Source organism: Pectobacterium carotovorum (assembly GCF_033898505.1).
Lineage (GTDB): Bacteria > Pseudomonadota > Gammaproteobacteria > Enterobacterales > Enterobacteriaceae > Pectobacterium > Pectobacterium carotovorum_J.
The window spans coordinates 57,672-173,014 of sequence record NZ_JAXAFK010000003.1; the positions used below are offsets into that span (position 1 = coordinate 57,672).

General features: G+C 53.1%; 103 protein-coding genes (1 of these 103 only partly in view). 43 read left to right on the forward strand and 60 right to left on the reverse strand.

Going from position 1 to position 115,343, the window contains the following annotated elements; genetic code table 11:
* Window positions 1-84 precede the first annotated feature (84 nt).
* The gene (barA, locus tag R9X49_RS14890; RefSeq protein WP_319849144.1) at window positions 85-2,880 is read left to right on the forward strand and encodes a two-component sensor histidine kinase BarA; all 2,796 of its coding nucleotides are present in this window, start codon (window positions 85-87) and stop codon (window positions 2,878-2,880) included.
* 446 nt (window positions 2,881-3,326) lie between these two features.
* Here the strand turns inward: barA and R9X49_RS14895 are convergent, their stop codons facing one another.
* From R9X49_RS14895 to R9X49_RS14920, 6 genes are all read right to left on the reverse strand, one after another.
* Window positions 3,327-4,472, reverse strand: coding sequence for a glycerate kinase (locus R9X49_RS14895; RefSeq protein WP_319849145.1), 1,146 nt, complete (start codon window positions 4,470-4,472; stop codon window positions 3,327-3,329).
* A 302-nt stretch (window positions 4,473-4,774) separates the two neighbouring features.
* Complete coding sequence (garR, locus tag R9X49_RS14900) at window positions 4,775-5,689, reverse strand: 2-hydroxy-3-oxopropionate reductase (RefSeq protein WP_261581136.1); 915 nt, start codon at window positions 5,687-5,689, stop codon at window positions 4,775-4,777.
* Window positions 5,690-5,748: 59 nt separating this feature from the next.
* Window positions 5,749-6,519 (reverse strand): 2-dehydro-3-deoxyglucarate aldolase, encoded by a 771-nt coding sequence (gene garL / locus R9X49_RS14905; protein WP_039361268.1) that lies wholly within the window; start codon window positions 6,517-6,519, stop codon window positions 5,749-5,751.
* Window positions 6,520-6,588: 69 nt separating this feature from the next.
* Complete coding sequence (gene gudD / locus R9X49_RS14910) at window positions 6,589-7,929, reverse strand: glucarate dehydratase (protein ID WP_319849146.1); 1,341 nt, start codon at window positions 7,927-7,929, stop codon at window positions 6,589-6,591.
* 35 nt (window positions 7,930-7,964) lie between these two features.
* The gene (locus R9X49_RS14915) at window positions 7,965-9,302 is read right to left on the reverse strand and encodes an enolase C-terminal domain-like protein (RefSeq protein WP_319849147.1); all 1,338 of its coding nucleotides are present in this window, start codon (window positions 9,300-9,302) and stop codon (window positions 7,965-7,967) included.
* Between the two features lie 615 nt (window positions 9,303-9,917).
* Window positions 9,918-11,270: an MFS transporter gene (locus tag R9X49_RS14920; RefSeq protein ID WP_319849148.1), complete on the reverse strand. Its 1,353-nt coding sequence runs from the start codon at window positions 11,268-11,270 to the stop codon at window positions 9,918-9,920.
* A 743-nt stretch (window positions 11,271-12,013) separates the two neighbouring features.
* On the opposite strand from R9X49_RS14920, the gene garD reads away from it, so the two are divergent.
* The 4 genes from garD to R9X49_RS14940 all read left to right on the forward strand — a co-directional run bounded on the left by garD (window position 12,014) and on the right by R9X49_RS14940 (window position 16,920).
* A complete protein-coding gene (garD, locus tag R9X49_RS14925; protein WP_319849149.1) occupies window positions 12,014-13,588 on the forward strand; it encodes a galactarate dehydratase in 1,575 nt (524 codons plus the stop codon).
* A gap of 653 nt (window positions 13,589-14,241) precedes the next feature.
* Window positions 14,242-15,777, forward strand: coding sequence for a methyl-accepting chemotaxis protein (locus R9X49_RS14930; protein WP_319849150.1), 1,536 nt, complete (start codon window positions 14,242-14,244; stop codon window positions 15,775-15,777).
* 171 nt (window positions 15,778-15,948) lie between these two features.
* Window positions 15,949-16,359 carry a FlxA-like family protein gene (locus R9X49_RS14935; RefSeq protein WP_319849151.1) on the forward strand — a complete coding sequence of 137 codons (411 nt, stop codon included), beginning with the start codon at window positions 15,949-15,951 and terminating at the stop codon, window positions 16,357-16,359.
* Window positions 16,360-16,563: 204 nt separating this feature from the next.
* Window positions 16,564-16,920, forward strand: a complete 357-nt coding sequence (locus tag R9X49_RS14940) for a FlxA-like family protein (RefSeq protein WP_014916499.1) — start codon at window positions 16,564-16,566, stop codon at window positions 16,918-16,920.
* Window positions 16,921-17,012: 92 nt separating this feature from the next.
* Here R9X49_RS14940 and R9X49_RS14945 read toward each other — a convergent pair whose 3' ends face one another.
* The 5 genes from R9X49_RS14945 to R9X49_RS14965 all read right to left on the reverse strand — a co-directional run bounded on the left by R9X49_RS14945 (window position 17,013) and on the right by R9X49_RS14965 (window position 25,241).
* Complete coding sequence (locus R9X49_RS14945; RefSeq protein WP_319849152.1) at window positions 17,013-17,234, reverse strand: DUF3820 family protein; 222 nt, start codon at window positions 17,232-17,234, stop codon at window positions 17,013-17,015.
* A gap of 3 nt (window positions 17,235-17,237) precedes the next feature.
* On the reverse strand, window positions 17,238-19,292 hold the full coding sequence (ligA, locus tag R9X49_RS14950) for an NAD-dependent DNA ligase LigA (protein ID WP_319849153.1): 2,055 nt from the start codon (window positions 19,290-19,292) through the stop codon (window positions 17,238-17,240).
* A 135-nt stretch (window positions 19,293-19,427) separates the two neighbouring features.
* On the reverse strand, window positions 19,428-20,864 hold the full coding sequence (hldE, locus tag R9X49_RS14955) for a bifunctional D-glycero-beta-D-manno-heptose-7-phosphate kinase/D-glycero-beta-D-manno-heptose 1-phosphate adenylyltransferase HldE (RefSeq protein WP_319849154.1): 1,437 nt from the start codon (window positions 20,862-20,864) through the stop codon (window positions 19,428-19,430).
* A 131-nt stretch (window positions 20,865-20,995) separates the two neighbouring features.
* The gene (gene glnE, locus R9X49_RS14960; protein ID WP_319849155.1) at window positions 20,996-23,851 is read right to left on the reverse strand and encodes a bifunctional [glutamate--ammonia ligase]-adenylyl-L-tyrosine phosphorylase/[glutamate--ammonia-ligase] adenylyltransferase; all 2,856 of its coding nucleotides are present in this window, start codon (window positions 23,849-23,851) and stop codon (window positions 20,996-20,998) included.
* 52 nt (window positions 23,852-23,903) lie between these two features.
* Window positions 23,904-25,241, reverse strand: coding sequence for an inorganic triphosphatase (locus R9X49_RS14965; RefSeq protein WP_319849156.1), 1,338 nt, complete (start codon window positions 25,239-25,241; stop codon window positions 23,904-23,906).
* A 320-nt stretch (window positions 25,242-25,561) separates the two neighbouring features.
* Between R9X49_RS14965 and R9X49_RS14970 the strand changes: the two genes are divergently transcribed.
* The gene (locus R9X49_RS14970) at window positions 25,562-26,182 is read left to right on the forward strand and encodes a TIGR04211 family SH3 domain-containing protein (RefSeq protein WP_015841553.1); all 621 of its coding nucleotides are present in this window, start codon (window positions 25,562-25,564) and stop codon (window positions 26,180-26,182) included.
* A 108-nt stretch (window positions 26,183-26,290) separates the two neighbouring features.
* Window positions 26,291-27,535 (forward strand): multifunctional CCA addition/repair protein, encoded by a 1,245-nt coding sequence (locus tag R9X49_RS14975; protein WP_319849157.1) that lies wholly within the window; start codon window positions 26,291-26,293, stop codon window positions 27,533-27,535.
* Between the two features lie 63 nt (window positions 27,536-27,598).
* Here R9X49_RS14975 and bacA read toward each other — a convergent pair whose 3' ends face one another.
* Together bacA and folB are read right to left on the reverse strand one after the other, a co-directional pair.
* A complete protein-coding gene (bacA, locus tag R9X49_RS14980; RefSeq protein WP_319849158.1) occupies window positions 27,599-28,417 on the reverse strand; it encodes an undecaprenyl-diphosphate phosphatase in 819 nt (272 codons plus the stop codon).
* A 146-nt stretch (window positions 28,418-28,563) separates the two neighbouring features.
* The gene (gene folB / locus R9X49_RS14985) at window positions 28,564-28,917 is read right to left on the reverse strand and encodes a bifunctional dihydroneopterin aldolase/7,8-dihydroneopterin epimerase (RefSeq protein WP_319849546.1); all 354 of its coding nucleotides are present in this window, start codon (window positions 28,915-28,917) and stop codon (window positions 28,564-28,566) included.
* Window positions 28,918-29,045: 128 nt separating this feature from the next.
* Here folB and plsY point away from each other — a divergent pair, with 128 nt between their 5' ends.
* A complete protein-coding gene (plsY, locus tag R9X49_RS14990; protein ID WP_319849159.1) occupies window positions 29,046-29,681 on the forward strand; it encodes a glycerol-3-phosphate 1-O-acyltransferase PlsY in 636 nt (211 codons plus the stop codon).
* Between the two features lie 53 nt (window positions 29,682-29,734).
* On the opposite strand, the gene R9X49_RS14995 is transcribed toward plsY, so the two are convergent.
* Complete coding sequence (locus tag R9X49_RS14995) at window positions 29,735-31,321, reverse strand: methyl-accepting chemotaxis protein (RefSeq protein WP_319849160.1); 1,587 nt, start codon at window positions 31,319-31,321, stop codon at window positions 29,735-29,737.
* 248 nt (window positions 31,322-31,569) lie between these two features.
* Between R9X49_RS14995 and ppa the strand changes: the two genes are divergently transcribed.
* Window positions 31,570-32,100 (forward strand): inorganic diphosphatase, encoded by a 531-nt coding sequence (gene ppa, locus R9X49_RS15000; RefSeq protein ID WP_110162483.1) that lies wholly within the window; start codon window positions 31,570-31,572, stop codon window positions 32,098-32,100.
* Between the two features lie 112 nt (window positions 32,101-32,212).
* Here the strand turns inward: ppa and R9X49_RS15005 are convergent, their stop codons facing one another.
* The 3 genes from R9X49_RS15005 to tamA are packed head-to-tail and all read right to left on the reverse strand — an operon-like array spanning window position 32,213 to window position 38,324.
* Window positions 32,213-32,572: a gamma-glutamylcyclotransferase gene (locus tag R9X49_RS15005; RefSeq protein ID WP_110162482.1), complete on the reverse strand. Its 360-nt coding sequence runs from the start codon at window positions 32,570-32,572 to the stop codon at window positions 32,213-32,215.
* 2 nt (window positions 32,573-32,574) lie between these two features.
* A complete protein-coding gene (tamB, locus tag R9X49_RS15010) occupies window positions 32,575-36,612 on the reverse strand; it encodes an autotransporter assembly complex protein TamB (RefSeq protein ID WP_319849161.1) in 4,038 nt (1,345 codons plus the stop codon).
* On the reverse strand, window positions 36,609-38,324 hold the full coding sequence (gene tamA, locus R9X49_RS15015; RefSeq protein WP_319849162.1) for an autotransporter assembly complex protein TamA: 1,716 nt from the start codon (window positions 38,322-38,324) through the stop codon (window positions 36,609-36,611). The genes tamB and tamA overlap by 4 nt, the downstream gene beginning before the upstream one ends.
* Before the next feature lie 509 nt (window positions 38,325-38,833).
* On the opposite strand from tamA, the gene msrA reads away from it, so the two are divergent.
* Window positions 38,834-39,472, forward strand: a complete 639-nt coding sequence (gene msrA, locus R9X49_RS15020) for a peptide-methionine (S)-S-oxide reductase MsrA (RefSeq protein ID WP_319849548.1) — start codon at window positions 38,834-38,836, stop codon at window positions 39,470-39,472.
* A gap of 150 nt (window positions 39,473-39,622) precedes the next feature.
* A complete protein-coding gene (locus R9X49_RS15025) occupies window positions 39,623-40,948 on the forward strand; it encodes a hemolysin family protein (protein WP_319849550.1) in 1,326 nt (441 codons plus the stop codon).
* Between the two features lie 76 nt (window positions 40,949-41,024).
* Here R9X49_RS15025 and R9X49_RS15030 read toward each other — a convergent pair whose 3' ends face one another.
* On the reverse strand, window positions 41,025-41,231 hold the full coding sequence (locus R9X49_RS15030; protein ID WP_005974755.1) for a DUF1107 domain-containing protein: 207 nt from the start codon (window positions 41,229-41,231) through the stop codon (window positions 41,025-41,027).
* A 349-nt stretch (window positions 41,232-41,580) separates the two neighbouring features.
* Here R9X49_RS15030 and R9X49_RS15035 point away from each other — a divergent pair, with 349 nt between their 5' ends.
* Window positions 41,581-42,159 carry a YtfJ family protein gene (locus tag R9X49_RS15035; RefSeq protein ID WP_319849163.1) on the forward strand — a complete coding sequence of 193 codons (579 nt, stop codon included), beginning with the start codon at window positions 41,581-41,583 and terminating at the stop codon, window positions 42,157-42,159.
* Between the two features lie 56 nt (window positions 42,160-42,215).
* Here R9X49_RS15035 and cysQ read toward each other — a convergent pair whose 3' ends face one another.
* Window positions 42,216-42,956, reverse strand: a complete 741-nt coding sequence (gene cysQ / locus R9X49_RS15040) for a 3'(2'),5'-bisphosphate nucleotidase CysQ (protein WP_319849164.1) — start codon at window positions 42,954-42,956, stop codon at window positions 42,216-42,218.
* Between the two features lie 204 nt (window positions 42,957-43,160).
* On the opposite strand from cysQ, the gene R9X49_RS15045 reads away from it, so the two are divergent.
* Window positions 43,161-45,113 (forward strand): bifunctional 2',3'-cyclic-nucleotide 2'-phosphodiesterase/3'-nucleotidase, encoded by a 1,953-nt coding sequence (locus tag R9X49_RS15045; protein WP_319849165.1) that lies wholly within the window; start codon window positions 43,161-43,163, stop codon window positions 45,111-45,113.
* A gap of 58 nt (window positions 45,114-45,171) precedes the next feature.
* On the opposite strand, the gene R9X49_RS15050 is transcribed toward R9X49_RS15045, so the two are convergent.
* Window positions 45,172-45,555, reverse strand: a complete 384-nt coding sequence (locus R9X49_RS15050) for a helix-turn-helix domain-containing protein (RefSeq protein WP_319849166.1) — start codon at window positions 45,553-45,555, stop codon at window positions 45,172-45,174.
* A 213-nt stretch (window positions 45,556-45,768) separates the two neighbouring features.
* On the opposite strand from R9X49_RS15050, the gene R9X49_RS15055 reads away from it, so the two are divergent.
* Window positions 45,769-46,323, forward strand: a complete 555-nt coding sequence (locus R9X49_RS15055) for a flavodoxin family protein (RefSeq protein WP_319849167.1) — start codon at window positions 45,769-45,771, stop codon at window positions 46,321-46,323.
* A 72-nt stretch (window positions 46,324-46,395) separates the two neighbouring features.
* Here R9X49_RS15055 and R9X49_RS15060 read toward each other — a convergent pair whose 3' ends face one another.
* Complete coding sequence (locus R9X49_RS15060) at window positions 46,396-46,818, reverse strand: DUF2502 domain-containing protein (protein ID WP_319849168.1); 423 nt, start codon at window positions 46,816-46,818, stop codon at window positions 46,396-46,398.
* A 299-nt stretch (window positions 46,819-47,117) separates the two neighbouring features.
* On the opposite strand from R9X49_RS15060, the gene ipdC reads away from it, so the two are divergent.
* Both ipdC and ytfE read left to right on the forward strand, forming a co-directional pair.
* Complete coding sequence (gene ipdC / locus R9X49_RS15065) at window positions 47,118-48,785, forward strand: indolepyruvate decarboxylase (protein ID WP_319849169.1); 1,668 nt, start codon at window positions 47,118-47,120, stop codon at window positions 48,783-48,785.
* A gap of 102 nt (window positions 48,786-48,887) precedes the next feature.
* Complete coding sequence (gene ytfE / locus R9X49_RS15070; protein ID WP_319849170.1) at window positions 48,888-49,553, forward strand: iron-sulfur cluster repair protein YtfE; 666 nt, start codon at window positions 48,888-48,890, stop codon at window positions 49,551-49,553.
* 89 nt (window positions 49,554-49,642) lie between these two features.
* On the opposite strand, the gene fklB is transcribed toward ytfE, so the two are convergent.
* Window positions 49,643-50,263, reverse strand: a complete 621-nt coding sequence (fklB, locus tag R9X49_RS15075) for an FKBP-type peptidyl-prolyl cis-trans isomerase (RefSeq protein WP_010279036.1) — start codon at window positions 50,261-50,263, stop codon at window positions 49,643-49,645.
* Between the two features lie 372 nt (window positions 50,264-50,635).
* Between fklB and R9X49_RS15080 the strand changes: the two genes are divergently transcribed.
* Window positions 50,636-51,352, forward strand: coding sequence for a LysM-like peptidoglycan-binding domain-containing protein (locus R9X49_RS15080; RefSeq protein ID WP_319849171.1), 717 nt, complete (start codon window positions 50,636-50,638; stop codon window positions 51,350-51,352).
* On the opposite strand, the gene R9X49_RS15085 is transcribed toward R9X49_RS15080, so the two are convergent.
* The 6 genes from R9X49_RS15085 to yjfP all read right to left on the reverse strand — a co-directional run bounded on the left by R9X49_RS15085 (window position 51,349) and on the right by yjfP (window position 54,219).
* Window positions 51,349-51,711 carry a DUF488 domain-containing protein gene (locus R9X49_RS15085; RefSeq protein ID WP_319849172.1) on the reverse strand — a complete coding sequence of 121 codons (363 nt, stop codon included), beginning with the start codon at window positions 51,709-51,711 and terminating at the stop codon, window positions 51,349-51,351. The genes R9X49_RS15080 and R9X49_RS15085 overlap by 4 nt on opposite strands.
* A gap of 129 nt (window positions 51,712-51,840) precedes the next feature.
* Complete coding sequence (rplI, locus tag R9X49_RS15090; RefSeq protein WP_010279043.1) at window positions 51,841-52,293, reverse strand: 50S ribosomal protein L9; 453 nt, start codon at window positions 52,291-52,293, stop codon at window positions 51,841-51,843.
* A gap of 41 nt (window positions 52,294-52,334) precedes the next feature.
* On the reverse strand, window positions 52,335-52,562 hold the full coding sequence (gene rpsR, locus R9X49_RS15095; RefSeq protein WP_005974788.1) for a 30S ribosomal protein S18: 228 nt from the start codon (window positions 52,560-52,562) through the stop codon (window positions 52,335-52,337).
* Window positions 52,563-52,566: 4 nt separating this feature from the next.
* Window positions 52,567-52,887 carry a primosomal replication protein N gene (gene priB / locus R9X49_RS15100; protein WP_015841576.1) on the reverse strand — a complete coding sequence of 107 codons (321 nt, stop codon included), beginning with the start codon at window positions 52,885-52,887 and terminating at the stop codon, window positions 52,567-52,569.
* Window positions 52,888-52,892: 5 nt separating this feature from the next.
* Window positions 52,893-53,285: a 30S ribosomal protein S6 gene (rpsF, locus tag R9X49_RS15105; RefSeq protein WP_005974793.1), complete on the reverse strand. Its 393-nt coding sequence runs from the start codon at window positions 53,283-53,285 to the stop codon at window positions 52,893-52,895.
* 163 nt (window positions 53,286-53,448) lie between these two features.
* On the reverse strand, window positions 53,449-54,219 hold the full coding sequence (yjfP, locus tag R9X49_RS15110) for an esterase (RefSeq protein WP_319849173.1): 771 nt from the start codon (window positions 54,217-54,219) through the stop codon (window positions 53,449-53,451).
* A gap of 294 nt (window positions 54,220-54,513) precedes the next feature.
* On the opposite strand from yjfP, the gene R9X49_RS15115 reads away from it, so the two are divergent.
* The 4 genes from R9X49_RS15115 to bsmA all read left to right on the forward strand — a co-directional run bounded on the left by R9X49_RS15115 (window position 54,514) and on the right by bsmA (window position 58,983).
* Window positions 54,514-56,454 (forward strand): methyl-accepting chemotaxis protein, encoded by a 1,941-nt coding sequence (locus R9X49_RS15115; protein WP_319849174.1) that lies wholly within the window; start codon window positions 54,514-54,516, stop codon window positions 56,452-56,454.
* A 361-nt stretch (window positions 56,455-56,815) separates the two neighbouring features.
* Complete coding sequence (locus R9X49_RS15120; protein WP_319849175.1) at window positions 56,816-57,937, forward strand: RNA ligase RtcB family protein; 1,122 nt, start codon at window positions 56,816-56,818, stop codon at window positions 57,935-57,937.
* A complete protein-coding gene (prfH, locus tag R9X49_RS15125; protein ID WP_319849176.1) occupies window positions 57,934-58,557 on the forward strand; it encodes a peptide chain release factor H in 624 nt (207 codons plus the stop codon). Before R9X49_RS15120 ends, prfH begins: the two co-directional genes overlap by 4 nt.
* A gap of 117 nt (window positions 58,558-58,674) precedes the next feature.
* Window positions 58,675-58,983: a biofilm peroxide resistance protein BsmA gene (gene bsmA / locus R9X49_RS15130; protein ID WP_319849177.1), complete on the forward strand. Its 309-nt coding sequence runs from the start codon at window positions 58,675-58,677 to the stop codon at window positions 58,981-58,983.
* A gap of 103 nt (window positions 58,984-59,086) precedes the next feature.
* Here the strand turns inward: bsmA and R9X49_RS15135 are convergent, their stop codons facing one another.
* A complete protein-coding gene (locus R9X49_RS15135; RefSeq protein ID WP_319849178.1) occupies window positions 59,087-59,485 on the reverse strand; it encodes a DUF350 domain-containing protein in 399 nt (132 codons plus the stop codon).
* A 494-nt stretch (window positions 59,486-59,979) separates the two neighbouring features.
* Here R9X49_RS15135 and R9X49_RS15140 point away from each other — a divergent pair, with 494 nt between their 5' ends.
* Window positions 59,980-61,515: a methyl-accepting chemotaxis protein gene (locus tag R9X49_RS15140; protein ID WP_319849179.1), complete on the forward strand. Its 1,536-nt coding sequence runs from the start codon at window positions 59,980-59,982 to the stop codon at window positions 61,513-61,515.
* A gap of 77 nt (window positions 61,516-61,592) precedes the next feature.
* On the opposite strand, the gene rlmB is transcribed toward R9X49_RS15140, so the two are convergent.
* From rlmB to nsrR, 3 genes are all read right to left on the reverse strand, one after another.
* On the reverse strand, window positions 61,593-62,324 hold the full coding sequence (gene rlmB, locus R9X49_RS15145) for a 23S rRNA (guanosine(2251)-2'-O)-methyltransferase RlmB (RefSeq protein ID WP_015841585.1): 732 nt from the start codon (window positions 62,322-62,324) through the stop codon (window positions 61,593-61,595).
* 103 nt (window positions 62,325-62,427) lie between these two features.
* Window positions 62,428-64,884 (reverse strand): ribonuclease R, encoded by a 2,457-nt coding sequence (gene rnr / locus R9X49_RS15150; protein ID WP_319849180.1) that lies wholly within the window; start codon window positions 64,882-64,884, stop codon window positions 62,428-62,430.
* A 41-nt stretch (window positions 64,885-64,925) separates the two neighbouring features.
* Window positions 64,926-65,351 (reverse strand): nitric oxide-sensing transcriptional repressor NsrR, encoded by a 426-nt coding sequence (nsrR, locus tag R9X49_RS15155; RefSeq protein WP_319849181.1) that lies wholly within the window; start codon window positions 65,349-65,351, stop codon window positions 64,926-64,928.
* A gap of 310 nt (window positions 65,352-65,661) precedes the next feature.
* Between nsrR and R9X49_RS15160 the strand changes: the two genes are divergently transcribed.
* Both R9X49_RS15160 and R9X49_RS15165 read left to right on the forward strand, forming a co-directional pair.
* A complete protein-coding gene (locus tag R9X49_RS15160; RefSeq protein ID WP_319849182.1) occupies window positions 65,662-67,233 on the forward strand; it encodes a methyl-accepting chemotaxis protein in 1,572 nt (523 codons plus the stop codon).
* Between the two features lie 526 nt (window positions 67,234-67,759).
* Window positions 67,760-69,622 (forward strand): diguanylate cyclase, encoded by a 1,863-nt coding sequence (locus R9X49_RS15165; RefSeq protein WP_319849183.1) that lies wholly within the window; start codon window positions 67,760-67,762, stop codon window positions 69,620-69,622.
* Here R9X49_RS15165 and R9X49_RS15170 read toward each other — a convergent pair.
* Window positions 69,591-70,607 (reverse strand): type IV pilus twitching motility protein PilT, encoded by a 1,017-nt coding sequence (locus R9X49_RS15170; RefSeq protein WP_319849185.1) that lies wholly within the window; start codon window positions 70,605-70,607, stop codon window positions 69,591-69,593. The two genes, R9X49_RS15165 and R9X49_RS15170, sit on opposite strands and share 32 nt — an antisense overlap.
* 20 nt (window positions 70,608-70,627) lie before the next feature.
* Between R9X49_RS15170 and R9X49_RS15175 the strand changes: the two genes are divergently transcribed.
* The 7 genes from R9X49_RS15175 (at window position 70,628) to R9X49_RS15205 (ending at window position 75,906) form a co-directional block, all read left to right on the forward strand.
* Complete coding sequence (locus R9X49_RS15175; RefSeq protein ID WP_319849186.1) at window positions 70,628-71,341, forward strand: YggS family pyridoxal phosphate-dependent enzyme; 714 nt, start codon at window positions 70,628-70,630, stop codon at window positions 71,339-71,341.
* A 90-nt stretch (window positions 71,342-71,431) separates the two neighbouring features.
* Window positions 71,432-72,253 carry a pyrroline-5-carboxylate reductase gene (gene proC, locus R9X49_RS15180; protein WP_319849187.1) on the forward strand — a complete coding sequence of 274 codons (822 nt, stop codon included), beginning with the start codon at window positions 71,432-71,434 and terminating at the stop codon, window positions 72,251-72,253.
* A gap of 48 nt (window positions 72,254-72,301) precedes the next feature.
* Complete coding sequence (locus R9X49_RS15185; RefSeq protein ID WP_010279107.1) at window positions 72,302-72,856, forward strand: YggT family protein; 555 nt, start codon at window positions 72,302-72,304, stop codon at window positions 72,854-72,856.
* Window positions 72,853-73,143 carry a DUF167 family protein YggU gene (gene yggU / locus R9X49_RS15190; RefSeq protein WP_319849188.1) on the forward strand — a complete coding sequence of 97 codons (291 nt, stop codon included), beginning with the start codon at window positions 72,853-72,855 and terminating at the stop codon, window positions 73,141-73,143. Before R9X49_RS15185 ends, yggU begins: the two co-directional genes overlap by 4 nt.
* A 31-nt stretch (window positions 73,144-73,174) precedes the next feature.
* Complete coding sequence (locus R9X49_RS15195; protein WP_319849189.1) at window positions 73,175-73,768, forward strand: XTP/dITP diphosphatase; 594 nt, start codon at window positions 73,175-73,177, stop codon at window positions 73,766-73,768.
* The gene (hemW, locus tag R9X49_RS15200; RefSeq protein WP_319849190.1) at window positions 73,761-74,903 is read left to right on the forward strand and encodes a radical SAM family heme chaperone HemW; all 1,143 of its coding nucleotides are present in this window, start codon (window positions 73,761-73,763) and stop codon (window positions 74,901-74,903) included. Before R9X49_RS15195 ends, hemW begins: the two co-directional genes overlap by 8 nt.
* A 430-nt stretch (window positions 74,904-75,333) precedes the next feature.
* On the forward strand, window positions 75,334-75,906 hold the full coding sequence (locus tag R9X49_RS15205; RefSeq protein ID WP_319849191.1) for a sce7726 family protein: 573 nt from the start codon (window positions 75,334-75,336) through the stop codon (window positions 75,904-75,906).
* On the opposite strand, the gene R9X49_RS15210 is transcribed toward R9X49_RS15205, so the two are convergent.
* Window positions 75,896-76,963, reverse strand: a complete 1,068-nt coding sequence (locus tag R9X49_RS15210; protein WP_319849192.1) for a beta family protein — start codon at window positions 76,961-76,963, stop codon at window positions 75,896-75,898. The genes R9X49_RS15205 and R9X49_RS15210 overlap by 11 nt on opposite strands.
* 541 nt (window positions 76,964-77,504) lie before the next feature.
* Here R9X49_RS15210 and R9X49_RS15215 point away from each other — a divergent pair.
* Complete coding sequence (locus tag R9X49_RS15215) at window positions 77,505-77,633, forward strand: entericidin A/B family lipoprotein (RefSeq protein ID WP_225088216.1); 129 nt, start codon at window positions 77,505-77,507, stop codon at window positions 77,631-77,633.
* A 210-nt stretch (window positions 77,634-77,843) separates the two neighbouring features.
* Complete coding sequence (locus R9X49_RS15220; RefSeq protein WP_319849193.1) at window positions 77,844-78,017, forward strand: hypothetical protein; 174 nt, start codon at window positions 77,844-77,846, stop codon at window positions 78,015-78,017.
* A gap of 73 nt (window positions 78,018-78,090) precedes the next feature.
* Here R9X49_RS15220 and R9X49_RS15225 read toward each other — a convergent pair whose 3' ends face one another.
* Genes R9X49_RS15225 through aas form a run of 3 tightly spaced genes read right to left on the reverse strand, consistent with a single transcriptional unit; the run spans window position 78,091 to window position 82,004 of the window.
* Window positions 78,091-78,546, reverse strand: coding sequence for a GNAT family N-acetyltransferase (locus R9X49_RS15225; protein WP_319849194.1), 456 nt, complete (start codon window positions 78,544-78,546; stop codon window positions 78,091-78,093).
* Between the two features lie 60 nt (window positions 78,547-78,606).
* Window positions 78,607-79,836, reverse strand: a complete 1,230-nt coding sequence (gene lplT / locus R9X49_RS15230) for a lysophospholipid transporter LplT (RefSeq protein WP_319849195.1) — start codon at window positions 79,834-79,836, stop codon at window positions 78,607-78,609.
* Window positions 79,833-82,004: a bifunctional acyl-ACP--phospholipid O-acyltransferase/long-chain-fatty-acid--ACP ligase gene (aas, locus tag R9X49_RS15235; RefSeq protein WP_319849196.1), complete on the reverse strand. Its 2,172-nt coding sequence runs from the start codon at window positions 82,002-82,004 to the stop codon at window positions 79,833-79,835. Before aas ends, lplT begins: the two co-directional genes overlap by 4 nt.
* A 633-nt stretch (window positions 82,005-82,637) precedes the next feature.
* Between aas and R9X49_RS15240 the strand changes: the two genes are divergently transcribed.
* Window positions 82,638-84,293: a methyl-accepting chemotaxis protein gene (locus tag R9X49_RS15240; protein ID WP_319849197.1), complete on the forward strand. Its 1,656-nt coding sequence runs from the start codon at window positions 82,638-82,640 to the stop codon at window positions 84,291-84,293.
* Between the two features lie 367 nt (window positions 84,294-84,660).
* Here R9X49_RS15240 and R9X49_RS15245 read toward each other — a convergent pair whose 3' ends face one another.
* The 5 genes from R9X49_RS15245 to R9X49_RS15265 form a co-directional block, all read right to left on the reverse strand.
* Entirely contained in the window at window positions 84,661-85,128 is a 468-nt protein-coding gene (locus tag R9X49_RS15245) for a GNAT family N-acetyltransferase (RefSeq protein WP_319849198.1), read from the reverse strand.
* Window positions 85,129-85,130: 2 nt separating this feature from the next.
* Window positions 85,131-85,898, reverse strand: coding sequence for an FCD domain-containing protein (locus R9X49_RS15250; RefSeq protein ID WP_319849199.1), 768 nt, complete (start codon window positions 85,896-85,898; stop codon window positions 85,131-85,133).
* A gap of 94 nt (window positions 85,899-85,992) precedes the next feature.
* Window positions 85,993-86,310, reverse strand: a complete 318-nt coding sequence (locus tag R9X49_RS15255) for a PTS sugar transporter subunit IIB (protein ID WP_319849200.1) — start codon at window positions 86,308-86,310, stop codon at window positions 85,993-85,995.
* Between the two features lie 29 nt (window positions 86,311-86,339).
* Entirely contained in the window at window positions 86,340-87,776 is a 1,437-nt protein-coding gene (locus R9X49_RS15260) for a glycoside hydrolase family 1 protein (RefSeq protein ID WP_319849201.1), read from the reverse strand.
* A gap of 24 nt (window positions 87,777-87,800) precedes the next feature.
* Window positions 87,801-89,138 (reverse strand): PTS sugar transporter subunit IIC, encoded by a 1,338-nt coding sequence (locus R9X49_RS15265; protein WP_319849202.1) that lies wholly within the window; start codon window positions 89,136-89,138, stop codon window positions 87,801-87,803.
* 254 nt (window positions 89,139-89,392) lie between these two features.
* On the opposite strand from R9X49_RS15265, the gene R9X49_RS15270 reads away from it, so the two are divergent.
* The gene (locus R9X49_RS15270; RefSeq protein ID WP_319849203.1) at window positions 89,393-89,737 is read left to right on the forward strand and encodes a PTS lactose/cellobiose transporter subunit IIA; all 345 of its coding nucleotides are present in this window, start codon (window positions 89,393-89,395) and stop codon (window positions 89,735-89,737) included.
* A 122-nt stretch (window positions 89,738-89,859) separates the two neighbouring features.
* On the forward strand, window positions 89,860-90,882 hold the full coding sequence (locus R9X49_RS15275; RefSeq protein WP_319849204.1) for a LacI family DNA-binding transcriptional regulator: 1,023 nt from the start codon (window positions 89,860-89,862) through the stop codon (window positions 90,880-90,882).
* A 91-nt stretch (window positions 90,883-90,973) separates the two neighbouring features.
* Here the strand turns inward: R9X49_RS15275 and R9X49_RS15280 are convergent, their stop codons facing one another.
* From R9X49_RS15280 to R9X49_RS15340, 13 genes are all read right to left on the reverse strand, one after another.
* Complete coding sequence (locus R9X49_RS15280) at window positions 90,974-92,149, reverse strand: MFS transporter (RefSeq protein ID WP_271876091.1); 1,176 nt, start codon at window positions 92,147-92,149, stop codon at window positions 90,974-90,976.
* Between the two features lie 24 nt (window positions 92,150-92,173).
* Entirely contained in the window at window positions 92,174-92,779 is a 606-nt protein-coding gene (locus tag R9X49_RS15285; RefSeq protein WP_319849205.1) for an NUDIX domain-containing protein, read from the reverse strand.
* On the reverse strand, window positions 92,776-93,681 hold the full coding sequence (locus tag R9X49_RS15290; protein ID WP_319849206.1) for a substrate-binding domain-containing protein: 906 nt from the start codon (window positions 93,679-93,681) through the stop codon (window positions 92,776-92,778). Before R9X49_RS15290 ends, R9X49_RS15285 begins: the two co-directional genes overlap by 4 nt.
* A 15-nt stretch (window positions 93,682-93,696) precedes the next feature.
* Window positions 93,697-94,362 (reverse strand): HAD family phosphatase, encoded by a 666-nt coding sequence (locus R9X49_RS15295; RefSeq protein WP_319849207.1) that lies wholly within the window; start codon window positions 94,360-94,362, stop codon window positions 93,697-93,699.
* A 28-nt stretch (window positions 94,363-94,390) separates the two neighbouring features.
* The gene (gene mtnP / locus R9X49_RS15300; RefSeq protein WP_319849208.1) at window positions 94,391-95,296 is read right to left on the reverse strand and encodes an S-methyl-5'-thioadenosine phosphorylase; all 906 of its coding nucleotides are present in this window, start codon (window positions 95,294-95,296) and stop codon (window positions 94,391-94,393) included.
* Window positions 95,289-96,422: a fatty acid desaturase gene (locus R9X49_RS15305; RefSeq protein WP_319849209.1), complete on the reverse strand. Its 1,134-nt coding sequence runs from the start codon at window positions 96,420-96,422 to the stop codon at window positions 95,289-95,291. The genes mtnP and R9X49_RS15305 overlap by 8 nt, the downstream gene beginning before the upstream one ends.
* Window positions 96,423-96,450: 28 nt before the next feature.
* The gene (locus tag R9X49_RS15310) at window positions 96,451-97,104 is read right to left on the reverse strand and encodes an HAD family hydrolase (protein WP_319849210.1); all 654 of its coding nucleotides are present in this window, start codon (window positions 97,102-97,104) and stop codon (window positions 96,451-96,453) included.
* Between the two features lie 11 nt (window positions 97,105-97,115).
* Window positions 97,116-98,456, reverse strand: coding sequence for an NAD(P)/FAD-dependent oxidoreductase (locus R9X49_RS15315; protein ID WP_319849211.1), 1,341 nt, complete (start codon window positions 98,454-98,456; stop codon window positions 97,116-97,118).
* The gene (locus tag R9X49_RS15320; RefSeq protein ID WP_319849212.1) at window positions 98,453-100,399 is read right to left on the reverse strand and encodes a DegT/DnrJ/EryC1/StrS family aminotransferase; all 1,947 of its coding nucleotides are present in this window, start codon (window positions 100,397-100,399) and stop codon (window positions 98,453-98,455) included. The genes R9X49_RS15315 and R9X49_RS15320 overlap by 4 nt, the downstream gene beginning before the upstream one ends.
* 10 nt (window positions 100,400-100,409) lie before the next feature.
* On the reverse strand, window positions 100,410-101,534 hold the full coding sequence (locus R9X49_RS15325) for a DegT/DnrJ/EryC1/StrS family aminotransferase (RefSeq protein ID WP_319849213.1): 1,125 nt from the start codon (window positions 101,532-101,534) through the stop codon (window positions 100,410-100,412).
* 28 nt (window positions 101,535-101,562) lie between these two features.
* A complete protein-coding gene (locus R9X49_RS15330) occupies window positions 101,563-102,555 on the reverse strand; it encodes a Gfo/Idh/MocA family oxidoreductase (protein ID WP_319849214.1) in 993 nt (330 codons plus the stop codon).
* Window positions 102,552-103,112, reverse strand: a complete 561-nt coding sequence (locus tag R9X49_RS15335) for an NUDIX hydrolase (protein WP_319849215.1) — start codon at window positions 103,110-103,112, stop codon at window positions 102,552-102,554. Before R9X49_RS15335 ends, R9X49_RS15330 begins: the two co-directional genes overlap by 4 nt.
* 484 nt (window positions 103,113-103,596) lie before the next feature.
* Window positions 103,597-104,190, reverse strand: coding sequence for a helix-turn-helix domain-containing protein (locus R9X49_RS15340; RefSeq protein WP_319849216.1), 594 nt, complete (start codon window positions 104,188-104,190; stop codon window positions 103,597-103,599).
* A 124-nt stretch (window positions 104,191-104,314) separates the two neighbouring features.
* On the opposite strand from R9X49_RS15340, the gene R9X49_RS15345 reads away from it, so the two are divergent.
* Window positions 104,315-105,232: a DMT family transporter gene (locus R9X49_RS15345; protein WP_319849217.1), complete on the forward strand. Its 918-nt coding sequence runs from the start codon at window positions 104,315-104,317 to the stop codon at window positions 105,230-105,232.
* Here the strand turns inward: R9X49_RS15345 and lysA are convergent.
* Window positions 105,229-106,491 (reverse strand): diaminopimelate decarboxylase, encoded by a 1,263-nt coding sequence (gene lysA / locus R9X49_RS15350; RefSeq protein WP_319849218.1) that lies wholly within the window; start codon window positions 106,489-106,491, stop codon window positions 105,229-105,231. The genes R9X49_RS15345 and lysA overlap by 4 nt on opposite strands.
* 150 nt (window positions 106,492-106,641) lie before the next feature.
* Here lysA and R9X49_RS15355 point away from each other — a divergent pair, with 150 nt between their 5' ends.
* The gene (locus R9X49_RS15355) at window positions 106,642-107,565 is read left to right on the forward strand and encodes a LysR family transcriptional regulator (protein ID WP_319849219.1); all 924 of its coding nucleotides are present in this window, start codon (window positions 106,642-106,644) and stop codon (window positions 107,563-107,565) included.
* 25 nt (window positions 107,566-107,590) lie between these two features.
* Here the strand turns inward: R9X49_RS15355 and R9X49_RS15360 are convergent, their stop codons facing one another.
* The gene (locus R9X49_RS15360; RefSeq protein ID WP_319849220.1) at window positions 107,591-108,511 is read right to left on the reverse strand and encodes a LysR family transcriptional regulator; all 921 of its coding nucleotides are present in this window, start codon (window positions 108,509-108,511) and stop codon (window positions 107,591-107,593) included.
* 107 nt (window positions 108,512-108,618) lie between these two features.
* Here R9X49_RS15360 and R9X49_RS15365 point away from each other — a divergent pair, with 107 nt between their 5' ends.
* The 5 genes from R9X49_RS15365 (at window position 108,619) to R9X49_RS15385 (ending at window position 111,858) form a co-directional block, all read left to right on the forward strand.
* On the forward strand, window positions 108,619-109,500 hold the full coding sequence (locus R9X49_RS15365; RefSeq protein WP_319849221.1) for an MBL fold metallo-hydrolase: 882 nt from the start codon (window positions 108,619-108,621) through the stop codon (window positions 109,498-109,500).
* The gene (locus R9X49_RS15370; protein ID WP_319849222.1) at window positions 109,488-110,144 is read left to right on the forward strand and encodes a DsbA family protein; all 657 of its coding nucleotides are present in this window, start codon (window positions 109,488-109,490) and stop codon (window positions 110,142-110,144) included. The genes R9X49_RS15365 and R9X49_RS15370 overlap by 13 nt, the downstream gene beginning before the upstream one ends.
* A gap of 161 nt (window positions 110,145-110,305) precedes the next feature.
* Window positions 110,306-110,869 (forward strand): SMI1/KNR4 family protein, encoded by a 564-nt coding sequence (locus R9X49_RS15375; protein WP_319849223.1) that lies wholly within the window; start codon window positions 110,306-110,308, stop codon window positions 110,867-110,869.
* A 35-nt stretch (window positions 110,870-110,904) separates the two neighbouring features.
* Window positions 110,905-111,198 (forward strand): hypothetical protein, encoded by a 294-nt coding sequence (locus R9X49_RS15380; RefSeq protein WP_010279195.1) that lies wholly within the window; start codon window positions 110,905-110,907, stop codon window positions 111,196-111,198.
* Between the two features lie 420 nt (window positions 111,199-111,618).
* Complete coding sequence (locus R9X49_RS15385) at window positions 111,619-111,858, forward strand: DinI-like family protein (protein WP_319849224.1); 240 nt, start codon at window positions 111,619-111,621, stop codon at window positions 111,856-111,858.
* Between the two features lie 41 nt (window positions 111,859-111,899).
* Here the strand turns inward: R9X49_RS15385 and R9X49_RS15390 are convergent, their stop codons facing one another.
* The 3 genes from R9X49_RS15390 to R9X49_RS15400 form a co-directional block, all read right to left on the reverse strand.
* Window positions 111,900-112,388: a hypothetical protein gene (locus R9X49_RS15390; protein WP_319849225.1), complete on the reverse strand. Its 489-nt coding sequence runs from the start codon at window positions 112,386-112,388 to the stop codon at window positions 111,900-111,902.
* A gap of 92 nt (window positions 112,389-112,480) precedes the next feature.
* On the reverse strand, window positions 112,481-114,451 hold the full coding sequence (locus tag R9X49_RS15395) for an Ig-like domain-containing protein (RefSeq protein ID WP_319849226.1): 1,971 nt from the start codon (window positions 114,449-114,451) through the stop codon (window positions 112,481-112,483).
* Between the two features lie 63 nt (window positions 114,452-114,514).
* Window positions 114,515-115,343, reverse strand: the 3' portion of a protein-coding gene (locus tag R9X49_RS15400) for a hypothetical protein (RefSeq protein ID WP_319849227.1). The gene runs 557 nt beyond the window's last position; 829 of the gene's 1,386 nt are visible here — the last part of the coding sequence; its start codon lies beyond the right edge, outside the window; it ends in the stop codon at window positions 114,515-114,517.

Genomic DNA, 115,343 nt, shown 5'->3' on the forward strand with positions numbered 1-115,343 from the left:
AGTTGAACGGCAGTGGCAGTACCCGGTAACTAAATTAAATAATAGGGTGCCTAGCATCCGCTAATTCTCCCACATTGGAACCCCATGACCAAATACAGTCTTCGTGCACGGATGTTGATACTGATTTTGGCACCGACGCTGATGATCGGGCTGCTGCTCAGTTCGTTCTTCGTCATTCATCGTTACAATCAGTTGCAGTCGCAGTTGGCCGATTCGGGCACCAGCATCATTGAACCGCTGGCAACCATCAGCGCTTACGCGATTACCCATCGTCAGATGGACACAATTCCCGCGTTAATCAATACGCTTCACCGTCGGCACTCCGCGATTATTCGTACCATTAGCGTGTTCGATGCGCGCAATCAGCTTCTGGCTACCACCAACGTACGCAACAACGTGGCATTACAGCCGATCAGCAGCGACGCGCCTTCCTACAACAAATTGCACTTGCACCACACGAATGACGCGCTGATTCTGCACATGCCGATCGTCAATGACAGTGAATTTATGCCGGTCGGCACGGCGCCCGTGTTGCCCGGTACCGCCACACCTCTCGGCTATCTGGTGATCGAACTGGACACCAGCGCTATTCGGCTTCAGCAGTATCAGGAAATCTTCATCGCCGCGCTCTTGCTGTTGTTATCTTTGGGTGCCGCCGTTCTCTTTGCCTATCGTCTGATGCGGGATGTCACCACCCCGATTCGTAATATGGTTGAGACCGTCGATCGCATCCGCCGCGGGCAGTTGGATAGCCGGGTAGAAGGGTACATGCTGGGCGAGTTGGACATGCTGAAAAACGGCATTAACTCAATGGCCATGTCGCTGACCGCCTACCACGAGGAAATGCAGCAAAATATCGATCAGGCGACCTACGATCTGCGAGAAACGCTGGAGCAGATGGAGATCCAGAACGTCGAACTGGATCTGGCCAAAAAGCGGGCTCAGGAAGCGGCGCGCATCAAATCGGAGTTTCTGGCCAATATGTCACACGAACTGAGAACGCCGCTGAATGGCGTGATCGGCTTCACTCGCCAGACGTTGAAGACCCCGCTGAACACCACACAGACTGACTATCTGCTTACCATCGAACGTTCCGCCAATAACCTGCTGAATATCATTAACGATGTGCTGGATTTCTCGAAGCTGGAGGCCGGTAAGCTGGTGCTGGAGGATATTCCGTTCTCGCTGCACAACACGTTGGACGATGTCGTGATGCTGCTGGCGCACACGGCACATGAAAAAGGATTAGAGCTGACGCTCAGCATTCAGAATGACGTACCCGAACAGTTTGTCGGCGATCCGCTGCGAATACAGCAAATCATCACCAACCTGCTGGGCAACGCGATTAAATTTACCGAGCAGGGCAACATTGATATTCGGGTAGAGAAGCGTCGTCAGGAACACCATCAGGTCCAGCTAGAGGTGCAAATACGCGATACCGGCATCGGTATTGCCGAATTGCAGCAATCGCAGCTGTTCCAGGCGTTCCGCCAGGCTGACACCAGTATTTCACGCCGTCATGGCGGCACGGGACTCGGGCTGGTCATCACCCAACGTCTGGTCAAAGAGATGGGCGGCGATATCAGTTTCCAGAGCCAGCTCAACAAGGGCTCGACCTTCTGGTTCCACATCACGCTGCCGCTCAACCCGCACGCCATACCGACAGAACCGGCTTATACGATGCTGCAAGGCAAACATCTGGCCTACGTCGAGTATCATCCCATCGCCGCGCAGGCCACGCTGGATATCCTGAACCAGACGCCGCTCATCGTGAGCTACAGCCCAACGTTTGAGCAACTGCCGGAAGGGGAATTCGATATCCTGCTGCTCGGCATTCCCGTGCAATATCGCAACACACTGCTCGACTACACGCCCAGACTGCGTGATATCTGCCGCCGGGCACCCTGTGTGATTCTGGCGCTGCCCAGCCTGGCGCAAATGGATGCCGAACAGCTGAAAACCTTCGGTGTACATGCATGCCTGAGCAAACCGCTCGCAGCATCGCGCCTGCTGCCGCTGTTACAGGACAGCACGCTGTTCCAGCTCTCTTTCCTGCCGGACGACACGGCATCTCACCCGAGTGCCACACGCCATCCGGCCCGTCTGCCGCTAAGCGTGATGGCGGTGGATGACAACCCGGCGAATCTGAAACTGATCGGCACGCTGCTGGAAGAGCAGGTCGAGACGATTATTCTGTGTGAAAGTGGGCAGGATGCGATTGCACAGGCGAAATTGCATCAGTTCGACATTATCCTCATGGACATTCAGATGCCAGGTATGGACGGCATTTGCGCCAGCGAACTGATCCGCCAGATCCCCCACCATGCCACCACGCCCATCATCGCGGTGACGGCGCAGACCATGACGGGTGAACGTGAGCATCTGCTGCGTTCAGGCATGGATGACTATCTGGCTAAACCGATAGATGAACAGATGCTGAAAAGCGTGCTGACGCGTCATGCGCGGAAGGATCCGCTAAAGCGCGATCGCGGTGATATGACGAGTTTATTAAGCGAGCACGATGATAGCCAACTGTCTCTCGACTGGGCGCTGGCGCAGCAACAGGCGGCCAACAAGCCGGAGTTAGCGCGTGACCTGCTGCAAATGCTGTTGGATTTCTTACCGGAGGTTCAGCAGAAGATAGAAAACGTGCTGAAGGGCCAGACGGATGACAACATTATCGAACTGGTGCATAAACTGCACGGCAGTTGCAGCTACAGCGGCGTGCCGCGTCTGAAACGCATCTGCCGCTATCTGGAGCAGCAGTTGCGTAAAGGCGTTCATGCCAGCGACTTGGAACCCGAATGGCTGGAGCTACTGGACGAAATCGACAACGTCAACAAAGCCGCCCAGCCGCATATCAACCCTATGCATTCGTAATCAATATCTATACATATTATGCGTCTATAGAGATAGTTTCGTGCGCTTACAATATGGCTATTCCATGCTTCTCCGCAGCACGCGCCCGACACGGGACGGCTCAAACGCCGCTCGCCCCGTGACCCCAGGCTTTTTGGCGGAAATTATGCCGCTAACGCGGGGCCTTCGTCGGTATCTGGCTTTACGGACCGCTTGCGACACGTTCCCTACGTGGCGCAAGCTTTCGCCGCGTCCTGCGGCTCATCCTAAGCCAGCTACCTCCTCAGCATAATTTTTTACGCCAGATAACGGCAAAACCCACAATGTCGCTGCATTCGTATAAGAAACAGCAGCCTGACAGAGGGAGAACCTAACGCTGAGTGTTTAAGGGACGAGCGCACGAAACCGTCTCTCAGTCTGCATAGAAATGTGTATAAATACCAAACACCATCCCATCACGATGACGATTAACGCGATATCGACTGCGCCAGCCGGATTGTAGCAGCGATATTACGTGCCGCCATTCGCACATTCTCTGCCGCATTATCCAGCGCTTCTTCTAGTGAGCAGATGTTGTAAAGCACGCTAAATACCGCATCCAGGCCATGTTCATGTACCACGCCGACATCTGCCGTCAGGCTGCCTGCAATACCAATTACCGGTTTATTATACTGTTTGGCGACCCGCGCCACGCCAATCGGCACTTTACCGTGGATCGTCTGACTGTCGATGCGACCTTCCCCGGTAATCACCAGCGTGGCATCTCGTACCAGTTCATCCAGCCCCAGCGCTTCCGTGACAATCTCAATACCCTGACGCAGTTCAGCACCGCAAAAAGCCTGTAGCGCCGCCCCCATGCCGCCCGCTGCACCCGCACCGGGGACGTGTTCCACATCCATATCCAGATCGTGGCGAATCACCGCTGCATAATGCTTCAGCGCATTATCCAGCTGTTCAATCATCTCCGGCGTCGCGCCTTTCTGAGGGCCAAAAATCGCCGATGCGCCCTGTTTCCCCGTCAGAGGGTTGGTCACATCGCAGGCCACTTCAAAACGACAGCCTTTAATACGTTCATCCAGCTCGCTGATATCAATGCGAGCGAGTTTATCGAGCTCGCCACCGCCAAAACCGATCTGCTCGCCCTGCTTATCCAACAGCTTCGCGCCCAGCGCCTGCACCATACCCGATCCGCCGTCATTGGTTGCGCTCCCGCCAATCCCGATGATGCAGTGTCGGATACCGTGATCTAACGCGCAGCGAATCAGTTCGCCCGTGCCATAGCTGGTTGTCTTTAACGGATTACGCTGCTGCGAAGGCACCCGTTCCAGACCGCTTGCCGCCGCCATCTCAATAAAAGCCGTTTTTTCATCGCCAGACAGGCCAAAGAACGCGTCGATGCTGTCGCCTAACGGTCCTGTGACCTTAACATTCACAATCTTGCCATCGGTCGCAGCGACCATCGCTTCAACTGTGCCTTCCCCACCATCTGCAACAGGTAATTTGACATAGCAGGCATCGGGAAATATTTCACGAAATCCCTTTTCAATCTGCGTAGCAACATCTTGTGCAGACAGGCTTTCTTTATAAGAATCCGGTGCGATCACTATTTTCATAAACGATCCGATTTCATCAACGTTCCGATTGCATCAATAATCCGCGCGCTCATGAAACGGCGCTTATACTCGTCATACTTCAAGTTGCATGTGCGTTGGCCGCGTTCACTCACCCGAATCACTTACCTGTGTAAGCTCATCGGGATTCCTTCTCTTGCCGCCTTCCTGAAACTCGAATTATTTAGGGTATATACCTGCCAACGTTCAGGGCAGAAGATCCTGAAACCCAGGAGGTAGATCAGAGTGATTATCTGCCAGTCGGCTGGCATCCTGTGCCAGCCTCGTGACTATCGCTTCACGGCTTATCGCGTAACTTCAACTTTGGCCAGCTTCTCGTAGTAACACGCCAGCGCACTGTGGTCAGCCGATCCCAGATCGTCCGCTTTCAGCGCCTGCATCATTTCCATCACCGCCGCCGTTAACGGCAACTGGGCACCAACGCCGTGTGAAGTATCCAGCGCATTCGCCAAATCTTTGATATGCAGATCGATGCGGAAACCCGGCTTAAAGTTACGATCCATCACCATCGGCGCTTTCGCATCCAGCACGGTGCTGCCCGCCAACCCGCCACGGATTGCCTGATAAACCAGATCTGGGTTAACCCCAGCTTTCGTTGCCAGCACCAGCGCTTCAGACATGGCGGCAATGTTCAGCGCCACAATCACCTGGTTCGCCAGTTTGGTCACGTTGCCCGCGCCGATATCACCGGTATGTACAACGGAACCCGCCATGGATTTCAGAACCTCAAAGCAGCGGTCAAATTGCGCTTTATCGCCGCCCACCATCACGGACAGCGTGCCGTCGATCGCTTTAGGCTCACCGCCGCTGACGGGCGCATCCAGCATGGCGATCTCTTTCGCCGCCAGCGCGGTAGCAATTTCACGGCTAGCCAGCGGCGCGATTGAACTCATATCCACCACAATGCTTCCGGCACGCGCGCCGTCGATGACGCCGTTTTCACCCAGCACCACCTCTTTAACGTGCGGAGAGTTAGGCAGCATGGTGATGATAACGTCGCACTGCTCCGCAACTTGTTTCGGCGTACCCGCCGCCGTAGCGCCTGCCGCAACGACTTCCGCGACCGCGTCCAGATTTCTGTCCATCACGACTAATGAGTAACCTGCTTTCAGCAGATTTTTACTCATCGGTTTTCCCATGATGCCCAGTCCAATAAAACCAATTTTCATCGCCCTAACCTCATTGTCTGATGTAGATATCACTTCAATTCACGATGAACCCGCCTCATGGCGGATCCGATTCGCACGGAATGACTGAATTACTTCTTGTACTTGTCACTTAGCGCCTGTGTTGCGCTGCGGAACACGCCCAGATCGCTACCGACCGCGACAAAACTTGCGCCCCATTCCAGATAGCGGCGTGCATCGGCTTCAACCGGTGCCAGAATGCCGCAGGGTTTGTTATGCGCGGCCGCACGATCGAAGATATGGCGGATCGCTTTCTGCACGTCAGGATGGTTAGGCTGACCGAGATAGCCCAGCGCCGCAGACAGGTCGCTCGGGCCGACAAACACGCCGTCTACGCCGTCTACCGCGATAATCGCATCCAGATTGTCGAGGCCGTCCTGACTTTCGATTTGCACCACAACGGTAATGCTGTCGTTAATCTTGGCGAAATAGTCCGGCTCGGTGCCGTAGCAGTTGCTACGGTGCGCCACGGAAACGCCGCGGATACCCGCAGGCGGATAACGCGTTGACGCAACCGCACGCGCAGCTTCTTCCGCCGTTTCCACGAAGGGAATCAGGAAGTTATTGAATCCAATATCCAACAGCCGCTTGATGATAATTGGCTCATTGCACGGCGGACGAACGACAGGCGCGCTGTGGCTGCCTTTCAGCGCCATCAACTGAGGAATAAACGTCACGATATCGTTAGGCGCATGTTCGCCATCCAGCACCAGCCAGTCGAATCCCGCCAGTCCCAGCACTTCAGTGGAAATCGGGTTGCCCAACGCACACCAGCAGCCAATCAACGTTTTGCCCTGCTGCAAATCTTGGCGAAAACGGTTAGGTAACAGCGGAGTCTTCATTTTTTATCCTCGGTCATTCCAGCGCCGCTTACCTGAAACGGCGCGCTCAAAAAACGGAAAATCAGAACGTTAGCGAACCAGACACGGACGTTTATTATCAAACGTCCACTCAGGAATAAGGTACTGCATTCCCATGGCGTCGTTACGTGCGCCTAATCCCATGTTTTTATACAGTTCGTGTGCTTTCATCACCTGATCCATATCCAGTTCGATGCCCAGACCCGGTTTCTTCGGCACTTCCACCATACCGCCAACAATCTGCAACGGTTCTTTCGTCAGGCGCTGATTGCCTTCCTGCCAGATCCAGTGCGTATCAATCGCCGTAATCTTGCCCGGTGCCGCTGCCGCGACCTGGGTAAACATGGCCAGTGAAATATCAAAGTGGTTATTGGAGTGAGAACCCCAGGTTAAGCCCCATTCGTGGCACATCTGCGCCACACGTACGGAACCTTGCATCGTCCAGAAGTGCGGATCGGCCAGCGGGATATCGACCGATTGCAGCGAAATGGTGTGGCCCATTTGTCGCCAGTCGGTGGCAATCATGTTGGTTGCCGTCGGCAGCCCCGTCGCACGACGGAACTCCGCCATCACTTCACGGCCGGAGAAACCTTGTTCCGCACCGCATGGATCTTCCGCATACGCCAGCACGCCGCGCAGCTGTTTGCCCAGACCGATGGCTTCATCCAGCGACCAGGCACCGTTTGGATCCAGCGTGATACGCGCCTGCGGGAAGCGCTTCGCCAGCGCGGTAACCGCTTCGGCTTCTTCGCTGCCGGCCAGTACGCCGCCCTTCAGTTTAAAATCATTGAAACCGTATTTTTCATACGCCGCCTCAGCCAGACGCACGATGGTTTCTGGCGTCAGCGCCTCTTCGTGACGCAGGCGATACCAGTCGCATTTCTCGTTAGCCTGACTCTGGTAAGGCAAGTCGGTTTTATTGCGATCGCCGATGTAGAACAGATAACCCAGCATCTCGACGGCATCACGCTGTTGGCCGTCGCCCAGCAGTGAGGCCACGCTGACATTAAGGAACTGCCCCAGCAGATCAAGCATCGCGGCTTCTATCCCCGTGACGACATGGATAGTGGTGCGCAGATCGAACGTCTGCAAGCCGCGACCGGAGGAATCACGGTCGGCGAACTGTTCACGCACCGCCGTCATCACGTTTTTGTACTCACCCAGCGTTTTGCCCACCACCAGCGCGGCTGCGTCTTCCAGCGTCTGACGGATTTTCTCACCGCCGGGAATTTCACCGACACCGGTATTCCCAGCGTTATCTTTCAGAATCACAATGTTGCGAGTGAAATAAGGTGCATGTGCACCGCTCAGGTTGAGCAGCATACTGTCGTGACCTGCAACCGGAATAACCTGCATGTGGGTAATAACCGGCGTTGAATTTTGCAATGTCATTTTCTTATCCTTTCTCTCTCATTTTTTATGTAGGGTTAGCGGCCAAAAACCGGGCGTTTGCGGTCAAACTTCCAACCAGGAATCAGGTACTGCATGGCGACGGCATCATTACGTGCCCCGCTCGGTAATTTTTTGTACAGTTCGTGGGCTTTCATCACCTGTGCCATATCCAGCTCAATCCCCAAGCCCGGGCGATCCGGCACCTTAATTTTGCCGTTGACGATTTGCAGCGGCTCTTTGGTCAGGTGCTGCCCTTCCTGCCAGATCCAGTGCGTATCAATCGCCGTCGGGTTACCCGGTGCCGCCGCGCCCACGTGCGTGAACATCGCCAGCGAAATATCAAAGTGATTATTGGAATGGCAACCCCATGTCAGGCCCCACTCATCACACAGTTGGGCGACGCGCACTGCACCGTGCATCGTCCAGAAATGCGGATCGGCCAGTGGAATATCGACTGCCTGCAACATCACGGCATGGTTCATTTCACGCCAGTTGGTAGCAATCATATTGGTCGCGACCGGCAGCCCGGTGGCGCGACGGAATTCCGCCATCACTTCACGACCAGAAAAACCTTGTTCGGCACCGCACGGATCTTCCGCATAGGTCAGAATGCCTTTCATGTCTTTGCATAAACCAATCGCTTCATCCAGCAGCCAGGCTCCGTTTGGATCGACGGTAATGCGGGCATCCGGGAAACGTTTCTTCAGCGCCTTCACGGCATCGATTTCCTGCTCACCGGGCAACACGCCGCCTTTGAGCTTGAAATCTTTAAATCCATAGCGGTCAGTGGTGGCTTCAGCCAAACGCACAATCGCCTCACTGTCCATCGCCTGCTGGTGACGCAGGTGATACCACTCGTGCTTACCTTTTTCACCGCATAAGTAAGGCAGGTCCGTCTTTGTGCGGTCACCGATATAGAACAGGTAACCGAGCACGGTGACTTCATCACGCTGCTTCCCTGGCCCCAGCAGCTCGGCAACGGGGACACCCATAAATTGCCCCAGCAGATCGAGCAGCGCAGCTTCGAGCGCCGCGACCGCATTCACGCGCAGTTCAAACGTCCAGGCGCCTTTGCCGAAGGAATCAAAATCAGAAGATTGGTTGCCGACATGAATGTCATGAACCAGACGGTTCATGCGGGCGATTTGTTCGCCTTTCACGCGAGGAATGGCCTCAACCAGCGTGTTGTAAATAACTTCACCGCCGGGGGCTTCGCCGACACCGGTATGCCCGGCGCTGTCGGTTAAAATGACGAGGTTACGCGTAAAGTAAGCACCATGTGCGCCGCCGATGTTCAGCAACATGCTGTCATAGCCCGCGACGGGGATGACTTTCATGTCGGTAATTACAGGGGTCGCTGAAAAGTTTGTCATTACAGGCTCCCGTCACGAATGGCGCGCACAGGGTTTACGCTTAGGTTTCCGATGTTTGCCAAAACGCAGGAGCACGTTGAGGATGAGGAAAATAATTCAGTCATACAGAAATAAAAAACAGATGGTGCACCAGTAGATGATTTCATGTTGTTTTCCTACTTTATTAGCGCGACCTTGTTTTTACTCTGATTTGAAATGGTAATGCTTGTAGGGTTATCAGAATAAAAACAGGTTATAACTGTCCCGATACCGAAATAAACCAGTCAGGAAGGCAATGTTATAATCCGCACCGCCTTACCAACCTCAGGAAAAAGTATAAGTTTTCTTATTTCACAACTCATTGGGCAATAGCACAGCATTCCCTGTCGAAATGCAGATTAAATATGTCATTATCACAGGCCAATGGGAGGTGTTTCACGAAAACCGGGGAAAGCGAATTTCCGCCTTATAAACCCCGAAATACGTCCCCTTGGCGCTCGATGTCGAAGAGATAAAACCCAGCTTTCCATGAGGTAAATAAACGGCAAGCCTAATAACGAAACGCTGCGCCATCAGTACGATGCCGCAGCGTTTGTGTCATTGCCTATATGCAAATTAATACGGTAACGAATGGCCTTACTTCTTAACGAATGGCTTCAATTCGATACGTTTAATATCCTGTACGATAAACAGGTAGCTGACGATGGCAACCAGCGCATGAATCCCGACATACACAAGACCGCCATTGAAAGAGCCGGTCATGCCGATGATGTAGCCAATCGCAATTGGCGTCACGATACCAGACGCGTTACCGAACATGTTGAACAGCCCGCCACTTAATCCACTGATTTCTTTCGGTGCGGTATCAGCCATAACCGCCCAGCCCAGCGCGCCAATGCCTTTGCCGAAGAAGGCCGCAGACATCACCGCAATAACGACCCATTCGGTTTCTACATAGTTACAAATCACCATCGACATGGAGAGCAACATACCGAGGACGATAGGCGTTTTACGAGCAAAAGTCAGGGAGTTGGTCCGGCGCATCAGGTAATCGGAAATGATGCCACCCAGAACGCCGCCAACAAAACCACAGATAGCAGGAACCGAGGCGACAAATCCCGCTTTAAGGATCGACATACCGCGAGCCTGAACCAGATAGAGCGGGAACCAGGTGATGAAGAAGTAGGTCAGTGCGTTAATACAGTATTGACCGATGTAAACGCCAAGCATCATACGGGACTGCATTAATTGCTTGATCTGATGCCATTTTTCACCCTTCTCGGTCGCTTTCTTCGACCCCTTGGCATCCATGTTAATCAGTGCGCCACCGGCCTCGATGTAATCCAATTCAGCCTGATTCACACCAGGATGATCTTTCGGATCATGGATCACTTTCAGCCAGACAAAGCTGAGGATGATACCCAATCCCCCCATGAACCAGAACACATGCGCCCAACCCACCGCATGTACCAACCAGCCCATGATAGGAGCGAAGATCACGGTCGCAAAGTACTGTGCCGAGTTAAATATCGCCACCGCCGTTCCACGTTCTTGTGCGGGGAACCAGGCAGCGACAATGCGGCTATTTCCCGGGAAGGAAGGCGATTCACACAAACCGACCATAAAGCGCAAAAGGAACAGAGAAATGACGATGCCAGCACCGCTGAAGATATCGACAAAGCCTTGTAATAAGGTAAAAACCGACCAGGTGAAGATACTGTAGAAGTAAACTTTCTTTGAGCCGAAGCGATCGAGCAGCCAGCCTCCGGGGATTTGCCCAATCACATACGCCCAGGAGAACGCTGAAAAGATATAACCCATCCCTACCGCATCCAACCCAATCTCTTTGGACATAGCAGAGCCAGCGATGGACAATGTGGCACGGTCGCCATAGTTAAATGACGTGACGATAAACAACATCACGACAATCCAGTAGCGGGCGTTTGTTCTCTTTTGTATCGCGCCAGCTGCTGAGCTTACTGTATTCATGATGAACTCCTGCTTCAATCGCGGTTCGCTCATTCATTCCGAATAACAGATAACGTGTAGGGTTATCAGAATGAAGATCAGTGGATATCCCCGTCATACTTCAAGTTACATGTGTGTTGGCTGCGTTACTCGGTCCACTTACGTGGACCTCGCCCCGCTGGGGCCGCTGCAAGCAGCGTTCAAATCTGCCTCTGGCAGATTTGTCAGTCACCCGATGAACTTACCTAAGTAAGTTCATCGGGATTCCTTCTCTTGCCGCCTACCTGAAACTCGAATTATTTAGGGTATAGTTAAATTCCCATTTTTATTTTTCTTGCGAATAGCCAGGCTATATAGCTTCAGAGTAATTAGCTGACATCTTCAACTCGCCGGATCATTATAATTTTTACCTACTGCCCGCTCACTAGATAAAAGCACAACATTAAAAATGTCCTTTTGAATATGTTGGTGCACTTGCCCTATATAGTGCGAGGTGTTTCACGAAAAATGCCGCTATTCTCTTTTTACATTCGTACACATTATTTTCATTTCCCCCTTAAAAAACGCACGCAGGAAGAATGTGATCAAACTCACCAAAAACTGGGGCTTCGCCTGATAAATCATAAACAAAAAGACCGGGCTTAGGTCAATTGCATAATGTACGAGAAGAGAACCTCACGTATACTCGTTAGCGAGCAATGAAGTAATAGCGTGGTAATCGTTACCACGGCGTTTCTGATAAACCAATAATAAAGGCTTGCATCATGTCAGATAAATCAGAAAGTAATGCTGCACAAGAGCAGCCACTTTATATTAAGGTCCACGATTCTGATAATGTTGCCATTGTTGTTAATAATAATGGCTTACGTGCCGGAACCCGTTTTAATGATAATCTGGAATTAATTGAGCATGTTCCGCAGGGCCACAAAGTTGCCCTTGTTGATATCGCCAAATCAGGCGCAATTATCCGCTATGGTGAAATTATCGGGTATGCGCTACGCGATATTCCTAAAGGAAGCTGGATTGATGAATCCCTCGTCGAGTTGCCTCAGGCTCCCGCGCTAGAAACCCTGCCGCTGGCGACTAAAGTCCCGCCCTCCCTGCCTTCACTGGAAGGCTACACTTTTGAAGGTTACCGCAATGCCGATGGCAGCGTAGGCACGAAAAATCTGTTGGGCATTAGTACCAGCGTGCACTGCGTCGCGGGCGTGGTGGACTACGTCGTTAAAATTATCGAGCGGGATTTATTACCGAAATATCCCAATGTGGATGGCGTGGTCGCACTTAACCATCTCTACGGCTGCGGCGTGGCAATCAATGCACCTGCTGCGGTCGTTCCTATCCGCACCATTCACAACCTGGCGCTGAACCCGAATTTTGGCGGCGAGATACTGGTGGTGGGCCTGGGCTGTGAAAAATTACAGCCGGAACGCCTGCTGGAAGGGACGCCAGACGTACAGGCCATCTCCCTTGATGACAGTAGTATTGTCCGCTTGCAGGATGAACACCACGTTGGTTTCCGCTCGATGGTGGATGACATTCTGACAATGGCAGACAGGCACCTGCAACGACTGAACAAACGCCAGCGTGAAACCTGTCCGGCCTCAGAATTGGTTGTCGGCATGCAGTGCGGCGGCAGCGATGCTTTCTCTGGCGTCACCGCTAACCCAGCCGTCGGTTTTGCATCCGACCTGCTGGTACGCTGCGGCGCAACCGTCATGTTCTCCGAAGTAACTGAAGTGCGCGACGCCATTCATCTGTTAACGCCGCGCGCCATCAATGAAGAAGTCGGTAAACGTCTGCTGGAAGAAATGGCCTGGTACGACAATTACCTCGACAGCGGCCAGACCGATCGTAGCGCCAACCCCTCACCAGGCAACAAAAAGGGAGGTCTGGCGAATGTGGTGGAAAAAGCGCTCGGCTCCATTGCCAAATCCGGCACCAGCGCCATTGTCGAAGTCTTGTCCCCCGGTCAGCGCCCAACCAAGCGTGGGCTAATTTACGCCGCAACGCCAGCCAGTGACTTCGTGTGTGGCACCCAGCAGCTTGCTTCCGGTATTACCGTGCAGGTCTTCACCACGGGGCGCGGCACGCCCTATGGCCTGCTCGCGGTACCCGTCATCAAAATGGCAACCCGTACTGCATTGGCAAACCGCTGGCACGATCTGATGGATATTGATGCCGGTACGATTGCTACCGGAGAAGCCACGATCGAAGACGTGGGCTGGCAGCTTTTCCACTTCATTTTGGATATCGCCAGCGGCAAGAAAAAAACTTGGTCCGATCAATGGGGGCTTCATAACGCCTTGGCCGTCTTCAATCCGGCACCGGTAACCTGATTATCGTTCTCCGCAGGCCAGAGCCATTATCCGGCCTGCGGATCGCGTTATTTGATCTACAATAAATTCAGCGCTAATAAAAATGCTAATTAAAAGAACAAACAGCAGGCAAGCAACATTTACTTTCATTCACGCAAAGAAAAAATAAAAAAAACTTAACAAATAATTCGTCTTAGCTTCAATTTCATTGATTCAAAAATACCCTTTAAGAATAATCCCTATTTACTCCCCACCTATTCTTAATCATTTTTTTACCAATTATTTATTGCCAATAAAATGAATCAATTGACAGGTAATCGTCCCCATCATAAATTTACGCGTGCTGAAAAAGCGTGCTAACACTGATGAAATATTTGTTACAAAAATACAGTCACAAAAACTCCATCACGCACAATATAGGGTCAATAGCCCGCTCATAAATAATGCCTGGCATTATTTTATATAAATGAGTGAGCGCCCAAAAAATTTCAGTATACCCATTTGAATAACTTGAATATTTACACAGCAATATGCCTGACAGATTTCACGGGATGTACCACGCGGCAGCGACACAGCGTTTTAGCTTCTGTAATAATCAGAACGACTGAAACGAGGAAAGCGGCCAGTATGGCTGAACCTGGGAACTGAGCGGGATACGTACGCCGGGGTTTCTAATGAGAGTGAATACACCTGTTACACAGCAGGAGTATCTGTTAGACATGGACACCATATTGATGTCCACGACAAATATTCACAGCCACATTACTTATGCCAACTCTGCTTTCATTAAGGTTAGTGGTTTTTCTGAAGAGCAGCTCATCAACCAGCCACACAATATTGTGCGTCACCCTGACATGCCCGTTGAAGCCTATGCCGACATGTGGTTTACGTTGAAACAAGGCGATAGCTGGACAGGATTAGTTAAAAACCGTCGCAACAACGGCGACCACTACTGGGTTCGCGCCAATGTTACGCCGGTCTACCAGCAGGAGCATCTCGCAGGCTATATCTCGGTACGCAACACGCCCAGCGCCGAAGAGATCAAATCTGCCGAAGCGCTGTATAGCGCCGTGCAGAAAAAACAGGCGGGCAATCGTAAGTTCTACAAAGGGCTGGTGGTTCGCACTGGACTCTTTGCACCGCTGTCGCTATTGCAGAAGTTGTCAGTCCGCTGGCGCTTACGCATAGCGGTATTGACGGCGGGACTCATTCCCACGCTGCTCGCTTTCAGCGGCATGAATCCACTGTGGTTACTGGCACTGGCGCTGTTGCTCATTGTTATCCTGGATCAGCTGCTGCAAAAGCAAATTGCGCAGCCAATCAGGATGATACTGAAGCAGGCTCAGCATGTGGTCTCAGGCCGTAAAGTAAAGCATATCCATCTGAATCGAGTAGATGAAATCGGCTTGCTGCTGCGTTCCGTTAATCAGTTTGGCCTGAATTTGCACTCGCTTGTTGATGACGTTAGCACGCAGGTAAACGGTATTACCAACGTCAGCCATAAGCTGGCGGAAAACAATATCGACCTGAATACGCGTACAGAAGAAACATCGGCAAACCTGCAACAAACCGCCGCCGCCATTGAAGAAATTACCGTTGCCGTGCAGCAGAGTGCTGAAACGGCGGCACAGGCCACCACCATGGCTGAAGCCGCCAGCAGTACCGCGCTTAAAGGTGGCAATATCATGAAAGAAACCATCGGCATGATGGATTCCATTTCCAGCGCTAGTGATAAGATCGTTGATATCATTGGCGTGATAGACAGCATTGCCTTCCAGACTAACATCCTTGCGCTGAATGCGGCGGTTGAAGCGGCGCGTGCCGGCGTACAGGGACGAGGGTTTGCCGTGGTAGCCGCCGAGGTTCGTAATTTAGCACAGCATTCCGCCTCTGCAGCCAAAGAGATTAAAGCGCTCATCGACGCCAACGTTGAAAGTGTGAAACAAGGCAGCACAATGGTAGAAAACGCGGGCAAACATATCAGCGACATCGTTGATGAAGTCTTGCAGGTCTCCACCATGATCAAAGAGATCAGCAACGCAACGCATGAGCAAACCTCGGCATTGGGCCTGATCAATACCTCTATTGCACAGATAGAACAAATGACACAGCGCAATACCGATATGGTTACGCACTCAACAGAAGCGGCTGAAGGGCTAAACCTCCAGGCAAGGCGGCTGAATAGCGCGATTAACGTGTACGGTAGCTAACGAACGTCATTCCTTCAATTGCAGCAAGGGAGCAGGAAGCGCCCTTGCTGTATCTTCTTATTACCCTCCAGAAAGTGCGCAGTAACCCTCTCCCGTTTGTAAGTTTTTCGTAAAGAAAAGCACGACGCAGCCGATAATGATCGGAGAATTGACTTATTTCAGGAGGAAGTGATGTCCATTACAATGAATACGGTGTCAAACGTGACAGCGACGGCCTCTGCGGCCAATAAGTCTGCAACGAACAAGGCTTCATCTAATACAGAGAGTAAAGCGGCATCTACCGCGGATACGGGTAGTGGCGCTCAACAAAAAATTGCCGCAATACAAAATCAAATCAAGCAACTGACTAACAAGCTAAAAGAGCTGGGTACATCGGCCGAAAAGGCGCAAAGTGAAGCCGAGCGCAAACTCATCAAGCAGCAGCAGCAGATGATCCAGGCGCAAATTCAGGCGCTCTATGCCGAAATTGCCCGTATCCAAAAAGAAGAAGCAGAAAAGAAAGCGGCCGAGGCTGCGTCAAAAGCGACATCACAACAAACTGAAAATAAAGACAAAAAAGACGGTGTTGATATCTACGTCTGACAGCAATATCTGCCGCATTCCCTTCTTTCTTTCTCTCTCTTTCCTGACTGATACATTTTGTTACATGAGCTGTCAGGAAAGTGAGTATTTCATGCTTCATTGCCAACAATATCCCCTTCGAGAAAGTGCTTAAATTGCCGATATAACGGCTTGTACCCCGAATAATTCGGGTATATCGGCATCTTTTCATTTTCAGGAGGGAAAATGTCAAACACCATCAGCAGTATCAGCGTATCGACAACAACAGCAAGCAGCAGTAAAAGCAGCAACACCTCAGAGCAACAGATTGCGCAGCTAACCAAGCAGGTTCAGGCGCTTACCAAACAGGTGAGTAAACTGACCGAATCAGCTTCCAGCGCAGAAAGCGATGATGAACGTAAACTGATCGAACAGCAGCAGCAGGCCATTCAAGCACAGATCCAGGCGTTACAGGCACAAATTGCCCGCTTGCAGAGTGAAAAATCAGAACAGCAGTCTGATTCCACATCTTCGGCTCAAAGTGCTAAACAAGAAGGCGTTAATCGCCCGACAGCAGATAACCAGATTAATATCTACGTCTAGTCTGCGTCAGGGATGGGGTAGCCAGTAAAGGTAAAAGGTCGCTTGATTAAAGCGACCTTTTTTCATCAGAAATTACCGCTGGAAATGGATAGTCAGGAACGGGGCCGCTTCAGCGGCGTTACCAACCCTTGCAGACCCTCTATTTTGATTGTCAGCGTAATTTGCATCAACTCCCCTAAGCGACCATTGGGAAATTCGTCCTTGCGGGAGAACCACAACAGGTACTCTTCAGGCAAATCAATCAGCACTCGTCCTTTGTATTTACCAAAGGGCATCTGCATCGTGGCAATGTCTATCAGGTCTTCTTTTTCCATCGCTTACTCTCCCAATAGTCGGATCATTTCCGCCTCGTCGATCACCGGGATTCCCAGCTCCTGCGCTTTTGCCAGCTTAGAACCTGCAGCTTCACCGGCGATCACCATATCGGTTTTCTTCGAGACGCTGCCACTCACTTTTGCTCCTAACGCCGTTAGCCGATCTTTGGCTTCGTCACGGGACAAAATGCTCAGCGATCCGGTCAATACCACCGTTTTCCCCGCGAATGGGCTGTCGATCTCTTCAGCCTTGACGACCAGAACCTCAGGCCAGTGAATGTTGATGCCAGCGGGATCGGTCAGTTCGCGAATAACGGTTTGGTTGTGCTCTTCCTCAAGGAAATGACGTACATGCGCGGCAACCACTTTACCGACATCCGGCACCGCCAGCAGCGCTTCTTCATCGGCAGCAAAAAGTGCCTCCAGCGAACCAAAATGGGCAGCCAGGTTGGCAGCGGTGGATTCGCCAACATCACGAATCCCCAACGCATACAGGAAGCGCGCCAGCGTCGTGGTTTTCGCCTTTTCCAGCGCGTTGACCAGATTCGTCGCAGACTTCGGCCCCATGCGATCCAGACCCGTCATGATCCCTGCGCTTAGGCGAAACAGATCGGCTGGCGTCTTGACGTACTCTTTTTCCACCAACTGATCGATGATCTTATCGCCCATGCCTTCCACATCCAACGCACGGCGAGAAACAAAATGCTTCAGCGCTTCTTTACGCTGGGCACCACAGATCAACCCACCGGTACAGCGCGTAACAGCCTCCCCTTCTACGCGCTCAACGTCAGATCCACACACGGGACAGGCAGAAGGGAAAACGATCGGTTGTACCGTTGCTGGCCGTTCAGATTCCACGATACCGACAATCTGTGGGATCACATCCCCCGCTCGACGCACAATCACGCAATCGCCAATCTGCAAACCGAGCCGCTCAATTTCATCCGCATTGTGCAATGTGGCATTGCTGACGATGACCCCAGCCACGGCGACCGGTTCCAGACGCGCGACTGGCGTAATCGCCCCTGTGCGCCCAACCTGAAACTCGACATCACGTACCCAGGTCAGCTGTTCCTGCGCCGGGAATTTAAAGGCTACTGCCCAGCGAGGCGCACGGGCAACGAACCCTAACCGCTCCTGCAGCTCCAGAGAGTCAACTTTGACAACGACGCCGTCGATATCAAAACCTAACGAGCTGCGGGTTTGTTCGACCTGACGATAAAAATCCAGTACCTCAGCCGGACCAGTACAGAGCTTGATTTTGTCACTAACCGGCAGCCCCCACGCTTTGAACTGCATCAGCCGTTCCCAGTGGCTGGCAGGCAATTCGCCGCCTTCCAGCAGGCCGACGCCATAGCAGAAGAAGGTCAGCGGACGTTTAGCCGTAATGCGTGGGTCGAGCTGGCGCAGCGATCCAGCAGCAGCATTACGCGGGTTGGCAAAGACTTTACTTCCCGTTCGGCGGGCTTCTTCGTTCAGCTTTTCAAAACCGCTGTGTTTCATAAACACTTCACCGCGCACTTCAACACGGCGCGGAATATTGTCACCTTCAAGGCGCAACGGAATCGCCGCCACGGTACGAATGTTACTGGTGATATTTTCCCCAGTCGTGCCATCCCCGCGCGTGGCCGCCTGCACCAGAACGCCGTCTTCATACAGCAGGCTGACCGCTAAACCATCCAGCTTTAGCTCACAGCAGAATGTCAGATCGTCACCGTTTTTCAGCCGGTCGCCAATTCGCTTGCTGAAGGCCAGATAGCTCTCTTCATCAAATACGTTATCCAGCGATAACATCGGCACTTCATGGCGTACCTGTTCAAATGCCGCCAGCGGCGCTGCCCCCACTCGCTGCGTGGGAGAATCGCTGGTTACCAGCTCAGGGTGATCCGCCTCTAACGCTTTCAGTTCCTGCATGAGTTTGTCATATTCGACATCAGGAATTTCGGGCGCATCTTCAACGTGATATTTGTATTCGTGATGGCGTAAGACCCGGCGCAACTCCGCTACCCGCAGTGCGACCGCATTCACTTCGGCTGGTTCTTTCTTCACTGGTTTCATACCTGTTTTATCTGACGTGTCGCCCTGTCGGCGTTATGATTGTTATGACTCTCGCCCGTGATGTGCCAGAGCGAGAATCATTAGCTTGCGGTCTGAACGGCGTCGGGATCACTCAAGCGCCGTCAGTTTGATTTTTTAAGGTTTAGACGCGTTGGCTTTAATCGTGTTGATGATGTTCGTTGTGGAGCAGCCGTCCTCAAAGTTCAGGACTTTCACTTCACCACCGTTAGCCCAGACCTCTTCACTACCGGCAATTTCATGTGGCTGGTAGTCTCCGCCTTTCACCAGAATGTCCGGCAGAATGCTGGCAATCAGGCGCTGCGGCGTATCTTCTTCAAACGGCACAACCCAGTCGACGGCTTCCAGCGCGCCCAGCACGATCATCCGCTGCGGCAGCGGGTTGACGGGGCGAGTCGGCCCTTTCAGGCGTTTGGTTGAGGCATCGCTGTTTACTGCAACAATTAACCGATCGCCAAGTTTGCGGGCATTTGCCAGATAAGACACATGCCCAGCATGCAGAATATCGAAGCAGCCGTTGGTCATCACAATCTTTTCGCCACGCTGACGCGCCAGTTCAACGGCATTTTTCAGCTGTTCTTCTGTCATCACGCCAAACCCAGTGTCGGCACGGCCACGGATAGCGTTTTCCAACTCAATCGGTGTGACCGTTGACGTACCCAGCTTGCCAACGACAACGCCTGCGGCGGCATTCGCCAAGAAACAGGCTTCTTCCAGCGGGTTACCCGCCGCCAGCGCAGCGGCCAGCACGCCAATGACGGTATCGCCTGCACCGGTCACGTCGTACACTTCCTGCGCCTGCGTTGGCAAATGCAGCGGTGCCTTGCCAGGCTGTAGCAGCGTCATCCCTTGCTCGGAACGCGTAATCAACAACGCGGACAGGTCGTAATCGGCCACCAGTTGCATGCCACGCTCAACCAGCTCTTCTTCCGTTTTGCAACGCCCTGCGACTGCTTCAAACTCAGACAGGTTCGGCGTCAGCAATGTCGCGCCACGGTAACGGGCAAAATCTGTGCCTTTCGGGTCGATCAGCACTGGAACACCCGCGGCTTTTGCCGTCTGAATCATGGTTTGCACATGCGCTAATGCTCCTTTTGCATAGTCAGACAGCACCAGCGCACCAATTTTTGGCAACGCCAGTTGAATACGCTCGATGATCGGCTGAGGATCAATGCCCTCAAAGCCCTCTTCGAAATCCAGTCGGATCAACTGCTGATTACGCGACAGCACGCGCAGCTTAGTGATCGTCGGGTGCGTAGGAACCGAGACAAAATCACACTTCACATTCACTTCGCCAAGTTTGGCATTCAGCGCGCGTGCGGCATCATCAATACCCGTTAACCCCACCAGACGCGAACCCGCACCCAATGCAGCGATGTTCATGGCGACGTTCGCCGCGCCACCCGGGCGCTCTTCGATCGTATCCACCTTGACCACAGGCACCGGAGCCTCTGGTGAAATTCGGCTGGTCGGCCCATACCAGTAACGATCCAGCATGACATCACCCACCACTAACACACCCGCTTGACGGAAATCAGGCAGCGTCACTTTCATCCTTTACTCCAGGCTTATTTCGCATAATGCGTGTAATAATATCATAGGCACAATCATTACACGCCACCGCAGCACGGCTCTTTGCTGAGCATTTGGCCGCATAACCCATCATCATATAGTCAAGAGGAAACCTAGGCTCCCACTAACCACTTATTCCAACTCACCAGCACCTGTTCCCGCTCCGCAACAAACCGATCCTTGCTGACCCGGCCGGACAGTTCCTGCAAGGCCAGATGGTGCAGCTCATTGCGCATGGTGACATAGGCCAGTTTGAGCGCATTGGCTTCGCTTTCTTCCATCACGCCATACTGCGCCATCAGTTCCAGAATGCGCACATTGTCTGACCAGCGGGTCAAACGCGGTTCCTGAGCGGCGTAACGCAGCACCAGATACTGGGCAATAAATTCAATATCCGTAATGCCGCCCGCATCCGTTTTGATGTCAAAGAGCGCTTTATCTTTGTTCGCCAGATGCTGACGCATTTTTTCCCGCATTTCTCGCACTTCAGTCCGCAGAGTATCCGCATCACGCTCTGCGCACAGAATGCCGCGGCGAATAGACTCAAAGGTCTGCTGCACGCCGCTTTCACCGTACACCATACGCGCACGCACCAGCGCCTGATGCTCCCACGTCCACGCTTCATTGCGCTGATACTCATCAAATGCTTCTACCGTACTCACCAGCATACCCGCCGCACCCGATGGTCGCAGACGAGCGTCCACTTCGTACAAAATGCCTGATGACGTCCGGGTGCTAAACAGGTGCATGACACGCTGTGCGAGGCGCAGATAAAACTGGCGACCATCAATACTGCGCTCACCATCCGTCATCACATCCGAGGGACAGTCCAGCAAGAACACCAGATCCAGATCGGAGCTATACCCCAGTTCCCAGCCGCCGAGCTTGCCATAGGCAATAACGGCAAACCCACGACCTTCACGGTGCTGCAAATGGGACGGCTGGCCATAGCGCGCCACCATCTGTCCCCATGCCTGCTGAACCACTGCCGCGATAATCGCTTCCGCCAGATACGTTAAGTGATCGCTCACTTTCATCACTGGCAGTACGCCGCCGATATCACCTGCGGCGATGCGCAGTTGCTGCGACTGTTTAAACTGGCGAACCGCTTCCAACTGCTGTTCTTCATCATCCTCAGGTACGCGCATCAAATACTGGCGTAGTTCATCGGCATACGCGCCCGGAGCCGTCGGTTGATACAGCGTTGACGCATCGAGCAATTCATCCAGCAGCAGGGGATAGCGCGCCAGTTGGCTGGCAACCATCGGCGAAGCCGCACACAGGCGAATCAGTTGACCGAGCGCAGCGCGGGACTCCAGCAACAGTTCGAGATAGGTGGTACGCGTGACGATTCCCAGCAGTAACGGCGTCAAACGAGACAGCACCCTATCCGCTTCCTGACGGGCGCAGACCTCTGCCAGCAAACACGGCATGAGTTGATCCAACACATCCCGCCCGCGTGGCCCTATTGTGCGTTTCGCCACATCGTGGCGAAATTCCACAATCGTCCGCATCAGCTTCTCACGCACGGTTTCCGTAAGATGTGGCGTCAGCGGAGCCAGTTCGCCGTCATCCAGCGTATCCTGCCATAGGCTGCTATAGCTGCTATGTTCGGGGATATCATTATTGTCCGGCGCATCATCGCCAATCAGATCGTCGAATACGTGGCGCACCGCCTGCATATGCTCTGAAAGCATGGATTGCAGCGTGTCCCAACTGTCGAATCCCATTCCCCATGCCAGACGCTGCTGGTTCAGTTCATCACCCGGCAGCGTTTGCGTCTGCTCATCGGCAATGGCCTGCAACAGGTTCTCTAGACGACGCAGAAACAGGTAAGCCGTGCTGAGATCGAGCACCTGTTGCGGCGTTAATAGCCCCAGCGCTCCCACATGCTGGAGCGTAGGCAGCAGCGAACGTCCCTGTAGTCCCGGCTCACGGCCGCCGCGAATCAGTTGGAAAACCTGCGTAATAAATTCGATTTCACGAATCCCGCCGGCCCCCAGTTTGATGTTGTTGCGCAGATCCCGACGACGAACCTCGCGGGCAATCATGCTCTTCATATTCCGTAGCGACTGGATCACGCTGAAATCGATATAACGGCGGAAGACAAAGGGCTTCAGCGTGCTACGCAGTTCCTGACTGTAGGCATCATCCATTCCGCCCATCAGGCGCGCTTTGACCATCGCATAGCGTTCCCAGTCGCGGCCCTGCTCCTGATAATAATCTTCCATCGCCGCAAAGCTGAGCACCAACGGTCCGCTGTCGCCAAAGGGACGTAGCCGCATATCCACGCGGTAAACAAAACCATCGACGGTCGGCTGATCCAGCACCTTAATGAGTCGCTGCCCCAGACGCGTGAAGAACTGTGCGTTATCCAGCTCGCGCCGTCCGCCTTGTGTATGACCATTTTCGGGATAGACGAAGATCAGATCGATATCCGAAGAGAAATTAAGCTCTCCCCCGCCCAGTTTTCCCATGCCAAGAATCAGCAGAGGCTGCGCCACGCCCTGCGCATTGCAAGGTGTCCCCCATTCACGGCAACAGGCCTGATATAACCAGCTTCTGGCCGCCACAATCACCACCTCGGCCAGTTCACTCAACTGACGCAGCGTGTGTTCCGTGGTACTGGTTTGCAGCGCCTGCGACCACGCAATTCGCGCCAACATATGTCGCCGAAACCGACGCAATGCCGCCATCAACGCATTTTCATCGTTAACATCGGCCAGAGCGTTACTTAACCAGTCGGCGTAGTGCTGCCACTCTTCGGGCTGCGGCGGTTGCTGATGAATCCCTTGCCACCAGTCAGGATGCAACGCAAGCGCATCGCTGACAAAATCGCTCAATGCCAAAACAGCGGCATCGCTGTCCGTTATCGGTTCATCTGGTGCGGCTTCCCGTAAACGCGAGAGCGCACGCTGAGATTGTTCCGTCAGAAGCACAGGTAAAGCAGGCAAAGGAAGTATCGGCATGGGGGTTCCCTTGATGCGCCGCCTATCCTCACTGACAAGCGGCAGTTAACGGTTACTGTGACTGTCCGCCGCTATGTAGCCAGAACGGAGACAAGGCCAGCGCCTCTTTACGGTAGGCTTCCAGATACACGGAAGGTGCCTTTCCGGCAGCAAGCCGCTCAATTTCCTGGAGTAAGATCCGCCAGTGTTCAATGTAGGCTTCCACCAGTTCCGCTGGATACGCGCCGGACAAGAGAAGAAAAGCGCAGATACTACGTTGCAGACGAGGGATTTGCTGTTCGTACTGCGTTTCCGTCAACTTAGAAGAAAAGGCGCTTTTCAGATCCGCCGTGCTGCGGCTTAGCATAATGTCGGCAAAGCGTTTGAACGAACCCTGTAACTTAATGCGATCTTTATTATCCATATGGTCACGCCAGCCAGACTCGACCAGCCAGGAAGTCAGTACCAACTTACTTTGCAGGTAGTCGACGCTGTAGCATACTTCCGCGCCATCGGAGCTTTGTAGCCGGGCTTCCAAAGTGGCGAGTGCAGAGCGAAAAAGCGTAGTGACCTTGCGTAACACGACGCCCCCTACGAGCACCAGCATTTCGCGCATTAACGCACTGGCTTCTGGCAGGGCTTCACGGGCAGAGGCATTTCCTCTTACCCACAGTTCTTCGTGGTATTGCCAGTGACTCAACCCCAGTTCCAGCGCCGCACGGATGGCTTGATCGATATTGGTTTTTGGATCCACAACCAATCGATTGAGAGGCAGACACTCACGAACTGGATTACCTTTAGCCAGATGGTATCCACGCGCCGCCTTACTCAGGCTACCCTGCCGCATACCACCAAACTCTGCGATTTCCTTTGCCAGCTCCAGCAGGTGGGCAGTCTGACCAATCTTTAGTTCCATCTCCAATTCGCACAGCGGTTCACTCAGGTCGCCAGCGCGAATCTCACCACGATCTAACGCAACTTCAATCACACTTTGATAGTAAGTAAACACCCACTTTTCACGCGTAAAATCCGTGCTAAACAGCGGCTTGAGCGACGATTGCAGCGTTTCAACCTCGCAATCTTCCGGCCAGACGTCTGCCGGAAACAGGCTGAGATCCAGCTCAGCTTTCTCCAGTTCAACGTTATATTCTGGGTGTTGATGTAGCCCGCCAATCACCTTACCGGCCGTTTTCGCCGTCATTTCGTAGCGTTCATTTTCGCCACGAATACGCAGGCCGATGCCGTTGCGGCGCAGGTAATTATCCGCCGTTTCATAATAGGTATTGCTCAGACGCTGAGCACGCATGTGCTCATACTGACTGTAATCACTCTCCCAGTCAGCCAGTTGCGTCAGCAGCGATTCAACGCTGTCGGGATGAACAATAAACTTCAGCTCAATTTCTTCACTCATAGCATTCACAACACCAAAACCACGTTCATTATCCTGTCAGTAAATAACATTTTACTTCACCTTACTACTCTTACCGTACACACTCTTTTTCACCTGCGAACAAGCGCGCATTTCTTATGCAAACCAACCATCGGCTAAGCGGCTTTTCACGCTTAAACACGCCGCGCATCGCCTTCCAAGAACCTATCCCAGTGGACGTTATTGGTGCGAAATGGCCCTCATGCGCAGGTTCTAAGACAGTTCTCATTTCGGTTTATACATTGCCTCGTCAGACTTAAGTCTCTACTATCAGACCACCATTAACGCAACATGATGATCTTATGCAGAAATTAGGCTTACTCTGTTTTACTTTATTTTCTCTCACGCTGAGCTGGACCGCACAGGCGGAAGAAAAACGCTATATTTCCGATGAGTTATTGACGTATGTCCACAGCGGCCCAGGCAATCAATATCGTATCGTCGGCACACTGAATGCGGGTGCAGAGGTCACGTTGCTCAGCGTTAATGAAAACGCGGGCTATGCGCAGATCCGTGATGACAAAAACCGCACCACCTGGATTCCTCTTGACCAGCTTAGCAATACGCCGAGCCTGCGCACACGGGTGCCGGAGCTGGAAAATCAGGTCAAAGACCTGACGGACAAACTGAATAATATCGATCAGACCTGGAACCAGCGCACCGCTGATATGCAGCAGAAAGTCGCTGCCAGCGATGGTGTTATCAACGGATTACGTCAGGAAAATCAGGATCTGAAAAATCAGCTTATCGTTGCGCAGAAGAAAGTCAGCGCGGCGAATGTCCAGCTTGATGATAAGCAGCGCACCATCATTCTACAGTGGTTTATGTACGGCGGCGGCGTTGCTGGCATAGGCTTGCTGCTGGGTCTGCTGTTGCCGCACATCATCCCTCGCAAGAAGAAAAATGACCGCTGGATGAGCTAATCGAAATAAGTGCCTGCTTCTTGCAGGCATTTTTCTTTGCCGCCAACGCGGCCGCGCAAAGATGGTAGTATGTGGTGAAGTATTGGTTATTGATTCAGGAGCCCGACGTTGAAGATTTACCTTGTCGGCGGTGCTGTTCGGGACAGCCTGCTGGGTTTACCCGTCACAGAGAAAGATTGGGTGGTGGTCGGCGCAACGCCGGAGAATCTGCTGGCGCAGGGCTACCAGCAGGTTGGAAAGGATTTTCCCGTTTTCTTACACCCCGTTAGCCGCGATGAATACGCACTCGCGCGTACTGAGCGCAAATCCGGCAAAGGCTATACCGGTTTTGTCTGCCATGCCGCGCCCGATGTCACGTTAGAACAGGATTTACTCCGCCGCGATTTGACCATCAATGCCATTGCCCGCACCGAGCGGGGAGACCTCATCGATCCTTACCATGGTCGTCGCGATCTTGAGAATCGCGTTCTACGCCACGTTTCCGACGCGTTCAGCGAAGATCCGTTACGGGTGCTGCGAGTTGCCCGTTTTGCCGCGCGTTTTGCTCATCTCGGCTTCCAGATTGCAGAAGAAACCATGGCGCTGATGCAAAAAATGGCGCATGAGGGCGAGCTGGCTTACCTGACACCAGAGCGAGTCTGGAAAGAGACAGAAAAAGCGCTTGGCACCTCATCGCCAGATGTCTATTTTCAGGTGCTGCGTGACTGCGGCGCACTGGCCGTGCTGTTCCCTGAAATCGATAACCTGTACGGCGTGCCGGCCCCTGCTAAGTGGCACCCGGAAATCGATACCGGCATTCATACCATGATGACGGTGGCGATGGCCGCGCGCCTCAGCCCTGAGATTGACGTACGCTTTGCTACGCTGTGCCACGATTTAGGGAAAGGGCTGACGCCTCCCGAACTGTGGCCACGGCATCACGGGCATGGCCCGGCAGGGGTCAAACTGGTCGAAGCCCTGTGTCAGCGCCTGCGCGTGCCTAACCCGATTCGCGATCTGGCGAAACTGGTTGCCGAATATCATGACCTGATTCATACCGTGCAGGTGCTGCAACCTAAAACCCTGCTGAAGTTATTTGATGCCATTGACGTCTGGCGCAAGCCGCAGCGTTTGGAGCAGTTAGCGCTCACTAGCGAAGCCGACGCCCGAGGGCGGGCGGGTTTCGAAGATACGCCTTATCCGCAAGGCGACTATCTGCGTGAAGCCTTCCGCGTTGCCAGCCTGGTCAGCAGTGCGGACGTCGTCGCCGACGGTTTTAAAGGCATTGACGTGCGCAATGAATTGACACGTCGCCGCACTCAGGCATTGGCAGACTGGAAAGCCCAGCAGCCGGATACCTCAGCCTCATCCTGAAACAAAGAGGCCACGCTAATGCGTGGCCTCTTCTTTATCTAACGACTACCGACACTATCAATCTTACATAAACACCATGTAAACGACGCCCGCGACGATAAAACGGTAAATCGCAAACGGGATAAACGAGATGCGTTTGATGATTTTCAGGAAGGTTTTAATCGCAATCAGCGCCACGATAAACGCCGTCACAAAACCAACCGCAAACATCGGTACATCGGACAGCGACAGGAAATGCCAGCTTTTATACAGATCCAGAACGGTCGCGCCCATCATCATGGGAACCGCCAGAATAAAAGAGAACTCGGAAGCCGCATAGCGGCTGACGCCCACCAGCATCCCGCCGGAAATGGTCGCCCCCGAACGCGAAAAGCCGGGCCACAGCGCCAGACATTGAAAACAGCCAATCATAAATGCCTGGCGATGCGTGATGTCATCCAGCCCGACAGCGCGCGGTTTTTTAGGCTTGAACCATTCCGCCGCTAACAGCAGGAAACCACCGACAACCAGCGCATACATCACGTTCTGTGGGTAAAACAGCGATTTGATCACGTCATGGAAAACCAGCCCAAGCACCACAGCGGGAATCATCGCCAGCAAGATGTGCGTCAGTTTCAGACGACCCGCCGTATTACCCTCATGCGGGACTTCACCGAAGTGAATCCCAATCAGACCAAAGAGGCGGCGCCAGAACATCACGACAACGGCCAGAATCGAACCAAGCTGAATAATCACTTCAAACGTCTTGGCTTTCTCATCAACAAACCCTAACCAATGACCAACAATAATCATATGCCCCGTAGACGATACGGGCAAAAACTCGGTCAGTCCTTCGACCACGCCAAGAATAAATGCGATTAGCAATGAATGCAGGTCAGTCATCTAAAAATCCTTGCCTTTAATAAAAACGAAAATTCAGCCCATAAAAAAGCGGCCGCGTACTTTCGCGAGCCGCTATAACTGGCTTATAGACTGTTTAGGTTACGGTTTAGTTGCACGTAAATCAGTATTTTTCTGTTAAATAAGATTTATCGCGCGCCGCGTTCAATAATGACCCCAACCTGACGCGCCTGTGCCACCGCGCCCGGCTTGCTAAGCTTGATCCGCAACCAGGGGATCGAGAAGCGCTGCATCAGCATTTGTGCAACTTCTTCAGCGACGCGTTCTACCAGAGCAAAGCGCTGGTTTGCCACATGGGCAATCACCGCATCGCTGACATCAGCATAGCTCAAACAGTCATTAACATCGTCACTGGCGGCTGCCTGACGGTTGTCCCAGCCCATTTCGATATCGAACACCAGTTTCTGCTGGATAGTCTGTTCCCAATCGTAAACACCGATAGTAGTGATTACAGTAAGTTCTTCAATAAATACGATATCCATCACGCCATTCTCTGTTTTTGTCGCTGTCGGATACCACTTCCGACGGAATGTGCGTATTATCCACAGATGAGAAGAGTAAAACGACCCTTATTAAACGTCTCTCTATACAAACTAAACGGAATAGCGTTATGAGTGTTACCGCGCTTGGTATGATGTTAATCGCGTATCTGTGTGGCTCTATTTCCAGTGCGATTTTGTTTTGCAGAATTGCTGGGCTACCTGACCCGCGTCAGCATGGTTCCGGGAACCCCGGAGCTACTAACGTATTGCGTATTGGCGGCAAGGCTGCCGCTGCAACCGTATTAGTGTTTGATGTCCTGAAAGGCATGCTGCCAGTCTGGGCCGCTTACGCGTTAGGCGTTCCCCCGCTGTATCTCGGGTTAACCGCCATCGCTGCCTGCCTCGGCCATATCTATCCGGTCTTTTTCCACTTTCGCGGCGGCAAAGGTGTGGCAACGGCTTTTGGCGCCATCGCACCGATCGGCTGGGATCTGACGGGTCTGATGACTGGCACCTGGCTACTCACCGTGCTGCTAAGCGGCTATTCCTCACTCGGTGCCATCGTCAGTGCGCTCATCGCACCGTTTTATGTCTGGTGGTTCAAGCCACAGTTTACTTTTCCCGTCGCGATGCTCTCTTGTCTGATCCTGATGCGTCACCACGACAATATCCAGCGCCTCTGGCGCGGGCAGGAAAGTAAAATCTGGAACAAGCTACGCAAGAAGAAACAGCCAGAAGACGAACAGACGTCCTCCGAAGAATAAGGCAAAAAAATTCCCGTTTTCACGGGAATTTTTTTATGAAGTATGACAGGGAATTAGAATCGGCCGATGGCGGCAAAAGCCTGCGACTGCACTTTAAACTGTGCCATGCTTTCTGCCAGCAGACGCGCCTGATCTTCCAGCGAGCGCGTGGCGGCGGCGGACTCTTCGACCAGAGACGCATTTTGCTGGGCGACCTCATCCATCTGCGATACCGCCAGATTCACCTGCCCAATACCATTGCTCTGCTCACGCGTTGCCGTTGAAATCTCACGCATCAGGGACGTGACGCGCGCCACGGCGTCAGAAACGTCATTCATCGTTTCACCCGCCATTTTTGCCATCACGGTGCCTTCATTGACACGGCTCTGCGATTCTTCCATCAGCGTTTTAATCTCTTTAGCCGATTGCGCACTGCGCTGCGCCAGATTGCGGACTTCTCCCGCTACCACGGCAAATCCACGCCCTTGCTCACCCGCACGTGCAGCTTCAACCGCCGCGTTCAGCGCCAGAATATTGGTCTGGAACGCGATACCGTCAATCACCGCCAGAATATCGGCAATACGTTCTGAGCTGCTGGAGATCATCTGCATTTTCTCAATCATGCCGCCCACGGTCTCGCTGCCTTTATTAGCGATATCCGACACATTTTGCGCCAGCGTGTGCGCTTGTTCCGCACTCTCCGCATTCAGCGCTACCGTGGCAGTCAGTTGCTCCATACTGGCGGCGGTTTCTTCCAGCGATGAAGCTGACTCTTCCGTGCGCGCAGCCAGATGAGTATTGCCAGAAGACAGTTCGCGCGTGCCGACGTCAATCTGCATACCGGCATCGCGGACGCGCCCCACGGCAGTTGCCAGTGAAGACTGCATTGCCTGCATCGCCTGAATCAGGCGGCCAATTTCATTATTGCCGCCCTCGGCAATGCTTTGGGTCAAATCACCACGAGCAATAAATTCCAGTTGGGCGACCGTCTCTTCAAGCGGAGACAGGATAGAACGCTTCAGCGCAATCCAGGCAGCCAATACCAGCAGTAGAACGACGACACAGGCAATGCCAATGATCGTCAGGCGCTCGAACGCAAAGCTCTCGGCTTCTGTGAGCATGTTTTCCCCCACTTCCAGGCCGAAGTCGCGGAATTCGTTCGCTACCTTATCCATCTTAACGCTGAGCGGCGGCAGCACGTCTTGCAGCAGCACGTAATAGGCGGCAACATCACCGCGTTTCAGCGCATCGACCATCGGCTGAACGCCAAGGTTCATGTACTGCTCATAGTTGCTTTTAACCTCTGCCGCCATTTTGGCACCACGCTCCGTTACGGTGCCATAGGAAAGAAAGCGTGCCATTTCTTTTTGAGAGAGCGCCGTGTAGGCTTCTGCCCGCGCGACCGATGCATTCGCGAGATCGGTCAGCCCACTTTCCATCTGACGAGCGGCCAACGCCGCGCCCGTTCTTGCACGCAACGAAGCGGTATAGCTCCCTGCCAGCGCCGTCACTTCTTTCCCCTGAATCTTGTCGATTGTCGTCAGCGACGTGATTCCCTGATTGATTGAGGTGATGCCAATTCCGCAGACCAGCAATAGCAGCAGGACCATCGTACCTAACAAAGCAATCAAGCTCGTCTTGATTGTGATATTTCTTAACATTTTTGTTTCCCTGGAATTACAAATGATAAATAAATGCGGAGAAATACTCCGCATAACGTGATCTTGATCATGTTCCTATCGGTAACAAGCCTGCTTTCTTTAAAGAAACTTTAGTAACGAAAGTATTTTTACTTAAACGACTCGCTCGAGCGCCTCGCGCCTCGGTACGCTAAAAATCAGGGACATTAAACGCTTTTTGGCTATAATGACGGCCACGCTATTTCAGGTTTTAAGAGAAGGAAACTGACATGAGTCTGAACGATGTTCCGGCAGGTAAAGATCTGCCAGAAGATATCTATGTAGTGATTGAAATCCCCGCGAATGCCGATCCAATCAAATATGAAATTGATAAAGATACCGGTGCGCTGTTTGTAGACCGTTTTATGTCTACCGCCATGTTCTACCCATGCAACTACGGCTATATCAACCACACGCTGTCTCTGGATGGCGACCCGGTTGACGTTCTGGTGCCAACCCCGTATCCGCTGCAGCCGGGCTCAGTGATCCGCTGCCGTCCTGTTGGCGTGCTGAAAATGACCGACGAAGCGGGCGAAGATGCCAAGCTGGTTGCCGTTCCGCACAGCAAACTGACGAAAGAATACGATCACATTAAAGACGTTAACGACCTGCCTGAGCTGCTACGTGCACAGATCGGCCACTTCTTTGAGCACTACAAAGATCTGGAAAAAGGCAAGTGGGTGAAAGTTGAAGGTTGGGATAACGCTGAAGCGGCAAAAGCCGAGATCGTTGCTTCCTTCGAGCGCGCGAAAAACAAATAAGCGCCATGCGATATGCATGAAAACCCTTACGGGCTCAAGATATCGCACGATCAAAAACACCGCCTTGCGCGGTGTTTTTATTTATGACCCTGACTTGATTGGCGACTCGACCTCAAGCCTCTTCTTCATCTTCTTCATTACGCTTCAGCCAATCACCGCTGGCTATACGCGTCAGCCCTACAACAGAGTGTTTGTACAGATAGATCCAGGCACTGCCCAGAGGGGTGGAAATCAGCTCACGTTGGTATTCGTGACCATCCCGCTTTAAGGCATCCAGTTCCGTCAATATCGACGAACTAATGCGATAAACCTCACAATGGATTTCACCATCACCAGGTACTACTGCCGGATAATGGCCGAGATCGTACAGCTCGAAACCTGCGAGCTGACAATCCCCTAGCCATTGCGCATTGGTCATCCAATGACTATTTCCCTGTTTGCGTCGTAAACTGCCGTAAACAATAATTCGCATCGCTAAAACTCAAACTGATAGAGCACATCTAATGCCTGGCTAATTCCAGACACCGCTTCCAAGTATAGCTTTGGCATCAGGCGGTAACGCAGCGTTAACGTTGCCAAAGAATCGAATATGCCAACACCATATTTCACTTGCAGACCCGGAAGGACGTAGCCGCTGACGACAACCTGAGAATTATCGCCAACACCCTGTGTATCCAGAGCTAAATTACTTACGCCAAAGGCCTCGCCGATTTTACCCACAACTTGACCACTTTGTGCAACCCCTAAACCGACTAACATTGAGGTCATTGCCGAGCTATCGGCTCCACCGCTGTCCAAACCCTGTCCGCGCAGCAGATAAGAGAGCGCTTCCTGCTGCGACATGGCCGGATCGGAGAAGACTTCCAGCTTCGGTGTGGCGGCCATGCCGGTGACGCGCACGCCAGCGGTGACGTCATTAGCAGTGTTGTCTGGGTTACGAATGGCTTCGATATTCAGGATCGGCTGATCAGGCGGGCCGGAGAACAGAATCAGCCCCTTGCGGACGATCAAATCCTGTCCGTAGGCTTTGAAGCGGCCAGACGGAATATCGATTTGCCCGTTCAGCCCTAATCCGCGCTCGTCCTGAACCATTTTCAGGTCGCCCTGTAGGCGGGCAGCCAGCCCAAACGCATCCAACCGCACATCATTCCCGACACGGATGGTGAGATTGCTGTTAATCGGAATTGCCGCACTGGCTTTCTTCAGCGGCTGTCCCTGCGCATCCAGCATCACTTCATCCGATGACACTGCCACTGCGCTTTCCGGCATATCTTTAACCACAATGCGCGCCCACGGAATACTGACTGAGCCGTTTAACGCAAACAGCTGTGGCGTAGCCTCGAAGACAATATCCGGCGAGACATCCAGCCGCGCCATAGGCGGAATCGTCACCCGCAGCTTCTGGCCTTTCGCCGCAATACGCGCACGCCAGGCATCAGGTCGCGACCAGTCGGCATTCCCGCCAAGGTTCAACTGCCCGTTATCCGTTTTCAGGAAACCTTGCAGCGTTGACGACATCCCGCTGAAATTCACCGCCAGTCGTCCGTTGGTCAGATCGACCGGCATCCAGTTGCCATCAATATCCAATCGCTCCAGCACCATCTGGCCGAAGATCTGAGGACGGGCAGCATCCCCCGCCAGACGCAGGTTCGCATTCAGTATCCCTGCCGCTTTCTCTCCTTTACTCAACGCAGGGTTGAGTAAAGCCAGTGAAATATTGCTGATCGTGACATTGCCGCCGAGATTGCGCCGACCCTGTGGATCGCTTACCTGAATATCGCCGCTGAAGCGCCCGTTCTCGCGAATCGCCATCAGCCAGCCAAGCTGCGCCCGCCCGCGATCGATCCCCGCATTCAGCGTAAAGGTATCGAAATCAATCGGCAGCGTGTTGCCCTGCATCTGCTGACGAACGCTTACGCCGTTGCCCACCAGAGATACTTTCGCCTGCGGTAAGCCTTGTCCCGCCTGCCAGCTGATATCGGCGCCGCCGGTGAACGTTCCAGCCAGCACAGTATCCGCCGTAAGGAACGGCTTTAACATCGCGAGATCGAAGCGATTCAGTCGAATGCTCGCCTGTCCGCTCGGTCCGGCCTCAATCGCTTTCGGTACGCAGAGCTCTGCGTTTGGGTTCCTCCAACAGTGTGTACCGATGGTGATCTTCTGCTGTGCATTCAGGTAATCCAGCGCCATATCCTGCGTCAGACGCCATTCCCCCACCGGCGTGTCGAAGCGGGTATTGTTCAGCGTGCCGCGCCAGCGCTGTTCCTGACGATCGAAGCTGCCTGAAAGTGCCAATTGCCCCGCGACCGGTTCGCCCTGCATAGTCAACCGAAGCTGATGCTGCTTTTCATTGCCGCTGGCATCCAGCGTCAACAGCGCAATATTCAGGCCGTCCTGCTTCAACGCTTCAAGACGCACAGCCAGCTTGCCCTGAATCTGCTGTTCGGAGCGCACATCACCTTCGACTCTCACCTGACTAATCGTTATCGCCTGCCAGCGCAGACCGGACGCCGTGATATCTGCCAGCATCTGCGGTTCACGCAGATTGCCGCGTAGTTTGAGTGTACCGAGGGCGCGCCCAGCCAGACCGGGCAACATGCCGTCCAGCGACGGCGCATTGATGTCTGCATCCAACTGCCACTTGTCGCTCAGTTCGCCTTTGACGTTCAACTGATTGCGGCCTAATGCCAGATTCAGCGCGGGTATTGTCCACTGACCCGCCGCGTTGCCGCGCAGTTCACCTCTGGCCGTGAGCTTATTCGCTTTCACGTTGCCATCCAGCCGCAACTCCGGCACCTGCAACTGCCAGCTACCGCCATAGACGCTGCCGCGCGTCGTTATCTTGCCGTCTATTTTCGCGGGCCATTCAGGCCACTGTTTCGCGGTGTTAATCCCGTTCAGCAGCAGCTCACTGCGCCAGCTTATCGCTTTACTCCAGTCGATAAGCGCCGTCAGGTCAGCATTCCCCTGCAACGCCGCCAACCGCAGGCGGCTCAGCGTAAACTGCTGTTCGTTGCCTTTGCCATCCAGCAGCAGCGTCGCGGGGGGAATATCCGCCCCGCTCAGATCGCCGCGCAGCGACAGCGCATAGTCGGTTGCTTTGCCGTTAAAACGCAGCCTGACGTTGCTAGCCTGATACTGCGTCGCGCCCGTCAGCGGCCAGCGCACGCGCTCGATTTGCAGCGTCAATGCCAGCGGCAGCCCAGCTTCCGCCAGCTTGGTTTGCATATCCAACTGAGCGCGCTGCGGCCCTGAAAGATTCAGCGCCACATTCAGCTGTTCACGCAGGCCACCATCGACCGCTAATTTCAGCGTTTCACCTTTAAGCGGTTCGACATTCAACACGCCGTTCGCCGTCAGCGAGACAGGCCAGTTATCGCTAAGCCTCGCTTCACCACGCACATTCAATCCACCCTGTGGCGATTGCACGATCAACTTGTCCAGACGCAAATGCTGTTGCTGGGTCGATGCCTGTACGAACAGGTTATTAATCAAAATGTCCTGATCGCCCGTCAGTCGTAGCTGTTCACCGTGAATCTCGACAATGTTCAGATCCAGCGGCAGCGTGAACTGCGGTAAATCAGGTAATAGCGGTTTGGAGAACAGCTCGCTAAGGCGCTCACCCAATGGCTGTTCAGGGACTGTCGGCTTGCCAGAGTCGCTATCCGTTTTCGGCGACGACGCTGTCGGTATCGGCTTCGTCGTCGTGGCGGCCGCTACCGTATTATTTGCCGCCAGCACGTTATCGATGTGAATAGTTTGCGAGGTGCCTTGCTCCGCCGCATCGCGTACGTTCGCCGCCGTTTCCTTGATAACAGACGCCATTTCCGCCGCCGTCACTTTGCCATCTTCCAGCACATCGACGGGAGTCTTCGGCAAGGCAACCAGCAGCGCGCTGATTTTGGTTGGCAGCAGCGTCAACGCGCGCCCTTCCCACTGCATGCCGGTGCGGAACTCGCCCAGTGAAATCGCCGTGTCATCCACGGTAACCTGAACGTTGCTGAGCGTTAGCTGACGCAATGAAATCGGGAAGGGTGTTGAAATTTCCGTTACTGGCGTTGAAGGCGGCGGTGGCTCTTCCGCCGCAGGTAAGGCTTTGGTATCTACGACCACATCGACGCGGTTCGCCGAGAGATCGTTAATGCACAGCTGGCTTTTGCTCAGGCAGCCCAGCGCGAGCGACAGGTGAAATTCCTCGCTCTTTACCGTCACGCCCGGCATCTCGTAGCTGACATTTTTCAGCGTTAAATCACGCCATCCGCCGCTCACGCCGGCAATATGCAACCCCGGCACCACGCGTGCTGCGGTATTAAGCAACAGGTGCAAGCCCGGCGTGGTGCCCACCAACACCCCCACTCCAACAACGAGCAGCAGTAAAAATGCCACGAGGCCAATACCGACCTTTTTCCACCAGCGCCCTTTTCGTGCTGGCGTCGTCGGCGCGTTATCCTGCGCGACGTTTTCTTCTGTCACCGGATCCTGTGCTTTTTTTTCGTTTTTCTCATCCATCATAATTCAGGTCCCAGTGCGATATAGAACTGAACATCATTCTTCTTCTCTGCATCGCCGATCGGCATGGCAACATCGAGTTTGACCGGGCCAATCGGCGAGGCCCAGCGTACGCCGACGCCCGTGCCCGTCTTGAAGTTACTCCGTTTGATGTCATTCACTGCTTCACCTGAATCAACAAAAACCGCGCCCCACCATTTTCCCGTTACGTTGTATTGGTATTCGAGTGAGCCGGTCGCCAGCTTGGACGCACCGGTCAGTTTGCCGTCGCTGTCGCGCGGCGAAATAGCTTTGTACTTATACCCACGAATACTGCGATCGCCACCGGCAAAGAAACGCAGTGAGGGCGGCACGCGGGAGAAATTGTTGGTTTCAATCCAGCCCAGATTGCCGCGCGCGACAAAGCGGTGTTTATCCGCCAGCGTGCGAATCCAGACGTTTTGCGCCTGAACTACGGCAAAATCGATATCCGATCCCCAGGTGGTGTCGGAAATGTCGATGGAATAGCGCTGCGTATCGCCCCACACCGGCATCAGGCCGCCGCGTTGGCGGGTTCGGTTAATGCTGACACCCGGATAGATCAGCATCGTGGTATCCGTCACGCTCGCCTGCGTAAAGTGGTCGAGACTCCAGCGCAGATTAATCGCCCGTTGCCAGCCGCTGGAGAGATCCCAGTAGCGTGCCACGTTCAGCGTGGTGCCATCGGATTTAGTATCGTTGAGATCTTCACGCTTGAAGCCGCCTTGCAGCAGGTAATACTGTTCAAGCGGGTTCTTCAGCAAGGGGATTTTGTAGCTAAAATCGAGCGATTGCTCCGGCGCGGACACGCTCAGGCTGCTTTCAAGACTGTGGCCCCGCGAATTCACCCAAGGTTTATTCCAGGTCGTTTTAAAGCGTGGGCCAACATCCGTAGCATAGCCGACCCCGGTTTCAATACGGTTACGGGTTCGCGGCGTCACCACGGCTTCCAGCGGCAGCACCTTAGAACTTTTCGACTGGTCAAAATCAGGAGAAACCACGACAGAATTAAACCACCCCGTCGCAGAAAGACGGCGATTTAACTCACCGAGATCTTCACTGGTGTAGGCATCGCCTTCATGAAACGGCACCAGATTTTGCAGATAATCATCGCGGATTTGTGCGCCCTGAAAATGTACGGCGCCAAAGCGATAGCGTTCACCGCTATCAAAATCAATATCCCAAAACGCTTCTCTCTCTTCCCGCATGACGCCGAGCTGGCTTTGCTGGAAGCGCGCATCAAAATAGCCTTTGCGTAATGACAAACCGTTCAGCCCGCTTTTAAAGCGATCGAAGTCACCGTGGTTCAGCACTGAACCGATTTCGGGGCGATCGTCTTTAACCAGCTGCTGGTAATCTTTATCGTCATGCGCGCCGCCGCGCAGGGTGATGTTCACCCCGGCAATTTTTACCGGTTCACCGGGAGTGACGGTAGCAATCAGTACGGGTCGTCCGCCATTCACGGCAGGCCGGAATTCAAAACCAATCTGTGGATCGTAATAGCCGAGCGCACGCAATCCCTGACGGATTGCTTCATCAACGCGTGAGCGGAAACGCCCGTCGGCATTCACCTCATCGACCGCAATGGTGGATAAACGTGCCCGCACATTTTTCTGTAACTGCCCTTCCAGCCCCATGACTTGCAGGCGCACATTCGCCGCCTGGCTCTCCGGTGCCAGCATGAGCAGCGCACACATCAGGCCAAGAAACCGGTACCGTGGCGCACCACAGCCAGCAAAACTGTTTTTTTGTCCTGCTATGCCTTTTTGCCCGGTAACGCTTTTTTTTCCAATGAAACGGTTCTTTGAAGTGAAACGTCTTTTTGCAATGAAACGTTTGTCTGCAATGAAAATAGTCACTGAGCTCCCTGATAAATCAGTCTGTCGCCTAAAACCTCGTCGTCTAAAACCTATAGCATGGCTTTTATCACTTCGCCCGCCGCATTGGAGGCCGTCGTTGTACGCTTACCTGACAATCCGCCACGCAGCGCCGAAATTCCCTACCAATATTGAATTATCTTAGTGATAAATACTAATTTTCCATCTTAAGAATAGATTTTCAACTACAAACATCAACATGCGGCATTACAGATAAACATTACCTTAACATTAAACCCCATTAAGATATAAAGACAGGTCAATGCTTCTTGGTTATGCTTTCCATGAAAGCGGGTTATTTACCCAGTCTAGCTGGAGTTAACAACGTGATGAGTTCGATTGATAAAACGCAGCGGATTACACAATCCGATGCTTTACCGGGACGTTCCACCCCTATGCCGGTGGCCAGGCTGCATGTCGTTCATGAACATTCCATGACGCATGTGCCAGATCATATGTCCGTGGCAATTTTTGCGATGGGTTGCTTCTGGGGCGTGGAGCGGTTGTTCTGGCAACAGCCGGGCATCTACAGCACCGCAGCAGGTTACATCGGCGGCTATACCCCCAACCCAACCTACCGCGAAGTGTGCAGCGGGCAGACCGACCATGCCGAAGCCGTGCGTATCGTTTTCGATCCTGCGGTTATTAGTTATGATCAACTGCTGCAACTGTTCTGGGAAAATCACGATCCCGCGCAAGGTATGCGTCAGGGCGGTGATATCGGCAGCCAGTATCGTTCCGCTATCTATACACTCACGCCCGAGCAGGAACAGGCCGCACAGGAAAGCCTCCAACGCTTTCAGCAGGCGATGAGGGAGAGTGGCGATCGCCGCGCTATCAGCACAGAAATCGAGCCTGCGGGCCCGTTCTATTATGCGGAAGACGATCACCAGCAATACCTATACAAAAACCCGAACGGCTACTGTGGATTAGGCGGTATCGGCGTCTGTCTGCCACCTACGCGTTGACCACTGGCGGTAAATTCACCGCTCCTGCTATAATGCGCCCGAACCGGGCAGCGCGTTGCCCGGTTATATACCTTCAATAACTACCATAATGTGTTCACCTTTCTGAGGATCGCTGCGCTACTTTAGGCTCATGCGAAAACTTTAAAAATGATGTTAAACAGTCTATTGCTGATTCTTTGTCTCATTGCCATCAGTGCGTTTTTCTCGCTGTCCGAGATCTCGCTGGCGGCGTCCCGTAAAATTAAACTCAAACTGATGGCAGACGAGGGAAACCTCAACGCCGATCTGGTGCTCAAGTTTCAGGAAACGCCGGGCATCTTCTTTACCGTGATTCAAATTGGCGTCAACGCCGTCGCGATTCTGGCCGGTATCATCGGTGATGCGGCATTTTCCCCGACGTTTTCCGTTCTGTTTGAACGCTTCATGTCACCCGAAGCCGCAGATAAAGTCAGCTTCATCTGTTCATTCGTTCTCGTCACCAGCCTGTTCATCCTGTTTGGCGACCTCACCCCGAAACGCATTGGTATGATTGCGCCGGAAGCCGTCGCGGTCCGCATAATCAACCCCATGCGCTTCTGCCTGTTCCTTTTCCGTCCACTGGTGTGGATCTTTAACGGCTTGGCTAACGTGATTTTCCGCCTGCTCAAGCTGCCGATGGTGCGTAAAGATGACATCACGTCCGATGATATTTATGCCGTGGTGGAAGCCGGTGCGCTGGCGGGCGTGCTGCGTAAGCAGGAGCACGAACTGATCGAGAACGTGTTTGAGCTGGAATCCCGTACCGTGCCGTCCTCGATGACTTCACGCGAAAGCGTGGTCTATTTCGATCTGCGCGAGCAGGAAGACAGCATTAAGGAAAAGATCGCTCAGCAACCGCACTCCAAGTTTCTGGTTTGCGATGGCACGATTGATCAGATCGTCGGCTATGTGGACTCCAAAGATCTGCTGATTCGCGTGCTAGGAAACCAGAGCCTGACGCTGAGTAGCGGTGTGCAAATTCGTCCTGCGCTGATCGTCCCGGATACGCTAACGCTGTCTGAAGCGTTGGAAAGTTTCAAAACGGCGGGCGAAGATTTCGCGGTCATTCTGAATGAATATGCGCTGGTCGTCGGCATCATCACACTTAACGACGTGATGACCACGCTGATGGGCGATCTCGTCGGCCAGGGAATGGAAGAACAGATTGTGGCACGCGATGAAAATTCCTGGCTGGTTGAAGGCGGTACGCCAATAGAAGACGTCATGCGGGCGCTGAATATTGATGATTTCCCGCACTCTGGTAACTACGAAACCATCGGCGGCTTTATGATGTATACGCTGCGGAAAATCCCGAAACGTACCGATGCGGTGCGCTTCTCTGGCTATAAGTTTGAAGTGGTCGATATCGACAGTTATAAGATCGATCAGCTGTTGGTGACGCGTCTGGAAGATCGCCCGATCGTTTCATCCAGCGTGAAGATTGATAGCGACGATTAACCGCCAGCAGACATGCCCAAGCAATCGGGCTTCATCAGAAACCAAAACGGCCCGCTACGGGCCGTTTCTTCATCAATCATCCCATCTCGGCCTGAAGCCGGATGACCTGGCGATTCACTTCAGACATCACCAGAAGATGCTGCTTATCCTGTTTCTTTGGCAATAGAATTTTGCCGTAGTCGAACTCAAAAGCACCAACCCCTTTTATGTACAGCCGCCCACGAAACAGGGTTTTCACATACTTGGCGACTTTCAAAGGATTGTAACGTTCGAAGATCCTCATCGTTTTACTCTCCCGTTTTATTTTTCTACGCTCTCCCTTTCGCCAACATGGCTAAGGCTCTGGAGCGCTAATGAGATAACGGATACTGCTAATTAGTGCAGTAAAACGGTATTTAGTTCCCCACTATTCAGTATTCTTAACTGCTTTTACAGATTTTTACAGAACAGTGTTTAAGTAAACCCTTAGTCATTAGTATAAACCTTCAAAAATAAGGGTTTTGTGCTCTCGGGCACAAACCGTTTTATCGCAAAACAGGACAGACCAGTGTCCTGAATCTACGCTTATTCCATAGCCTGAGATATTCCATCTAATGACATCGCATCAGGCTCCCCACACAGAAGGAAATACCATGATAAAACTACGCCACCTGCTCCTCGCGCTCTCTATCACGCCTTTGTTGGGGCTTGTCTCGCTCCCTGCCTCAGCCCATACGTTGATACTCAACCAATTGGTTCCCCCCGTCGGCGTCGCGGACAGAGGAGAACTTCAGTACCAGAATAATCAGTTTAGTTATAAAAACTGGAACAGTGCGCAATTGCCCGGAAAAGTACGGGTGATACAACACATCGCTGGCCGCACCTCCGCCAAAGAGATGAACGATCCGCTCATCTCCGCACTGAAGGCCGCTAACCTACCGCATGATTATTACCAAACGACGACAATCGTGAATACCGACGATGCCATCATCGGCACCAGCATGTTTGTGCGCAGTAGCCTTGAGGACAACAAAAAAGCCTTCCCGTGGTCGCAATTTATTGTCGATAGCAACGGCAACGTGCGGAAAACCTGGCAGCTACAGCCGCAAAGTTCGGCTATCGCCGTGCTGGATAAACAGGGGAAAGTCCGTTTCGTGAAGGATGGCACGCTGAATGGGCAGGAAGTGCAGCAGGTGATGTCCCTGCTGCGTCAGTTGCTGGAAGAGAAATAGGGGCGAGTAAAAATAGGCTTAAGCGCTCAGCAGTATGAGCCATCGCACTAAAGCGGTTAAAACAGGGAAACGCGGAAACCGGGGTTGAGGAAAGATTCACGCGGCGTATAGGACAACGGTTGCCCTTGCCAATCGTGAATATGCGCTCCGGCCGCCACCGCCACCGCATGGCCTGCTGCCGTATCCCAAATGTTCGTCGGCCCGAAGCGCGGGTAAAGCTGCGCTTCACCTTCCGCCACCAGACAAAATTTTAGCGATGACCCAATCGCCACCGTTTGATGTTCACCCAGTTGGCCGAGGTAATCCTTTAACTCCCGATCGGCATGAGAACGACTGACCACCACCAGCGGCGGGTGAGCCTGCTTCACCGTAATTTGCCGCCGCTGGCCGTTCTCTTCTTTCCAGGCTTTGCCTGCCGCCGCAGAATACATCACGCCCGTGACCGGCACATAGACCACGCCCAGCACGGCCTGACCGTTCTCGATCAGCGCAATATTCACCGTGAATTCACCGTTGCGGCTGAGGAACTCTTTGGTGCCGTCCAGCGGATCAACCAGCCAATAGCGCTGCCAGTGCTGGCGGATTTCCCATGCGGGCGGATCTTCTTCTGATAGCAAAGGAATATCAGGGAACGCCACGGCCAGCCCGTCCTTAATGACCCGATGCGCGGCCAGATCGGCGGCGGTCACGGGCGAATCATCTTTCTTGTGCGCGACATCCACAGGATGTTGCCCTTCGTAAACCTGCATAATGGCAGCACCGGCATCGCGAGCCAGTTGGCAAACAGTTTCTAACATGATCAACCTCGTCGTTATCGGTTACGCGTAACGCAGACTTCATCTCTGTCATTCATTATACATCTGTGAGGCAATCTACGATTATTGCCATTATTGATGTCATCCTCAGTATTTAGAGACGATAATCACTTTAACTTCATCATGATATGAAAGACACCCCCGATCGCCTCACGCGTCGACAATCACCGCACAAGGAGTTACGCAATGAAGCATTCACTGGCACTCAGCCTGCTTGCTACGCTGGTCGCCACGACCGTTCATGCCGCTACCGTTGATCTACGGGTATTGGAAACCACCGATCTGCACAGCAATATGATGGATTTCGATTACTACAAGGATACGCCAACCGATAAGTTTGGTCTGGTGCGCACCGCCAGCCTGATTCACGCCGCACGCGAACAGGCCACTAACAGCGTACTGGTAGATAATGGCGATTTGATCCAGGGCAGCCCGCTCGGCGATTACATGGCCGCGAAGGGGCTGAAAGCGGGCGACGTGCACCCGGTTTATCAGGCGATGAACACGCTGGATTATTCCGTCGGCAACATCGGTAACCACGAATTCAACTATGGCCTGGACTACCTGCACAAAGCACTGTCCGGCGCGAAATTTCCTTATGTGAACGCCAACGTGCTGGATGCGAAAACGGGTAAACCGCTGTTTACGCCTTACCACATTGAAAACAAGTCAGTTACGGATCGCGATGGCAAACAGCATACCCTGCGCATCGGCTATATTGGCTTCGTCCCGCCGCAGGTCATGGTGTGGGATAAAGCCAATCTGACAGGAAAAGTCACCGTCGAAGACATCACGGAGAGCGCCAAAAAATGGGTGCCGGAAATGCGTAAGCAAGGGGCCGATCTGGTGATTGTTATCCCCCACTCCGGCCTTTCTGCCGAGCCGTACAAAGCGATGGCGGAAAACTCCGTTTACTACCTCAGCCAAATTCCTGGCGTCGACGCGATCATGTTCGGCCATGCTCACGCGGTTTTCCCCAGCAATGACTTTGCGAACATCAAGGGCGCTGACATCAAACAGGGAACGCTCAACGGCGTGCCTGCGGTGATGCCGGGGCAATGGGGTGACCACCTCGGCGTCGTCGATTTCACGTTGAATAACGACAGCGGCACATGGAAGGTAGAACAGGCGAAAGCGGAAGCCAGACCGATCTATGACAAAGCGCAGAAGAAATCACTGGCGGCGGAAGACGACAAGCTGGTGAAAGTGCTTTCCGATGCACACCAGAATACGCGCGAATTTGTCAGCAAGCCGATCGGTAAATCGGCAGACAACATGTATAGCTACCTGTCGCTGATTCAGGACGATCCTACCGTGCAGATCGTCAACAATGCTCAGCGCGCCTATGTAGAACACTTTATTCAGGGCGATCCCGATCTGGCCGATCTGCCGGTACTTTCCGCTGCCGCGCCGTTTAAAGCCGGTGGACGTAAAAACGATCCGGCCAGCTATGTCGAAGTAGAAAAAGGCCAGCTCACCTTCCGTAACGCTGCCGATCTGTATCTCTACCCAAATACGCTGGTGGTGGTGAAAGTTAACGGGCAGCAGGTGCAGGAGTGGCTGGAATGCTCTGCGGGTCAGTTCAAACAAATCGATCCAAGCAAGCGTGAACCGCAATCCCTGCTTAACTGGGACGGCTTCCGCACGTATAACTTCGACGTGATCGATGGCGTTAATTATCAGATTGATGTGACGCAACCTGCCCGCTACGACAGCGAATGCGCGTTAATCAACGATAAAGCACACCGTATCAAAGCGCTGACGTTTAACGGCAAACCGATCGATCCTAAAGCGACCTTCCTGATTGCCACCAACAACTACCGCGCCTACGGCGAGAAATTTGCCGGTACGGGTGAGAAGTACGTGGCCTTCGCCTCGCCGGATGAAAACCGCTCCGTTCTGGCGGCCTACATCAGCGCGGAAACGCAAAAGTCGGGAGAAGTGAAGCCGCAGGCGGATAACAACTGGCGTCTGGCCCCTATCGTCAGCGATACGCCGCTGGATATCCGTTTTGAAACGTCACCGTCAGAGAAAGCCGCGGCGTTTATCAAAGAGAAAGCCCAGTACCCGATGACGTCCGTCGGTAATGATGAAACGGGCTTTGCGGTTTATCGCCTTGACCTGCAGCACGCTAAATAAGGGCTGACCGCGTTGTTATCTACAGGCTCCTGCTAGCGCAGGAGCCTGAGCGGTGGTCTCATAGTGGTTCAGCCGCACTATTCGCTGACGCATCAAACTTCTGCTGAGATAACAGTACATTATCCATATTCTGTTCCGCCCAGTACGTGAGCTCGGCAATCGGCTTGGCCAGCGTTTTACCCATTACGGTCGAGGCGTATTCCACCGTCACCGGAATGGTTGGAAAGACCGTGCGTTCGACAAAACCGTCACGTACCAGATTTTTCAGCGTTTGCGACAATACTTTTTGTGAAATCCCTTCCACGTCGCGTTTTAACTGATTAAAGCGCATCGGTCGCTCAACCAAAATATTCAGAATCAGCAACGTCCATTTATCCGCCACGCGATCCAAAATCATGCGGGTCGGGCAGTTTTGCGCATAAACATCATAGCGTTTGCTCATTATCGCGTTTCCATATAGCAGCTTGAAGTATGACGGGTATGGTTACCTTGAAGATACCAACGCACTTAAAAGTGCTGTCTTAACAGAACCATGAGGCTCCGATATAGTCCTCACATTATAAAGTTAGTATCTATTAGAAAGCACGTATCACTCGCAGGGCTACATCACGGCCACAGCGTATCGTTGATAAACACAGAGAAATGAGGATAGGTTATGTCAAAAGCAGTCGTTATTTATCATTCAGGCTATGGCCACACACAGCGTTTGGCGACCGCCGTCGCCGAGGGCGCTAGCGCCGAGCTGATTGCCATTGATGCGGAAGGAAACATCAGCGATGCCGAGTGGGAGAAACTCGCCGCCGCCGACGCGATTATCTTTGGTACACCGACCTACATGGGCGGCCCAACCTGGCAGTTCAAGAAATTTGCGGATGCCAGCTCTAAAGCCTGGTTTACCCGTGCCTGGAGCAACAAAGTGTTTGGCGGTTTTACTAACAGCGCCAGCCTGAACGGGGACAAGCAGGTCACCCTGATTTATCTGCAAACGCTGGCTTCACAGCACGGCGGAATTTGGGTCAGCCTGAACCAACTGCCCTCCAATGCCAAAGCGGCAAAACGCGACGATTTGAATAACCTCGGTGGTTCCGTGGGTCTGCTGGCACAGACGCCGTCTGACGCCAGCGTAGATGAAGTGGTCGCCGGCGATCTGGCAACCGGTAAGCTGTATGGTCAGCGCATTGCTGACATCGCCGCAAAACTGGCTAACTAGTTCAGCAACACGACTGAAACGCCATTATCCGACGCACAAGCGCCGCTCTTTCGCGGCGCTTTTTTTATCTGACTAGTCGCGGAACGATCCCCGTCCATTGCGATAGTAACCATTCCCCCGCTCATGCTCTCGCCTGTCCCAATCACCGCGACGCGGACCGCGATCGTCAACGTAGCGAGGGGGATCAAAACGGCGCTTGTCATAATCACGTCTGTCACGCTGGTTCTCACGCCACCAGCGGGAATCGCGCCAGCGCCAGCCATCCCAATAGTAACCGTGTCGATTACGTTCACCACGGTGGTAACCCCGATGCTCCTGCCACCAGCGCTCGCTGCGCCAGTCATAGCCATCCCAGTAATTACCACGTCTGTCACGTTCACCAATATTCAACGTGACGCCGGGCATCAGATCGATGCTGGCACCCTTAGCCTCTGGCGCTGGCATAACCGCAAACATTCCCATAAACAGGGCACTGATGACGAGTGGCTTAAACATAGGGTAACTCCTTGCTCACCGCGACTGCGGCCTGGCAAAGATATACGGGGAATTCCTCTGCGCCACTATCAGATAAATACGCATTTTCCTGACTTTACCGTTCTTAACGTTTCGCTAACGCCAATGCACGCTATTCATCAGCACCCTATTAATTCATTAATAAATTTAATGCAAAAAATCCTGACAGACACGAGTAAATGCAGAGTCACGGATTAACCATAGGGAATAAATATTAGAAATATTCACCTTAGCGCTAATACTTACTCTCAGAATATCTGTCATTCACAGAGGGAACAGCGATGAGCGAAAACTATACGGTGGGCGACTACTTACTGGATCGCCTGACACAAATTGGTATTCAGCATCTCTTCGGCGTGCCGGGCGATTACAACCTGCATTTTCTCGATCATGTCATCAGGCACCCAGATATCACCTGGGTGGGCTGTGCGAATGAATTAAACGCCGCTTACGCCGCCGATGGCTATGCGCGATGCCGTCCGGCGGCGGCGCTGCTCACCACCTTCGGCGTGGGCGAACTCAGCGCGATTAACGGCATTGCGGGCAGCTACGCGGAATGTCTGCCCGTTATTCACATTGCCGCCGCGCCCAGTCTTGCGTCACAACGCAGCGGCGAATTGCTCCACCATACATTAGGCGACGGCGATTTCAGCCACTTTTCCCGCATGGCGGTGGAAGTCACCGTCGCACAGGCCAGCCTCACCATCGACAACGCCACCACAGAGATCGATAGGGTTATTGGGGAAGCGCTCGCTCAACACAAACCGGTATATTTGTTTCTGCCATTGGACGTAGCGGCAGCACCGGTCAGCACACGACCATACCCGCTTGCTATTCCTGAACCCTTGCGCTCTGACGATGCTCTACGAGCCTTTACCGCAGCCGCCACAGCGATGCTCAGCGAGGCACAATCGGTCTCACTGCTGGCCGACTTTCTGGCGCAACGTGCTGGCGTCGCTGGGCAAATTCAACGCTGGCTCGATAAAACACCGTTCCCGCACGCTACGTTGCTAATGGGGAAAGGCACATTAAACGAACAGCACCATAGCTTTACTGGCACCTATGCGGGTGGCGGCAGTCACGAAGCGATCCGGGCACACATCGAAGACGCAGATGTCATCATCAGCATCGGCGTACGCTATACCGATACGATTACCACCGGCTTCAGCCACCAGATTTCCTGCGAAAAAAACATCGATATCCAGCCAACATTGGCTCGCGTCGGCAACCAGGTTTTCCCTTCTGTTCCAATGTCAGATGCTATCGCCGCGTTGGAAAAAATCACCGCACCGCTCGCGCCCCGCTGGGATCGCAGCCCCATTACGCCTCCGGCTTTACCGCAATCAGAGCATAAAGGCATGCTCAACCAGCGCGAGTTTTGGCAACAGATACAGCATTTCCTCCGCCCTGGCGATATTCTCGTGACGGATCAAGGTACCTCCTGTTTTGGAGCCGCGACGCTCCGGCTGCCGAGGGACTGCCATTTCATCGTTCAGCCGCTGTGGGGGTCGATAGGCTACTCTCTGCCAGCCGCATTCGGCGCACAAATTGCCGAACCGGAACGGCGCGTGGTTCTGTTAATCGGCGATGGTTCGCTTCAACTCACCGTACAGGAGCTTGGCTCTATCATTCGGGATCGCTTGAATATGGTCATTGTGGTGCTGAATAACGAGGGCTACACCGTCGAACGGGCGATTCACGGCCCTGAACAGCGCTACAACGATATCGCCGCCTGGAACTGGACACAGCTTCCCGCAGCGCTAGGCGCGGATGAAAACGAGATACTCTGCGAGCAGGTGTGCTCACCTGTCGCCCTCGCACAGGTGCTTGAACTCGTGAACGCAGAATCTCGCTTCTCGCTCATCGAGGTGGTATTACCAAGAATGGATATTCCCGCGCTCTTACATACCATCACGCAGTCGCTTGAGACCCGCAATACCGTGCAGTAGCACGGTATACTTTTTACCGCCTACCTCGTAAGCGGTATATTCAACGTAAAAAGATGCATTTAAAATGCAATTTATAAACTGCATTCGTTGAGAGGCATCATCATGGCATACCGCGATCAATCCCTGGGTGAGTTGGCTATTGCTATTCCGCGCGCGACCAAACTCTTTCGTGAACTCAATCTGGACTTCTGCTGCGGCGGAAAGCAAACGCTCAGCCGCGCCGCTGGCAAAAAAGATCTCAATATCGACGAGCTGGAAGCGCAGTTAGAAAAACTGGCCGCGCAGCCTTCTGATGCGCGGGACTGGCGTGAAGCACCGCTGGCCGACATTATCGCGTACATCATCCCTCGTTTTCACGATCGCCATCGCGAACAACTGCCGGAACTGATTCTGATGGCAGAAAAAGTCGAGCGCGTGCATCACGATAAAGCCGACTGCCCGCACGGCCTCGCAAACCAACTGACCGCCATCTATAACGAGCTGTCTCAGCATATGATGAAAGAAGAACGCATCCTCTTCCCGATGATCGGTCAGGGTATGGGGGCGAATGCCGCAGCACCAATTTCAGTGATGGAGCATGAGCACGATGACGCCGGGCGTGATGTGGAAGTGGTCAAAGAGCTGACCAACGGCGTCGTGCCACCGGAAGGTGCCTGCAATACCTGGCGTGCGCTGTACTCCGGTATCAACGAGTTCATTACCGACCTGATGGAGCACATCCATCTGGAAAACAATCTGCTGTTCCCACGCGCGCTGCGCGGTGAGTAATGTCGTTTCAATAAAAAAAGAAAGTCAGTAGAAACCATTCAGTAGAAACAACAAAGGCGCTCAGTGAGCGCCTTTCTTTTGTCTGGAGATTACAAAATTTCCAGCAGTTCCACTTCAAAAATCAGCGCGCTGAACGGCGGAATGGAAGCACCCGCGCCACGTTCGCCATACGCCAGATTGTGCGGAATATAGAGCTCCCACTTGGAACCGACTGGCATCAGCGTCAGCGCTTCAATCCAGCCTGGAATCACACCGCTTACCGGGAATTCAGCAGGTTGACCGCGCTGAACGGAGCTGTCGAACACGCTGCCGTCAATCAGACGACCAGTGTAATGTACACGTACGCGATCCTGACGAGCCGGGATAGAGCCTTCACCCTGTGTCAACACGCGGAATTGCAGACCAGATTCCGTGCTGTTCACGCCTTCTTTCTGCGCGTTTTCAGCCAGGAACTGCTGACCTTCTACTGCCAGCACCTGTTGGCGATCGCGACGTACCGCATCAGCACGCTCATGAATTTCACGCAGCGCACGATGAACCACATCCACAGGCACCGCAGGCGCATTACCTTCCAGCGCATCGCGTAGACCAGCAAGCAGAGCTTCCGGGATCAGACCTTCAAGACCTGATTCCTGTAACTGTTGACCAACCTGTAAGCCGATGCCGTAACTTGCCTGCGCTTCGACGCTATCAAAAGAAGGAGTTGTCATGGATGTTCCTTTTAATCTGTAAAAAACTGAAAGCGCAGCATAACAGCGACGGGGATTGGGGTAAAATCCTGTGTGCAGGTAATCACGTTAACCGCACGCCAGCCAAGCCATTCCGGGAAGCTGTCCTATACTGGTAGTTCCAATGTTTCGGCCTTAGCGGTTACCTTAATCATCAACGCGTTAACTGGTCAGCTCATACAGATTATCGGTATACTGGATTGCGTTATCATCCTGATACTGTTTTTATGCCGACGCCGCTTTTCTACTGATATAGCGTAGTGACTGGCATAGCGTTGTTAATGACATTGTTTTATATGATGCCGTTTTTATACTGAACTGTTTTTATATTAAACCGTAGTAAGAGAGGTCACCATGGGCAGAATTGCGCCCAGGAAGCGGAAAACCACCTGGGATTATCAAACGCTAGTACGCTTCTGCCAGCGAATTATCCAGCGGCAGCCCTCAAATGCTGTAACTGTAGAAAACGACGGGGAACGCGAAGATCAGGAACGCTTTCCTCCTCCTGCTTCCCCGCGTGAGCGTCTTGGTGCCCTGCTGCAAAAAATCTGGCATCTGCCCGATGGCTATCACTGGATGGAACCGTTGCCGTTCCTCCACCGCCGCTGGATTTTAATCGCTATTGCCCTGCTGCTCGTCGTGTTGCTCTGGCCTTACAGCGCGCAACATCAGCAGCCTGCCCGGACCATGCCGATTCCTCTTACTCAGGCAGATAATCAGGCTGCGATGCAGGCCGTCATTATTGAAAGCCAGCCTTCAACGTCGCAGCGACAGCCTGCGACTACCGAGCCGCCAACGCCGTCATCAGCACCATGGCGGCAGTACGAGATCGCCTCGGGACAAACGCTGGCTCAGCTCTTTCGCGATAACAATCTGCCCGTCAGCGATGTATTCGCGATGGCACAGGTGGAAGGCAGGGATAAACCGCTCAGCAATTTACGGGCGGGTCAGGAAGTTAAATTACAGCTGAATGCGCAAGGCATGGTCGCAGAGCTGGAAATCGAAACCACAGCGAACCAGACGATTCGGTTCACCCGCGGTGCAGACGGCGCCTTTACGCGCACTCGCTAACGATCTCGCCGTTCCAATAGGAAATCGCGCAGAACAATAGCATGGTTGTGCTGCGCGTCTTTACTGCCATAAAGCAGCGTGATTGCTTGCTTCTGTTCAAGCAACGTCAACAGCCTGTCGCACGCCGTCCCCTGCGCTAACTCATTACGATAATAATCCACAAATTCCATCCAGCGCTCCGGCTCGGCGTGAAACCATTTCCGCAGTTCGCTGCTCGGCGCAATATCTTTAAACCACTCCGCCCCCTCCAGACGCGCTTTACTGATGCCACGCGGCCACAGACGGTCAATAAGAAAAGTGGGAGAAGAGAAAGGCGCGTGCGCGTCATAGACGCGGATAAGGTGAATTAAATCAGACATGCGGCCTCCGGCCTCATTTTTAGATATAGGTAATGATAGGCCATTTCCCCATCCCTAAAATGCAAAACGCTGGCACAAGGCCAGCGTTTCACATGTTAACTAAAGTGTTAATTCGACGATAAACGTGAATTACGCTTCAGCAACAACAACTACATTCAGCTCAGCAAATACATCGCTGTGTACCTGGAAGCTTACTTCGTGCTCACCCAGAGTACGCAGAACGCCGTTCGGCAGGCGAACTTCGCTCTTAGCAATGTCAACACCGGCAGCCGTTACCGCATCAGCGATATCGCGAGTACCGATGGAACCGAACAGTTTACCTTCGTCGCCTGCTTTAGACGCGATGGTAACGCTACCCAGTTCTTTGATCTTAGCGGCGCGAGCTTCAGCAGCAGCCAGAACGTCAGCCAGTTTGGCTTCCAGTTCAGCGCGGCGTGCTTCGAAGAACTCAACGTTTTTCTTGGTTGCTGGGACAGCTTTGCCCTGTGGAACCAAGAAGTTACGAGCGTAGCCCGCTTTAACGTTTACCTGATCACCCAGGCTGCCCAGGTTTGCTACTTTATCAAGCAGAATAACTTGCATTACTTTATCCTCTCAAAGTCTCGTTAATGGACAGTGGCCGATTACTGATGACGGTCAGTGTACGGCAACAAAGACAAGTAACGCGCACGCTTGATAGCGCGGGCCAGCTGACGCTGGTATTTTGCACGAGTACCGGTGATACGGCTCGGAACAATCTTGCCGCTTTCAGTGATATAGTTTTTCAGCGTAGCGATATCTTTATAATCAATCTCTACAACGCCTTCCGCGGTGAAACGGCAGAATTTGCGACGACGGAAATAACGTGCCATTTGGCTAGTCTCCAGAATCTATCAATTCAATCTGCTCGGCATGTAACACTATCTTGCTCAAGCCATTGCGCCCTTGATGGCAGCTAATGAACCCGTGCACGGTAAGTTGCGTGCCGACCGTTATACTGTGGGTAACTGCTTGTGACGAGAGTCCGCTGACAATCACGGGCATACGACACCATGCTTGCCGACTCAATCCGGCTTCCTCCTGCGTCGAGCGGTGCTCAAGCACAAACTGACAGTGAGGAATACCTGACGGGCTGACTTTACGAATGGGCGTCTTGCACACTGTGCCGGACAACACCAGACGATTTACCGTCACCACAACAATTACTCTTCAGAATCCCCTGCATCCACATCATCGCCAGCTTCAGCGAAATCTTCACGACGCTCACGGCGTTCGTCTTTCGCTTTCACCATTGGAGATGCTTCAGTTACCGCGTGCTTAACGCGCATAACCATGCTGCGGATAACGGCATCGTTAAAGCGGAAGTTTGTTTCCAGCTCATCGATCGCTTCCTGCGGCGCTTCAACGTTCAGCAGAACGTAGTGTGCCTTGTGCAGTTTGTTGATCGGGTAAGCCAGCTGACGGCGGCCCCAGTCTTCCAGACGGTGGATCGTGCCCTGCGCACCAGTGATGGTAGCAGTGTAGCGCTCGATCATGCCCGGAACCTGTTCGCTCTGGTCAGGATGAACCATAAATACGATTTCGTAATGACGCATCGAATTGCTCCTTACGGATTATTCAGCCTCCTGTCTGGGTCAACCGCGGCCCGTGGAGGCAAGGAACGTGTATGTGTGCGGCTGAAAAAATGACGCGTAAGTATAGTGCCCGACATTAAAGAACACAAGGAAGAAACACAGGAGTTTTCTGCGTGGCAATATTTCAGCGATCGGGGCGGAATGACAGCGTCCGCCGGAAGAAATCAGCACCTGCCTGCAACGCCGTTGGCGTAATGCGGTGCCCCACACCCGGCTCGGTCAGATACGTCAGATTGGCCAGTTTATCGCGCGCTTGTAATGCCTGATAAAGACGAACGCTTTCTGCCGCCGGCACGACGTCATCCGCTTCACCGTGCCATACCAGCAGCGGCCGATCGGACAGCGCGTCCAAACGCATGGTGACATCATAATCAGCCAGTTTGCTCGCTAACGCCTGCAACGCCGCCTGATTTTCCTCACGATCGGCCGGAACCGGAGGAAACAGTGCTGACGATAGCGTAGAGAAATAGCCGGAGCCCATAAACGCCGCCACCGCAGTAATCCAGGGATAACGCGCCATACACCCCAGCGCACTCATTCCGCCAAGCGACGCGCCGCAAACGCCAATCTGCTCCCCATCGATCAGGCCGCGCTGTCGATATTCCGCTACATAGCTAGGGAGCTCTTCAATGTTCGCCTGCAGGATATCCCAGAAGTGGCGCAGCCGCTGCGCGTCATCCCCGTCATAGCGCGCGCCGTGCATGGCCGCATCGGCCAGTATCACCCGAAATCCGGCCTGCGCCAGCGCATAGCCAAAATACGAATACACCTCTTTTGAGGAAGTGTAACCATGAAAGAAAAAAATCGTCGGTAACGGCTGCTCTCTCCTTCCTGCCGGCACCGCGTGAATCGCTTCAATACCGCTACTGAGCTTATCCAATGACATTTCGACCATATTTCCCTCGTTTTCAGTTCTGTCAGCCTATTTTTATGTAGCGAAATCGTATTTAGCAGAAAGGGGGCGTCCTTCTACGCTAAACCCACTCACAGCAGTCTTCTTATCCCGTGTCGTCATGAATTCCGTGCTGATTTAAACGGCGTATTTATGTAAATAAAAAAATCACATTGATCCAGATCAATAACCGAAATGAATGTTTACACTCCGTGATTAATTTTTTTTCATTTACTGCCGTTAACGCATGTGAAGCAAGACTAAAAAATAACCTTTTTTATTATAAGAGACACACATATGTTGGGACTTTCTTTTAAACACTGGGGCCTGGGTATCAAGTTATCTGTCATCGCTTCATTAAGCGTGGCGATACTTTTCATTGCGTTCACCCTATCCCTCACCCGCTCAGCAGGCAATCAGCTCAAAACCCTGACCCTCAACGATATGCAAAGCCAGGTGAATGGCGTCACCGACATGATCAACATGTACGATACCAGCCTGCAAGCCGAGGTCAGCAACTATACGCGCCTGTTAGCCAGCTTTCTGCCGACACAGTTTTCGCTGGATACCGTTAACCGCACACCTTTCGGCGACACCTCCCACCCAACGCTTAAGGCCGGCGATACCGTCTTGAACCTCAACACCGAAGTGCCGGACGACTTTCTGAGCCGTACCCACGCGATCTCAACGATCTTTGTCCGCGATGGAGAGGATTTTACGCGCGTCACCACTTCACTGAAAAAAGAAGATGGATCGCGCGCAATGGGCACTAAGCTCGATCGTGAGAGCCCAGCCTATGCGCTCGTGATGAAAGGTGACACCTACAGTGGTCTAGCAACGCTGTTCGGCAAACAGTACATCACCCAGTACCAGCCGATACGCGACAGTGCAAACAAGGTTATCGGCATTCTGTTCGTCGGTGTCGACATCACGAAGCAATTTACCGAGATGCAACAAACGATTCTGAACAAGAAAATGGGTGAAACAGGCCATTTCTTTGTTCTTAGTACGAAAAAAGGAAAAGATGCAGGAAATTACCTTTATCACCAAAGCAATGCTAACCAGCGCCCTGACTGGTCGGAAGGTGCGTTAGAGAAAGTGCTGGCAACCGGTAATGGTACGATCGAATACGACAACAACACGATGACGGGCGAAGAAAGAACCCGAATCATGGTGTATCGCAGTATTCCACAGTGGAACTGGATTGTTGCAGGCACAGTGAGTAAAGAAAGCCTAATGGCTGAGATTAATCACACCCGTAACCTGTTTTTGGGCGGCGGCATTATTCTGGTTTTGTTCTTCGCTGCATTCTTTGTCGTGCTGACGCGCAAATGGCTGAGCCAGCCGCTGGTTGAAGTCGTCAAAGTGGCGGAACAGTTTTCTGCCGGTAACCTGACAGCGACGCTTTCCAGCAACCGTACCGACGAAGTAGGCCGCCTGATTGATGCGATTAATGGTATCGGTCAAGGACTGACTACCATTGTGTCGCAGGTGAGAAACTCGGCCGAAGAAATCAGCGCCGCGACCGATGCGCTGGCTGCCGATAGTGAAAATATCAGCGAACAGATTGCCCGCCAGGCCAGCAGCGTCGAAGAAACGTCTGCCAGCATGGAGCAACTTTCCGCCAGCGTGAAACAGAACGCCGATAACGTCTCCGCCGCCAAAGATCTGGCAGAACAGAGCGCAGCGGCAGCACGAAACGGTAGCCAGACCGTCACCGACTCCGTCTCTACGATGAGCGACATCAAAAACTCCTCACAGCGCATTGCCGACATCACGACGGTGATCGAATCTATCGCTTTCCAGACCAATATTCTGGCTCTGAACGCGGCGGTTGAAGCCGCTCGTGCAGGTGAGCACGGCAGAGGCTTTGCCGTGGTTGCTGCGGAAGTTCGCGCGCTGGCACAGCGCAGTTCTACCGCCGTGAAAGAGATCGAAACCCTGATTGATGAGTCGCTGGAGAAAATCGAAGCGGGTTACCATTTCTCAGAAAAAACGCAGGCGGTAATGGACGACTTGCGCAACCGCATCATGCAGGTCAGTACCATCGTGAACGATATCGATATCGCCTCACGCGAGCAGTCTGCCGGGATTGGTCAGGTGAACATCGCGATTGTACAGATTGGTCAGGCAACGCAGGAAAACACCATTCTGGTCAACAATTCGGAAGACACCGCACAGGGTCTGCGCCAGAAAGGCCACCACCTCAGCGAGCTGGTCAGCGTCTTCCGTATTTAACATTCACACATCCCCTAAATAATTCGAGTTGCAGGCCAGCGGCAAGAGAAGGCATCCCGATGAGCTTACTCAGGTAAGTGATTCGGGTAACTAAGCGCAGCCAACACACCTGCAGCTTGAAGTATGACGGGTATAACGGCCATCGTGTTGCAGGTATTGCACGATGGCCGCCACTTGCGTATTATGCCGACGTTTTTTCACCCTTCCCCCACACTGACAAAGGAGACGACATCATGACAGCACTTACTCTGATTCTTTGCAGGACATCTCGGGACTAATTCCGCATTCTTTTCCGCTTTGCGTTATCCCCCCAGCTGTAGCCTGCCTTACCCTATTTTTAAATTGATCAGCAGGATGATCTATGGGCAATGCTATTCGCTCTATTTCGGCGCGCGTCAGTGTGATCGCGACGGAAAATACCTGGATTGAAGATAAAGCAATCCAACAGCTTCAAATTACATCACAACTTCCCGATATGGTTCGCGTGGCCGGTATGCCAGATTTGCATCCGGGCCGTGGTTACCCTATTGGTGCCGCCTTTTTTTCACAACAGCGCTTCTATCCGGCGCTGGTCGGAAACGACATCGGCTGCGGCATGGCGCTATGGCGCACGAGCCTGAACGCCAACAAAATTTCGCTGGATAAGCTGGAGAAGCGGCTTGGTAATATCGATGGACCACTGGAAGACGATATTGAGATTCCCCCATCGCTAGCGGATTTCCGCTATTCGCTGGGCACCATCGGCGGCGGTAATCATTTTGCGGAATTACAGCAGCTTGATGAAATCTATCAGCCAGATGCGCTGCACGCTCTGCATATTGATCCTAAACAGCTGCTGTTGCTCGTTCACAGCGGCTCACGTGGATTAGGGCAAACCATACTGGAAGCCCACGTGCGGGAATTCGGCCATCAGGGGCTTGAAGCCAACACGCCTGCCGCAGAGGCCTATCTGGAACAGCACCAGTTTGCGCTGACGTTTGCCACCCACAATCGGCGGCTGATCGCGCAGCGAATGCTGGATCGCTGGCATACGGAAGGTGATGCCGCACTGGACGTCAACCACAATCTGGTGACACCGACAACGATTGAAGGCATTTCCGGCTGGCTGCACCGCAAAGGCGCGACACCTGCCGACTGCGGTCCGGTCATCATTCCCGGCTCGCGCGGTGACTACAGCTATATTGTGCAACCCATTCCCCACGCTGACAGCCTGTATTCACTGGCACATGGCGCGGGCAGAAAATGGATGCGCACGGAGTGTAAAGATCGGCTGTCTTCACGCTACAGCGTCCAGCAACTGGCGCGTACCCGTTTCGGCAGCCGCGTGATTTGTCAGGACAGACAGCTGATTTTTCAGGAAGCGCCAGAGGCCTACAAACCGATAGACAGCGTGATTGGCGCAATGCAGCAGGCAGGATTAATCACGCTGATTGCGCGCCTGAAACCGGTTCTCACCTACAAAACGCGCGGGGAGGACAAATGATATTGCTTCAGCTCTCCGCCGCACAGGGGCCGGACGAATGCATGCTGGCAACGGCAAAAGCGTTGCAGGCTCTGGTACAGGATGCCGCACGGCAAGGTATCGAATGTGACATCGTCGAAACCGAAGCGGGGAAACGCGCTGGCACACTACGTTCCGCACTGGTGCTGTTAAACGGTGATCGGGCGGAACCGCTGGCTGCCAGCTGGTGCGGTACGCTTCAGTGGACGTGCAATAGCCCCTGGCGTAAAGGTGGCGGACGCAAGAACTGGTTTATCGGCGTTGCCCGCTTTCATCAGGAACAGGCGTTTGCCGACAACGAGATTCGTTTTGAAGCCACGAAATCCTCCGGCCCCGGCGGACAGCATGTGAATAAAACCGAGTCTGCCGTCCGCGCCACCCATGTCGCCAGCGGCATCACGGTGAAAGTGCAAAGTGAGCGCAGCCAGCACGCAAACAAGCGTCTGGCCTGTTATCTCATCGCCTATCGTCTGGAAGCGTTACAACAACAGCAGCATGCTGAACTACGGGCACAGCGGCGTCTGTTCCACCACCAGATAGAACGCGGCAATCCGGTAAAAGTCTTCAAAGGCGAAGATTTCACGCTGGTCACTCCGCGCTAACCTCAACTCACAGGCGGGCCCCCGTTGCCCGCCTGTCATTTTTCCCTGTTAAAGAGAATGCCATCGGCCCGACGATAGCGCTACACTCCTGCTATCTACTCCTGTCAGGCTGAAACGATGAACATCGTGCGGATACTTTTCTTACCCTTAATACTGATGCTATCGGGCTGCCAGATCATACAAGGGAAGCCTGTCGCGCCACCGCCGCCTGCGGAGAAAGCGCTTGAAATTCGCTACGCGCAAACCAGCCAGTTGGAAAAAGTGGGGACGATTTCAGTTAGCATGCGCGGAAATGCAGATGATGTCGATCGCGCCCTTCAACAAAAAGCCGATGCCTCTGGCGCGCATTACTATGTGATTGTACTGAAATCAGAAGCCACAACACTCCCCGGCATGTGGTTCGCGCGTGCCGTGCTGTACCACTGAATCTGCGGAGCAGGTTGTCAAAATGCGGTAAACAAAGGTGCTGGGCAAGGAGGTCCGCCAAACAATACCGGGCATATTCCCGGTATCGTCATGCAACGGCAAATTAATACGACATACACGCCGCATTCAGAATCCCGCCGCTGAGCGAGGCGGCACAGAGAAAGGCGCCAGAGGCAATATCGTTATTCTGGATATGCTGGCTAAGACGCGGCATATACAGACGCACGGCGAAATAAATCAGCAATTGCACCACCAGCGCAACCACGCCCCAGGTAATGTAATCCACCAGACTCACCGAATTAATCGCCGCGCTGGAAAGCGGGATGACATAGCCAATTAACGCCCCACCAAACCCAATGGCTGCCGTACCGTTGTTCTCTTTAATCAGCGCCCATTCATCATGCGGCGTCACGCGGGTGTAGATGAACAGGAAGGCCAACACCATGGCAAACCCGATAAAGAAATAAGAGGCGAAAGCGAATAGCGACGTAACAATAGGCATAGCGACATTCCTTTTAAATGAGACTCGTTGGCGCATCAGCAACGAATAAGGAGAAGTAAAGAAGAATTATATACCCTAAATAATTCGAGTTGCGTGAAGGCGGCAACTGCACGAATCCCCAGGAGCTTACACAAGTAAGTGACTGGGGTGAGTAAGGGCAGCCAACGCACAAGCAATTTGAAGTATGACGGGTATAGATGATTCTTGCATAGCAAAGCGTTTATACATGACTTTACGTGATAAACAACTCAGGAATCCCCAGCGGAGCGCGTTATCCCCCCAGCCTTCACATCCGCACGATGTATCCTCACATTTTTAAGAAAATGAATAAGCATTGCGCCTGAAATGCCGATAACAGATAAGGCATTTTTTATCAGTTAGATAGTGCCCGTTTCACATTCATCACCTGCTTTTTATGCAAACACACAACAACAACTAATCCGTTCCTGGCCTGCCATGACGGTAAATAATTAATGAACGAAAGGAAGAGGTTTATGCTGCGCTGGATGTCATTTCAAAACCTGTCTGTAACGCGAAAGTTATTGGTAGGGTTTGGTTTATTGCTCATCATGGGGGTGATTCTCTCCATGGTCGGCTTTTACGGATTACACAATAGCGACCAGTCGTTAAAACGCATCAGCCGTCTTGGCGCCATGTATGACAAAACTGTTGTCGCGCGGGAAGGCAACTTTGGTTATGCGCTGGAGCGTAAAGCACAGTATCTGGAACAGCACGATAGTGCGATTGGTAACATTAAGGAAGAGCTGTCAGCACTGCTGAAAGCGATCGAGACGGGCCATTGGCCAACGGAAGATAAAAGCGCGATTCAGGATATCAGCGCATCCCTCAACGCCTATATTTCACAGCGCCAGCAGGTTATGAGCCCGGATGTCAGCCAACAGCGGCTCAGTGAATTAAACGATCAAATGGCGGGGTTGCAGGAAAATATCAATAAACTTTACTTCACGGAAGAGACCCGCGCGGGCCGTAACGTCATTAGCAGCGATATACAGCTGGGCGTGATTACGCTGATTGCCATCATACTCGGCCTGACCACAGCAATCGTTATCTCGCGGCAAATTGTACGCCCGCTACATCAGGCGTTACACGCCACCCGCGCGATTGCGGAAGGCGACCTTACCGTACAGCTTCACAATGAACGCCGCGATGAGCTGGGCCAGCTGATTTCAGCCATGGGGCAGATGAACAACAATTTGCACAGCATGATTGATAAAATTCGCCTCAGCGCAAACCAGATTTCCTATGCCGCAGGGGAAATTTCTGCCGGTAACGCCGATCTCTCCGTCCGTACGACGCAGCAAGCTGCCGCGCTGGAAGAAACCGCCGCCAGTATGGAACAGCTGACGTCAACGGTGAAACAGAATGCCGATAATGCCCATCAGGCCAACCGGCTGGTTATGGATGCCTCCGATACTGCGAACCAAGGGGGAGAGCAGGTTTCTAAAGCCGTCCACACCATGCACGATATCGCGCAAAGTTCCCACCGCATCGCTGAAATTACTTCAATGATCAACAGCATCGCGTTTCAAACCAACATCCTGGCGCTCAATGCCGCGGTAGAGGCAGCACGAGCCGGTGAACAAGGCCGCGGTTTCGCCGTCGTCGCCAGCGAAGTACGCAATCTGGCACAGCGCAGCGCGCAGGCTGCCAAAGAGATCGACACGCTCATTGCCGAATCGGTTTCGCAGATTAATAACGGGGCAGCACTCGTTAACAGCGCGGGAAAAACAATGGAAGGGATTGTCCAGTCAGTGACACAGGTCCACGCCATCATGAAAGATATTACGACCGCCTCGGACGAACAGCATCGCGGTATTTCTCAGGTTGGTCAGGCCATTATAGAAATGGATCAGAACACGCAGCAAAACACCGTACTGGTGGAGCAATCCTCTTCTGCCGCTCACTCGCTGGAGCAGCAGGCCATCGTGCTTTCTGACGCGGTTTCCGTCTTCCGGCTTTTACAGCCTTCACAGCAAGGCGTTCACCGGCTGGCGAGCCCCGCGGCATAAGCACAATCAGAATATACCCCCACCAATATGCAACGAGGTGCCTTATGGCACCTCGCTATTATTGATGACGACAGTGATTACGCGCGCTGGCGAACGGCTTCAAACAGGCACACGCCAGTAGCAACAGACACATTCAGGGAAGACACGCTGCCCGCCATCGGAATGCTGATCAATTCATCGCAATGCTCGCGGGTCAGGCGACGCATGCCTTCCCCTTCCGCGCCCATGACCAGCGCCAGTGGCCCAGTCAGCTTGCTTTGGTACAGCGTATGATCCGCTTCACCCGCCGTGCCGACGATCCAGATATTACGCTCCTGTAACAGGCGCATGGTACGAGCCAGATTGGTCACGCTGATAACCGGTACGGTTTCCGCCGCGCCACAGGCAACCTTCTTCACTGTCGCATTCAGTTGTGCAGAACGATCGCGCGGCACGATCACCGCATGCACGCCGGCCCCGTCCGCATTACGCAGGCAAGCGCCCAGGTTGTGTGGATCGGTCACACCGTCCAATATCAGCAGGAAAGGCGTTTCCAGATTGTCTAACAGTGCAGGCAGATCGTTTTCCTGATATTTCCGCCCTTCTTTGACTTTCGCTACGATCCCCTGATGCACCGCGTCGTCAGCCTGCTTATCCAGCCATTGACGATTCGCCACTTGAATGACGATGCCCTGCGCTTCCAGCTCCGCAATCACAGGCTGAAGGCGACGATCGTCGCGCCCTTTCAGAACAAAAACTTCCAGAAAACGCTGTGGATCGCGCTCAAGCAGTGCTTTAACCGCATGGATACCGTAAATAATTTCGCTCATTGATACTCTTCAGATTAACCATAACAGGCGGTGCCCGTTAATTTAGAGATAGCGGTTTGCCCCTGCCCTCCCCTTCACAGGGGAGGGAGCAGATTAGCTAACCTTACTCAGCAGACTTTTTCTTCGCCCGTTTCGCTTTGGTTGCGGCGGCGATTTTACGCGTTTTTTCCGCGTTCTTTTTCGCTTTATCGCGGTTCTTTTTCGGCTTGGCTTTTGGCTTATCCGATTTCGCGTTGCGGTCGCCTTCTTTGCGGAACGCGGCATCCGGCTCAAAGTTTGCCGGCGCTTTGCTGGCGCTGCGACGACGTCGGGCTGGCTTAGCCTCACGCGATTCCGGTTTCTTCGCGCGGTCGCGCGCGGTTTTCCCTTCGCCGCGGACCTTGCGCGTGCTGGAAATCAGCGCAAAATCAATGTTGCGCTCATCCATATGCACCGCCTCAACGCGAATTTCGACTTCATCACCCAGACGATAAACCTGCCCGCGCGATTCACCGATCAGCCGCTGACCGATATTATCGTAACGGTAGTAGTCATTATCCAGCGTAGAAACGTGCACCAGCCCATCGATAAACAGGTCTTTCAGGCGCACGAAGAAGCCAAAACCGGTCACGCTGGAGATAATTCCCGTAAAGACTTCCCCCACGTGATCCTGCATAAAGTCGCACTTCAGCCAGTCCGCAACGTCGCGCGTAGCTTCATCCGCACGGCGCTCCGTCATCGAACAATGCATGCCCAGCTGTAGCATCTCGTTAATATCGCTATGCCAGCCGCCCGTTGACGTCCAACGCTCATGGCGATTGCTCAGCAGATACTTAATCGCACGGTGCAGCGACAGGTCAGGATAACGACGAATCGGCGACGTAAAGTGGCCGTAAGACGTCAATGCCAGACCGAAGTGACCCCGATTTTCCGGGTCATAAATCGCCTGCTTCATGGAACGCAGCAGCATAGTTTGCAGCATTTCCCGATCGGGACGCTCCGCTACCTCATTCATCAATTCCGCGTAGTCTTTCGGCTGTGGCTTCATTCCGCCTTTCAGCGTCAGCCCCAGCTCGCCCAGCACGCTGCGCAGGGCTAATACATGATCTTCACTCGGCTGATCGTGTACGCGGAACAGCGCAGGCTCTTCGTTTTTCTCCACAAATCTCGCGGCGGAGATATTCGCCAGAATCATGCACTCTTCAATTAGCTTGTGGGCATCGTTACGCACCACGGCTTCCACACGGTCGATACGGCGCTCGGCGTTAAAAATGAACTTCGCTTCTTCGGTTTCGAACGCGATGCCGCCGCGCACTTCACGCGCGTGCTCAAGCACCTTATACATGTGGTGCAGCTCTTCCAGCCCGCCCACCAGCGGTTTGTAGTGCTCACGCAGCTCGGCGTCACCTTGCAGAATGTTCCACACCTTGGTGTAGGTCAGACGCGCGTGTGAACTCATCACCGCTTCATAGAACTTGTAAGACGACAGCTTGCCCTGCGCCGAGATGGTCATTTCACAAACCATACACAGACGATCGACCTGCGGGTTGAGCGAACATAGCCCGTTCGACAGCACTTCCGGCAACATCGGAACCACCTGCGACGGGAAGTACACCGAGGTGCCACGCGCCCGCGCTTCATGGTCAAGCGGCGTATTCGGCCGCACGTAGTAGCTCACGTCCGCAATGGCAACCCACAGCCGCCAGCCGCCGCCGCGTTTTTTCTCACAGTACACCGCGTCATCAAAATCGCGGGCATCTTCACCATCAATTGTGACCAGCGGCAGCTTACACAGATCCACACGGCCCTTTTTCGCCGCTTCCGGCACTTCTTCAGCAAGATCTTTCACCTGTTCTTCCACTTTCGGTGGCCAGGTGTGCGGAATATCGTGGGTACGCAGAGCGATATCCACCGCCAGCCCGGTGCCCATATTATCACCGAGGATCTCGACGATCTTACCGACCGCTTTCGTGCGGCGCGTGGCGCGCTGTGTCAGCTCAACCACCACCACGAAACCCATACGGGCGCCGTTAATTTCTTCTTTCGGGATCAGAATATCGAAGCTCAGACGACTGTCATCCGGTACCACGAACCCGACACCGGCATCGACAAAATAGCGGCCGACAATTTGCCCGGTACGCGGTTCCAGCACGCGTACAATGCGCCCTTCACGCCGTCCTTTACGATCCGCGCCCAGCGGCTGTGCCAGCACAACATCGCCGTGAATTGCGCGTTTCATCTCTTCAGCCGACAGATACAGATCGTCTTTGCGGCCTTCCACACGCAGGAAACCGAAGCCATCACGGTGACCGATAACCGTCCCACGCAGCAGATCGAGTTTTTCCGGCAACGCATAGCACTGGCGGCGGGTAAAAATAAGCTGACCATCGCGCTCCATCGCACGCAGGCGGCGGCGCAGTGCTTCGAGGGGTTCTTCTCCGGTTAATTGCAGGTCGGCGGCTAATTCTTCCCGGCTAATCGGGGTATCGCGCTTGGCGATGTGCGCCAAAATATATTCACGACTGGGGATGGGGGATTCGTATTTTTCTGCTTCTCGTTCCAGGAATGGATCTTGTGACATTGCGGTTCCTCCGTTGTCATCAGCAGGAGGCTGAACAAAATTCATTCAACCAACAATAATTTATAAAGCGGTGGGTTTTCTTTGACCATATCAGCCAGCGTGTATTGATCCAGCTCTTGCAGGAAATTTTGTACCGCCTGTTGAAGCACCTGCTTCAAACGGCAGGCTGGCGTAATGTGGCAAAAATCATGGTTACAGTTAACCAGCGTGAGCGGCTCTAATTCGCGCACAACATCGCCAATTCGAATGGTTTCAGCTGGTTTCCCAAGACGGATACCGCCATTCTTGCCGCGCACGGCCATCACCAACCCAGCGCGACTAAGTTGATTGATAATTTTGACCATATGATTACGAGACACGCCATACACTTCCGTTACCTCAGAAATGCTGGTCATTTTCCCGCCCGGCAGCGATGCCATATAAATCAGCGCCCGCAAGCCATAATCCGTAAAACTTGTTAACTGCACATAAACCTCGGATACCTCTGGGTATCATTGACTGGCGTATTAAGTACGCCCCTGAAAAACCAACGCTATTGACAGATAATAAACCAGGCGTAAACGCTACGGCTAATTATTTATACCCTTATGTGTTAAGAGAAACCCGCGTTGAGAGAAACCGCCTGGCTACGCCCTTTCCCACATCCCTGACGCCTGCCATATCTTTTTAATTTTATCGCACCGCAACACAGATAACGTATTCTCTTCTGTTGCACACACCACATCCAATGATGACTGGGTTATCACCCACGAAAGGCGGCGTAAGGAAAAGGACACCATGAGGTTGAAAAATATTTCTATTCGTACCGGCTTATTAACGTTATTGCTGTTAACCACCCTGTTGCTGCTCATCGTCAGCAGCATGGGCGTGATTGCCATTAAGAAAGACAGGGAAACGCTGACAGCCCAAAATCAGATTCAGGGGATTGAGCTGGGCAACCTGATGAGCGGCTATAACCAAACGCTCAGCGCGCGCGCGTCGGCAACGCTCGCCGTCAGGAAAATCGAGATCGGCCTGCTGGACGACGGGGCGAAGGAAACCGGAGTCGTAGAGAAACACCTCAGCCAGTCGCAGAAAGACATTGACCGCGTGATCAAATCAGCCAATGCCGATCCCAAACAGCAAGTGCTTGCGCAGGAAGTGTTAAAAACCTATCAGGCCTATTTTCAACAGGGCATGACCCCGATGCTAAGCGCGCTGCAAAAACAGTATACCGATGAATATTATGAGGTTCTGGAAAAACAGCTCGGCCCGCTGAGTGAAGCCTTTGATTTATCGATCCAAAACTTTCGTCAGTACGCACAGCAGCTGTCCGAACAGGGTCTGGCACAGTCCGAACGTAATGAGAGCATGATGCTGTTGCTCATTGCCATCGCCTGCCTGCTGTCTATCACGCTGGTTGCATTAGCCTGGATCGCACTGCGACACATGCTGCTCAAACCGTTGGATTATGCCATTGAACAACTGGAGCAGGTGGCCGCCGGTAACCTGACCCGTCGCCTGATTCAAGGCGGGGACAACGAACTGGGTAGACTCAATGATGCCATCGGCCGCATGCAAGGGGCGCTGCTGGAGTCGGTGAGCCAGGTGCGCGATGCCAGCACGCAAATCGATCTCGGCAGCCGCGAACTGTTTGAAGAGAACGCCCAGCTTGCCCAACGCACCGAAGAATCCGTTGCCGCACTGGAACAGACGGCAGCGAGCATGGAGCAACTCAGCGCCACGGTGAAGCTCAATGCCGACCATGCCGAACTCGCGCACCAGCTCGCCAACAACGTCTCGAACACCAGCAGCCGCAGCAACGAGTCCGTCTGTTACGTGATTGAGAAAATGCAGGAGATCGCCGTCAGCGCCAAGCGTATCAATGACATCCTCAGCGTCATTGACGGCATCGCGTTCCAGACCAACATTCTAGCGCTGAATGCCTCCGTCGAATCCGCTCGTGCTGGCGAACAAGGCAGAGGCTTTGCCGTTGTCGCCGGAGAAGTACGCAATCTGGCGCAGCATAGCTCGCAGGCAGCAAAAGAGATCCGCTCGCTGATTTTGGATTCCCAGACGCGCGTGTCCGAAGGGCTTGAATTGGCTTCTAAAGCGGGTGAAACCATGGATGAAGTGACCGACGAAATCATCCGAATTACGCAACTGATGCGAGACATCTCCACCGCCACGCAAGAGCAGCATCGCGGTATCGAACAGGTCAACGTCGCTTTCACGCAAATCGACAAGGTTGCTCAGCACAATGCGCAGCTCGTCAAAGCCTCATCCGCCACTACGCAATCGCTGGAGCAGCAGTCTCAGCAGCTCATGCGATCGATGGCGCTGTTTCAGGTAGAACCTCGCCTTTCCTAATCTGCGGGTGTATTACACCGCCAGTGGTCGGCCTCAGCGCTGGCCACTGGCATCCTTCCGTCAATCCACTACTTACGCCATCCTCTTTAAAAGACGAATAAATAATCGAACAAGGCAGGAACCCTCTTCACGCTTAACGCACTTATTTTATAGGTATACTTTCAGATAATTTGAGTATTATTTTTTTACCGCTATTCTCTGTTTTTACACATAAGCGTATAAATAGGGTTTCAGCGTAAAAGCGGCCAACGTAATTGCCTTAATGTATTGAATAAAAAGACAATGAAAAACATTCCTTATTGGTGATATTCGCTGTACGTTTCCGGCTATTAATTACATTCCGATATAATGTTTATTAATCTAATTAATAGCTGGCTATTTTATTAATTCGTCCCATTGATTTTCGCGTAAAAAAGGGGGGACTGCCGATCGCCCGATAACACCACAGACGGCATCACGATAAAATCATACCTCTGACAATAGCGAATCAAGGATAAAGACAGAAAGAATATAGGCAGAGATAAACATGAATAATCAGTCAGTCGATTTGATTACCAGGTTTGACAGTGAAGCCAAACTACACGCGCTTGATTCCATTTATGCCATTGCCGAATTCGATCTGGCAGGAAAACTGGTTGAGGCTAATCCTCTTTTTTGCAAAATGCTGGGCTATAAAAAAGAAGATATTATTCAGAAAAATCACACATTTTTTCTGCCAGAAGCGCAGCGCCAAAAACACGATCATTTTTGGCACGATGTGGTGAAAGGAAATATCAACGCAGGGGAATTCCAGCGAAAAACGCAAAAAGGAGAAATTATTTGGCTCCATGCGGCTTATACGCCAATTATTGATGACAAAGGCCGACGTATCGGCATCATAAAACTGGCAACGGATATTACGCAGGAAAGACTTCTTGTGTCAGAGCATCGCGCACGGCTGGATGCGATTGAGAACGCGCAAGGCGTAATCGAGTTTGATAAAGACGGCTATATTACCCACATCAATAAACATTATCTGGTGCTAACGGGCTATGAGGAAAAGGAATTACTCGGTCAGCACCACAGACTACTCTGCAATCCCGTTGATACCGAACAAGCCGACTATCAAACGTTTTGGGAGACCCTGCACCGCGATCACCCCATCAGTGGCCGCTTCCACCGGCTGGGCAAAGACAACCATTCATACTGGATACAAGCGACCTACAGCCCGATCATGGATAGTGACGGCAATGTGAGGAAAATCATTAAATATGCTCACAACATCACACAGAACGTCGAAACCGAAAAAAAAGCCCACCAGCAAGGCATCATTCTCGATATCCTGCTATCAGTCCACGATAGCTTTCTGCTCGACCATAACTTGCCTTCAGCCTGCGATAAAGTCTTTGAACGGCTGCTTGACGTCACCAATAGCACCTTTGGCTTCATTGCCACGTTGCAGGAAGACGAAGACGGTCAGTCGCTCTACATTCCCGCGATATCCAATCTTGCCTGGGATGAAGAAACTTTGGCCTGGTACAGAAACCAGCGCAAAACCCACGGCGGCCTGAGGCTCCGTAAACTGGATAATCTGTTTGGTCACGTGGTTACGCACAATACGGTAGTGTGCACCAATAACCTGCTGAGACAAAAGGCTGGCCGTGACCTCCCTCCCATCCATCCCGCACTCTATTCCCTGCTGGGAATTCCTATCACCCACAACGGCAAAGCAATAGGAATGATCGCGCTGGCTAACCGTCGGGAAGGCTACGATCAAACGATGATCGAGCTACTGGCTCCGCTGGTGAAAACGCTCGGCATCATCATTCACGCCCGTTCGCTGGAAGATGAGCGCACACAGATAGAGGCCTCCCTGCGCTTTAACGCGGGGCATGATTTTCTCACCGGCCTGCCCAATCGCAGCAGCTTCTTCGAACAGGCCAACGCCTTTTTTCTGCACAAGCAGCAAAATCAGCAAAATCAGCAAAATCAGCAAAATCAGCAAAATCAGCAAACAGATAAAAGCTGTCTGGCGATTATTGATATCGATTTATTCAAAAACATCAACGATCAATACGGTCATCTGGCTGGCGATGCCGTCCTTAAAGAGCTGGCGATGCTCATGCGCATGTCTCTGCGTCAGGAAGATCTGGTCGCACGCCTCGGCGGTGAGGAGTTCATCATCCTGTTAAAAGATGTCTCTTACCAAACGGCAGTGGTAACCATTGAGCGTATTCGTAAAGCGATTGAGCAGCATACGTTGGAATACGATCGCCAGACTCTGCATTTCACGATCAGCGCGGGGATTGCCGCTTACCGTTCCGATCTTGCTTCGGTTGAGGACTGGATTCAGTTAGCCGATGCAAACCTCTATGCGGCTAAACGGCAAGGGCGCAACTGTGTGAAATAAGCCCATCCCGACAGCGCTGCTGGTAGCTTTGCTCGAACGTTTGCATTCCCGCAGCCGTTCCCGTTTGAATCAGGCCGGGAAGCTGATGCGTTTTCCCTTCCCGAATCAGGTTGCTGACCGCCGCAGTCGCCGTCAGCACTTCATAAAGCGCAATGCGGCCGCCTTGCGCTGCGGGCAACAGCCTTTGCGTCACCACGGCCTGCAAACAGGTGGCGAGCTGGCTGCGAACATAGGCTTTTTCTTCACCGGGAAAGACGTCAATCAGACGATCGACCGCCTGCGATGCGCTGCGCGTATGCAGCGTAGATAGCACCAGATGGCCAGTTTCCGCCGCCGTCAGCGCCAGCCGAATCGTCTCCGTATCGCGCAGCTCTCCCAGTAGAATGACATCGGGATCTTCCCGCAATGCGGCTCGTAACGCCTGCGCAAAAGACGCGCTATGCGTACCGATCTCCCGCTGTTGAATCAGGCAACGTCGGCTGGCATGGATAAACTCGATCGGATCCTCCAGCGTAATCACATGGCGATCGCTGCTGTCGTTTAACGCCCCGATCATTGCCGCTAGCGTCGTGGATTTGCCGCTCCCCGTCGCACCGGTAATCAGGATCAGCCCGTTCGGTTTCTCCAGCAGCGTCGAGAAAACGGGTGGCGCATGTAATGCATCCAATGAAGGTTGAACGGACGGGATAACACGCAGCGCCGCAGACAGCCCCTCACGCTGGCGAAATACATTGACCCGCAGGCGTTGTCCATCGGGCAGCATTAATGCCCCGTCCACCTGACCAGCCTGCCGCAATTGCTCGTGCTGAGCCGGTTCGAGCCAGGCATCGCACCATTGTGCCACCTGCTCCGGCGTTAAACGTGGTAAGGTATTTTCAGGCTGTAGCCGCCCATCCACGCGTAGCACCGGAGGGTGACCGCTACAAAGGTGCAGATCCGAGGCATTATGTTTTACACTACGCACCATCCACTCATCTAATTCCATAGATAACCTCCTGAACAACCATGACGACAATCCAGCAGAATCTACAGGACATCCGGCAGCAAATCGCCACCGCCGCTGCGCATTGCGCACGAGCACCAGAAGAAATTACGCTACTTGCAGTCAGTAAAACCAAACCTGTGAGCGCGATCGAAGAAGCCATCGCGGCAGGACAAAAGGCGTTTGGCGAGAACTACGTTCAGGAAGGCGTGGAGAAGATTCATTATTTCCAGGAAAACCATCCGACTACGCCGCTGGAATGGCACTTTATCGGCCCGTTACAGTCAAACAAAAGTCGGCTGGTGGCTGAGAATTTCGACTGGTTTCATACCGTAGATCGTCTGCGCATCGCGCAGCGTCTGAGTGAACAACGTCCGGCCACGTTGCCACCGTTAAATGTTCTGTTGCAGATTAATATCAGCAGTGAGCCGAGCAAATCCGGCATTATGGTCGATGAACTCGCAGAACTCGCCGCTGGCGTCGCCGCACTGCCTCATCTGCGACTGCGTGGCCTGATGGCGATTCCGGCACCGGAAACCGACTATGAACAGCAGTTGGCTGTTTTCAAACAAATGGCAACGCTGTTCCAAACGTTGTCCGCAACTTATCCGCATATTGATACACTCTCTATGGGGATGACGGACGACATGCGTGCGGCGATTACCGCGGGCAGCACGCTGGTGCGCATTGGTACGGCAATCTTTGGCGCGCGAGACTACGCAGCAAAAAGCGTATAACTAAACCATCAGCCAAAAGCGCATAAACCGCAGAGGCACGCCCTGAACGGCACGTCATCTTTGACAAACAGGTGAGCAACGAGGATGCAGATGCAGCAACGTAAAATAGCGTTTATTGGTGCCGGAAACATGGCGCAGGCCATTATCGCCGGATTAGTCAACGGCGGTTACCCCGCTCAACACATCAGCGTCTGCGCACCTTCGGGTAAGAATCGCGATGCGCTGGCTGCACAATACGGCGTGATCAGCAGCGCGGACAATGTCCGTTGCGCGCAGGAAGCGGACGTCATTGTGCTGGCCGTCAAACCGCAAATGATGGCGACAGTTTGCGAACCGCTACATGAACACGTCAACTTCACGGGTAAACTGGTACTCTCGATTGCGGCGGGCATCAGCATTGCCCGTTTCCAGGCGCTGCTGGGAGAACCGCTGAATATCGTGCGGATTATGCCAAATACGCCGTCTCTGGTCGGAAAAGGCATGAGCGGAATGTATGCTCCCGCGTCCGTCAGCCAGTCTGATAAAGACTTCACCGCACAGCTGATGCAGAGCGTGGGTAAAATTTGCTGGGTGGATACCGAACCGGGCATTAACGGCGTGATCGCCGCGGCGGGCAGCGCACCGGCCTATTTCTTCCTGTTTATGGAAGCCATGCAGCAGGAAGCTATCCGTCAGGGATTCAGTCAGGAAACCGCTCGCCTGCTGGTGCAACAGGCCGCGTCAGGTGCTGCCGCGCTGGTTGAAGCCAATCCCGATACGCCGCTGTCAACGCTACGGGAGAATGTCACCTCCAAGGGCGGCACCACGGCAGAAGCCCTGCGGGTATTTAACGAACAGCAGTTGACGCAAACCGTGGCTGAGGCCATGCAGGCGGCAATTGCTCGCGCACAGGAAATGGAAACGCTTTTTTAACCAAAGCGGGTTCCCCGATTCTTTATCTTATAAGGAAAAGACGTACTTATGCTCACCCTGACTTTTCTGGTCAAAACGCTGGTCGACCTCTATGTAATGGTCCTGCTGCTGCGCATCTGGATGCAGTGGTCACGCAGTGATTTCTACAACCCGCTGTCGCAGTTTGTCGTCAAAATCACCCAGCCGATTGTCGGGCCGCTGCGCCGCATTCTGCCGTCGTTAGGGCCGATTGACAGCGCCTCACTGCTGCTGGCCTTTATTCTCACGACCATCAAATACCCGTTACTGCTGTTGATTCAGGTTGGCGCGATATCTCTCAGCCCCATGAACCTGCTGGTCGGGCTCATTTCGCTGATTAAATCTGCGGGCTATCTGGTCTTCTGGGTCATCATCATCCGTTCTATCATGAGTTGGGTTAGTCAGGGCCGTAGCCCCATCGAATATTTACTGCACCAGTTGACCGAGCCGTTGATGGCACCGCTTCGCCGCGTTATTCCGGTTATGGGCGGCATTGATTTCTCTGCGATGGCCGTCATTCTGATTCTGTATATGCTCAACTATCTGGGCATGGATCTGTTCCCAGGGCTGTGGTTCCTGCTGTGAGTGCTATTACCCGCCACGGCGATGCGCTGGTGATTCGGCTGTATATTCAGCCGAAAGCCAGCCGGGATCAGATCGTGGGTTTGCATGACGACGAACTGAAAGTCGCCATTACCGCACCACCGGTGGATGGGCAAGCCAATGCCCATCTGACCAAATTTCTCGCCAAACAGTTTCGGGTCGCCAAGAGTCTGGTCGTGATTGAAAAAGGCGAACTCGGGCGGCATAAACAGATTAGAATTACCCATCCGCAACACATCCCGGCTGACGTCGCGGACTTCATTGAATAAACACGCTTGAATAAACACGCAGGACAAGACGATGCAAAAAGTGGTTTTGGCTACCGGAAACCCCGGTAAAGTGCGCGAGCTCGCCAGCTTGCTGGTCGATTTCGGTCTGGATATTGTGGCGCAGACCGAACTGGGCGTGGATTCCGCCGAAGAAACCGGCCTGACCTTCATCGAAAACGCCATCCTGAAAGCACGTCATGCGGCACAAATCACGGGACTGCCGGCGATTGCCGATGATTCCGGGCTGGCTGTCGATGCACTGGGCGGCGCACCGGGCATTTACTCGGCCCGCTACGCGGGTGTGGATGCCAGCGACCAGCAGAATCTGGATAAGCTGCTGCTGGCGCTAAAAGACGTACCGGATGAACAGCGCCGCGCTAGCTTCCACTGCGTGTTGGTTTATCTGCGCCACGCAGAAGACCCGACGCCGATTGTCTGCCACGGTAGCTGGCAAGGTGTGCTGACGCATGAAGCCACAGGCAGCGGTGGCTTCGGCTATGACCCGATCTTCTTCGTGCCAGAGCTGGGTAAAACGGCAGCAGAACTGACGCGTGAAGAGAAGAACGCACAGTCTCACCGCGGTCAGGCGCTGCGCTTGCTGCTGGATGCGCTACGTAATGCTTAAGCTTCCTCCGCTCAGCCTGTACATCCATATTCCGTGGTGCGTGCAAAAATGCCCGTACTGCGATTTCAACTCTCACGCGCTGAAAGGCGATGTGCCGCATCAGGAATATGTCGATCACCTGCTGGCGGATCTGGACGCCGATTTGCCGCTGGCGAGCGGTCGTGCGCTGCATTCGATCTTCATCGGCGGCGGCACGCCCAGCCTGCTGAGCGCGGAAGCGATGCAGGCGCTGCTCGACGGCGTTCGGGCAAGAATTCCGCTAACGCCGGATGCCGAAATTACGATGGAAGCCAATCCCGGAACGGTTGAAGCCGACCGCTTCAGCGGCTATCAGAAGGCGGGCATTAACCGCATCTCCATCGGCGTGCAGAGTTTCGATCCGCAAAAGCTGACGCGCCTCGGGCGTATTCACGGCCCGGACGAAGCCAAGCGTGCCGCGCACCTGGCGACCGGTCTGGAATTACGCAGCTTTAATCTGGACCTGATGCACGGCTTACCGGATCAATCGCTGGACGAAGCGCTGGACGACCTGCGTCAGGCCATCGCGCTCAATCCGCCGCATTTATCGTGGTATCAGTTGACGATTGAACCCAATACGCTGTTTAGCTCGCGCCCGCCGACGCTGCCGGACGACGACGCGCTGTGGGACATCTACGAGCAGGGCCACGCGCTGCTGAGCGCCGCCGGCTACCAGCAATATGAAACCTCCGCCTATGCCAAACCGGGCTATCAGTGCCAACACAACCTGAACTACTGGCGCTTCGGTGACTATTTGGGAATTGGCTGTGGCGCGCACGGCAAGCTGACCTTCAGCGACGGGCGCATTCTGCGCACGGTCAAAGTCCGCCATCCGCGTGGCTATATGCAGGGCACGTATCTGGATAAACAGCACGACGTTGCTAACGACGATCGGCCATTTGAGTTCTTCATGAACCGCTTTCGCCTGCTGGAAGCCGCCCCGCGCGCGGATTTCACGGCGTACACGGGTCTGGAAGAACACAGCATCCGCCCGCAACTGGATCAGGCGCTGGCGCAAGGCTACCTGACGGAAACCGCCACGCACTGGCAAATCACCGAACACGGCAAACTGTTCCTGAACTCCCTGCTGGAACTGTTTCTGGTGGAAGAAGAGTAATCATTCCGTGGGCAGGTTTTCTCTGGTAAACCTGCCCATTGCTTCCCACCCTATCCCCCCCTTTTGCAATGCTTACAAACCTTATTTCGAGCCGCCTCCCTTTCCAATCAAACACCGCTTGCCCGCAGTACCAAAATCCTTTTTCCTTGTACTGGACGACGATGTCATCAGTCGCAGGACATTGTGCGGCATCTTAAGTAGCTATGAGTCATTTTCAGCGACCATAGCTCAGACTTGATTCGCGGACATAACACCATCAAATCTGATAGGCTGCATTGAACGAAGGGCGGACATTGACTTAGGAGGAAGCGAAAAAATTCTGAAAGTGAATAGTCCAGTTAAGCTGGATACTTTTAATAGCCCTAGCCAAATGTTGCAAATACAGTAAAATGCAGTGCGCTATAATCTTCAGGAGGTTTAGGGAGAAGTCATGAAAGATCAAGATGTTAGAGCTGCTGTACATCATAAACTATTGAAAGGCATACATTCAAACCCTGACTGTCTTGTTGTTGATGAGTTTTCCATATCTCTCGGCGCTAGTAGAGCAGATATAGCTGTAATTAACGGGATCATACATGGCTATGAACTCAAAAGTGAGTACGATTCTCTTGAACGTTTACCACTTCAAATTAAGCATTACTCATCTGTTATGGACAAAGTTACACTTGTGATAGCTGAAAAGCATCTGTTTGGAGCCTTGGAATTAATACCTGATTGGTGGGGAGTGAAAACAGTTACAGTTGGGCCAAAAGGTGCAATCCATATAAAACATATGCGTGGTGAAAAATTAAACCGTCAGCATAATTCTTTGATACTTGCTCAACTTCTCTGGAAGGAGGAGTGTCTTGAAATTCTTGAACGATGGGGCTGTTATAAAGGATATAAAAGCAAGCCCCGTTTTGAGTTATGGAATGTAGTCGCAGAAAAAATTCCAGTTTCTGATTTAAGGCATGAAGTCAGAACAGCATTGAAACAACGTGTTGACTGGAAAATTAAGGCTTAGCAGGTAAACTTTGAGCCAAGCCAGTTAGTTGTGTAACGACTAGTTTTAAATGGTGGGTATGAGCAACTTTTCTCCATTCTTTCGAACCACCCGACTTATTTGTACCAAGCGCTCTATGATTGATGTAATCATCCCCCCAGCTAAATTGTGGCCCATAGACAGCATAGACGGGAGAGCTAACTAGGATCTTACAAAGATTTTTCGTTTGACCCCAACCATTTCCCTTTACGGCTGTTCCTTTAACAAAAATCCACGATGTGTCATTTGAATATCTCACTGCCACATATTGTGACATAAAACGTGGATTCACACTTGTAATTGTAGAACTCGCTGTAGGGTAATCACTAAAACTTGGTGTTCTATTTAAATTTGTATTCTGAACAACATAAGACCAAAGATCATATTCATACCTTGGAATATGATGAATTTGATGCTGTGGTATTCCAGTCTGAGAAGTTGGGTATGCTGTGGATGAAATGATCAACGACCTCCAGTGTGCTTGACTAGCAAGTGTATTAAACTCGCTCAAAGCTAATTGCTTAAGGTTATTATTCGAATTTTGAATATCACCAAAATCAATTATTACGTCAATAATAGATGGGGGTAGATTAAATTGATTAATCAATTGGCCAAACAGATGAAATGTTTGCGGAGTGATTGAAATTGCGATCCCATTTGTTAAGTTACGCCTTATTGCATGAATATAATTTTGTGAAGATACTGGTGAAACGACAGGTATAATTTCTTTGCCAAAGGATCTTGCGTCTTGAGTGCATATGTCTAGCGGATGATGGCGATTCGTTCCATGTCTATCTAGGTGTTTCACATCAAGTAAGATGGGACGATTCGCTAACCATGAAGATGCTAAATTAGCTCCAAAGTTAGACAGGTACGAATTAAGATTTTTTTTATAGCATTTATTTTCATAATCCCAGTCAATGTCAGGTATCGTGATTATTGGGGTTAGGCCATGTATTGTTGCCTGCTCTAACTGCATCAATGATTCGTATTCGGCAGGTTTCCATTTTAGCTGTGGGTAGTAATGGTGAAGACTCATTAATATTCCTTATCAGGTTTCAGACCGTCTCCTAACACTTAGGAAAAACACTCCAATTCACTAAGGTAGTGTAATAATAGAAAATAAAAAATAAATTGATCTGCATCTTATTTTTGATAATTTCCATTTATATTATAAATACGTTATTTTATATTGAGAGTTAACTATAAAAATATTTCAAACTCATTAAAACGCAATCCTAGATATTTCCAATTAAGAAAATTTCAATACCAATATATTGCACAATATTCTATGTATTACTTACTTAAATGATAACCTCCGTCATTGTTCAACGCACAACGATGTAAACCACATCCCCTCCTAGCACAAAAACTGCCCGTCAGATTAGATTTAGCTCCATGCCATAACAGTACCAACTCAGGTCTGAACTAATCCGCATAGATAGCAACATAATCTCAAACAATATCAGCCGGTTCAGCGCTATCGAGGATTGAATTTTTACCTGCGGTTATGACACAGTAAAACCCTATCAAGGTCTTTCTATCAAACCCTGTTTATCAACAACCTGCTGGTAACGATGATGAAACGTATAACAACGATCGTAGTGGCGTTGCTGGTCACAGCAACATTGAGCGGCTGTAACACCACACGCGGCTTTGGCCAGGATGTGCAAAAACTCGGTAGCACCATTTCCCACGCTGCCAGCTAATCAGCTTTCAGATAGCAAAAAACCGGCCATACGTTAGCCGGTTTTTTGTTTAAGCCACAATCCCAATAACTTCCGCTACATTCCCCCTCTAAAACGAATGAATTTCCAGAACAAACGACAACATTCTGGATTTAATCTTTTCATTTTTATGATGTTACGCGCGTAAAGAATCACGCGGAGACGAACATGACCGCCGGATGAACGGCATGGATGCCGCGAAAGCCAGCGCCGCGTCGGGAGCGCGTCGCTGGTGGTCCGGCAGCGGGCATGAGCGTCGAAGGCACCGCGAAGCGGCGTGATTCCCCGCAAGAAGCCTGGGGTCACGGGGCAGCGGCGATTGAGCTGCACCGTGTCGGGCGCATACGACAATGGTTGCAAAAATAGCCTTAATCAACGCGCACGAAACATTTATGGTACTGACAGAATGCTAAATCTAGGTTTTTAGGAATCCCTAATTTCAGAATGCCGACAGCATATCAATATGCGGAATGCCGTCTTCGTCGTATTCCTCGCCGGTCGCCACAAAGCCGAACGCGCCGTAGAACGCTTGCAGGTGAGCCTGCGCGGACAGGAAAAGATGCTTTTGCGGCCAGTGGCGTGCGCAAGCAATCAGCGCGTGCTCCATCAGTTGATGCCCCAGATGTTGCCCTCGGGCATGCGGCGCGACAATCACGCGCCCAATCGTCACCACATCGTTATTCGGATGGGGAGCGAGCAAGCGAGCATACGCAGCCAGCTTGCCGTCACGGTACGCCGCAATATGGCGATTGCCGTCCACCAGATCGCGGCCATCAATATCTAAATAGGGGCAGGTTTGCTCAACCACAAATACCTGACTGCGCAGCGCCAATATGTCATGCAATGAATACACATTAAGGTCTGCCACATCCCAGTCATGCCATATCAGACTCATTTCCACCTTTCCCCATTACACAATATGTTCATTACACAAGACGTTTATTACACCAGACGTTTATTCTTTACCTGCGCCGAGGAAACGATCGCGGCGTTTCGCCAGAACCAACCATGCCCACAGTAGCGCAATCGCCAGCGCAAACAGGACGCCAAAGCCAATCCCGATGGCGATAACTGACACGCCCAGTTTCACCACCAGAGAATAGAGCCCCAGCATTAACAACATAGCGCCGTTCTCACCCAAATTCTGTACGGCGATCGCATTCCCCGCACCGACGCTGGCCTTCCCACGCTCCTGCAACAGCGCATTCAGCGGAACAATGAAGAACCCACCCAGCGCCCCCAGCAGAATCAGCAGCGAGTAGGCACTCATGAGGTTATTCTGAAGCGTGAAAATCACCACCACCACGCCGATCAGGAACCCCGCAGGCAAGCAGCGTCGTACGCTATCGAGCGTCACCAGCTTCGCAGCCGCACCAGCTCCCACCACGATGCCCACCGCGACCATCGCGTTAAGCAACGTCGGTGTGGCATTGTCGGTAATCCCAAGCGCATGCGGTACCCACAGTACCAGAAGAAAGCGCAGCGTCACGCCCGCGCCCCAGAACATGCTGGTGCCGATCAGCGAGAGCCGGGCGTCGCCATCGCGCCACAGCACCCGACAGGCGGAAAAGAAGCTGCTCGCCATCTGCACCGGATGCCACGGCTGCCCCGGTCGTGCCGCGTTAAGGCGAGGAATCAGCATATTCGCCCCCAGCGCTATGCCGTATGCCACCGCGCAAATCGACAGCGCCCCGTAAATGTTCCAGTCCGCCAGCACGCCGCCTGCGACTGAACCGGTCAGGATCGCCGCAATCGTCGAGGCTTCCATCAGACCATTCGCTTTGACTAACTGATCGCCGCGCGTGATCTCGCCCAAAATGCCGTATTTCGCCGGTGAATACGCAGCCGCGCCAATCCCCACCAGCGTATACCCCAGAAACGGGTTCCCGCCCACGCAAATCAGCAGCGCGCCCGCCAGCTTCAGGGTATTGGCGAACATCATCACCTGCCCTTTGGAGAAGCTGTCCGCAATTTGTCCAACAAACGGTGCCAGAATGATGTACGCAGCGACAAACCCCATCTGTAAAAACGGCTGGCTCCAGTCGGGATACACCAGCTGTTTGATCAGCGCTAACGTGGCAAACAGCAGCGCGTTATCACCAAACGCGGAGAAGAACTGCGCAATAATCACCGCATTCATGCTGCGCGACAACAAAGGCGTCGCGGGTTCAGTCTGTTGGCTCATGCATTCTGCTCCGATGCGTTAGTTACAGGCTCTTCGGCCATGTGGCGCAGCGTGACAAAGTCAGGCTTGCCGCTGCCGAGTAGCGGTAAGGCTTTCACATAGCGAATATCGCGCGGCACAGCCAGTTCCGGCACACCGCTACTGCGAGCCTGTGTAAGCAACACGTCGCGGGTAATCTGGTTGTCCGTCGTAAACAGCACCAGCGCCTCGCCTTTACTGCTGTCGCTTTTCGCGCTGGCGGCATGCTGCGCTTCCGGCGACACCTTCGCCGCCAGCTGTTCCACGCTTTCCAGCGACACCATCTCCCCCGCCAGTTTGGCAAAGCGCTTCACGCGGCCGATGATGGTGCAGAATCCTTTTTCGTCCAGTTCGACGATATCACCGGTGTCATACCAGCCCTGCTGCAACTCGCCCTGTGCATTTTCTGCCGCTGGCGTTTCCAGCACGCCGGGGTTTTCCACCCGCAGATAGCCTTTCATGATATTCGGGCCGCGCAGTTGCAGACGGCCACCGCGCGTAATGCCCGGCACCGTGATCAACCGCGATTCAATTTCCGGCAACAACTTGCCGACGGAATGGATTTTCGTCGCCATCGGGACGTTGATCGCCACCACTGGCGCGCACTCGGTCACGCCGTACCCTTCAAGAATGCGGATACCAAATTTGTCCTGCCAGACCTGACGCGTGGTTTCAGACAGCTTTTCTGCCCCGGCAACCACATAGCGCAGGCGAGCAAAATCATACGGATGGGCAAAGCGCGCATAGTTGCCTAAAAACGTAGACGTGCCAAACAGCACGGTGCAGTTCTGGTCATAAACCAGCTCCGGCACGATGCGATAATGCAGCGGGCTAGGATAAAGAAATACGCGAGCGCCCGTCATCAGCGGCGTTAACAGCCCCACCGTCAGGCCAAACGCATGGAACAGCGGCAGCGCAGACATAAAGCGGTCGCGCGGCGTGAAATCAGCCACCGTACGAATCTGCTCGACGTTCGCCAGCAGGCTGTCATGGGAATGCACGACGCCTTTCGGATTCCCCTCGGAACCGGAGGTAAACAGCACGATGGCTGCATCGTCAGGCTTCTGCGGCAGCATCGCACGGGCAGGAAACAGTAGATGAAACAAGATCCACAGCTTATCCGCCAGCGTCACGGTGTCTTTCAAATCTTCCAGATAGACCCAGTTGGCCTCGCTGACCTGCTTCGGCAAATCCGTCAGTTTGCCCTTTTCAAGAAACTGGCGAGACGTGACGATAGTTTTGATCCCCGCCGCTTTCATCGCGCTTTGTAGCCCTTTCGCACCAGCGGTGTAGTTCAGCATGGCAGGAACGCGGTTACGCAGCGATGCGCCCAGAATAGATGCCGCGGTAATGGTCGCGTTGGGCAACAGCATACCGACATGTTCATCCGCACGGGTGAAGCGCTGCAAAATGCGCGACACGCCAAGCGATTTTTTCAGTAAGCCCTGATAGCTGTCTTCATTGAATGAGATATCCGCAATGCTGGGGGAGGAGCGCCCGTAACGGGTTCTCGCAGCCAGAAAAGCCTGATACAGCGTATGCTGCGGACGCGTTTCCATCCGCGCCTTCATCATAATCTGGTGCAAGTGTTCACCGGCCAACGCACGGCGTTCTCTGGCACTTGCGGCTTCCGGCATCGGCAACGTAGTCGGGGGTAAATAGGTGATCGTGATCGGCGGGAAGCAGCGGCGTTTAAACACGCCCGCCAACCGGCCAAACGGCGTGAACTCAGCGCCATCAATACGCACGGGGATAATCGTCGCCCCGGATTTCGCCGCGACAAACGCCGCGCCGCTGTAAATCTTCATCAGCGATCCGGTGACGCTGATACGCCCTTCTGGGAAAACCACGACGGGCTGACCGCGCTCGATCACTTTGATCAGCCCTTTGATCGCCAGAGGCTTGGTGGGATCCAGCGGCACAAAGTCGATATACGGCTTCAGCCAGCGCATAAACCAGCGATCGGAAATGGAGGAGTACACCGCAAAGACGGGTTTTATCGGTAAGAATAACGCGAGCAAGACACCATCAAGGAAAGAGACGTGATTGGGGGTGATGAGCAATTTGGATTGCTGAAACTGGCTGCTGTCGCCCTCGATCCGGATGCGGTACAGACGCTGGAACACCCAACGTAACAGGGTATGAATCATGCCTTCTCCCAATAGACAGATAAACGGGCAGCTTGCCGAAACGCAAAACCACCGGGCGATACGTCAAAATACTATATACATATCATACTTCAAGTTATGGACGCGCGGCTGAACGTGAAGATTGCCGTCGGCACAGCATTCACATAGCATGAAAATCGTTGGAGATAGCAAAAACGGGGAATTCAGGCAAAAAAAAACCTACGCATCCGCGTAGGTTGGTGTAATCAAATGGTTTCAATGTACAGAGCACATCGAATATCACCAATCAATACCTCTGGGACTTGTTACTCTAAGGATCGCCACTTATCTTCACCAGCGATGAATCGAAAGAGTTATTCTATAAGTGCAACCAACTGTAAAATTCTAGCGAATCATGTAAGGCAGCCCCCTTTTCACCCCACTTTCGCCGCATAAATACCGCTATTTTCCCCGAAAGGTTCCTTTTCCCTCGGATGCCTGTTTTTCGCCCTTTTACCGTCCGATCACATTTCCTGACTTTTTATAGGGAAATGACTCTCCAAACACAGGGGCATTAGTCCACTTTTTCAGCAGAATCAATCAGAAAGTGAGGAGTAGGATCGCGGAGTCTGCATGGGGCAGACGCTGAATTTAACCAGGTGTGTGTAACGAATAATGAAGAACTACAAAATAGGTACCCGGCTGGCCGGCGGCTTTGGCCTGCTTATTGCGCTTTCTCTGGCCATGCTGACCAGCGGCATTTATCAACTCAACCAGGTGTCCCACAGTACGCAACAGATGATGCAAGAACCGCTGCGCAAGGAGCGGCTGGCATCCGACTGGCATGCCACGCTTGTCGCTGGCGTCCAACGCAGTATGGCGGTTGCCCGCAGCAATGACGATTCGCTGGTTGAGCTGTTTGCGGCGGAAAACACCCGCGCCAGTAAAGAAAGCGGTAAACGACAGGAACAATTTGCCAGCCTGATTTCCACCCCCGAAGAAAAAGCCCTATTCGACAAAGTCGGCGAATACCGTCAGTCCTACATCAAAAAGCGCGATGCAATTATCGCGGAAAAAGGCGCGGGTAACTTCGATCGTGCCAGAACGCTCTTCGACAACGAATTCGTTCCGGCTTCCAACGGTTATCTGGCCAGCGTGGAAGCGCTGCGTGATCATCAGCGCGCCAGCATCGACCAAATGGGGCAAGACATTAACGCTGGCGCCAGCCGTGGCGACCTCATTCTCGCCGTCACGGGCGCGCTAAGCGCCATCATCGGCGTCCTGATCGCCTGGGTGCTCACACGCAGCATCGTGCAGCCGTTAGCGCGGGCGGTACGTGCAACACAGGCCGTCGCAGCGGGCGATCTGACGCATAACGTGCAGCCGGAAGGACGCGATGAAGCCGCCCAACTGCTGCATGCCCTGCAAGACATGACGGTGCGTCTGCGCACTATCGTTGGCGAAGTTCGTCAGGGTTCCGAATCCATTGCTGGCGCGTCTTCACAGCTTGCAGCAGGCAATATCGACCTGTCCAGCCGCACGGAAGAACAGGCCAGCGCGCTACAGGAAACTGCCGCTTCCATTGAGCAGCTAAGTTCGACGGTCAGACAGAATGCCGATAACGCGCGTCAGGCCAACCAACTGGCACAATCGACCACGCAGCAAGCACAGTCGGGCGGACAGTTGGTGACTGAAGTGGTGGAAACGATGGGGGCGATCGATTCCTCATCGAAGAAGATCGTCGATATCATCGGCGTGATCGACAGCATCGCATTCCAGACTAACATTCTGGCGCTGAATGCCGCCGTAGAAGCCGCACGGGCGGGTGAACAAGGCCGTGGTTTCGCCGTCGTCGCCAGTGAAGTACGCAGTCTGGCGCAGCGTAGCGCCTCTGCCGCTAAAGAAATCAAAGAGCTAATTGACCGTTCCGTTCAAACCGTGGAAGCGGGCAACCGACTAGTGGTGCAGGCGGGCGCGTCGATACAGGATATCGTCAACGGCGTGCGTAAGGTCAGCGATTTGGTCGGCGAGATTAGCTCTGCCAGCAATGAGCAGACGATGGGCATTGAGCAGGTGAACGTTGCGGTAAACCAGATGGAAGTCACGACCCAGCAGAATGCCTCGTTGGTGAATGAAGCCTCAGCCGCCACGCAGTCGCTCCAGCAGCAGGCCGCACAGTTGGCCGAGACGGTCAGCCAGTTCCGTCTGGGTAACGATCACCAGGTCGCCCGTGTGCCAGCGGTGACACCCACGTTAAGCCTTAAACCTGCGCTGGCAGCACCGGGTAAGAGCGTAGCCACAGCCAGTGAAGGTGACTGGACCTCGTTCTGATGCCATATTCTCTTCAGATCCCCTCGGCACAGTGCTGGAAGCGTTACGACTTATAACGGGTTCTGCAGTTATCTGGCGTAAAAATTATGCATCGGTGGGCTTGGCCGCCGAGTGAGCGGCATGGACGCCGCGAAAGCCAGTGCCGCGTCGGGAACGCGTCACTGGCGGCTCGGTTAGCGGTCAAGAACACCGATGGAACCGCGTAGCGGCATAATTTCCGCCAAAAGCCTTGGGGTCACGGGGCGAGCGGCGTGTGAGCCGCCCCGTGTCGGGCGCGTGCTACGAGGTAGCATGACAATAACGGTATTATCGCGCACGAAACTGTCTCTTAGCCTGCATAGAAACATGACTAAGACGAAGGGGCAGCCTACAGCGGCTGGTGGTACAGGCGTACGGCTTTGTCCGGGTAGTCCAGACCCTCACCGATGTAACGCCAGCCGTGTTTTTCGTAATAGCCGCTAAACGTGGCGTACAGATAGAGATCGTCAAAACCCTGACGGCGGCAGAAGTCCAGTACGTGCTGTTGCAGCGCGATGCCCAGCCCTTTGTCACGTTGGCTTTCTTCCACATACAGCGATGCCAGCCAGGGCGTCAGATCCTGTCGGCTGATTAAATCACAGCGCCAGAGCCCTACCGTTCCAACTAAGCGCTCGCCCTCCAGCGCGATAAACGTCAGCGGCAGCGCTGCTGGGTTCAGGCTATTGCGCACCACGCTGGCAAAAAATTCCCGGCTGTTCTGGCTGCCGAACGCCTGCCATATCCAGTCAATCACCTGCTCCTGATGCTGAGGATGATCCGCCAGATAAACAATGCTTACCCCAGAAACGTCTGTCATGGTTACACCAGTTTCCCCTGAAAAATCGGTACAGAATCAAACAAATAGCCGTCAAACTCCGGCGCATCGGCGTCAGAGATTTCCATCAGCGTATTTTTGACATTTTCGAGGTGCTGCCACATCGCCTGATAAGAACCAGACACATCGCGACGCCGCAGCGCCGCCAGAATAGCCTGATGATCCGCCAGCCATTTCAGACGATAACCCTGCGTTCCGACGTGGGTATAAAGCTGCTGCCAGAGCGCGTTATCATCACGGCACGCCCAGATATTGCTGACCGTTTCCAGCAGCATCTGGTTTTGTGTCGCCCCCGCAATTTGCAGATGGAACAGGCGATCGAAATCGCCGCGGTAATCTTTTCCAGCAATCGCGGCCTGCTCTTGCTCCAGCGTCTTACGCAGGTTTTCGATATCCGCTCGCGTTGCCATACGTGCCGCAAACGCGGCGATGTTGCTTTCCAGCAGTTGACGAGCCTGTAGCATTTCAAACGCGCCGATATGGTTTTTAGCGCCGTCTGCCGCCTCGTCTTCATCAGGAATGCGCAGGACATAAACCCCGGATCCCTGACGAATATCGACCGTGCCTTCCAGTTCAAGCATCAGTAGCGCTTCGCGCACTATCGTCCGGCTAACGCCATAGGTTTCCGCAATATTTCGTTCAGGAGGAAGGCGCGATCCAACAGGGTAATCCCCTGACTGAATCTTCTGACGTAAATCACAGCCGATTTCCTGATATTGCTTCTTCTCTTGCAGAACCACATCCTTCGCCACGCTTTCACCCTACATGCACTGTCGCCCTGAGTGTGGACCGGACGTCGGCCCACACCGAATGTATCCAGCCGCGTACTGACGCCGCGGTGGGGCATTAGTCTACCAAACTCAGCGCCTGATCCAGTACTTTTGCGCCATTTAATGTGCCGTAGGCGACAGGGTCGATCACCGCGATAGGAATCTGGTAGCTGTCCGTCAGCTTTTTATTTTCGTTGAGCTTGAAGCGCACCTGCGGCCCCAGCAGAACCGCAATAATCTCGCTGCTGAACTCCTGCAACTCATCACGCAAGTTTTGTTCCGGGATGGCGTAGATCTTCAGTTCCATTCCCCGGGTTTCCGCTTCTTTCTCCATCTTGGTGACCACCAGTGAGGTCGACATTCCTGCCGAGCAGGCCAGTACGATTCTTTTCATATTCCGTTCCTCATTTTGGTTATCTGCACCTACTTCTCTTCATCATCCAGCGTCAATTCAAGCCGACGCGTGTCATGTAGCTGGCGAAACCAGGCAGCAGACTTTTTCGGCCGCCGCTGCCGATCCTGTTCCAGATCGATTTCGATTAATCCGTAGCGATTTTTAAACGCGTTCATCGGCGAAACGTTGTCGGTAAACGCCCACAGCATGTAGCCGCGGCAGTTTGCGCCCTCTTCCTTCGCCTTCAGCGTCCAGTAAAGGTGCTCGGCGATAAATGCGATACGGTAATCGTCCTGAATCACGCCAGCGTCATCTTTAAAGCGCGCTTCGTTCTCAATACCGATGCCGTTTTCCGCCACAAACCACGGCGCATTGCCGTAGTCACGCTCCATGCGTTTCGCCATGTCGTAAATGATTTTGGGATTGATCTCCCAGCCGCGCGAGGTGTTCATACGACGCCCCGGCAGCTCAAAATGCTCGTAGTAATAGGCCGGATGGAACGGCGTCTCTTTGTTCCACTCACGGCTAGGTGCTTTGACCCGGTGCGGGTAATACAGGTTGATTCCTACTTCATCGACCGTGTTATCCCGAATGATCGCCAGCTCTTCTTCCGTGTAATCCCACTTCACCTGATGCTGCGACAGCAGCGCCACCAGCTCCGCCGGATATTCGCCTTTTAATGCCGGATCGAGAAACACCCGGTTATAGAACAGATCGTACAGGTGTGCCGCTTTCACATCGTGCGCTGCACGAGATCGTGGATACGTCACTTCGGGATTGAGGATCACGCCGATCGAACCGCCATCCCGGTGATAGCCATGCTGCCGAAACCGCTGCACCACTTTCGCCGTCGCCAGATTCTTATGGTGATTCCACTGCATCCAGGTGTGCGTGTTCTGCTCATAAGGGTAGCGTAGCGCGTCCAGATAAACGCGCGTCTGCACCACAATCGGCTCATTGAAGGTAAACCAGCGCTTCACTTTTCCGGCATAACGGGCAAAAACCGCCTCGGCGTATAGCACAAACCACTCCACCACCTGCTTGGATGACCAGCCCTGATACTTCTCCAGCAGGCAGGCGGGCAGTTCGTAATGTTCAAGGCAGATCATCGGTTCGATCCCCTGCCGGTGCATCTCATCCAGCAGGTTATCGATATAGGTCGCATATTCCTCATCGACGATGCCTTTCTCATAGTCCAGCAGAAAGCGTGACCAGTTTATCGACGTACGATAGTGCGTCAGCCCCGCCAGTTTCATCAGCGCCACGTCTTCCCGATAACGATTAAAGAAATCCGTCGCTTTTGCCGGGCCGTAGCCGTTGTGCCAGACCTGACGATCCTGCTGATACCAGAGATCCAGATAGGAATCCTGCCCCGCCTTCTTGCCGCTCCACCCTTCCGTTTGCCATGCCGATGCCGCCGCGCCCAGAATAAAATCAGGTGGAATAGTCAGTGCAACCTTACTCATGCGTTACCTCTCTTCTCGTCCCTTTCAGGCTTTTTCCGCTGTAGCCTGCTTTTCCGCTTCCAACTGCGCCAGTTCGGCACGACGGGACGCGACTTTGACAAACGGCAGATAGATCAGCGTTGCCACAATGATGCACACGATCTGTGTAGCGACCGCCCCCATTGAGCCTGCCGTCGACAGCCAGGCGTTAATGATCGGTGGCGTCGTCCACGGCACCATCACCACCGCTTTGCCCGCAAACCCCATGCTGGTAGCGAAATAGCCGATCGTGCCCGTCACTAACGGTGTGATAATGAAGGGAATAGCCAGAATCGGGTTGAGCATAATCGGCATACCAAAAATCACCGGCTCATTAATATTGAACACGCACGGGCCGAAGGAGATTTTGGCAATCTCTTTCATCTCTTTACGCTTAGAGGCAATCATCACCGCCAGCAGCAGGCCAATCGTCAGGCCGGAACCACCGATGCTCATGTACACATCCCAGAACGGCATGGTGATAATGTTCGGTATCTCCTGCCCTTGTTCGAACGCGGTCATGTTGACGGCAATCGCCCCCAGCAGCAGCGGTTCACGAATCGGTTTAATCATCTGGTTGCCGTGGATACCGATTACCCAGAACAACTGGGCGACAAACATCAGCACCAGTAAACCGGGAAGGCTTTGCACCACAGATTCCAGTGGCTGCTGCACGACTTTATAAACAGCGTCATACAGATACATGCCCGTCACGCGGTGAAACACAAACCCAAAGGTGGCGATAGCGACAACCGTGATGATGGAAGGAAACAGCGCAGAAAAAGAAGCCGCGACGTTGGGCGGCACGCTGTCCGGCATTTTAATCCGCAGCCGATCGACGCTTTCCAGTTTGGTATACATTTCTACTGACAGGATGGCGATAAACATCCCCAGAAACAGGCTCTTCGTATCGGAGAACTGTTTCGCCAGTACGTCTTTCACCACCATCATCTGCCCGTTGACGGCCATTTCGATCGTGGTTGGCGTCACGGCAATAAAGCAAATCACCGCCAGCAGGCCGGGAAACAGCCCGCGTGAACCGTTAATCTTCCCGAGTTCGATACCAATCAGGAAGACGGCGCCGATAGTCAGAAAGCTGAGCGTGGCATAGTTAATGCCGCTCATAATCGGTTTAAGTTCCGCCAGAAACGAGAACATGGAAAAACTGGCCAGACCATTTTTCGGATCCAGCACCATGTTGGAAATCAGAACGGAAAACGCCCCGACGATAATGACCGGCATCAGCGTAATAAAGGATGCCTTAATCGCCATAATGTAACGCAGACTGTTAAATTTATTGGCAAAGGAGCCCAATGAATCAATCAGTTGGTCCTTAAATGACATAACACCACCTCTTTCATCATCATATTGTTATATCGCGTGTGACACGCGGGATGGCCGTTACGCGCAGGGTAAATGCAGGTACCGCGCTTTCGCGTTTGGCATACCAAAAATCAACCATAATGAATTATTTTTCTGTGACACGATTCTCACAAGGCAATATTGGAATTCCAATATGATGAAAATGTGACTTTTGGCATACCATAAATATTCGGCGGATCTAAAACCGATCCCTGACAGCAATAAGGAAACCTACGATGAAAGACACAGAGAACCTCCCTGCATTCGATATGGAACAAACCGTGATGGAGCTATTGATCAACGCGGGTGAAGCACGCTCAAACGCCATGATGGCGATTCAGGCCGCGCGTCAACGGGAATGGCAACAGGCTGACGATCTGCTTGCCGCGTCACAAGAAGCGGCTCGTGCGGCCCACCGCGTTCAAACACGGCTGATCGGTCTGGACGAAGGGGAAGGCAAAGTGCCCGTCAATCTGATCATGGTGCATGCACAGGATCATCTGATGACCGCCATGCTGTGCCGGGATTTAGCAGAAGAGATTGTCCTATTACGACGAGAAATGGCGACATCACAAAACTGACAAAAATCTGATTGAGAAACGAGCATCGGACGTTAAATCCAACAATGTGCCTGTGGTAATATGCCGTAACAGGGATGGATAGGCGCTTTCAGCCCGTCATCATACTCAATTAAGGTGCAGCCATGAAAACCATGCAGGAAGTGGCGAAACGTGCAGGGGTGTCTAAAGCGACCGTCTCCAGAGTGCTAAACGGCACCGGTCAGGTCAAGCAGGCAACACGCGATGCGGTATTTCGGGCAATGGACGAGCTTGGCTACCGCCCTAACTTTCTGGCTCGTTCACTGGCTCGTCGCACCTCAAACAGTATCGGTCTTGTTATCTCTAATTTCGACGGCCCTTACTTTGGCCGCCTGCTGCGCCGTGCTACGGATATCGCGGAAAGCCACGGCAAACACCTCATCGTGACCGATGGGCACGATACGCCGGAGGATGAGCAGCGAGCGGTGCAACTTCTGTGTGACAGGCAGTGTGATGCAATTATTCTCTATACCCGCTACATGTCCGAAGCGGATCTCATGACGCTGCTGAATACGCTGACCATTCCGATGATCGTGATGAATCGCGATCTGCCGCAGGCACGGGAGCGCTGCATTTTCTTCCGCCAGCAGCAGGCCGCGTTTGACGTGGTGAATTACCTGATCGAACAGGGTCACCGCGAGATCGCCTGCATCACCGCACCGATGCAAACGCCGACAGCACAGGCACGGCTCGCGGGCTATCAGCAGGCATTAACCACTCACCAGATCGCGTTTGAACCACAGCGGGTGGCGTATGGAACCAGCATGGTGGCCAGCGGCTATCAGGCCGCACGGCAGTTGCTGAACAGCGGCATGAGTTTTAGCGCGCTGTTTGCCAGCAACGATCACATGGCCATTGGCGCGATGAAAGCCCTGTACGAGGCGGGGAAAAAATTGCCGCAGGATGTCTCCGTCTTCGGCTTTGACGATGAACCCTGTGCGACCTACCTGCACCCGTCACTTTCCACCGTCTATATGCCGATTGAAGAGATGGCCGCCACGGCGATTACCCAAGTGCTGGATCTGATCGCGGGCAAAGACGTCAAACCGCTACAGCCCTTCACCGGTGAACTGAAACTGCGCGAATCGGTACAGAAAGGGCCGTACTATTCCCGCAGCGATCGCTGATCCCGTCATTCCCGCTGATATCGGCCTGCTCCCTGAGCAGGTCCGGCAGCTTTGAAACCAGAGACGCAACAGGCATACGCCCAGTGGTTTATTAAGACAGCTTACGTGATAGCAGGTAGGCCACCAGCATCACGGGCGGAATCACGGTCAATAGCCCGATAGCGCCAACCAGCCCGATACTTTCACCTACGTTGCCCAGTAACAGGGGCGCCAGTAAGAGTGCCAGCCCTACCGACTGAGTTGCTCCCGCTGCGATTTTTGACAGAAACTGCGGCGGTTGCTGCGTCGCAACCGATAATATTAACGGGAAAAAATTCCCCAGACAGGCTCCTAAAATCGCCAGACTCACCAGTGCGACGGTGACATGGGGAACCAGCCACAGAATAACCAAGCCGATTCCACCAACGATGATTGCCCCGATCAGCAGCGTGTTGATTTCATAGCGCAGCAGCAGGCGGCTCACCGCAATCCGCCCGACAATCGTGCCACCGAAGTAGGCAGACATCATCCCGACGCTGGTCGCAACCGTTACGGATAGCTGCTCTTCCAAAAACTGTGCGCCCCAAAAACCGATGCCCCACTCTGCTGAAATGCCGAGGAAAATCATGCCGAACATCAGGAACGCCACCAGCGGCAGACGGGGAGAACGCTCCGCAGGATTGCTGGTTGAGGTGGCGATATTGACAGGCACCCGCGATAGATTTTCGGGCGCAATAAAGAGAAGAGGCAGCAGCGCGATAATGGGCACGAACATCGCCATCCGCCATCCCCAGCCTGACTCTACCGCGAGGCTGACAAAGACCGGTCCGGCAAAGACCCCGATGGCGGCAAAAATACATCCTTCCGTGATAGCCACCCCGCTGTTTTCACCGTGATGACGTGCCAGCGATTCCTGAATGGCAATTTGCATGGCGCCCCCCGCCAGCCCCAACACCAACGACATGCTTAGCGTTGCCGATGACGGCATTGGCAGGGAAAAAATGGCAACCGCAATCGTCACCGCGAACGAGCTGGTGAGCAGGATACGTTTTGGCGATACCCTTTTTGAACAGTAGGTAACGATAAAGCCCGTCGCAAACATGCCAATGGCGTAAAGGCTAAAGTGCCAGCCAATCACGATTCTGGACAGCTGTAATTCATCACGCAGGAAAGGAGTGATAGAGCCCGGTACGGCCTGATGAAAACCGCACACCACTGACAACATATATAAATAGAACGTGTAATAGTCGCGCTTGAATTGGGGTTTAACCAGGCTCTGTTCCGTCATCTATTCATTTCCTTTAGGGGAGAATTACGGCTTACAAATATTTTTAATCACCAGGTGCTGAAGCAAAATAATGGTTTTGGCATCAATAATCTGGCCGTCATCAATCATTTGCAGCGCATCTTTAATCGGGATTTCCATGACCTTGATATCTTCGCCCTCTTCTGCGATACCGCCGCCTTCATTGATTCGCATCTCGTGCGTAAACGGCGCAATAAAGAAGTGTAGACGCTCGGTAACAGATCCGGGGCTCATGAATATTTCACCAATTTTTGTGACTTCATTGAGCTTATATCCGGTTTCCTCCTCTGCCTCTTTTCTGATGGCCTGTATCGGGTCACGTTCGTCCAACAGGCCTGCACACGCTTCAATAAGCTCATAATGATGGCCAATCAAAAAGGCTGGCAGACGAAACTGGCTGGTGAGAATGACCGTACGCGCATCCGGGTTGTAGAGCGCAATGGTCGCGCCGTGACCACGGTCATAGGCTTCACGAACCAGCCGCTGTTCCGTTCCGTTTGAACGTGTGTAAGTGATGTCGTATTTAGTGAGCTTTCCCCAGTCATTGGCTAATACCCAGCTGTCATTGACGACCGCCGTCGTGGCAGAGGGTGCATAAGTCGTGTTTTTCATAGGTAATTACCGTTTGCAATGGATTCAAGTTGGGATAACCAACGGGTTCGGTTTTCTACCGCGTTTTCGGCATCAATGACAAATAGCCGGCTATCTGGTTTTCCGAGAATAACTTTGTTATAGCTTGCGTAGAGTTCAGCCGCCTCTTCTGACCTGAGCCATTGAAGTGCCTGAGTGACCAGTGGACGGTGACGGGTCGTGGTAAAGCCTGCAAAGACTTCAGATTCAATGCCGATCGCATCTTGCGGTTCCACGAGTTGCAGCATGGGGCATTCCCGCTGCCGATTTGAGGCCGCTATTTTTACCGTCACGCCAGCCGCGATCTGCCCTTCTCCAGTCAACCGGGCGGGTTCCCACGCGGAAGGCGGCCTGATGCGCGCATTGCGATAAATATCAGAGAGGATCGCCCAGCCTTCAGGCTCACCGTAGAATTGCAGAATCGTCGCCAGAGCCAGAAACCCAGCGCCCGATACAGCGGGGTCAGGAAACGCAATCTTCCCCAGAAGCGCCGGTTGGGCAAGATCGACCCAGGATGCGATATCCACACCCGTTTCAGAGAGGACGGCGGGATCGACGACAAACGCGGTTGAAAAACCAGTGATGCGCATATATCCATCGGCGTCAGCGCCTGGCGCAAATAGCACCTCGCTTAAATCGAGGGTTCGCGAGGCGGTATCCGCCCACCCCAGAATCATATCCACCTGAGGAGCATGCTGCTCCTCAGCCAGCCTTGCCGTCAGCGCTGCCGTAGGCATTCTTTCAATGTGGATCGCCACATCCGGCATGTGATGCGCGAGAGCACGCAGATAATCGGCAAGCTCATAGGGTTCAAAAGAGCTATAGGCCTTGAGCGTGGCCGTTGAGCCGTCGCCCGTTGGGGCATGAATGAGAGTGGAGGTCATGTTGGTTCCTTTACCTCACGCGCTAAGCTTGCTGAGCATGACCGTCAGCTTGTCGTCTTTGAAATCAGGGATCGCCGCTGATGCGCCATACTTCAGCAACGCCGCTTCATCCAGTGCGCCCGTCATACCGAAGGTAAATACCCCCGCCGCCGCCGCAGACTGAATACCGGGGCCGGAATCCTCAAACGCTAATGCGTTTTCAGGCCCAACACCCAGCAGTCGCATCGCTTCCGCGTAGGGATAAGGATCGGGTTTGCTACGCGGCAGTTCCGCGCCGATAAGCAGATGATCGACAGACTCCAGTAAATGTAGTCCCTTCAACATCATAATGGCGCTTTCACGCGGCGCGTTGGTCACCACAGCGATCCCAATGTTTCTGTCCTGCGCCCACTCGAAGAGCTCAGTCACGCCCGGCCGGCCTTCCAGCGGCCCCGTAAGCTGCTTCCTGAACAGCGCTTCTTTACGCTCCCCCAGTTCATACCGGTGCTCGGGCGGTAAATTGGGGAAAAGATCGCGCGTGATGTGATCCATCGGCGCGCCCATGATTTTTTCGTTGTAATAGTCGATCGTGACGGACTGACCAAAGTCGGCCAGGAGTTCATTAAACGCGGCCAGATGCAACCGGTCTGTATCGAGCAATGTTCCATCCAGGTCAAACAACAATCCTGCGGTAGTTTTCATTCCAATCTCTCCCAGCTAAGCAACGATTTCAGGACGACATATCGTCCTGGATAACACGGTCAAGTAACGGTGAAAAACGGCTAATGGCTTCGGACGTGATCAGGCTGAAATCCGTCATGATGGCGCCATCTAACGCGTGTTGGCAGCGATCACGGCATAGCGCCTCACGCTGCGCGAGTTTTGGCACGATGACGGATAACAGAGACTCGGCTTTCTTAATATTGTCGGCCATCTGCTCACTGACCATGGCGGCATTCACCGCCTCATGGGAGGTATGCCAGCAATCGTAATCAGTCACCATTGCGACCATGTTGTAGCAAAGCTCCGCTTCGCGGCAGAGCTTTGGCTCTGGCATCGCCGTCATGCCAATGACTGTGCCCCCCATTTGGCGATGGAATGCGGATTCCGCTTTGGTTGAAAAGTGCGGCCCTTCCATCACGACATACAGCCCCTTTGCCAGATGTGGAATGGAGAGTTCGTCCAGTGCATCAACCAGCAGCGAGTGGTTATCCGTGCAAACCGGCTTCCCAAAAGGAACATGCGCCACCACCCCTGAACCGAAGAAGGTATTTACGCGGCGGTACGTCCGATCGATATATTGATCGATCGCGACAAACGTACCGGGAGGGGCTTCTTCGACCAGGCTGCCAACGGCGCTGAACGAGATCACCTGCGAAACCCCCAGCGCCTTGAGCGCGGCAATGTTGGCTCTGACGTTAATTTCCGAGGGCAGCAGCCTGTGGCCGATGCCATGACGATTCACGATCGCTACCGGCACCCCGGCTATCTCGCCAAGCGTGATGATGCCGGAAGGGTCGCCAAAGGAAGTCGTGACGTTGATGCGCTCAGGCGCCTCGATGATCGACAGAGAATCCATACCGCTGCCACAGATGATCCCAATACGGGGTGGCGTAGTCGTTCGTTGATCAGTCATTAATCGTTCCTCTTTCCCTGTTTAGTGGCGATTGAACAGCCGTGTTGACGAGCCGGTGGTATAGCTCAGAGAGCGCAGCAGGTTGCCCGCCTGAACCAAAGATCATTCCCTTCGCGATGTACTGCGTGTACCGCGGTTCATTGACTTTCAGCGCCCAGTCCACGGCGGGCATATATTGATAGCGAACGGTTGGATAAATGTGGTGTGCCAGATGATAGGCGTCGGACATCGGAAATATCAGATACCGCTGAATCGCACCGAACACGCCGGAAAAATCCGTGGCGCGGCCATGTTCATAGTCATGGGCAAGCCGGTAGCGGGTTGGGGTATAGGGCGTGTGCCAGCGGTGTTTTGAGAGCAGCGACCACCACGAAAACAGCGGATAAATGGAGAAAACAGGAACCACCCACCCGACAATCAATGCCGCAACGCCGCCCACCCACAGATACAGCGCTACCACGCTTATCGTCACGATGAGGCGCAGCAGTGCGGTCTGCTTCGAGGTATTTTCGCGAAACACATCGCGAAAGTTACCTTTGATGTTATTAGCCAGACCTTTAAGGCTAACCGGGTAGAACAAGGCTTTGATGAACTGACCACGGCTGATGCCGGGCACCATACCTGCGGCAATGACCCGCCGCAGATTCGGATCTTTACCCGGAACGTCCGCATTAGGGTGATGTTCAATGACGTGCGTAATAAAGCGCGAATCCATATCCCTTTTCAGCGTCGGGAACTGGAAAAACGTGTTGGACAGGAACCACTGTAGCTTCTTCGAAGGGCACAGCGCCACGTGCAGCGCATTGTGACCCAGCTCTTGTAGCGCTCTCATCCGTCCCGAGGTCACCACCGCCAGCAGCACGCCGGACAGCACGCTATAGTCTGTCCAGCGGAAGAACAGCACGGCGGCAAAAATCTCCAGCCAACAGTAGATAAACGGCAGCGGCGCGAAGAGCGTATCGAATCGCTTGTAGTAACTGATCTCATCTCTGTTGCCGGGGCTAAGTTTGAATTTCGGCAGGATCCGCTCACCGTCGCGATAATAAAGCTTGATCGCCAGCCGGAAAAACAGGCTTAACGCGATCAGTACCACCATCACATCGAAAACACGATCTTGGTTTAGCATGTGAAACCTCTCCATGGTATTGGCGAAATTAGCGGAAATAGGCGCGGTATACCGATGACAGATCCCCGAAAACAAACGGGTGAATAGCGCTCAGCCGCTCGTGCGTCTGATGGCCGTGAGAAACAGAGGCCATCTGCCAGCCGCAGGCGTGTGCGACATCGATATCATGGTCGGTATCACCGATCATCAGGGCGTCCGTTCCCGGATTGCCCAGTACCGAGTCTAGCTCCAGAGCAATACCCTGCTTGCCTTTAGCCTGAGTATTCGTGAGGCCAAACACATGATCGACCAGGTGATCGATGCCAGCGCTGGCTAGATTGTTCTGCAACGTCTCGTGCTGGCTGGCAGACAGCACGGAGATGCTCACGCCGGTACGTCGCAACATACTGATGATATCCACCGCCCCCTGATGGAGAGGACACTGGTTGATTTCGCTATTGAAAATACTCAGATACGTGTGGATCAAATCGTCGAATCGTCCGCTCTCGCAGTCGATCCCGACCGCCTGATAGAACGATTGGATCGGGAACCCAAAATGCTCGCGATATCTCTTTGCATCGAGAGGAGGCAGCGTTTGTAATTCCCTCACCGCATTTAGCCCCTTCACCGCCAGCGCCAGGTCATCGACCAGCGTGCCATTCCAGTCGAAAATAACGTGTTTAATCGCAGTGCTATCTTTCATCGTGATATTCCTTATCGTATGGCTCGGGCAATGACGCTGGATAATGAGGCTCTAACTATGGGGAAGCGATAGAGCGTGCGCTGCGCTTCTAGCAGGTTAGCGATCTTGAGGGTGGCAATCGCCACATCCCGATTGTGGAACGACGCGGCGTGAACCAGGCTGATATATGTCTCTTTCAGCTTATTTTTCAAGGCGGCTTTGGCGGCCTGCTGGCTCAGGCTTTCATCGCTTTTTTTGGCCTGCTGCCAGGAGATTTCCGTCGCCATCACTTGCACATTCAGCACCTGCTGGGCCGAGATCGTGCGCTGGAGGTACTCAGGCAGCGCGCTGTCCAGCGCTTCGGCTTGCAGGGCTGAAACACTCATCCCCTGGCTGTAGATGGGGTTGATGCTGCATAGCGCATCCCCCACGACCAGAAAGCCATCAGGCCATGACGGCATAAGGTCATAGCGGCGTCTCAGGCTGCACGGCATCTTGAACTGGTGAAACTCACTCAGCGGCTCCAGCTTGCTGACCTCATCATGGATGTCAGGCACCGGCAGCTCGGCAAGGAATCGCATAAAGTCATGCTCATTGGGCTTGGGCGATGCGCCGAACCAGCCTCCGGCAGTGACGATATACTTGTCTCCCTCAATGGGGCTGATAACGCCCATACTGCGTTTTGTCGGCAGATTGGGCGTCACCAGCAGCACTTTCCAGCCGGTCTGACGCGTTGTGTCTTTCTTATAGACGCGCGATACATAGCCGAGCTGATTCTCGACCTCTTCACGCTGAACCTCGCCGTAGCCTAGCTGCTTCAGCCATGCCGCAGCCTTTGAGTTTCTGCCAGAGGCATCTACTACCAGATCGGCCTCCAGTGTTTCCTCCACTTGCCCGACGCTCGCGACAAGCCCTCGAACGGTTCCGTCATCATGAATAAGGTGTTTAACCCGATAGCCATCCTTAATCTCGATATTCGGTACACGTCTGGCCGATTGTCGCAGGACATGCTCAAGCAGCGTTCTTGAGCAGTAGTGCGCGGTAATACCGGTAGGCCAGCGCTGCTTCCAGCCGACGCCGGCATAGCATTTCACGCCATGAGACAGATCGATCTCTTCAGCCCCGAAGTGCAGCAGTTCGTTCTTAAAACCGGGATAGAAATTCTCGATAATCTGGACGCCGCGGTTTAATAGCAGGTGCACATGATGTTCCTGCGGCACCGTCCGACGCGTGCAGGGTTCATCACTAAACGTATCCAAATCGAGCAGCACAACGTCCTTGAAGTGTCTGGCAAGCGAACGGGCGACCAGACAGCCAGCAATGCTGGCGCCAATGACGATAGCCTTGCCTGTAGCGTTTTTTAATGTCGTCATGACAGAACCTCCTCCGTATGTTCAGGCTGAAAGCTATTGAGTACCGCTGCGATAACCGCGATGTCAGCCTGTCGGATATCCGGGTGAACAGGTAAGGTGGTGATGCTCGCCAGCATCCGTTCGGCATTCGGGCACGGCGTGGCTTTGTCACGTAAAACGGGATACTGGTACAGCGCCTTACAGTTATACAGGGCGATATCCGAGGGGATGCCGGCATGAGACTGATGTTCAAGTAAAGCGGCATTACTGCCCGTCAGCGATCGCACGAGCAGTTTGGTGCCAGCGGGCTCGCCGCCAGAGATAATCGGTAACGGTTCAAGGTGCGGGTTGGTCAACAATTTGCCGAGCGTCTGCATAGTAGACAGACGATGCTGCACATCCTGTTCCAGTCGATGGAGTCGCGCCAGCCCCAGCGCGGCCTGTAAACCGCTGAGAGAGAAATTCAATACCGGATTGCGGGACGCGGTGAAATCACAGTGCGTGAACTGCTTTGCCTTCAGCGCCAGCTCGGCGTTATCCGTCAGCACCGCCCCACCCTCGCCGGTGACCAGCGTTTTGCTGTGGTGCGTGGAAAACGTCGCCATATCGGCGTATTTCCAGAGGAATTCGCCATCCAGTTTGGCCTTGTGCGCCAGTGCGATATCCAGCAGGTAATACAGGCCTTTCGCACGTGCAAACGCGGCCACGCGTTTAGCATCAACCGGATATCCCCACATCGGGATATCAATAATCGCTCTGGTTTTGCCGTCGATCATGCGTTCTGCCATAGCCAAATCGATGGTGAAATCATCCGGGCTGATATCGCAAAATACCGGTTCAACGCGCATAAACGTGAGGGCATACACCGTACACAAGGGGCATGTCGGCGTTAACAGCACCTTGTCGCCCGGCTTGAGGCCAAAGGCAGACAGCGCGACAACGAGCGAGCCATATCCCGATGACGTGGCAATAGCATGCCCGGCATTAAAATGCGTTTTTAGCTGCTGTTCGTATTGGCGAACGGTTTCGGATCGTCCCCCGATGCCGCTGTTCAACGCGGCCAGCACAAACGCTTCTTCGCGGGTTCCGACAGGATAAAAGCTGTCTTTGATGGCGTGGGCGTCAGCCCCTGCGGCCACAGAAACAGAAGGAGATAGCGACTGACTGGCAGGGTGTTGGCTATCAGCATCCATTCGATAGCCCGCCGCACGATGCGCCGCATTTCTTGCCATCAGCGCCTGTAAACGAAGCCGCCCGACAGCACATTGGATACCACTGATTTTGTGGTTAACACCGATATGTATCCCATCCAGATCGGAGAATTGAGAATAGCTTTTCGCTCGGCGTCCCCATTCACGATGGCGGAAAAGCACGGCTCCGCCTTCGCCGGTGGAAATCGCGGAACCCCCTTCTCGCAAGGACAAAAGCCCGATGTCGAACCCCTCAGCGATCTGCCGATGGTCGAGCATCGTGTCAATAGACGCGGTTAACTCAACAATCGTGACAAGTTGCCTCGCGCGGCTCATCTCAATAATGTGGGCGATATCCTGACGATACAGAAAAGAGGAGGAAACCAGCACCGCTCTGGTTCTCTCACTGAAATGCTGCTCGAACGAAGCCAACTGTACGCGCAGCGTGCCAGGCTCATAGTCTGCGGCCACGGGTATCAACCCCGCATGCACCAAAGGCGACGTGACCCATGCCGGGACATCCGGCCCCACGATAACCTCATCGCCGGGCCGGAAATCGAGAGCACCGAGCATCACGCTGACGCCCCCGGTATCAGACGACGTCCCGACACATGCCGCAAACCCAGCCCAGTCTGCCAACTCGGATTCGAAGCGCGCGACCGTGGCAAGGGAGGTCTCCATATCCCCCGCCGCCACGGCAATAACGGCATCCAGCTCACGCTTTCTAGCCTGTACAGGATCGTGGAGATCGTTTGCAAAGATCGCGTCGTCCATGACCTCTTCCTTAGGCATTAAAATTGTCGTTCACGACACTGACGATGTAATCGATATCGCTATCGTTGAGCCCTTCATGGCAGGGAACGGTGAAGATGGTTTCAATGATGTGTTCCGCATTGGGACAAGGTTCTGCGTATGGCGTAAAAGCCGGTTCGCGATAAAGCGGCTTGTATTTGTATCGGGTGGTGTCGGACATCACGCCCTGAGAAAACATTCGGTTACCTTGCTCAACGCTCGCGCCGTTGAGGTTGTGGTAGACCATGGAATAACCATTGATCTCCGCGCCCTGATAGCGAGGAAATTCCTGTATTGTCGGGATAGCCGACAGCGCCTGCCGCACTTTTTGCACGCGCTCGCGGCGATCCGCAATTTTGCGATCGAGTTTCTTTAACTGATTGATACCCAGCGCAGCGCACAGCGGCGACAATTTGAAGTTGGTGCCAATGTCTTCACCCAAGATGTAACCGTTGTTCCTGCTGGATGCTTTGAGCCCGTGGTGCTGCCATCTGAGCATCCGCTCATAGACATCATCATCATTGGTCAGACAGAAGCCGCCCTCGCCCGTGCTCATCAGCTTACGTTCATGAGTAGAGAAACAGGAAACATCACCAAACGTCCCCAGATATTGCCCGTCAGAGGTGGTACCAAACGCGTGAGCACAGTCCTCAATCAGCCGAATGCCTTGCGTCTTGCAAAAATCCACCACGGCACGCATTTCAATCGGGTAACCCCACATCGGGACAACAATCAATGCCTTGATCGGCTGTTCCTGCACAAGTTTGCGCAAGTGATCGAGATCCGGCGAAAAAGACAGGGGTGAAACATCGCAGAAAACCGGGACGCAGCCTGTCGTGATAATCGGCAGGATCGTCATAATCGGTGCGGTAGGTGGCAGCGCAATACGATCGCCTGGCTGCAAACCCAGCCCCCGAATCGCCAATTCAATCGCCACGGTGCCATTGCAACACGGTAACGCTTTGGTCGTGCCAAAATATCTGGCGAGCGCGTGTTCGTATTCCGTCAATATAGGGGATTTACCCGAAAAACTCGTGGTATTAAACGCGGAAAGTACGGCGTCATAATCGCTTTGGTCGAAATTGATATGAAGATTCTGATACGTTTTTTCGGTCATAAGATAATCCCTTAACGTTAACCTGAGCTTAATAATTAACCGCTAACACGCGTTTGCACTGTTCTTCGATAGCATCCATGCAGCGATAGGTTTCAATCAGCGTTGACAACGCCGTCTTGGAATCCCGGTCACCTGACTGAATAGCATTGATAAAATCGAGAATCTCACCCGTATATCCCGCTCTCGAATACCCCGAGGACAGCGGGCTGACGGCCCAGGTGTCACACCAGCGTTTGCGTTCACCTTTCAGATACGTTTTGTCCATATCCGCAACGCTAATCGTACTCAGTGATGTGCTCTTAATATGAAGCCGGTCATCGGCTAATACGTCTAAATCAAAAGTGAAGTGTGGCGAGGTATTACTGGTAATGAGCGTACCATGAGCGCCATTCACAAACTCAAGCAATACGCTAAATATAATATTTCCGTCGCTGCTATTATCCGCCACCGATAATTTCTTAACCGAGCCGCAGAGATGTATCAGGAGGTCGAGGCCGTGAATAGTCTGTGCATGCAAAAAGGATTTTAACACGCTGTTATAATCCCAGAGTACAGAGACCGGCTTATTAGCCATTTGCCGTAAACTGATCATCTGTATTTTATCGTTATAGATTTGTTTAATACGTTCAGTTACATCTGCAAAACGAAAGTTCATGCCGGAACCGGTAATCACGCCTTTTCGCTTCGCCATTTCAGCAAGGCGAATAACATCTTCAGAACTCGCCGCTACGGGTTTTTCTAATAAGACGGGGATACCCCGTTCTATCGCATCATAGGCGATCCGATAATGCGCTGAGGGATAACACGCCACGATGACCGCATCGAGTTCGCATTTATCCATCATGTCACAATGATTACTGAATATTTTTGCTTCATCAAATTTAAACAGGGTCGCCGCCTCCAGACACTTTGCCGGATCAGTATCGCAAATCGCAGCAATTTCCACGCCAAATAATGCATTACACGCGGGTATAAGATTTTCACGAGCTTGTGCACCAAATCCAACGAATCCGATTTTCATAATACCTCCATTTTTTCTCTCAGTATTAAAAGCGATGGGAGCTGCGTGTAATCTTCAAGCCTGTCAATGCTTATCCACTGTAGATTTGTCGCCTCTTGCTCATTGATAACCAGCGGTACATGCCTGTCAGCCTGTAGCAAAAAACGAATATCATAGTGGTAATGTTCAGGCTCTTTGGGGTTGGCGGGAATGAGGTGAATATCGATATCCAATATCTCGTTAGAGACAACATTAACGTCTGCTATGCCTGTCTCTTCCTGTGTTTCTCGTAATACAGTATCGATAATATCGGCATTACCATCACAGTGACCACCAGGTGGTAACCACATATTCAGTTTTTTATGTCTTAAAAGAAGGGTGTGTTGTCTTTCGTTATCCACAATAAAAGCCGTTCCCGTAACATGGCCTTCTAATGTGGATCGTTCAAAGGGGTGGGACGTCGCATCAATAAAATATTGCAGACGTTTAGCATTCACATCATCTCTATCTGTTGTGATAGGAAACCTATAGCTGATGTCAGCATTAAGTTTCAGGATTACACTTCTGCCATCTTGCACGTTTATTCCCTCAAGCGTCTTATGACATATAACGTATTATTTATCCGCGAGTTTCATAAAATCCCGCATCAGTCTTTCCATATCACTGACTACTTCGTTATTACATAAAAACCGCAAGGCACATCAGATAGATTTATTATAATTAAACCAATAATTAGACAGCTAATTTAAAAAACACGTAACTCAATAAAACCAATGACATCACAAAGGCTAAAACTTATCGTCTTAATTAAATAAATAGGATGCATATTAAATATATAGACCTGTTATATGAAAAATATAAGACAGGCTATACGCTCACTGTTACTCGCTTATTAATATGTGAGTAAAATATCAGAAAACAATCTATACACAATGGCGTTGCAACTTATTTTCACCATAAGAAAACATAAAAAATACTAATTTAATGATTTTCATTAACATTTTTGCAAAAAAAATTTGTAACCGCTTACCCCGTACGAACAGTACGCACGGGGTTGCCGCTTTAGCCATGCTCAATCAACATCACCGCGCTCGTATCCGCTTCCAGCGCGTCAAACAGATGCGGGACATCGGCAGAATAGCTGATGTAATCCCCCGCGCTCAGTTCAATGGGCTGGGCAACAGGCCCAATTCTGGCGCGGCCACGGCTCAGGATCACGTGTTCAATCGTCCCTGGTCTATGCGGTTGAGAGATTCTGGTTTCCCCCGGCTGTACATTAAGCCGATAAATATCACGCTGCGCGCCTGCCGGACACGCAGCCAGCAGCGTCGCGGCATAGTTTGCCTGCTCCGAATAGGTTGCTGCACCTTCGTTAGCTCGAATCACCTGCACGTGTTGGCGAGATTGGCCAATCAGCTGGCTGACCTGTACATCAAGCGCCATCGCCAACGCCCAGAGCGTTTCCAGACTCGGGTTGCCAATCCCGGCTTCCAGCTGTGAAAGCGTTGATTTTGCCAGCCCTGCACGCTTTGCCAGCTCGGTAACTGACAGATTTAGCCGCTCACGTTCACGCCGAATCGCAGCGGACAGCCGCGCGATGGGCGTGGTTTCCTGCACGCCCTTTTCCTGATTATCGATCGTCATAGCGTTCACCATAATGTCCGTTTGTTCGACTTGACGAACAAACGCTTTGTGTTCATTATTTTGTCCTGTTGTTCATTATAAAAAATCTTGTTCGCTATAGCAGCACACATTTCACACTAACAGGCAGGAAAAAAAGATGGCACCCCAGATGCGCGGCACGATAGAAATGGCTATCGCGATGATCATTTCCGGTACGGTTGGCTGGTTCGTTTTGACGGCAGGACAGCCCGCCATGACGGTGGTCTTCTGGCGCTGCGCGTTCGGCGCATTGACGATGCTGATCGTCTGCGGGCTATTGGGCTTGTTGCGACGGGGCGTCATTAACAGGAAGCAGACTGGCATTGCCCTACTCGGCGGTCTGGCGCTGGTGTTCAACTGGACGCTGCTATTTGGCGCTTATGCACATGCGTCTATCGCCGTCGCCACCGTGGTGTATCACACGCAGCCCTTTATGTTGGTGGGGCTAGGCGCGATCTTTTTCAGGGAAACGCTGACCCTCAATAAAATCTGTTGGCTACTGTGTGCCTTTGGCGGCATCGTTCTGATCGTCGGCGCCCAAGCGGGAACCGGTAGCGATGACAGAAGCTATCTCTCAGGCGTGCTGATGGCACTGGGTGCCGCGTTTTTCTACGCCGTGGCGGCCGCGATAACAAAAAAGCTGTCGGGAATTCCGCCGCACGTGCTCGTACTGCTCCAACTGCTCGTTGGCGTTGTTGTTCTTGCTCCCTTCGCGGTAATGCCTGTTGCACCGATGGCTTCACAGTGGGGAATCCTGGTGGCGATTGGCGTGATTCATACCGGGCTGATGTCGACGCTGTTATATAGCGCGATCCAGAAAATCCCGACCGCGCTGGTTGGGGCACTCTCATTCATCTATCCCGTCATGGCGGCGCTGGTCGACTGGGCAGCGTTTGGACATCGACTGGATGCCATGCAGCTTGCTGGCGCCGTCGCGATTCTGCTGTCTGCCGCCGGAATGACGTTCGGCTGGCACATCAGGTTCAGGGGACAAGCAAATCGCTTTCCCCTGATACCACCGAATAAAAACGATTAAAGCGCTTCCAGCGCCAGCAACTCTTCCAGCGTCTGACGACGGCGAATCAGACGCGGTTCGCCATTTTCAAACAGCACTTCCGGCAGCAGCGGACGGCTGTTGTAGTTAGAGGACATCGATGCGCCGTACGCGCCAGTGTCATGGAAGACCAGATAGTCGCCCACCTGCGCATCCGGCAGCGGGAATGTTTCCACGCCGCCGCCCGCCTGCTGGGTAAACACATCGCCGGATTCACACAGCGGCCCGGCAATCACGCTATCGCGCAGCGTGGACTGGCTGATATCGCGGCCATCGCCCGGCAGCAGAGAAACATGGTGATAGCTGCCGTACATCGCCGGACGCATCAGATCGTTAAACCCGGCATCAACCAGCACAAAGTGGCGACTCCCCATGGATTTGACCGCCCGTACTTCCGCGACCAACACGCCGGATTCCGCGACCAGAAAACGTCCAGGCTCGATTTCCAGCGTCACCGGATGGCCAAGATGCGCGGCAATTTTCTCACGCGCCGCATTCCACAGTCCGTAATAGTGTTCGGTATCAATCGCTTCTTCGCCGTGGCGATACGGAATCGACAGCCCGCCGCCCGCGGAAATCGCCTCGATATCCTGCCCCAGCTCAACAACCTGACGCACCATCGCCTCGCACACCTGTTCCAGATGGCCGTAATCCACACCGGAACCAATATGCATGTGGATGCCCACCAGCTTCAGCTGGTAGCGCTGAATGTGTGCCAGCGCCAGCGGCAAATCGCCGTACCAGATACCGTGCTTGCTGTTCTCGCCGCCGGTATTGGTTTTCTGGCTATGACCATGTCCAAAGCCCGGATTCACGCGCAGCCATACCGGATGCCCCGGCGACTGCTGACCCAGCTGTTCCAGCATATCGACCGAACCGGCGTTCACCGGAATATTCAGTTCAGCAACGCGCTGTAGCGTCGGGCGATCCAGCAGATCGGCAGTAAACACGATCTCATGTGCCTCGGTGCCCGGTACAAAGCCTGCAATCAGCGCACGCTCGATCTCACCCAGCGATACCGAATCAACTTTTACACCCTGCTCACGCATCAGACGCAAAATGTGCGTGTTGGAACACGCCTTCTGCGCAAAGCGGATCGTGTCGAACTGACGCAGTTGGGCAATGCGGTTAACGATAGTCTGCGCGTCATAGGCCCAAACCGGGCAACCAAAGCGGGCAGGCAGTTCACGCAGGCTTTGCGCATTCAATGCATGTGTTACGTCATTCAGATCGTGAGGCATAAAAGTTACCGATTTACAGGGTTAAACGTGGTTGAGAAACACTATAAAAATACCCCAACGGGTAAACAAATATCGTTTTAAGCAGACTCTATTCATTTTTGATATGGTTTATAAGAATGATGGTTTATAAAAATAAATGAAGGAGGCGACATGGCAGCAGTATCCTTACGGCACATCGAGATTTTCCATGCGGTCATGACGACCGGGAATCTGACGGAAGCGGCAGCGCTGCTGAACACCTCGCAGCCGACCGTCAGCCGTGAGCTGGCACGCTTCGAAAAGCTGATTCAGATGACGCTGTTCGAGCGGCTGCGCGGCAGGCTTTACCCCACCGCGCAGGGGCTACAGCTGTTTGAAGAAGTGCAACGCTCGTATTATGGGCTGGATCGGATTATCAACGCCGCCAGCGATATTCGCCGTTTTCAGCAGGCGCAGCTTTCCGTTGCCTGTCTGCCCGTGTTCTCGCAGTCGCTACTACCAGACGTCTGTAAGCCGCTGCTGGCGCGCTACCCGCGGCTTAATCTGCACATCATTCCGCAGGAATCACCGCTGCTGGAAGAGTGGCTGTCCGCCCAGCGCCACGATTTAGGCTTAACGGAAAACAGCCTCACGCCAGCCGGTACAGAGCGGCAAACGCTGATGTTACTTAATGAAGTGTGCGTACTGCCTGCCGGGCATCCGCTGGCGCAAAAAGCGGTGCTCACGCCGCAGGATTTTGCCGATGAGCCCTTTATCAGCCTGTCGAGCGCCGACAGCTATCGCCAACTGCTGGACAAGCTGTTTCAGGAACAGGGCGTGTCGCGCCGGATGGTGCTGGAAACCCACAGCGCGGCATCGGTGTGTGCCATGGTGCGGGCAGGCGTCGGGCTGTCCATCGTCAACCCGCTCACCGCATTGGATTATGCCGCCTCTGGCGTGGTCGTGCGGCCTTTCAGCATCGACGTGCCCTTTACGGTCAGCCTGATTCGTCCGCTGCACCGCCCTGCATCGGCGCTGGTCGACACCGTGATTGAGCAACTCAGACAGTACGCTGCCGGCGTGCCTTCACGTCTGGAACAGGTTCTGCGGCGCTAGCGTGCCGTCTGGGTCGTTAGCCCCGTCACTGCGCCGATGGCTGTGCCAGCGCCCGCCAGCGAGGGTCGTGAGCAAACCAGTCCACCAGAAAATCCAGCAGAGTACGCAGCGCGGCAGGCATCTGGCGGCGCGAGGTGTAAATGCCATAAATCCCCATCGCCTGCGGACGGTATTCCGGCAACAGCGCCACCAGCTGTCCGCTGGCGAGATAAGGTGTCACAGAATAGCGCGGTTGCAGCGCAATCCCAGCCCCTTCCAGCGCGCCCGCCAGCAGCACCAGCGATTCATTGCCGCTCAGATTACCGCTAACCGGAATCGTAAATTTTTCATCGCCGCGGGAAAAATGCCACAGGCTTTTGCCGAAATAGGTATAAGTCAGGCAGTTGTGAATCGAGAGATCGGTCAACTGTCTCGGAATACCGTGTTCATTCAAATAAGAAGGCGATGCACACAGCACCGACTCACAGCGTGCCAACGGTCGGGCAATCAGATTGGGATCCAGTTCGTTGGTGATGCGCAACGCCAGATCGATACGCTCCTCGACCAGATTCACCGCGCGGTTATTCATTTGCAGATCGATAGCGACCCGAGGATGGTGCCGCAGGAAAGCCGTGATCGCCATGCCGAGCGCACTCTGCGCCAGCGACTGCGAACAGCTAAGACGCAGCAAACCGCTTAACGTGGCATCGTCGGTCTCGGCCTCGACGCGCATATCCGCCGTCAGCGCCAGCATCTCCCGACAGCGCGCCAGCGTTTTTTCCCCGGCATCGGTCAGGCTCAGCTTGCGCGTCGTGCGGTGCAGTAACCGCGCCCCTGCCCACGCTTCCATCTCCGCCAGATAGCGCGTCACCATCGCCCGGGACATGTCCAGCGTCTCTGCCGCCGCGATCATGCTGCCGCGGTCTATAATAGTCACGAACACTTCTGCTGCCGTAATGCGATCCATAGATTAGTCCGTTCTATGCAACAAACAATTGCCAGTTTTGCGGTTTTTCGTACGATTAATGCAACATAACATGAACCCACTTTCTGTCATACCTGTGGAGTATCACCATGTCTAAATCTATCGCTTTTACCGTATCTTTACTCGCTGCCTCGCTGGGTCTGGCTTCTGCTGCTAACGCCGCCGAGTTAAAAATTGACGTGTTTAACCCTGGTGAAGCTAGCGTATTCCCTGTTTCTTCCGAAATTATCAGCGGCGATAAAGAAGTCGTCCTGATCGATGCGCAGTTCCAGCGTAACGATGCCCAAACGCTGGTTGATCGCATCAAAGCCACCGGAAAAAAACTGACCACCGTTTATATCAGCCATTCCGACCCTGACTACTACTTCGGTCTGGACGTGATCAAAGCCGCCTTCCCGGACGCGAAAATCATTGCTACTCAGGCCACTATCGACGCGATCAACGCCAGCAAAGACGGCAAAGTGGCGCACTGGGGCCCGGTTCTGAAAGAAAACGCGCCGAAAGAGATCGTGGTTCCTCAGCCGCTGGAAGGCGATAGCTTTACCGTTGACGGCAAAAAACTGGAAGTGAAAGGACTGAAAGGGCCAACGCCGGACCGTACTTACGTCTGGATCCCTTCACTGAAAGCCGTTGTGGGTGGTATTCCGGTGTCTGCCAACATCCACGTCTGGATTGCCGATACCCAAACGCCTGAGTCTCGCGTTCACTGGCGTGACACGCTGAAATCCATTGAAGCGCTGAAGCCGACCATCGTTGTACCGGGTCACTTTATCGCGCCAACAGATTACACCTTGAAAAACGTGACGTTCACGCTGCAATATCTGGAGACGCTGGAGAAAGAGCTGGCAAAAACCAAAGACTCTGCCGAGCTGATCGCTGCAATGAAAAAACACTACCCGACGCTGAAAGAAGAATCGGGTCTTGAGCTGAGCGCCAAGGTCCTGAAAGGTGAAATGAAGTGGCCACAGTAAGACTGCATTACATTTATGATCCACTGTGCGGCTGGTGCTACGGCGCCGCCCCACTCGCGCTGGCAGCGCAGGAGATTGACGGGCTGGATCTGATCCTCCACGGCGGCGGTATGATGACGGGCAGCAATAGCCGCACCATCACCCCCGAGTGGCACGATTATGTGATTCCCCACGATCGCCGTATTGCGCAAATGACCGGGCAGACCTTCGGGGAAAACTATTACGAAGGGCTGCTGCGCGACACCAGCGTCGTGTTGGATTCTGCGCCACCGACAGCTGCCGTACTCGCTGCGGAAGCGATGGATGACAAAGGCATGGTGATGCTGTACCAGATTGAGCGGGCGCACTACGTTTCCGGGCTCAAGATCGCCGATGCTGCCGTGCTGCGTCAGTGTGCGGAAGAAATCGGCCTGGATGGCGACGCCTTCAGCACCGAGTTCGCCTTTATTCAGGCAGAAACGCTGTCAAAACACATCAGCGCCAGCCGGGAATTACTGGCGAAAGTACGTGGACAAGGTTTCCCCACGTTTGCGCTGGAAGATGGCAACGGGAATTTCCAGCAAATTCCGGCAGCAAACTACCTCGGTCAGGTAGATGCATGGCGCAAGGTGCTGACACAGATGGTCAACCACGCCACCGCATAACGTTCTCATCACCCTTCCCAGGGAGCACGCTACGGCCTGTTCCCTTTTTTCATTCCCGATGCCGTCTGTATCTCATCCCTTTAAACCGCTAAAGTAGCTCCTTCGTGATAAATCAGCGAGCTACCGCGCTTATTCATCAATCCCGTTGAGAAGGAAGCAACATGAACGAACAGTGGTCTGTTTTTGAAACATGGTTGGAAGCACACTGGCCTGAAGGACGCAAAGCGCTCAATCCCCCCGCCACGGAACAAGAGATCGAGGCGCTTGAACACGCGCTTGGCACCTCTCTGCCCGAGGACTATAAAGCCTGCCTGCGTATTCACAACGGGCAAGATACCTACTCCGGCAGCATTTTTGAGAACACAGAATTCTTATCCACACATGCGGTACTGGAACAATGGGAAATCTGGCAGTCGCTGCTTAGTGAAGGGCAATTTGAGGGCATCGAGTCCAGCCCGGAAGACGGCATCAAGGCCGACTGGTGGAATGCAAAGTGGATCCCCTTCACCCACAACGGCGGCGGCGATCACTACTGTCTCGATCTCGATCCGGCTACCGGAGGCCAGCACGGCCAGATTATTACCATGTGGCACGACATGGACGAGAGAGAGAAACTGTCTTCCTCATTCGCAGACTGGTTCCAGAGCTATGTCTCCGACGTGATTGCCGGAAAGTACGTTTACTCTGATGAATACGGCGGGCTGACACCGATTGATGAGCTATGAATGCGCAAAGCAATCAATAACGGGAGCGATTTACCATGAAATTAAGCCACAGCTTTAGCAGTGCATTAAGAACGTTTGCCTATTTCATGGCCAGCGGCACGCAAAATACGCTTGAAGGCATTGATTACCTTTCACTCTACGGTGAAGAGCCCAGTGCGTTTGAACAGGTCTTCGCTATCTACGCCAATGTGCTAGAGCTGGATGAAGACGGCAACGTACTGAACGCCAAATATGCCGAAAAACGAGCCACAGACTATTTACGACAATACTGCGACCCCAGTTTCACCGTCGAACCGCCTTATGAAGACTGGGAAGTCGAATTGCATTAATGATCTACAACGTGAATTAACGAACACCGAGCAGTCGGTCAGCGTGCGAGCGCTTCTCTATGTTATAGTGAACTCTATCTCCCTGCGAAGAACCCGAGACAATAAGGGTGACAGGGATGCTGACAACGCTCAAACCAGACAACACCGCCAGACACACGAAACGATAACTGACAAATCATGACCGACGTAAAATCAGGTACACGCAACACGGTATCCACCGACTCTCGCGCTTCTCGCCTTAACCGCTTCTCCATCGCGCCGATGCTCGATAGTACGCATACAGCATATTAAACAATAAGATACATTAATCACGGGGTGCTATTGGGGTGCCCGACGTTATGTATTGGAAATAATTCATCATTGAATACTGGTTAAGCATACAGTATAAATACCTCACCAACTTAACTGAGGTATCCCGCAATGTTTGTTGAACTAGTCTACGATAAGCGCAACGTTTCCAGTATCCGCAATGCTCACTCGCTAATTGAAGGCGAGCTAACAAAGCGAGTTCACAGAGTCTTTCCAGATGCCGCAGTGAAAGCAAAAGCGATGCAGGCGAACGGCATCAATACCGACGCAAGCAAATCTGATAAAGCGATCATTGCTCGCGTTGTAGAAGAAATGTTCGATGAGTCCAATGATTGGCTGATTCTCGATTGATACGATACCCAGATACTGGGTATCTGTCGTTTTTTGCGTAATCAAATCGCAATCAGTGTTGCTGACGTGTCGTAAAAATACAGCGTGCCAGATGCGATGATTTCTATCCTGATGTTTGTTACAGAGCCGACAATTCCGGCGTTGTACGGAATCGTTATCCATCGCGCAGAGTTACCCCACGCGATTCTGATCGGCGTCGATGAGTTGAGCGGCGGCGATAGTGCGTTTTGTACTGTGCCGTCCGGTAACTCTGTTACCCACGTAATATTATCTGCACGCAGTTGAACAGGTTGTGCGTTTCCGCTGCGTGTCACAATGATATTGCTCGATGTGAATTGCCCAAACGAGGCCGCATCAATAACCGGGATACTGATTTCCATCATCCAATATTTTTGCGCCGAAACAGTCATCCCAGACCAGCGTTTAACAGAATTATCAGCATCAAAAATAGGTGAGTCGGCAATATCAACGGGTTCAGTTGGGAACAATTTTTTGAACACGCCGCCGTCATTGATCCACGCGGCGGCCACGCGTTTAATCGTCCCAGCATCGTTAATGTCGAGACGTTTAACGGGGGAAAACGAGCCCCCGGATTCACGAAATATTGGCATTTAACCCCTCGCTAAACCTGATACCAGATATGGCCCTGAGCGTATCCGCTGGCGCTGGATGGCGGTTCACTCGTCGATATCGTGTATCCCACCCCTATGTTATCGCGCGCTGTCGGTTTGTCAGGTACGTCCAGCAGATTCTGGGATTTCTCCAGATAGTCTCCGCCCGATTTCCCCCACGCACTAAACACGATAGGATTCGCGCCCACGTCAACGCAGTAGCGGTGATACACCTCGGTCGTGTTATACGGGTAGAACGTCTGGCGAATGCCTGCGTCGGTCGTTCTGATGACGTCCAGCATGCCAGCAAGTGCGACGGGATAATTCCGCGCTAACGTCGCATTGCTCGTTAACGACTGAAATTTACGACCAGGTGATATGACGGTATTCAGGTTATCAATCCCGATTGATGCGCTGGCTTGCGGAACAGCACCAACTTCAGCAGCCGTGAGCCCGTCTTTTGTTGCCAGCGCCGCCAGCCCTAGATTGCTCCGCGCTGCGGCCTGATCTGTCGCGCCAGCGGTGGCAATCTCAGATAGATTGTTATCGATCTGCAAGTAAACTTCAGGCAAGACTTCTTCAGTCGCAGTGATTGTTATCGAATCAGTAACGCCTGAGCTGGCACCTGTGAGCGTGAGCGTTGCCGTTCCACCAGAGCTGATCGTTAATATGCCGTCAACTGATAGCGTAGCTATTGTCGAATCAGACGATGATGCCTGCACCGATTCAGTGTAGTTGGGCGGGCTGTACGTGATCGGTACGGCGTACGTTCTGTCAGCAATCAGATTTGGCGGAGCATTGCCGATATCGATATTAGTCAGGAAAATATGCTGTGTTATCGTTGCGGTAGAGGCTAACCCGGTTGATACACTGGCGATTACGCTCTGAGTGCCGCTGACGCCGCTGTTTGCTGTGTACAGGCCGTTACTATCGACGCTACCTAGCGCAGGATCGGTTACGCTCCATGTAACGGGGTAATCAGCGGCAACACCAGCAGGTAAAACAGTTGCAGCCAACTGCTGCTGTCCACCAGCGTTTACTGTGCTGCTTGACGGGGAAATGATAATCGCGGACGGCACATCCGGTTTATCGGTGCTGACGCCCTGGATGTAGAAAACAGTAAATATCGTGCTGCTATCACCTCTGTTACTGGTGTAATCAAAGTTTATAGCCTCACCGGCTGTAAGTTGCATATCCACCAGCGTGCTGAATGGCAGCAATTCGCGGCGGTGGTGTCCATGTCCACGCGAACCAGTCACATACCCGTAAAATGGGGTTTTATTGACGACTGTGCCATTCACTAAAAGTTGACTCTCCCAATAATCACGGCTCTCTACACCGTCTGCCGTGTAGTGACCGATGATCAAAATCTGCACGCAGTCGGTCGGCGCGTTCAGTATCGCCTGCCCTTGAGCGGCGATATTCACTTGTGCAACTTGCAGGTTGCCCACGCGGGTCAGCGAGTCGTTAATCTCGTCGATCTCGCCGTCTATGATGTCGGTGCGCTCTTTGAGTCGCCGTGGCGATACAACCGTCGTTCCGCTCGTACCTTCAGTGACTTCCTGAGCGGTGGCTTCACGATAGATGAACTCCTGCCATTTTGTTTCGTCCGTGCCAGGCACTGACGTGTTGTTGTCAGCGATCGATACATACGATTTAAACGGCTGGTCTGCTGCTGCGCGGTAGCGAACAACAGCGCCGGAACTGTACGAAAACGCCCCGCCGTTGTTGTCTGCCGGCGTTATGTATTCAGGAAACCCAAACGTCTGATACTGGCGCACAGCGTTAGTGATGGCGTACAGAATTGCATTCATCGCTTCACGTTCAACCGGCTTTGCGTTAGCTTCTACAGTCGGGTCTTTTGCGTAATCACCGCCCCAGCCTGACGGGAACGATACAGCGCCGCTGCTCTGTGTTGCGTCGGGAATAGTCTGGCGATCGCCATTCGATGCAAACGGGATGCGGAAAAATTTCTGTTCCATTGATGTAGCTCCAGAAATGAAAAAAGCCGCGTCGAGCGGCTATTGGATTTATTTAATTGCGGCTTATTCAGCTGGCGAGGGAACTACTATGGGAACGTGGGGCGCTTCTTCGCGCGCTGGCATTTGCACGCGGACGCTCAAGAATCCGTCGGTAGGGATATCAATCGGATCGCCTTCGGCGTAGCCGTCCAGTTCGTTACGTGCAAACTCCATCGCATTCGGGTGCGTCCGGTGATACGTGCGGATAACGATAGAGCCGTCCCGTTCAACGTCATAATCGATCCACAGGCGCTCGAGCCCGTTGCGGCAACGTGGACCAACTATGCCGCCCTCAACACCGCCCCACGCAAGATCGCTATTCAGGCCGAGGCATCCAGAAATCCGGTATACCCCCTGATCAATTCGTTCTGTAACTAGCCCGTCACTCTCTGCATTGAGTTCGGATGTCCCGGTGCCGAACAATTTCACCACCGGCGATGCCACTTTAATGAACCCGTTTGCGTCCACCGCAGTATTGCCGGAAGTCCATACAGTGTTGTTGTTGATGATAAAATCCAGACAATCGACATAAATATTTCTGTTACTGTGAAATAAAATGACCGTACTCGCCTTATTATTACGCAATGAAAAATAGTTAGCGTCAGGGGTTTCGTAACCGACTGTCCAGCGTAAAGCTCCGTCGAAATCGCGGCCAGTAAAATAGCCGGGCTGGCCCAGTAATTCATTTACTATGCCTATGCTTTCCCAATTCTGGCGAAATACTTTCATCCCTGTTAGTGTCTGCGCTGTGTCTACAGTCACCGGATTTAAATTTTTATTGTCCCAGTTATAAACCCAATCACCCCACGTGCTATTAACCACGTTTCGTGATGCTGTTTTTATCCCACCCGCT

Bases quoted from the DNA above. Each gene is read 5' to 3' on its own strand.
- barA (WP_319849144.1), top strand. From the start codon at position 85: ATGACCAAATACAGTCTTCGTGCACGGATGTTGATACTGATTTTGGCA.
- R9X49_RS14895 (WP_319849145.1), bottom strand. From the start codon at position 4,472: ATGAAAATAGTGATCGCACCGGATTCTTATAAAGAAAGCCTGTCTGCA.
- garL (WP_039361268.1), bottom strand. From the start codon at position 6,519: ATGAAGACTCCGCTGTTACCTAACCGTTTTCGCCAAGATTTGCAGCAG.
- gudD (WP_319849146.1), bottom strand. From the start codon at position 7,929: ATGACATTGCAAAATTCAACGCCGGTTATTACCCACATGCAGGTTATT.
- R9X49_RS14915 (WP_319849147.1), bottom strand. From the start codon at position 9,302: ATGACAAACTTTTCAGCGACCCCTGTAATTACCGACATGAAAGTCATC.
- R9X49_RS14920 (WP_319849148.1), bottom strand. From the start codon at position 11,270: ATGAATACAGTAAGCTCAGCAGCTGGCGCGATACAAAAGAGAACAAAC.
- garD (WP_319849149.1), top strand. From the start codon at position 12,014: ATGTCAGATAAATCAGAAAGTAATGCTGCACAAGAGCAGCCACTTTAT.
- R9X49_RS14930 (WP_319849150.1), top strand. From the start codon at position 14,242: ATGAGAGTGAATACACCTGTTACACAGCAGGAGTATCTGTTAGACATG.
- R9X49_RS14935 (WP_319849151.1), top strand. From the start codon at position 15,949: ATGTCCATTACAATGAATACGGTGTCAAACGTGACAGCGACGGCCTCT.
- R9X49_RS14940 (WP_014916499.1), top strand. From the start codon at position 16,564: ATGTCAAACACCATCAGCAGTATCAGCGTATCGACAACAACAGCAAGC.
- R9X49_RS14945 (WP_319849152.1), bottom strand. From the start codon at position 17,234: ATGGAAAAAGAAGACCTGATAGACATTGCCACGATGCAGATGCCCTTT.
- ligA (WP_319849153.1), bottom strand. From the start codon at position 19,292: ATGAAACCAGTGAAGAAAGAACCAGCCGAAGTGAATGCGGTCGCACTG.
- hldE (WP_319849154.1), bottom strand. From the start codon at position 20,864: ATGAAAGTGACGCTGCCTGATTTCCGTCAAGCGGGTGTGTTAGTGGTG.
- glnE (WP_319849155.1), bottom strand. From the start codon at position 23,851: ATGCCGATACTTCCTTTGCCTGCTTTACCTGTGCTTCTGACGGAACAA.
- R9X49_RS14965 (WP_319849156.1), bottom strand. From the start codon at position 25,241: ATGAGTGAAGAAATTGAGCTGAAGTTTATTGTTCATCCCGACAGCGTT.
- R9X49_RS14970 (WP_015841553.1), top strand. From the start codon at position 25,562: ATGCAGAAATTAGGCTTACTCTGTTTTACTTTATTTTCTCTCACGCTG.
- bacA (WP_319849158.1), bottom strand. From the start codon at position 28,417: ATGACTGACCTGCATTCATTGCTAATCGCATTTATTCTTGGCGTGGTC.
- folB (WP_319849546.1), bottom strand. From the start codon at position 28,917: ATGGATATCGTATTTATTGAAGAACTTACTGTAATCACTACTATCGGT.
- plsY (WP_319849159.1), top strand. From the start codon at position 29,046: ATGAGTGTTACCGCGCTTGGTATGATGTTAATCGCGTATCTGTGTGGC.
- R9X49_RS14995 (WP_319849160.1), bottom strand. From the start codon at position 31,321: ATGTTAAGAAATATCACAATCAAGACGAGCTTGATTGCTTTGTTAGGT.
- ppa (WP_110162483.1), top strand. From the start codon at position 31,570: ATGAGTCTGAACGATGTTCCGGCAGGTAAAGATCTGCCAGAAGATATC.
- R9X49_RS15005 (WP_110162482.1), bottom strand. From the start codon at position 32,572: ATGCGAATTATTGTTTACGGCAGTTTACGACGCAAACAGGGAAATAGT.
- tamB (WP_319849161.1), bottom strand. From the start codon at position 36,612: ATGATGGATGAGAAAAACGAAAAAAAAGCACAGGATCCGGTGACAGAA.
- tamA (WP_319849162.1), bottom strand. From the start codon at position 38,324: ATGTGTGCGCTGCTCATGCTGGCACCGGAGAGCCAGGCGGCGAATGTG.
- msrA (WP_319849548.1), top strand. From the start codon at position 38,834: ATGAGTTCGATTGATAAAACGCAGCGGATTACACAATCCGATGCTTTA.
- R9X49_RS15025 (WP_319849550.1), top strand. From the start codon at position 39,623: ATGTTAAACAGTCTATTGCTGATTCTTTGTCTCATTGCCATCAGTGCG.
- R9X49_RS15030 (WP_005974755.1), bottom strand. From the start codon at position 41,231: ATGAGGATCTTCGAACGTTACAATCCTTTGAAAGTCGCCAAGTATGTG.
- R9X49_RS15035 (WP_319849163.1), top strand. From the start codon at position 41,581: ATGATAAAACTACGCCACCTGCTCCTCGCGCTCTCTATCACGCCTTTG.
- cysQ (WP_319849164.1), bottom strand. From the start codon at position 42,956: ATGTTAGAAACTGTTTGCCAACTGGCTCGCGATGCCGGTGCTGCCATT.
- R9X49_RS15045 (WP_319849165.1), top strand. From the start codon at position 43,161: ATGAAGCATTCACTGGCACTCAGCCTGCTTGCTACGCTGGTCGCCACG.
- R9X49_RS15050 (WP_319849166.1), bottom strand. From the start codon at position 45,555: ATGAGCAAACGCTATGATGTTTATGCGCAAAACTGCCCGACCCGCATG.
- R9X49_RS15055 (WP_319849167.1), top strand. From the start codon at position 45,769: ATGTCAAAAGCAGTCGTTATTTATCATTCAGGCTATGGCCACACACAG.
- R9X49_RS15060 (WP_319849168.1), bottom strand. From the start codon at position 46,818: ATGTTTAAGCCACTCGTCATCAGTGCCCTGTTTATGGGAATGTTTGCG.
- ipdC (WP_319849169.1), top strand. From the start codon at position 47,118: ATGAGCGAAAACTATACGGTGGGCGACTACTTACTGGATCGCCTGACA.
- ytfE (WP_319849170.1), top strand. From the start codon at position 48,888: ATGGCATACCGCGATCAATCCCTGGGTGAGTTGGCTATTGCTATTCCG.
- fklB (WP_010279036.1), bottom strand. From the start codon at position 50,263: ATGACAACTCCTTCTTTTGATAGCGTCGAAGCGCAGGCAAGTTACGGC.
- R9X49_RS15080 (WP_319849171.1), top strand. From the start codon at position 50,636: ATGGGCAGAATTGCGCCCAGGAAGCGGAAAACCACCTGGGATTATCAA.
- R9X49_RS15085 (WP_319849172.1), bottom strand. From the start codon at position 51,711: ATGTCTGATTTAATTCACCTTATCCGCGTCTATGACGCGCACGCGCCT.
- rplI (WP_010279043.1), bottom strand. From the start codon at position 52,293: ATGCAAGTTATTCTGCTTGATAAAGTAGCAAACCTGGGCAGCCTGGGT.
- rpsR (WP_005974788.1), bottom strand. From the start codon at position 52,562: ATGGCACGTTATTTCCGTCGTCGCAAATTCTGCCGTTTCACCGCGGAA.
- rpsF (WP_005974793.1), bottom strand. From the start codon at position 53,285: ATGCGTCATTACGAAATCGTATTTATGGTTCATCCTGACCAGAGCGAA.
- yjfP (WP_319849173.1), bottom strand. From the start codon at position 54,219: ATGGTCGAAATGTCATTGGATAAGCTCAGTAGCGGTATTGAAGCGATT.
- R9X49_RS15115 (WP_319849174.1), top strand. From the start codon at position 54,514: ATGTTGGGACTTTCTTTTAAACACTGGGGCCTGGGTATCAAGTTATCT.
- R9X49_RS15120 (WP_319849175.1), top strand. From the start codon at position 56,816: ATGGGCAATGCTATTCGCTCTATTTCGGCGCGCGTCAGTGTGATCGCG.
- prfH (WP_319849176.1), top strand. From the start codon at position 57,934: ATGATATTGCTTCAGCTCTCCGCCGCACAGGGGCCGGACGAATGCATG.
- bsmA (WP_319849177.1), top strand. From the start codon at position 58,675: ATGAACATCGTGCGGATACTTTTCTTACCCTTAATACTGATGCTATCG.
- R9X49_RS15135 (WP_319849178.1), bottom strand. From the start codon at position 59,485: ATGCCTATTGTTACGTCGCTATTCGCTTTCGCCTCTTATTTCTTTATC.
- R9X49_RS15140 (WP_319849179.1), top strand. From the start codon at position 59,980: ATGCTGCGCTGGATGTCATTTCAAAACCTGTCTGTAACGCGAAAGTTA.
- rlmB (WP_015841585.1), bottom strand. From the start codon at position 62,324: ATGAGCGAAATTATTTACGGTATCCATGCGGTTAAAGCACTGCTTGAG.
- rnr (WP_319849180.1), bottom strand. From the start codon at position 64,884: ATGTCACAAGATCCATTCCTGGAACGAGAAGCAGAAAAATACGAATCC.
- R9X49_RS15160 (WP_319849182.1), top strand. From the start codon at position 65,662: ATGAGGTTGAAAAATATTTCTATTCGTACCGGCTTATTAACGTTATTG.
- R9X49_RS15165 (WP_319849183.1), top strand. From the start codon at position 67,760: ATGAATAATCAGTCAGTCGATTTGATTACCAGGTTTGACAGTGAAGCC.
- R9X49_RS15170 (WP_319849185.1), bottom strand. From the start codon at position 70,607: ATGGAATTAGATGAGTGGATGGTGCGTAGTGTAAAACATAATGCCTCG.
- R9X49_RS15175 (WP_319849186.1), top strand. From the start codon at position 70,628: ATGACGACAATCCAGCAGAATCTACAGGACATCCGGCAGCAAATCGCC.
- proC (WP_319849187.1), top strand. From the start codon at position 71,432: ATGCAGCAACGTAAAATAGCGTTTATTGGTGCCGGAAACATGGCGCAG.
- R9X49_RS15185 (WP_010279107.1), top strand. From the start codon at position 72,302: ATGCTCACCCTGACTTTTCTGGTCAAAACGCTGGTCGACCTCTATGTA.
- R9X49_RS15195 (WP_319849189.1), top strand. From the start codon at position 73,175: ATGCAAAAAGTGGTTTTGGCTACCGGAAACCCCGGTAAAGTGCGCGAG.
- hemW (WP_319849190.1), top strand. From the start codon at position 73,761: ATGCTTAAGCTTCCTCCGCTCAGCCTGTACATCCATATTCCGTGGTGC.
- R9X49_RS15205 (WP_319849191.1), top strand. From the start codon at position 75,334: ATGAAAGATCAAGATGTTAGAGCTGCTGTACATCATAAACTATTGAAA.
- R9X49_RS15210 (WP_319849192.1), bottom strand. From the start codon at position 76,963: ATGAGTCTTCACCATTACTACCCACAGCTAAAATGGAAACCTGCCGAA.
- R9X49_RS15215 (WP_225088216.1), top strand. From the start codon at position 77,505: ATGAAACGTATAACAACGATCGTAGTGGCGTTGCTGGTCACAGCAACA.
- R9X49_RS15220 (WP_319849193.1), top strand. From the start codon at position 77,844: ATGCCGCGAAAGCCAGCGCCGCGTCGGGAGCGCGTCGCTGGTGGTCCG.
- R9X49_RS15225 (WP_319849194.1), bottom strand. From the start codon at position 78,546: ATGAGTCTGATATGGCATGACTGGGATGTGGCAGACCTTAATGTGTAT.
- lplT (WP_319849195.1), bottom strand. From the start codon at position 79,836: ATGAGCCAACAGACTGAACCCGCGACGCCTTTGTTGTCGCGCAGCATG.
- aas (WP_319849196.1), bottom strand. From the start codon at position 82,004: ATGATTCATACCCTGTTACGTTGGGTGTTCCAGCGTCTGTACCGCATC.
- R9X49_RS15240 (WP_319849197.1), top strand. From the start codon at position 82,638: ATGAAGAACTACAAAATAGGTACCCGGCTGGCCGGCGGCTTTGGCCTG.
- R9X49_RS15245 (WP_319849198.1), bottom strand. From the start codon at position 85,128: ATGACAGACGTTTCTGGGGTAAGCATTGTTTATCTGGCGGATCATCCT.
- R9X49_RS15255 (WP_319849200.1), bottom strand. From the start codon at position 86,310: ATGAAAAGAATCGTACTGGCCTGCTCGGCAGGAATGTCGACCTCACTG.
- R9X49_RS15260 (WP_319849201.1), bottom strand. From the start codon at position 87,776: ATGAGTAAGGTTGCACTGACTATTCCACCTGATTTTATTCTGGGCGCG.
- R9X49_RS15265 (WP_319849202.1), bottom strand. From the start codon at position 89,138: ATGTCATTTAAGGACCAACTGATTGATTCATTGGGCTCCTTTGCCAAT.
- R9X49_RS15270 (WP_319849203.1), top strand. From the start codon at position 89,393: ATGAAAGACACAGAGAACCTCCCTGCATTCGATATGGAACAAACCGTG.
- R9X49_RS15275 (WP_319849204.1), top strand. From the start codon at position 89,860: ATGAAAACCATGCAGGAAGTGGCGAAACGTGCAGGGGTGTCTAAAGCG.
- R9X49_RS15280 (WP_271876091.1), bottom strand. From the start codon at position 92,149: ATGACGGAACAGAGCCTGGTTAAACCCCAATTCAAGCGCGACTATTAC.
- R9X49_RS15285 (WP_319849205.1), bottom strand. From the start codon at position 92,779: ATGAAAAACACGACTTATGCACCCTCTGCCACGACGGCGGTCGTCAAT.
- R9X49_RS15290 (WP_319849206.1), bottom strand. From the start codon at position 93,681: ATGACCTCCACTCTCATTCATGCCCCAACGGGCGACGGCTCAACGGCC.
- R9X49_RS15295 (WP_319849207.1), bottom strand. From the start codon at position 94,362: ATGAAAACTACCGCAGGATTGTTGTTTGACCTGGATGGAACATTGCTC.
- mtnP (WP_319849208.1), bottom strand. From the start codon at position 95,296: ATGACTGATCAACGAACGACTACGCCACCCCGTATTGGGATCATCTGT.
- R9X49_RS15305 (WP_319849209.1), bottom strand. From the start codon at position 96,422: ATGCTAAACCAAGATCGTGTTTTCGATGTGATGGTGGTACTGATCGCG.
- R9X49_RS15310 (WP_319849210.1), bottom strand. From the start codon at position 97,104: ATGAAAGATAGCACTGCGATTAAACACGTTATTTTCGACTGGAATGGC.
- R9X49_RS15315 (WP_319849211.1), bottom strand. From the start codon at position 98,456: ATGACGACATTAAAAAACGCTACAGGCAAGGCTATCGTCATTGGCGCC.
- R9X49_RS15320 (WP_319849212.1), bottom strand. From the start codon at position 100,399: ATGGACGACGCGATCTTTGCAAACGATCTCCACGATCCTGTACAGGCT.
- R9X49_RS15325 (WP_319849213.1), bottom strand. From the start codon at position 101,534: ATGACCGAAAAAACGTATCAGAATCTTCATATCAATTTCGACCAAAGC.
- R9X49_RS15330 (WP_319849214.1), bottom strand. From the start codon at position 102,555: ATGAAAATCGGATTCGTTGGATTTGGTGCACAAGCTCGTGAAAATCTT.
- R9X49_RS15340 (WP_319849216.1), bottom strand. From the start codon at position 104,190: ATGGTGAACGCTATGACGATCGATAATCAGGAAAAGGGCGTGCAGGAA.
- R9X49_RS15345 (WP_319849217.1), top strand. From the start codon at position 104,315: ATGGCACCCCAGATGCGCGGCACGATAGAAATGGCTATCGCGATGATC.
- lysA (WP_319849218.1), bottom strand. From the start codon at position 106,491: ATGCCTCACGATCTGAATGACGTAACACATGCATTGAATGCGCAAAGC.
- R9X49_RS15355 (WP_319849219.1), top strand. From the start codon at position 106,642: ATGGCAGCAGTATCCTTACGGCACATCGAGATTTTCCATGCGGTCATG.
- R9X49_RS15360 (WP_319849220.1), bottom strand. From the start codon at position 108,511: ATGGATCGCATTACGGCAGCAGAAGTGTTCGTGACTATTATAGACCGC.
- R9X49_RS15365 (WP_319849221.1), top strand. From the start codon at position 108,619: ATGTCTAAATCTATCGCTTTTACCGTATCTTTACTCGCTGCCTCGCTG.
- R9X49_RS15375 (WP_319849223.1), top strand. From the start codon at position 110,306: ATGAACGAACAGTGGTCTGTTTTTGAAACATGGTTGGAAGCACACTGG.
- R9X49_RS15380 (WP_010279195.1), top strand. From the start codon at position 110,905: ATGAAATTAAGCCACAGCTTTAGCAGTGCATTAAGAACGTTTGCCTAT.
- R9X49_RS15385 (WP_319849224.1), top strand. From the start codon at position 111,619: ATGTTTGTTGAACTAGTCTACGATAAGCGCAACGTTTCCAGTATCCGC.
- R9X49_RS15395 (WP_319849226.1), bottom strand. From the start codon at position 114,451: ATGGAACAGAAATTTTTCCGCATCCCGTTTGCATCGAATGGCGATCGC.